107 protein-coding genes (2 of these 107 only partly in view) are annotated in these 113,569 nt (G+C 63.7%); 55 read left to right on the forward strand and 52 right to left on the reverse strand.

The genetic code is table 11. The features are described from left to right. Both AC1TQG_RS09350 and AC1TQG_RS09355 read right to left on the reverse strand, forming a co-directional pair. Positions 1–403 carry the 5' end (the start) of a serine hydrolase domain-containing protein gene (locus AC1TQG_RS09350; protein ID WP_482136642.1) on the reverse strand. 614 nt of this gene lie to the left of the window's left edge, so the window shows 403 of its 1,017 coding nt (coding positions 1–403); the start codon lies at positions 401–403; its stop codon lies beyond the left edge, outside the window. A gap of 463 nt (positions 404–866) precedes the next feature. Beyond that, positions 867–1,376 (reverse strand): TetR/AcrR family transcriptional regulator, encoded by a 510-nt coding sequence (locus AC1TQG_RS09355; RefSeq protein ID WP_482136643.1) that lies wholly within the window; start codon positions 1,374–1,376, stop codon positions 867–869. A 141-nt stretch (positions 1,377–1,517) separates the two neighbouring features. Here AC1TQG_RS09355 and AC1TQG_RS09360 point away from each other — a divergent pair, with 141 nt between their 5' ends. Together AC1TQG_RS09360 and AC1TQG_RS09365 are read left to right on the forward strand one after the other, a co-directional pair. Beyond that, on the forward strand, positions 1,518–2,258 hold the full coding sequence (locus AC1TQG_RS09360; protein WP_482136644.1) for an SDR family oxidoreductase: 741 nt from the start codon (positions 1,518–1,520) through the stop codon (positions 2,256–2,258). Positions 2,259–2,392: 134 nt separating this feature from the next. After that, a complete protein-coding gene (locus AC1TQG_RS09365) occupies positions 2,393–3,508 on the forward strand; it encodes an HPP family protein (RefSeq protein ID WP_482137305.1) in 1,116 nt (371 codons plus the stop codon). On the opposite strand, the gene AC1TQG_RS09370 is transcribed toward AC1TQG_RS09365, so the two are convergent. Beyond that, positions 3,444–4,745 carry an MFS transporter gene (locus AC1TQG_RS09370; RefSeq protein ID WP_482136645.1) on the reverse strand — a complete coding sequence of 434 codons (1,302 nt, stop codon included), beginning with the start codon at positions 4,743–4,745 and terminating at the stop codon, positions 3,444–3,446. The two genes, AC1TQG_RS09365 and AC1TQG_RS09370, sit on opposite strands and share 65 nt — an antisense overlap. Before the next feature lie 39 nt (positions 4,746–4,784). Between AC1TQG_RS09370 and AC1TQG_RS09375 the strand changes: the two genes are divergently transcribed. Then, positions 4,785–5,669, forward strand: a complete 885-nt coding sequence (locus AC1TQG_RS09375; RefSeq protein WP_482136646.1) for a LysR family transcriptional regulator — start codon at positions 4,785–4,787, stop codon at positions 5,667–5,669. A 12-nt stretch (positions 5,670–5,681) separates the two neighbouring features. Here AC1TQG_RS09375 and AC1TQG_RS09380 read toward each other — a convergent pair whose 3' ends face one another. Then, entirely contained in the window at positions 5,682–6,092 is a 411-nt protein-coding gene (locus AC1TQG_RS09380) for a PPOX class F420-dependent oxidoreductase (RefSeq protein ID WP_482137306.1), read from the reverse strand. An 89-nt stretch (positions 6,093–6,181) separates the two neighbouring features. Further along, on the reverse strand, positions 6,182–6,994 hold the full coding sequence (locus AC1TQG_RS09385; protein ID WP_482136647.1) for an SDR family oxidoreductase: 813 nt from the start codon (positions 6,992–6,994) through the stop codon (positions 6,182–6,184). Between the two features lie 298 nt (positions 6,995–7,292). On the opposite strand from AC1TQG_RS09385, the gene AC1TQG_RS09390 reads away from it, so the two are divergent. The 6 genes from AC1TQG_RS09390 to AC1TQG_RS09415 all read left to right on the forward strand — a co-directional run bounded on the left by AC1TQG_RS09390 (position 7,293) and on the right by AC1TQG_RS09415 (position 14,002). Further along, positions 7,293–8,003, forward strand: a complete 711-nt coding sequence (locus AC1TQG_RS09390) for an alpha/beta hydrolase (protein ID WP_482136648.1) — start codon at positions 7,293–7,295, stop codon at positions 8,001–8,003. A 188-nt stretch (positions 8,004–8,191) separates the two neighbouring features. Next, complete coding sequence (locus tag AC1TQG_RS09395; RefSeq protein WP_482136649.1) at positions 8,192–8,533, forward strand: hypothetical protein; 342 nt, start codon at positions 8,192–8,194, stop codon at positions 8,531–8,533. Beyond that, a complete protein-coding gene (locus AC1TQG_RS09400; RefSeq protein WP_482136650.1) occupies positions 8,533–10,845 on the forward strand; it encodes a TPR repeat domain-containing protein in 2,313 nt (770 codons plus the stop codon). Before AC1TQG_RS09395 ends, AC1TQG_RS09400 begins: the two co-directional genes overlap by 1 nt. An 88-nt stretch (positions 10,846–10,933) precedes the next feature. Beyond that, positions 10,934–11,644 (forward strand): hypothetical protein, encoded by a 711-nt coding sequence (locus AC1TQG_RS09405; protein ID WP_482136651.1) that lies wholly within the window; start codon positions 10,934–10,936, stop codon positions 11,642–11,644. Between the two features lie 212 nt (positions 11,645–11,856). Beyond that, positions 11,857–12,573, forward strand: coding sequence for a hypothetical protein (locus AC1TQG_RS09410; protein ID WP_482136652.1), 717 nt, complete (start codon positions 11,857–11,859; stop codon positions 12,571–12,573). Positions 12,574–12,790: 217 nt separating this feature from the next. Then, the gene (locus AC1TQG_RS09415) at positions 12,791–14,002 is read left to right on the forward strand and encodes an HNH endonuclease (RefSeq protein WP_482136653.1); all 1,212 of its coding nucleotides are present in this window, start codon (positions 12,791–12,793) and stop codon (positions 14,000–14,002) included. A gap of 183 nt (positions 14,003–14,185) precedes the next feature. Here the strand turns inward: AC1TQG_RS09415 and AC1TQG_RS09420 are convergent, their stop codons facing one another. Further along, complete coding sequence (locus AC1TQG_RS09420) at positions 14,186–15,139, reverse strand: alpha/beta hydrolase family protein (protein WP_482136654.1); 954 nt, start codon at positions 15,137–15,139, stop codon at positions 14,186–14,188. Positions 15,140–15,313: 174 nt separating this feature from the next. Between AC1TQG_RS09420 and AC1TQG_RS09425 the strand changes: the two genes are divergently transcribed. The 8 genes from AC1TQG_RS09425 (at position 15,314) to AC1TQG_RS09460 (ending at position 26,624) form a co-directional block, all read left to right on the forward strand. After that, entirely contained in the window at positions 15,314–16,237 is a 924-nt protein-coding gene (locus tag AC1TQG_RS09425) for an ABC transporter ATP-binding protein (RefSeq protein ID WP_482136655.1), read from the forward strand. Beyond that, positions 16,234–17,022 (forward strand): ABC transporter permease, encoded by a 789-nt coding sequence (locus tag AC1TQG_RS09430; RefSeq protein WP_482136656.1) that lies wholly within the window; start codon positions 16,234–16,236, stop codon positions 17,020–17,022. The genes AC1TQG_RS09425 and AC1TQG_RS09430 overlap by 4 nt, the downstream gene beginning before the upstream one ends. A 51-nt stretch (positions 17,023–17,073) precedes the next feature. Further along, the gene (locus AC1TQG_RS09435; RefSeq protein ID WP_482136657.1) at positions 17,074–17,370 is read left to right on the forward strand and encodes a putative quinol monooxygenase; all 297 of its coding nucleotides are present in this window, start codon (positions 17,074–17,076) and stop codon (positions 17,368–17,370) included. A 107-nt stretch (positions 17,371–17,477) separates the two neighbouring features. Further along, the gene (locus tag AC1TQG_RS09440; protein ID WP_482136658.1) at positions 17,478–18,608 is read left to right on the forward strand and encodes a sensor histidine kinase; all 1,131 of its coding nucleotides are present in this window, start codon (positions 17,478–17,480) and stop codon (positions 18,606–18,608) included. Then, positions 18,605–19,216, forward strand: coding sequence for a response regulator transcription factor (locus AC1TQG_RS09445; protein WP_482136659.1), 612 nt, complete (start codon positions 18,605–18,607; stop codon positions 19,214–19,216). Before AC1TQG_RS09440 ends, AC1TQG_RS09445 begins: the two co-directional genes overlap by 4 nt. Positions 19,217–19,571: 355 nt before the next feature. Then, positions 19,572–24,155 (forward strand): glutamate synthase large subunit, encoded by a 4,584-nt coding sequence (gene gltB, locus AC1TQG_RS09450; RefSeq protein WP_482136660.1) that lies wholly within the window; start codon positions 19,572–19,574, stop codon positions 24,153–24,155. Beyond that, a complete protein-coding gene (locus AC1TQG_RS09455) occupies positions 24,148–25,614 on the forward strand; it encodes a glutamate synthase subunit beta (protein ID WP_482136661.1) in 1,467 nt (488 codons plus the stop codon). Before gltB ends, AC1TQG_RS09455 begins: the two co-directional genes overlap by 8 nt. Positions 25,615–25,715: 101 nt before the next feature. Next, on the forward strand, positions 25,716–26,624 hold the full coding sequence (locus tag AC1TQG_RS09460; RefSeq protein WP_482136662.1) for a cutinase family protein: 909 nt from the start codon (positions 25,716–25,718) through the stop codon (positions 26,622–26,624). 411 nt (positions 26,625–27,035) lie between these two features. Here AC1TQG_RS09460 and AC1TQG_RS09465 read toward each other — a convergent pair whose 3' ends face one another. From AC1TQG_RS09465 to lysX, 3 genes are read right to left on the reverse strand one after another with little or no spacing between them, the layout of a single operon-like run. Beyond that, positions 27,036–27,911 carry an alpha/beta fold hydrolase gene (locus AC1TQG_RS09465; protein WP_482136663.1) on the reverse strand — a complete coding sequence of 292 codons (876 nt, stop codon included), beginning with the start codon at positions 27,909–27,911 and terminating at the stop codon, positions 27,036–27,038. Positions 27,912–27,952: 41 nt separating this feature from the next. Further along, positions 27,953–28,687, reverse strand: a complete 735-nt coding sequence (locus tag AC1TQG_RS09470; protein ID WP_482136664.1) for a hypothetical protein — start codon at positions 28,685–28,687, stop codon at positions 27,953–27,955. Between the two features lie 17 nt (positions 28,688–28,704). Next, positions 28,705–32,055 (reverse strand): bifunctional lysylphosphatidylglycerol synthetase/lysine--tRNA ligase LysX, encoded by a 3,351-nt coding sequence (lysX, locus tag AC1TQG_RS09475; RefSeq protein WP_482136665.1) that lies wholly within the window; start codon positions 32,053–32,055, stop codon positions 28,705–28,707. Positions 32,056–32,118: 63 nt separating this feature from the next. Between lysX and AC1TQG_RS09480 the strand changes: the two genes are divergently transcribed. From AC1TQG_RS09480 to AC1TQG_RS09490, 3 genes are read left to right on the forward strand one after another with little or no spacing between them, the layout of a single operon-like run. Beyond that, on the forward strand, positions 32,119–32,340 hold the full coding sequence (locus tag AC1TQG_RS09480; protein ID WP_482136666.1) for an RNA-binding S4 domain-containing protein: 222 nt from the start codon (positions 32,119–32,121) through the stop codon (positions 32,338–32,340). 49 nt (positions 32,341–32,389) lie between these two features. Further along, on the forward strand, positions 32,390–32,878 hold the full coding sequence (gene rraA, locus AC1TQG_RS09485) for a ribonuclease E activity regulator RraA (protein WP_482136667.1): 489 nt from the start codon (positions 32,390–32,392) through the stop codon (positions 32,876–32,878). Between the two features lie 10 nt (positions 32,879–32,888). Continuing rightward, on the forward strand, positions 32,889–34,442 hold the full coding sequence (locus AC1TQG_RS09490) for a succinic semialdehyde dehydrogenase (RefSeq protein WP_482136668.1): 1,554 nt from the start codon (positions 32,889–32,891) through the stop codon (positions 34,440–34,442). A gap of 35 nt (positions 34,443–34,477) precedes the next feature. Here AC1TQG_RS09490 and AC1TQG_RS09495 read toward each other — a convergent pair whose 3' ends face one another. From AC1TQG_RS09495 to AC1TQG_RS09520, 6 genes are all read right to left on the reverse strand, one after another. Then, positions 34,478–35,008 carry a hypothetical protein gene (locus AC1TQG_RS09495; protein ID WP_482136669.1) on the reverse strand — a complete coding sequence of 177 codons (531 nt, stop codon included), beginning with the start codon at positions 35,006–35,008 and terminating at the stop codon, positions 34,478–34,480. A 103-nt stretch (positions 35,009–35,111) separates the two neighbouring features. Then, positions 35,112–36,035, reverse strand: a complete 924-nt coding sequence (locus AC1TQG_RS09500; protein ID WP_482136670.1) for a copper resistance D family protein — start codon at positions 36,033–36,035, stop codon at positions 35,112–35,114. Positions 36,036–36,039: 4 nt separating this feature from the next. Continuing rightward, on the reverse strand, positions 36,040–36,552 hold the full coding sequence (locus AC1TQG_RS09505) for a copper resistance CopC family protein (protein WP_482136671.1): 513 nt from the start codon (positions 36,550–36,552) through the stop codon (positions 36,040–36,042). Then, on the reverse strand, positions 36,549–37,232 hold the full coding sequence (locus AC1TQG_RS09510; RefSeq protein WP_482136672.1) for a YcnI family copper-binding membrane protein: 684 nt from the start codon (positions 37,230–37,232) through the stop codon (positions 36,549–36,551). The genes AC1TQG_RS09505 and AC1TQG_RS09510 overlap by 4 nt, the downstream gene beginning before the upstream one ends. A gap of 74 nt (positions 37,233–37,306) precedes the next feature. Next, positions 37,307–37,735 (reverse strand): YtxH domain-containing protein, encoded by a 429-nt coding sequence (locus AC1TQG_RS09515; protein ID WP_482136673.1) that lies wholly within the window; start codon positions 37,733–37,735, stop codon positions 37,307–37,309. 53 nt (positions 37,736–37,788) lie between these two features. Then, on the reverse strand, positions 37,789–38,484 hold the full coding sequence (locus AC1TQG_RS09520; protein WP_482136674.1) for a DUF6474 family protein: 696 nt from the start codon (positions 38,482–38,484) through the stop codon (positions 37,789–37,791). A gap of 142 nt (positions 38,485–38,626) precedes the next feature. Here AC1TQG_RS09520 and AC1TQG_RS09525 point away from each other — a divergent pair, with 142 nt between their 5' ends. Next, positions 38,627–40,264, forward strand: coding sequence for a TM0106 family RecB-like putative nuclease (locus tag AC1TQG_RS09525; RefSeq protein WP_482136675.1), 1,638 nt, complete (start codon positions 38,627–38,629; stop codon positions 40,262–40,264). A gap of 37 nt (positions 40,265–40,301) precedes the next feature. Here the strand turns inward: AC1TQG_RS09525 and AC1TQG_RS09530 are convergent, their stop codons facing one another. Then, entirely contained in the window at positions 40,302–41,075 is a 774-nt protein-coding gene (locus AC1TQG_RS09530; protein WP_482136676.1) for a hypothetical protein, read from the reverse strand. Positions 41,076–41,344: 269 nt separating this feature from the next. Here AC1TQG_RS09530 and AC1TQG_RS09535 point away from each other — a divergent pair, with 269 nt between their 5' ends. Genes AC1TQG_RS09535 through AC1TQG_RS09545 form a run of 3 tightly spaced genes read left to right on the forward strand, consistent with a single transcriptional unit; the run spans position 41,345 to position 43,564 of the window. Next, positions 41,345–41,878, forward strand: coding sequence for a helix-turn-helix domain-containing protein (locus AC1TQG_RS09535; protein ID WP_482136677.1), 534 nt, complete (start codon positions 41,345–41,347; stop codon positions 41,876–41,878). A 31-nt stretch (positions 41,879–41,909) separates the two neighbouring features. Further along, positions 41,910–42,437 (forward strand): hypothetical protein, encoded by a 528-nt coding sequence (locus AC1TQG_RS09540; protein ID WP_482136678.1) that lies wholly within the window; start codon positions 41,910–41,912, stop codon positions 42,435–42,437. Then, the gene (locus AC1TQG_RS09545) at positions 42,428–43,564 is read left to right on the forward strand and encodes an MAB_1171c family putative transporter (RefSeq protein ID WP_482136679.1); all 1,137 of its coding nucleotides are present in this window, start codon (positions 42,428–42,430) and stop codon (positions 43,562–43,564) included. The genes AC1TQG_RS09540 and AC1TQG_RS09545 overlap by 10 nt, the downstream gene beginning before the upstream one ends. Before the next feature lie 78 nt (positions 43,565–43,642). Here AC1TQG_RS09545 and AC1TQG_RS09550 read toward each other — a convergent pair whose 3' ends face one another. The 6 genes from AC1TQG_RS09550 to AC1TQG_RS09575 form a co-directional block, all read right to left on the reverse strand. Continuing rightward, the gene (locus AC1TQG_RS09550) at positions 43,643–44,662 is read right to left on the reverse strand and encodes a zinc-dependent alcohol dehydrogenase family protein (protein WP_482136680.1); all 1,020 of its coding nucleotides are present in this window, start codon (positions 44,660–44,662) and stop codon (positions 43,643–43,645) included. 181 nt (positions 44,663–44,843) lie between these two features. Continuing rightward, positions 44,844–45,605 (reverse strand): SDR family NAD(P)-dependent oxidoreductase, encoded by a 762-nt coding sequence (locus tag AC1TQG_RS09555; RefSeq protein ID WP_482136681.1) that lies wholly within the window; start codon positions 45,603–45,605, stop codon positions 44,844–44,846. A gap of 64 nt (positions 45,606–45,669) precedes the next feature. Further along, on the reverse strand, positions 45,670–46,398 hold the full coding sequence (locus AC1TQG_RS09560; RefSeq protein WP_482136682.1) for a TMEM165/GDT1 family protein: 729 nt from the start codon (positions 46,396–46,398) through the stop codon (positions 45,670–45,672). 180 nt (positions 46,399–46,578) lie between these two features. Next, positions 46,579–47,136 (reverse strand): peptidase, encoded by a 558-nt coding sequence (locus AC1TQG_RS09565; RefSeq protein WP_482136683.1) that lies wholly within the window; start codon positions 47,134–47,136, stop codon positions 46,579–46,581. Positions 47,137–47,409: 273 nt separating this feature from the next. Next, positions 47,410–48,012 (reverse strand): superoxide dismutase, encoded by a 603-nt coding sequence (locus AC1TQG_RS09570; RefSeq protein ID WP_482136684.1) that lies wholly within the window; start codon positions 48,010–48,012, stop codon positions 47,410–47,412. Positions 48,013–48,208: 196 nt separating this feature from the next. Next, positions 48,209–48,373 carry a hypothetical protein gene (locus tag AC1TQG_RS09575; RefSeq protein ID WP_482136685.1) on the reverse strand — a complete coding sequence of 55 codons (165 nt, stop codon included), beginning with the start codon at positions 48,371–48,373 and terminating at the stop codon, positions 48,209–48,211. A 172-nt stretch (positions 48,374–48,545) separates the two neighbouring features. Between AC1TQG_RS09575 and AC1TQG_RS09580 the strand changes: the two genes are divergently transcribed. The 5 genes from AC1TQG_RS09580 (at position 48,546) to AC1TQG_RS09600 (ending at position 56,813) form a co-directional block, all read left to right on the forward strand. Next, complete coding sequence (locus AC1TQG_RS09580) at positions 48,546–49,706, forward strand: iron-containing alcohol dehydrogenase (protein ID WP_482136686.1); 1,161 nt, start codon at positions 48,546–48,548, stop codon at positions 49,704–49,706. Between the two features lie 124 nt (positions 49,707–49,830). Beyond that, a complete protein-coding gene (locus AC1TQG_RS09585) occupies positions 49,831–51,384 on the forward strand; it encodes a DUF3375 domain-containing protein (protein ID WP_482136687.1) in 1,554 nt (517 codons plus the stop codon). Next, positions 51,381–52,181 carry a DUF4194 domain-containing protein gene (locus tag AC1TQG_RS09590; RefSeq protein WP_482136688.1) on the forward strand — a complete coding sequence of 267 codons (801 nt, stop codon included), beginning with the start codon at positions 51,381–51,383 and terminating at the stop codon, positions 52,179–52,181. Before AC1TQG_RS09585 ends, AC1TQG_RS09590 begins: the two co-directional genes overlap by 4 nt. Further along, entirely contained in the window at positions 52,178–55,702 is a 3,525-nt protein-coding gene (locus AC1TQG_RS09595; RefSeq protein WP_482136689.1) for an ATP-binding protein, read from the forward strand. Before AC1TQG_RS09590 ends, AC1TQG_RS09595 begins: the two co-directional genes overlap by 4 nt. A 13-nt stretch (positions 55,703–55,715) precedes the next feature. Continuing rightward, positions 55,716–56,813, forward strand: coding sequence for a winged helix DNA-binding domain-containing protein (locus tag AC1TQG_RS09600; RefSeq protein WP_482136690.1), 1,098 nt, complete (start codon positions 55,716–55,718; stop codon positions 56,811–56,813). Between the two features lie 10 nt (positions 56,814–56,823). On the opposite strand, the gene AC1TQG_RS09605 is transcribed toward AC1TQG_RS09600, so the two are convergent. Beyond that, complete coding sequence (locus tag AC1TQG_RS09605) at positions 56,824–57,567, reverse strand: VOC family protein (protein ID WP_482136691.1); 744 nt, start codon at positions 57,565–57,567, stop codon at positions 56,824–56,826. 73 nt (positions 57,568–57,640) lie between these two features. Here AC1TQG_RS09605 and AC1TQG_RS09610 point away from each other — a divergent pair, with 73 nt between their 5' ends. The 5 genes from AC1TQG_RS09610 (at position 57,641) to AC1TQG_RS09630 (ending at position 62,048) form a co-directional block, all read left to right on the forward strand. After that, a complete protein-coding gene (locus AC1TQG_RS09610) occupies positions 57,641–58,510 on the forward strand; it encodes a S49 family peptidase (RefSeq protein ID WP_482136692.1) in 870 nt (289 codons plus the stop codon). A gap of 408 nt (positions 58,511–58,918) precedes the next feature. After that, positions 58,919–59,281 (forward strand): rhodanese-like domain-containing protein, encoded by a 363-nt coding sequence (locus AC1TQG_RS09615; RefSeq protein WP_482137307.1) that lies wholly within the window; start codon positions 58,919–58,921, stop codon positions 59,279–59,281. Then, entirely contained in the window at positions 59,278–60,342 is a 1,065-nt protein-coding gene (locus AC1TQG_RS09620; RefSeq protein WP_482136693.1) for a DUF4328 domain-containing protein, read from the forward strand. Before AC1TQG_RS09615 ends, AC1TQG_RS09620 begins: the two co-directional genes overlap by 4 nt. Continuing rightward, positions 60,339–61,124, forward strand: a complete 786-nt coding sequence (locus tag AC1TQG_RS09625) for a glycerophosphodiester phosphodiesterase (protein WP_482136694.1) — start codon at positions 60,339–60,341, stop codon at positions 61,122–61,124. Before AC1TQG_RS09620 ends, AC1TQG_RS09625 begins: the two co-directional genes overlap by 4 nt. Before the next feature lie 9 nt (positions 61,125–61,133). Beyond that, positions 61,134–62,048, forward strand: a complete 915-nt coding sequence (locus tag AC1TQG_RS09630; protein ID WP_482136695.1) for a DUF5926 family protein — start codon at positions 61,134–61,136, stop codon at positions 62,046–62,048. Between the two features lie 82 nt (positions 62,049–62,130). Here the strand turns inward: AC1TQG_RS09630 and AC1TQG_RS09635 are convergent, their stop codons facing one another. The 6 genes from AC1TQG_RS09635 to AC1TQG_RS09660 form a co-directional block, all read right to left on the reverse strand. Beyond that, positions 62,131–62,670: a ferritin gene (locus AC1TQG_RS09635; RefSeq protein ID WP_482136696.1), complete on the reverse strand. Its 540-nt coding sequence runs from the start codon at positions 62,668–62,670 to the stop codon at positions 62,131–62,133. A 354-nt stretch (positions 62,671–63,024) separates the two neighbouring features. Then, entirely contained in the window at positions 63,025–64,440 is a 1,416-nt protein-coding gene (locus AC1TQG_RS09640) for an MFS transporter (protein WP_482136697.1), read from the reverse strand. Next, positions 64,424–64,852, reverse strand: a complete 429-nt coding sequence (locus tag AC1TQG_RS09645) for a MarR family winged helix-turn-helix transcriptional regulator (protein WP_482136698.1) — start codon at positions 64,850–64,852, stop codon at positions 64,424–64,426. The genes AC1TQG_RS09640 and AC1TQG_RS09645 overlap by 17 nt, the downstream gene beginning before the upstream one ends. Positions 64,853–64,936: 84 nt before the next feature. After that, positions 64,937–66,355 carry an LCP family protein gene (locus AC1TQG_RS09650; RefSeq protein WP_482136699.1) on the reverse strand — a complete coding sequence of 473 codons (1,419 nt, stop codon included), beginning with the start codon at positions 66,353–66,355 and terminating at the stop codon, positions 64,937–64,939. A 10-nt stretch (positions 66,356–66,365) separates the two neighbouring features. Next, a complete protein-coding gene (locus tag AC1TQG_RS09655; protein ID WP_482136700.1) occupies positions 66,366–67,172 on the reverse strand; it encodes a CPBP family intramembrane glutamic endopeptidase in 807 nt (268 codons plus the stop codon). A 36-nt stretch (positions 67,173–67,208) separates the two neighbouring features. After that, the gene (locus AC1TQG_RS09660; protein ID WP_482136701.1) at positions 67,209–67,973 is read right to left on the reverse strand and encodes a DUF2470 domain-containing protein; all 765 of its coding nucleotides are present in this window, start codon (positions 67,971–67,973) and stop codon (positions 67,209–67,211) included. 111 nt (positions 67,974–68,084) lie between these two features. Here AC1TQG_RS09660 and pheA point away from each other — a divergent pair, with 111 nt between their 5' ends. Together pheA and AC1TQG_RS09670 are read left to right on the forward strand one after the other, a co-directional pair. After that, positions 68,085–69,002: a prephenate dehydratase gene (pheA, locus tag AC1TQG_RS09665; protein WP_482136702.1), complete on the forward strand. Its 918-nt coding sequence runs from the start codon at positions 68,085–68,087 to the stop codon at positions 69,000–69,002. Further along, entirely contained in the window at positions 68,999–69,661 is a 663-nt protein-coding gene (locus AC1TQG_RS09670; protein ID WP_482136703.1) for a histidine phosphatase family protein, read from the forward strand. Before pheA ends, AC1TQG_RS09670 begins: the two co-directional genes overlap by 4 nt. Before the next feature lie 38 nt (positions 69,662–69,699). On the opposite strand, the gene AC1TQG_RS09675 is transcribed toward AC1TQG_RS09670, so the two are convergent. Then, positions 69,700–70,050, reverse strand: a complete 351-nt coding sequence (locus AC1TQG_RS09675; RefSeq protein WP_482136704.1) for a metallopeptidase family protein — start codon at positions 70,048–70,050, stop codon at positions 69,700–69,702. A gap of 3 nt (positions 70,051–70,053) precedes the next feature. Continuing rightward, a complete protein-coding gene (locus AC1TQG_RS09680) occupies positions 70,054–71,226 on the reverse strand; it encodes a septum formation family protein (RefSeq protein ID WP_482136705.1) in 1,173 nt (390 codons plus the stop codon). A gap of 93 nt (positions 71,227–71,319) precedes the next feature. Here AC1TQG_RS09680 and AC1TQG_RS09685 point away from each other — a divergent pair, with 93 nt between their 5' ends. Beyond that, positions 71,320–71,751 (forward strand): ankyrin repeat domain-containing protein, encoded by a 432-nt coding sequence (locus tag AC1TQG_RS09685; protein WP_482136706.1) that lies wholly within the window; start codon positions 71,320–71,322, stop codon positions 71,749–71,751. A gap of 10 nt (positions 71,752–71,761) precedes the next feature. Continuing rightward, positions 71,762–73,018 carry a serine--tRNA ligase gene (gene serS, locus AC1TQG_RS09690; RefSeq protein WP_482136707.1) on the forward strand — a complete coding sequence of 419 codons (1,257 nt, stop codon included), beginning with the start codon at positions 71,762–71,764 and terminating at the stop codon, positions 73,016–73,018. Positions 73,019–73,022: 4 nt separating this feature from the next. On the opposite strand, the gene AC1TQG_RS09695 is transcribed toward serS, so the two are convergent. Next, positions 73,023–73,358, reverse strand: coding sequence for a MerR family transcriptional regulator (locus AC1TQG_RS09695; protein ID WP_482136708.1), 336 nt, complete (start codon positions 73,356–73,358; stop codon positions 73,023–73,025). Between AC1TQG_RS09695 and AC1TQG_RS09700 the strand changes: the two genes are divergently transcribed. From AC1TQG_RS09700 to AC1TQG_RS09715, 4 genes are all read left to right on the forward strand, one after another. After that, a complete protein-coding gene (locus AC1TQG_RS09700) occupies positions 73,347–73,859 on the forward strand; it encodes an NAD(P)H-dependent oxidoreductase (RefSeq protein WP_482136709.1) in 513 nt (170 codons plus the stop codon). The two genes, AC1TQG_RS09695 and AC1TQG_RS09700, sit on opposite strands and share 12 nt — an antisense overlap. Before the next feature lie 91 nt (positions 73,860–73,950). Further along, complete coding sequence (locus AC1TQG_RS09705) at positions 73,951–74,862, forward strand: hypothetical protein (protein ID WP_482136710.1); 912 nt, start codon at positions 73,951–73,953, stop codon at positions 74,860–74,862. Beyond that, entirely contained in the window at positions 74,859–75,365 is a 507-nt protein-coding gene (locus tag AC1TQG_RS09710; RefSeq protein ID WP_482136711.1) for a hypothetical protein, read from the forward strand. The genes AC1TQG_RS09705 and AC1TQG_RS09710 overlap by 4 nt, the downstream gene beginning before the upstream one ends. Positions 75,366–75,465: 100 nt before the next feature. Next, a complete protein-coding gene (locus AC1TQG_RS09715; RefSeq protein ID WP_482137308.1) occupies positions 75,466–75,798 on the forward strand; it encodes an HNH endonuclease in 333 nt (110 codons plus the stop codon). On the opposite strand, the gene AC1TQG_RS09720 is transcribed toward AC1TQG_RS09715, so the two are convergent. After that, positions 75,776–76,954, reverse strand: coding sequence for a zinc-dependent alcohol dehydrogenase (locus AC1TQG_RS09720; RefSeq protein ID WP_482136712.1), 1,179 nt, complete (start codon positions 76,952–76,954; stop codon positions 75,776–75,778). The genes AC1TQG_RS09715 and AC1TQG_RS09720 overlap by 23 nt on opposite strands. A 164-nt stretch (positions 76,955–77,118) precedes the next feature. On the opposite strand from AC1TQG_RS09720, the gene AC1TQG_RS09725 reads away from it, so the two are divergent. Both AC1TQG_RS09725 and AC1TQG_RS09730 read left to right on the forward strand, forming a co-directional pair. Then, the gene (locus tag AC1TQG_RS09725) at positions 77,119–77,946 is read left to right on the forward strand and encodes a SigB/SigF/SigG family RNA polymerase sigma factor (protein WP_482136713.1); all 828 of its coding nucleotides are present in this window, start codon (positions 77,119–77,121) and stop codon (positions 77,944–77,946) included. Between the two features lie 126 nt (positions 77,947–78,072). Next, positions 78,073–78,474, forward strand: a complete 402-nt coding sequence (locus AC1TQG_RS09730) for an ATP-binding protein (protein WP_482136714.1) — start codon at positions 78,073–78,075, stop codon at positions 78,472–78,474. Between the two features lie 23 nt (positions 78,475–78,497). Here AC1TQG_RS09730 and AC1TQG_RS09735 read toward each other — a convergent pair whose 3' ends face one another. Next, entirely contained in the window at positions 78,498–79,991 is a 1,494-nt protein-coding gene (locus tag AC1TQG_RS09735; protein ID WP_482136715.1) for an FAD-dependent oxidoreductase, read from the reverse strand. 102 nt (positions 79,992–80,093) lie between these two features. Beyond that, entirely contained in the window at positions 80,094–81,656 is a 1,563-nt protein-coding gene (locus AC1TQG_RS09740) for a Rieske 2Fe-2S domain-containing protein (RefSeq protein ID WP_482136716.1), read from the reverse strand. Between the two features lie 94 nt (positions 81,657–81,750). On the opposite strand from AC1TQG_RS09740, the gene AC1TQG_RS09745 reads away from it, so the two are divergent. Continuing rightward, positions 81,751–82,521 (forward strand): lysophospholipid acyltransferase family protein, encoded by a 771-nt coding sequence (locus tag AC1TQG_RS09745; protein WP_482136717.1) that lies wholly within the window; start codon positions 81,751–81,753, stop codon positions 82,519–82,521. Here AC1TQG_RS09745 and AC1TQG_RS09750 read toward each other — a convergent pair. Further along, positions 82,509–82,958 (reverse strand): ATP-binding protein, encoded by a 450-nt coding sequence (locus tag AC1TQG_RS09750; RefSeq protein ID WP_482136718.1) that lies wholly within the window; start codon positions 82,956–82,958, stop codon positions 82,509–82,511. The genes AC1TQG_RS09745 and AC1TQG_RS09750 overlap by 13 nt on opposite strands. 47 nt (positions 82,959–83,005) lie before the next feature. Further along, on the reverse strand, positions 83,006–83,434 hold the full coding sequence (locus AC1TQG_RS09755) for an STAS domain-containing protein (RefSeq protein ID WP_482136719.1): 429 nt from the start codon (positions 83,432–83,434) through the stop codon (positions 83,006–83,008). A gap of 199 nt (positions 83,435–83,633) precedes the next feature. Here AC1TQG_RS09755 and AC1TQG_RS09760 point away from each other — a divergent pair, with 199 nt between their 5' ends. Both AC1TQG_RS09760 and AC1TQG_RS09765 read left to right on the forward strand, forming a co-directional pair. Beyond that, positions 83,634–84,392 (forward strand): lysophospholipid acyltransferase family protein, encoded by a 759-nt coding sequence (locus AC1TQG_RS09760; protein WP_482136720.1) that lies wholly within the window; start codon positions 83,634–83,636, stop codon positions 84,390–84,392. 1 nt (position 84,393) lies between these two features. Beyond that, positions 84,394–85,224, forward strand: a complete 831-nt coding sequence (locus AC1TQG_RS09765) for an HAD family hydrolase (protein ID WP_482136721.1) — start codon at positions 84,394–84,396, stop codon at positions 85,222–85,224. A 140-nt stretch (positions 85,225–85,364) separates the two neighbouring features. Here the strand turns inward: AC1TQG_RS09765 and AC1TQG_RS09770 are convergent, their stop codons facing one another. Then, the gene (locus AC1TQG_RS09770; RefSeq protein ID WP_482136722.1) at positions 85,365–87,359 is read right to left on the reverse strand and encodes an N-acetylmuramoyl-L-alanine amidase; all 1,995 of its coding nucleotides are present in this window, start codon (positions 87,357–87,359) and stop codon (positions 85,365–85,367) included. 309 nt (positions 87,360–87,668) lie between these two features. On the opposite strand from AC1TQG_RS09770, the gene AC1TQG_RS09775 reads away from it, so the two are divergent. The 3 genes from AC1TQG_RS09775 to thiD all read left to right on the forward strand — a co-directional run bounded on the left by AC1TQG_RS09775 (position 87,669) and on the right by thiD (position 91,521). After that, the gene (locus tag AC1TQG_RS09775) at positions 87,669–89,303 is read left to right on the forward strand and encodes a SpoIID/LytB domain-containing protein (RefSeq protein WP_482136723.1); all 1,635 of its coding nucleotides are present in this window, start codon (positions 87,669–87,671) and stop codon (positions 89,301–89,303) included. A 76-nt stretch (positions 89,304–89,379) separates the two neighbouring features. Continuing rightward, complete coding sequence (locus AC1TQG_RS09780) at positions 89,380–90,639, forward strand: APC family permease (protein WP_482136724.1); 1,260 nt, start codon at positions 89,380–89,382, stop codon at positions 90,637–90,639. Between the two features lie 69 nt (positions 90,640–90,708). Continuing rightward, the gene (gene thiD, locus AC1TQG_RS09785; protein ID WP_482136725.1) at positions 90,709–91,521 is read left to right on the forward strand and encodes a bifunctional hydroxymethylpyrimidine kinase/phosphomethylpyrimidine kinase; all 813 of its coding nucleotides are present in this window, start codon (positions 90,709–90,711) and stop codon (positions 91,519–91,521) included. 20 nt (positions 91,522–91,541) lie between these two features. Here thiD and AC1TQG_RS09790 read toward each other — a convergent pair whose 3' ends face one another. The 4 genes from AC1TQG_RS09790 to AC1TQG_RS09805 form a co-directional block, all read right to left on the reverse strand. Next, positions 91,542–92,516 carry an FUSC family protein gene (locus AC1TQG_RS09790; protein WP_482136726.1) on the reverse strand — a complete coding sequence of 325 codons (975 nt, stop codon included), beginning with the start codon at positions 92,514–92,516 and terminating at the stop codon, positions 91,542–91,544. A gap of 136 nt (positions 92,517–92,652) precedes the next feature. Continuing rightward, positions 92,653–94,710 (reverse strand): Hsp70 family protein, encoded by a 2,058-nt coding sequence (locus AC1TQG_RS09795; RefSeq protein ID WP_482136727.1) that lies wholly within the window; start codon positions 94,708–94,710, stop codon positions 92,653–92,655. 254 nt (positions 94,711–94,964) lie between these two features. Further along, positions 94,965–95,369, reverse strand: coding sequence for a hypothetical protein (locus tag AC1TQG_RS09800; protein WP_482136728.1), 405 nt, complete (start codon positions 95,367–95,369; stop codon positions 94,965–94,967). Positions 95,370–95,486: 117 nt separating this feature from the next. Further along, complete coding sequence (locus tag AC1TQG_RS09805) at positions 95,487–95,948, reverse strand: SgcJ/EcaC family oxidoreductase (protein ID WP_482136729.1); 462 nt, start codon at positions 95,946–95,948, stop codon at positions 95,487–95,489. Between the two features lie 228 nt (positions 95,949–96,176). Between AC1TQG_RS09805 and AC1TQG_RS09810 the strand changes: the two genes are divergently transcribed. From AC1TQG_RS09810 to AC1TQG_RS09825, 4 genes are all read left to right on the forward strand, one after another. Further along, complete coding sequence (locus tag AC1TQG_RS09810; RefSeq protein ID WP_482136730.1) at positions 96,177–97,001, forward strand: FAD binding domain-containing protein; 825 nt, start codon at positions 96,177–96,179, stop codon at positions 96,999–97,001. Continuing rightward, complete coding sequence (locus tag AC1TQG_RS09815; RefSeq protein ID WP_482136731.1) at positions 96,998–99,718, forward strand: molybdopterin-dependent oxidoreductase; 2,721 nt, start codon at positions 96,998–97,000, stop codon at positions 99,716–99,718. Before AC1TQG_RS09810 ends, AC1TQG_RS09815 begins: the two co-directional genes overlap by 4 nt. Positions 99,719–99,751: 33 nt before the next feature. Then, on the forward strand, positions 99,752–100,720 hold the full coding sequence (locus AC1TQG_RS09820; RefSeq protein ID WP_482136732.1) for an antibiotic biosynthesis monooxygenase: 969 nt from the start codon (positions 99,752–99,754) through the stop codon (positions 100,718–100,720). 129 nt (positions 100,721–100,849) lie between these two features. Continuing rightward, entirely contained in the window at positions 100,850–101,401 is a 552-nt protein-coding gene (locus AC1TQG_RS09825; RefSeq protein WP_482136733.1) for an extracellular solute-binding protein, read from the forward strand. Here the strand turns inward: AC1TQG_RS09825 and AC1TQG_RS09830 are convergent. The 10 genes from AC1TQG_RS09830 to AC1TQG_RS09875 all read right to left on the reverse strand — a co-directional run bounded on the left by AC1TQG_RS09830 (position 101,394) and on the right by AC1TQG_RS09875 (position 112,643). Beyond that, positions 101,394–103,073 carry a CotH kinase family protein gene (locus tag AC1TQG_RS09830; protein ID WP_482136734.1) on the reverse strand — a complete coding sequence of 560 codons (1,680 nt, stop codon included), beginning with the start codon at positions 103,071–103,073 and terminating at the stop codon, positions 101,394–101,396. The genes AC1TQG_RS09825 and AC1TQG_RS09830 overlap by 8 nt on opposite strands. After that, positions 103,073–103,750 (reverse strand): DUF4956 domain-containing protein, encoded by a 678-nt coding sequence (locus tag AC1TQG_RS09835; protein WP_482136735.1) that lies wholly within the window; start codon positions 103,748–103,750, stop codon positions 103,073–103,075. Before AC1TQG_RS09835 ends, AC1TQG_RS09830 begins: the two co-directional genes overlap by 1 nt. Next, entirely contained in the window at positions 103,747–104,580 is an 834-nt protein-coding gene (locus tag AC1TQG_RS09840) for a VTC domain-containing protein (protein ID WP_482136736.1), read from the reverse strand. Before AC1TQG_RS09840 ends, AC1TQG_RS09835 begins: the two co-directional genes overlap by 4 nt. A gap of 144 nt (positions 104,581–104,724) precedes the next feature. Next, a complete protein-coding gene (locus AC1TQG_RS09845; protein ID WP_482136737.1) occupies positions 104,725–105,474 on the reverse strand; it encodes a maleylpyruvate isomerase family mycothiol-dependent enzyme in 750 nt (249 codons plus the stop codon). Positions 105,475–105,505: 31 nt separating this feature from the next. Then, positions 105,506–106,882: an LLM class flavin-dependent oxidoreductase gene (locus AC1TQG_RS09850; protein ID WP_482136738.1), complete on the reverse strand. Its 1,377-nt coding sequence runs from the start codon at positions 106,880–106,882 to the stop codon at positions 105,506–105,508. Further along, entirely contained in the window at positions 106,879–108,006 is a 1,128-nt protein-coding gene (locus AC1TQG_RS09855) for an acyl-CoA dehydrogenase family protein (protein ID WP_482136739.1), read from the reverse strand. Before AC1TQG_RS09855 ends, AC1TQG_RS09850 begins: the two co-directional genes overlap by 4 nt. Continuing rightward, entirely contained in the window at positions 108,003–108,959 is a 957-nt protein-coding gene (locus AC1TQG_RS09860; RefSeq protein WP_482136740.1) for an ABC transporter permease, read from the reverse strand. The genes AC1TQG_RS09855 and AC1TQG_RS09860 overlap by 4 nt, the downstream gene beginning before the upstream one ends. Further along, positions 108,956–110,053, reverse strand: a complete 1,098-nt coding sequence (locus AC1TQG_RS09865) for an ABC transporter permease (RefSeq protein ID WP_482136741.1) — start codon at positions 110,051–110,053, stop codon at positions 108,956–108,958. Before AC1TQG_RS09865 ends, AC1TQG_RS09860 begins: the two co-directional genes overlap by 4 nt. Then, positions 110,046–111,581 (reverse strand): ABC transporter ATP-binding protein, encoded by a 1,536-nt coding sequence (locus tag AC1TQG_RS09870; protein ID WP_482136742.1) that lies wholly within the window; start codon positions 111,579–111,581, stop codon positions 110,046–110,048. The genes AC1TQG_RS09865 and AC1TQG_RS09870 overlap by 8 nt, the downstream gene beginning before the upstream one ends. Positions 111,582–111,629: 48 nt before the next feature. Further along, positions 111,630–112,643 carry a BMP family ABC transporter substrate-binding protein gene (locus tag AC1TQG_RS09875; RefSeq protein ID WP_482136743.1) on the reverse strand — a complete coding sequence of 338 codons (1,014 nt, stop codon included), beginning with the start codon at positions 112,641–112,643 and terminating at the stop codon, positions 111,630–111,632. Between the two features lie 405 nt (positions 112,644–113,048). Here AC1TQG_RS09875 and add point away from each other — a divergent pair, with 405 nt between their 5' ends. After that, a protein-coding gene (gene add, locus AC1TQG_RS09880) for an adenosine deaminase (RefSeq protein ID WP_482136744.1) crosses the window boundary here: on the forward strand, positions 113,049–113,569 show its start. The gene runs 589 nt beyond the window's last position; 521 of the gene's 1,110 nt are visible here — the first part of the coding sequence; the start codon lies at positions 113,049–113,051; its stop codon lies off the right edge, out of view.

Genomic DNA, 113,569 nt, shown 5'->3' on the forward strand with positions numbered 1-113,569 from the left:
TTCCGGGCTCGAAAATGGTGCTCACCGGCGTGGTTTCGAACTCTGCACTCGACGGCCCGGTCGCCCAGTTCGGCAGACCGGAGGTGTGTGTCATCACCATTCTCCCGGTGATCCGTTTGGCGACCGGGTCTGCCGCGATCCGCGGATAGTCGAAATAGTCCGACAGCGGTCGGTCGAGATCGAGTACGCCCTCGTCCACCAGCTGGAGCACGACGTACGAGGCCACCACCTTCGTCAGCGACGCCGCTTCGAATACCGTATTGGAAGTCACCGGGCTGCCAGTGGCAACGCTCGACACCCCGTAGTTGAAAGCACGCTCGGAGCCGCGATCCGAATAGATGACTTGGGCGCCGGGAATGCCTTGCTTGATCAAGGCAGCGTTGATCCGCTGTGCGACAGCCACATACGAGTCGTTTGCCGAGGATCCGGTAGATCCGGTAGATCCGGTGGATCCGAGAGAGCCAAGCCAGCCCGGGGTGCTGGACGTGTCGGCCAGGGCCGGAGCAGCAATTGATGCGGAGAGCGCAATTGTACTGGAAAGGGCCACAGCGAGAACAGGTACCAGTACCTTGTGTTGGACAGACTTCACTTGACACCTTTGGACGATTGGTCGACGGACTCGCTGATTCTAGGGCGGGCCGGAGCCGAGATTGCCCCTGTTAACCAGATCCTTACCTACGCAAACGAGATTGAAACAAACAGTCAGTTCTGTCGTTCTTCCTGCCACACAACAGGTCCCAAGTGTGCTGCATCACTGTACGGTTGGGAGCCGAATAGCTCCTTCTGTGAAGTGGCATCGGCTCGAAGCGGATATAAAGTTGCCGGACTGGCTCGACGCCTGCCCGCCGCGTCGGTTCGACGATGTCTCAACGAGGCGGGCGCAGGCCGTCGAGCACAACAGTGAGTAGATGGCGTGCGCGAGTTTGCCATTCGGATGCCTCGAGGCGGGTGAGGTAGCCGATCAGCAGTATGACGTCGCGGGCGTCCACGTCGGGCCGGATACTTCCGTCGGCCTTGCCTGCGTCGAGGAGCAGCGTCACTGCTTTACCGATCGGCCCGAGGCTGTGCGCTGAAAGGTCTTGCCAAACAGCCACTTCCACGGCTGCGAAAATCCACCGTTTGATCTGGGCGTAGTCGGCGACCCGGTCGAACCACAGTGCCAAGGCCACGGTCGGCTCGTTCTCGGTCAGGAGTGCCGGTGCAGCGGCGACCAGCTGTTCGACCTCGACGCGGTAAACCTCGGTGAGCAGATCTTCTCTGGTCGGGAAGTGTCGATAGAGCGTGCCCTGGCCGACCCCGGCCTGCTTGGCGATTGCGTTGAGTTGTAACTCATCTGAGGTTGCGATGAACTCCCGCGCGGCATCGATGATGCGCATGCGGTTCTCGGTTGCGTCGGCTCTTCGGCGGGAGGAGGTCATCGGGTCCCAACCGTACTCGACTGGCTAAGCGGACACATGTCCGCTACCGTGAACTCACCTAAGCGGACACGTGTCCGCTACGAGTGAGGGAGTTCTTTTATGTCAGATCTGCGCGGCAAAGTTGTTGCGATAACCGGCGCGAGCAGTGGCATAGGGGAGTCCACTGCGCGCCTGCTTGCCGAGCGTGGAGCAGCAGTTGTGCTCGGCGCCCGTCGTGTCGACCGGCTGGCGAGGATTGTGGACGACATCAATGATCGAGGCGGTCGTGCGATTGCCTGCGCAACGGATGTGACCGTGCCGGACGATCTCAAACGTCTTGTCGCGCGGGCGGTTGAGGAATACGGCCGCCTTGATGTCCTGGTGAGCAACGCGGGTATCAGCAAAATCGGGCCGGTCGCCGACCTCGATGTCGAGGGTTGGTCAGCAATGATCGACGTGAACGTTCGAGGTGTGCTGCACGGAATCGCGGCTGCATTGCCGGTCTTTCGGGACCAGGGAGAAGGCCATCTCGTGACAACGGTGTCGACGTCCGGTCTGAAGATCGTCCCGAATCAGGCGGTATACGCAGGCACTAAGAATGCGGTCCGGACTCTACTCGAGGCGCTTCGACAGGAATCGACAGACGGCGTACTGAGGACAACATCGATCTCACCGGGCATGGTCAGCACCGAACTCGCCGATTCGATCAGCAACGACGAAGTGCGGGCACAGATCAGACGGAGTATGAGTGACTTCGGTCTCGACCCGGCGGCAGTCGCCCGAGCCATCGCTTTTGCCATCGAGCAACCGAGAGAGGTGGAGATCGGCGACATCGTCCTTCGTCCGACGTTGCAAGCCTAGGAGCTACAACCAAGGGCCCTTCCAGTGGCGCGTTGGCGGTCGCATATTCTGCCCGCAGCACCCCGGAAGGAACGTTGAGCAGTGATACAGGATAAGCAGTGACCGCGCTCCGGCCGGTCACGTTCCACTCGGTGATGCGTGGTTTGGGCCCTTCTGCTGCCGCTGGTCAACCGCGCGAGATGTTTCGGGCGGGACTCGGCATCTTGATCGGCCTGGGTGTGGTCGGGTTGCTGCTACTGGTGCCGGGTGTGGATCAAGAGCTCGGGCTGTACATGATTGCGCCGTTCGGTGCGACAGCCGTTCTGGTGTTCGCGGCGCCGAGTAGTCCACTGGCGCAACCGTGGCCCGCGGTTGTCGGTAATACGATCTCCGCGGTTGTCGGTGTCGCCGTGACCCTGCTGGTACCTGATGTGACGTTGCGGATCGCGCTTGCCGTCGGGCTGGCGGTGGCCGCAATGATCTTGGTGCGCGCGGTGCACCCGCCTGCAGGCGCGGTCGCGATGACGGCCGCGTTGTCCCCGGATGCCGTTGATGCCCTGGGATTTCGGTTCGCTCTCGCGCCAGTCGCCGCCGGTACCGTCCTACTCGTGGTCCTTGCGGCGGCGTATGGACGTGCGACCGGAAGGCACTATCCGTTCCGGCAGTTCGATGCAGCTCCGCCACCCGCGGAAAGACTTGGTCTCAGCGAAGACGAGCTGTCCGGAATCCTTCAGCACTACCGGCAGACGCTGAACCTCGGTGTCGCCGACCTTGCCCGGTTGATCGGCGCGGCAGAACTACAGGCCGCGAGTCATCGAACCGGGCCGTTGAAGGCCGACGACGTCATGTCTCGCGACCTGGTGACCGTGCCGCCGGATGCAACGCTCGATGATCTTGCGGAACTGTTTCGGCTGCACGGGTTCACGTCATTGCCGGTGGTGGATCACGGCGGCGGATTCCTCGGGGTCGTCTTTCAGATTCACTTGATAGTTCGGCTCCAGGATCCGGAAGCGCGCGGAGGATTCGGGAAGCCGACGTTGCGGTGGGCAGATCGCCGTGGGGAGGTGATCAGAGCGCGCGACCTCATGGCGGTCGAACCGGCCGTCGCGTCACCGACGACACCGGTCGCTGCAATGCTGCCGTGGCTGTCCGAGAGTGGTTGCGAGGCAGTGCCGGTCCTCGATGGCAGGGCACTCGTCGGCATCGTCACCCAGACCGACTTGATCGCGGCTCTGGCACGGCAGACCCTGATCGGACAAGTGCCGCTGTGAGGATGACGCCGACCATCAGGAATGCCGCGACGTAGCCGGCCACTGCTGCCCAACCCCCGGCCGTATAGGCAAGACCGCCCAGCGCCCCAACCAGGGAAGCCCCGATGTAGTAGCTGAGCACGTACAGGGATGACGCCTCGCCACGGTGTTGCGTGGCGCGCGCACCGACCCAGGCGCTCGCCACCGAATGTGCGGCGAAAAAGCCTGCCGTGAAAAGGGATATACCGATCAGGATCGTCGGCAGCCAGTCCGGCAGGCTCAATGCCAGGCCGGTGATCATGACGCCGATGGCGATGACCAGCACTCGGCGCCTGCCCCAGGAATCGGCCATCCGCCCGGCGACGGCGGACGAGATCGTTCCGGACAAATACAGGGTGAAGACCAGTCCGGCCAAGATCACCGGCAGGTTGAACGGACTGGCGATCAGCCGATATCCGAGGAAGTTGTAGACGGTCACAAACCCGCCCATCAGAACAAACGCCAGACCGTACAGACATAGTAGGGGTGTGTCACGCAGGTGGACGGCCAGGTTGCGAAGCGTCTTGCGTAGCGAAACCCGTTGGGGAACGAAGTTATTCGACTCCGGGACCAGTTTGATGAACGCCACCGCGAATCCCAGTGCCACGAGAGATGCCAACTGTAGCGCCCACTGCCAGGCGGTGATGTCGATCGCCAGGGTGGGGATCATCCGCCCGGTCAAACCGCCGATCGTGTTGCCCGCGACGTAGGTTCCCATCGCTGTGCCAAGGGCACGCCCATCGATCTCTTCGGCAAGGTAGGCCATCGCGACTGCGGGAACCCCTGCGCACAACAAACCCTGGACTGCCCGGCCGGTAAGCAAGATCTCGAACGTCGGACTCCAGGGCAGCACAAGTCCCAGTAGGGCGGCGCTCACCGCTGAAATCGACATCACCCGCACCCGGCCGAAACGTTCGGACAAGACACTGGCCGGGATGATGGCGATGGCCAGCAGACCTGTACTGACCGAGATCGCCAGAGCAGACGTGGCCGGCGAAACACCGTAGTGCTCCGAGAAAATCGGGAGCAGACCCTGCACGTAGTAGAGGGTCATGAAGGTCGCCGTTCCGGCTGAAAAGAGGGCCAAGGAGGCTCGCCGATAGCCCGGCTCACCGAGACGATATCCCGCAGGCTGCACTTCGGACTGTGGGACGGATGTGTCGGATGCGCTCACTGTGTCTACGGTTCCATGTGTTCGATTCAATAGGAAATGAATCATATGATGATGGCTAATGCGCGAAGTGCATAAGGAGGACGGATGGCTGCGGACTGGTTCATCACGCTTGCCGAACTACAGAACGTCTCGGCCGCGGCCCGTCGGCTCCATTTGGCCCAGCCGACTTTGTCTCGAATGCTCGGTCGCCTCGAGCGCGAGGTCGGGGTGGCACTGTTCGATCGGCACGCCAAACGGCTGCAACTCAATGCGTTCGGCGAGATCTACCTTCGCCACCTTCGTCGTGCTGTCGCAGAGATGGATACCGCGAAGTATGAGATCGCCCAGTTGGCCGACCCGGTCGAAGGGTCGATCGACCTGGCATTTCTGCACTCGTTCGGAGTCTGGCTGGTACCCAGCCTGATTGGCGACTTCCGCCGCGAACGGCCGTCCAGGGTGGCGTTCACGCTTACGCAGGGCGCCGCCGATCCGGTGATCGAGCGTGTGCTCACCGGGCCCGCGGACATGGCCGTCGTGTCGCCGCGTCCGCTCACCACCGAAGTCGGGTGGTCGCTGATCATGCGCCAGCGGTTGGCACTTGCGGTGCCGGCGGACCACCCGCTGGCGGTGCGCGACGAGATAACCGTCGTCGAGGCGAGCGAGGAGTCGTTCATCACAGTGGCGCAGGGGTACGGAATGCGGCGGATCCTCGAAGAGCTCTGTGCCGACGCCGATTTCCGGCCCAACATCACCTTTGAGACCACTGAGCTCGGGACGGTTGCAGGCCTGGTGGCCGCCGGATTGGGGGTGGCCATTCTTCCGGTCGAGGGCAATCCCCAGCTGCCCCCGGGTGTGGTTCTCATCCCCTTCGTCGGTGAAGAGACGTCGCGCGAGGTGGGGCTGATCTGGAAACGCGACAGCGCAATGAGTCCGGCGGCTTCTCGATTTCGGGACTTCGTCACCGAGTGGGCGAGATCGGCGGACGCCTGATCGACGAGATCGTCAGGCCGCGATGTTGCGCTTCTTGGGCCGGATGCGGTGCGGATCGACATCGAAATCCTCTTCGGCGAGCCCGAAGGAGATGATCCGCGTCGGGTGGATGCGGATGATCGGGCCCGCAGCGCTGCGTGGTTCGACCTGCTCGGCAGTGCCGCGGATCTCGAGGCAACGCACCCGCCAGGGGTCCCGGGAGGCGATGTCATCGACCACGAATGCGACCGTGGGGTTGGCGGCGAGATTCTTGTATTTCTGACTTGCCGCCATGTTGAACCCGGTGATGTCGATTGTGCCGAGGTCGATGTTGCACGTGAAACCAACAGGATTCACCTGTGGGTTTCCTCCTGGCTGGAGCGTCGCCAAACGTCCCAGATCCTGCGTCGCAAGGTATTCGATCTCGTCGTCTGTCAACGTCATCTTGTTCCCCATCTCGTCGTCGGCAGAGTTGCTGTCCACAGTTTCCGACTTCAAGTGGACTTGAAGTCAACCCGAGATGGGGTCGACAGCTACATGGACTTCACGGCCGCAATAGCCCCACCGTCGACGAGGAGGTCGATGCCGCTGATGAAGGTCGCGTCGGGGCCGAGCAGGAACGCGACAGCAGCGGCGATGTCGTCGGGGGTACCGAGCCGCTTCGTGGCAGAGCGTTCGACCATCATGCGCATACCCGCACCGCTTTCACCGGCGAGTTCCTGTTGTCCCATCGGGGTCGAGATGACGCCGGGGCTGACGGAGTTGATGCGTGCCCCGCGTGCGCCCCACTGTCCGCTTGCGGCCTGCACGCGAAGTGCGTTGGCGCGCTTGGCAATCGCATAGTTGACGCCGGGCTCGAGGTCGGTGCGCAGGAACGGCAGTTGCAGCAGCTCAGTGGTCGGGGTGCGGGCAAGGGCCTTCTCCTGCTCGCCGTCGAGCCCTCCGGCACCCAGGTATCCCGACATGCTCGAGATCACCACGCCGGCGCCACCGGGCGCGATGATCTGCCCGAATGCGTCGAGCGACAGGGCGACTCCGAGGAGGTCCACCTTCAGGATGGATTCCGAATCTGCCTGTGTCGGAGACAGTCCGGCGGTGTGGGCGACCTCGGTGACGGCACCGAGTGAGGCCGCGGTGTCGGCCAGGGTGGCAATCGATTCCGGAAGCCCGACATCGACCTGCTGCGTCGTCACCGTATGGCCTTCGCCGCTGAGGGTTTTGGCTGCGGCAGCGAGGGTTTCGGTGTTGAAGTCTGCGAGCAGAATGTGCTTGCCCGGGCCCTGTCTGCGGGCGACCGCGAGACCCATTCCGCCGACCCCGATGACAACCAGCACGTTCTTGTCCATCACTGCACTCCTGTACTCGAAGGTGGCTGGGTTGCCGCCTCCCCTGACCTGTCGACGATCGACTGCACCGGTGTGCGCGAACCAATTGCCGACATTCTGCAGGCTACTGCTTTAGTCGGGCATCAGCGCAAGTCTGCGGTAGCTGAGCGCGAAATCCGAGCCCATCCTGACGATCTCGATACGCGCGGGTGAGGAGAAAACGCCGCGGGCCTGCTCTTGGGTGCATAGGTTGTCGTTTGACCACTTACGTGTCCGGGTGCCCGCGCCGGGCCTCAACTGAGCAGAGTCGGAGATCTCTATGGCTACCTTTGTGCTGGTACACGGCGGAGGACATGGCGGTTGGTGCTACCAAGCAGTCGCGCGACTGCTTCGGTCTGCGGGCCACGACGTCTACACGCCGACACTGACCGGTCTGGGCGAGAGATCGCACCTCGTATCCAAGGATGTGAACCTCGACGTCCAGATCACCGACGTGGTCAACGTTTTGGAGTTCGAGGATCTGCACGACGTGATCCTGGTGGGCCACAGCTACGGCGGGATGATCATCACCGGGGTCGCGGATCGTGCCACCGCGCGGATCGGTCATCTGGTGTATCTCGATGCCGCCAATCCTGAGAACGGTCAATCGCTTGCCGACGTCGCAGGACTGCTGATGGAGGCATCCCGGTCGGTCGGGCGAGTGGTGGACGGCGTCGAACTCGTGCTGTTCCCGGGCACCGATCCGATGGGGTACTACGGCGTGACAGACCCCGATCAGATCGCCTGGATGAAGCCGAAACTCACCCCGCATCCGTGGGCCTGCTTCGAACAGAAGTTGTTGTTGGACAACGAATCCGACATTCGCGAGATTCCGCAGTCACACATCGTGTGTACCGCGACCCTGCCGTTCCGCGACGTGGCAGCGTTGCAGGCCGCATCGGACGGGCGGGTGTGGGATATCGACACCGGCCACGATTTGATGATCTCCGAACCCGAAAAGGTGACCGAAATGCTGCTTCGGGTGGTTTAGTCCGCCACCTTCTTCCCCGGGAGCCGGCGCGGAGGGAAATATTCCCTTGGTGGGCACTCTCGGGGATGAACTTGTCCATGTCCTGCCCAACTGGTCAGTTGGGCTGGTCAAACGCATGTGGTCGACACTTATACTCGATCCGAATCGCGTGGCCGGGGGGGGTCTGGCCTGCAGTGGGGGAGACTGAGATGAGCAAATTTCAGGCTGATGTCGACGAGTTGGTACGGCTTGGCGGGGTCTTACATGGACTTGCGGCGGAAGCGGCCGCCTTGCGGGTCGGACCGGCTGCCGGTCCGTATTCGTCCGTTCAAGGAGGAATCCTGGCATCGGTCGCCGAAGCATCTTCGATTTCGGGTGATCTGATCGATGGTGCACTCGTGCCTGCCCTGGACGAGCGCCTTGGCGAGACCGGGGACGTGATGATCAATGTCGCCTGCCAGTTCCGAGCCGTAGACGAACAGTCGGCAGCCAATCTCGCGTCGACATTCACCGCAGCAACCGGTGACTGGAACCCGGAGGAACCCGTCTGATGGTGACCAGATCACAACTGGCGGCGTTCAACCCGGCGACGCTGACCAGCATTGCTGATGCCTGGACGGCGCTGGGTGTCAGTGCAGAAGCCCTGTTCGAGCGGTATCAGGCCGGCGTTACAAGAGCGGGCGAAATCTATTGGGAGGGTACGACCGCTGAAGCCGTTCAGGCTCGCGCAACCGCAGATAAGACCGCCGTCGGAACGGTCGCGGATGCGCTCGACGCGGTGGCGACGACGGCAAGGCAGGGCTTCTACGAGATCGATGCACCCTTGCAGCGCGCCAGGGCCGCCATTCTGGCCGCAGAGACCGACCGTTTCACAGTCTCGGAATCTCTGGCGATCACCGACAGTGAGTCCGATCCTGACGATGACCGGGTCGCCCTGCTCGCCGAACGTGTACGTGAGTTGAACGACGCCGTCACCGCGACCGTCAATGCCGATGAGTCCGTCAAGGGGCAGTTGTCCGGCGCGCGTGAAGGACTCACGGCGACGTTCACCTCAGCCGCCACATCGGGCGGGGGACAGGGTCGGGTTGACGGTCGGGCCCTGGCCAACGACCCCTCCGCGTTGACTCCGGAGCAACTGCGGCGCATCCAAGAAAGCGCGCACCTGACTGACGCGCAACTCGATGCACTCGCTCGCGGCGAAACCGCTGCCATCCCGGCATCGCAGATGGAGTACCTGAATCAGCTGAGTACGGCGCTGGACGGCAAGTCACCGCAGGAGATTCAAAACCTGCTTTCGAAGTTGTCGCCGGGTAACCAAGCAGCAGTGGCGAATTCGTTGCAGATTCTGTCGAATGAGAAGGTGACAGCCTCAGTGCGCGGCGATGTGGAGGTTCCGACCAACGGTGGACTCGACTGGTTGCCGACTGGGATGAAGGAATCGCTGACCCGAGATGATCTGACGGTCATCGGCTTTGAGACCGTCGGAAGCAGCGTGCTACCGAGCGTGGCTCTGAATGGCGTCGCCGACAACAAAGCGATCGCCGGAATCGTTGCGAAGGGCGACGGTAGGTATCAGAGCGGCTCTGCGCTCGACAGCGCACTGCTCGACGTCGGGCGACAGTACCTGGATGCACAGGTTGCGCACGAGCAGAGTCCGAACAGCAAGTTCGAGTACTTCACCGTGGATGGACGTGGCACTCAGGACATGGCGATCACCGAAGAAATCTTCAGCGCGGTGGGCGGCGACAAGATTGCTGTCGAAGCGGCAGTGGATGATTCGGGCCATGGCGGTGACTTTGTGAAGGATGTGCTTGCGCACAACTGGACTGACGATGGCAAGGCAGCGTCGACGCTCTTTCAGTTCAACGAAGGCGACGCGACGATAGAAGACCATGCCAACGCGAACGATGTTGCGACAGCGACCCGTACGGGCAACATCATGGAGGCCGTTGCGCGTGCGTCGAGTACGGACCAAGCGTGGGAGTATCTGCGGAACGTTCCAGGTGCCGACCAACAATCGGCCGGACAACTCAACCCTGAACTAATGCAAACAGTTGCCAGCAGTATGAGCCCCTACGTGGGAATTATGGCGGGTGGTGGCAGCGACATTGCCGACGGCTTTGACCCGGGGGGATGGTCAGACCCTGATGGGAATCTGAACTTCTTCGGCTCGGCAAATGTGTTCGCTTTGATGAACACGGATGCAGTGGCAGGGACCACGTTTACGCAAGCCGTAATCGGGGAGCAACTGGCGGCCGAAGGGCGATATGCATCCGACCCATCGTCACCCCTTGCGGAAGGGAATCTGTTGAAGGTTGGGGCCCTACTCGGTCTCACGGATAAAGGCATGCTTCTCGCGATGCAGGATCAATATAACGACGAGGCCGCCCACGAGGAAGAAATATATGCACGGAAAGAAGGTGCATTCACAGGATTGATGGAAGTACTGTCCTTCGGGGTGGACAAGGTTCCCGGCGGGGAGTTTATAAATCTGGCGAAGGATGCGTCGGGTGACATTTTGCAGGAGGCAGTTATTGGCGCGGAGCCAGGCGATCCTAGAGAATCGGCCGTAAGCGGACCAAACTTCTCTCGTCAGGCGTACAACATACTGAATGTGACTCCCGACTTGCCTCCCGAATTTAGACTCAAATACCGAGAGTTCTTCGATGGCCAAGGCAAGTTGATGAGCTGGGACGAGGTGGTTGACAGTGGACTGCCTGTGACTTCCGCGGCGGCGGGATACGACAGCATGCTCCAGGAAGTGTACAAAAGTGAGACCGTTGTCCAGAACATCCGGAACGGATACAGCGACGCAATACGCGACCACACAAAGAGTGACGACAAGGACTCCGATGGCGGTTAGTCGGGTTTGGCGGGTTGCAATCCTCACGGCGTGCAGTGTTTTGGCCGTGACGGCGTGTGGTGATGGGGCCGATTCCTCACCAGCGTCGTTGAAGTCTGAGAGGTTTACAAACTTCACGCCACATATCTGGTCGGCGGAATCCGGTATCGATTTGTTTGGTCGTGGATCGGAGTTGATACGGGCGGCGAGTGAAGCCGGGTTCTATTGGCCCGCTATTGAAGAAATTGATGATTACTACCCGGGATTCATTTCGGCTTTGGTTCCGGAACAAGGCAACTTTGCTCGCACTCGTTGGGAGACTCGAGCGGAGTATCTGGACGCGCTCGACGAGACAATGTTCCTTCATATTGCGGACTATTCTGAGAGTGAATCGCGGGTGGCAGCGACGGTATGCCACTACACGCTTCACTCGACGCCGGGATCTAACGAGGTCGACCCCCCGAGCCGCGCATATCGGATCGTTTTGGAGAACGTAGGCGAGTCAAAGGGGACGCCGGGCGTGGTCGACCATGACGCGGCGCACGGTTCAGAGGAACAGCAGACACCATCGTGGAATGTCTTCGGGTCGTGGAAGATCAGGCTGGGGCAGGTCTTCTTTGGTGGGACTCAGGAGGCTCCGACCAAAGATGGGTTCTTCATTCCGCAGGAGTGCCGAGATTGGTGGGCGGAGAGGTTTCCAGGATTGGCACCGTTGGAACCCGGATCCCCTTATCAGACACAACCACCGGGGTTTGTAGCGCCGGTGATGCCGGTGGGAGTGCAGTTTCCGGGCTGGATCGGTCCTTCGAACGTGGCGTAGTTGGTGAGGGCCCCGGGATTGTTCCTCGGCAGGAGGCAACTCAGGGGGATGAAGTTGGGTAGAAATCGTGGCTGGCTGGTGAGCTTCGCCAGTGATCAGTAACCGAGAGCCAGGGGAGTCCGATGGTGGTTAGTCGGGTTTGGCGGTTAGCGTCCCTCGCCGCGTGCGCAGTCCTGGGCGCGGCTGCATGTGGAGAACTGGATGTAGAGCGATTGTCGGCCGAGCCTGAATCATTCAGCAACTTCACGCCACATGTGTGGTCGGCGGAATCTGGTTCCGATTTGTTTGGTCGTGGATCGGAGTTGATACGGGCGGCAAGTGAAGCGGGCTTCTACTGGCCTGCGATCGAAGAGATCGATGACTACTTCCCTGGTTTCACGGGCGCTCTGGCTCCTGGGCAGGAACCCTTCACACTCGCTCGTTGGGAGGACCGATCAGAGTATCTCGCTCCGATAGACGAAACGGTCTTCTTGCATATCGCCGACTACTCAGAAACGGACACAGTGATATCGGCGTCGGTCTGTAGTTACATGCTGCACTCGATTCCGGGGGTGGACGATGTAAATCCGCCGACCGGTGTGGATCGAATCGTGTTGGAGAACGTTGGCGGGTCAACGGGCGCGGCCGGTGTGGAAGATGTCGATCCGGATCACGGAACCGAACTGCAGCGGTCGCCGTCATGGAATGTGTTCGGGTCATGGATGATTCGATTGGGCAAGCCGATCTTTGGCGGTACCGAAGGGGCGCCGCGGGACGACGGTCTCTTTGTTCCGCAGGAGTGCCGAGATTGGTGGGCGGAGAGATTTCCGGGACTGACGCATCCGGATCCTGATTCGCCGTATCAAGAGCAGCCTCCAGGATTTGTGGCGCCAGTTATTCCTGTGGGAGTGCAGTTTCCGGGCTGGATCGGGCCTTCGAACGTGGCGTAGGGGCTTGAGCCGCCAAACTCGCCCCGTAATAGTGTGGCACTCAAAGGATCTCGTTCGGAATGCTCAGTACAGCCCGGGAAAATACTCCTTGCGAATGTGTGTTCGATTGGGTACGGTGGAGTCAGTCGACCACAAGTACGCCGTATCTGACGCCTTCCCCGCAGAGACACTCCGGTCGACGCCCCCGGTTTGCTCTCTCCTTGGAAGGTGCTGTGCTATGCGACTTCTCGAGATGGTCGACGAATTGGTTGACCTGGTCTTAACCGATGATGCAACTGCCACGCTGGGTATGGCGAAGGATCTGATCACCCTGCGTAACGCGACGGAGCATCAGCTCGCGGTGTGTGCTGCGGTGATCGACGAGTCGGGCATCGCCCGTAAGGCCGGCTCGACAACAGCAAAGTTGCTGCAGGCCAACGGTGCTGCACCAGTATCTGCGTACCGCTGGTTACGCATCAGCGCAGGCTTGATGGGTCTGGATCGTACCGCCGGGTATTCGCGGGACGGGTTCCTGTCCTCCGAACACGTGGACGCGGTGGTCAAGGGCGTCGCCCATATCGTCGGCCGGTCCGAGGATCCGGTGACACCCGAACAGCAGGTCGGATTTGAGCGGAAACTGCTGAACCACACCATTTCCGGAGCCGCACCAGCTGAGATCGGTGCAGAGGCCCGCGCGCTGGGCAACGAGGTGGCCAGGGACACCGGTGGTCCGCCGCCGGCTGAGGACCGGTCGCTGAACAGTCTGGACTATGCAGTCCGTGAGGGTCGATGTGTCGGTACGTTCGATGTGGATGCGGTGATCGGGGAGAAGTTGTTTTCCGCGTTGGACTTCTGGTCCAAAGCCCGTCCTGAACCCGACGGCTCGGATGACAGTCGAAGCCCCACCCAACGCCGAGCCGATGCGCTACATCAGTTGTTGGATTGCGGTGGTGGTGGACAAACGCTGGTGTCGGCGCCGCGAACCGAGGTGATGGTCACCGTGCCCGCCGATCATCCCGAGGCTGCCTCGCTGCCGTGGATGGGTCCGATCACCGAAGCAACCGCCGCTGCGTTGGCGTGCGATTCATCAATCACCTCGATCACCCTCGACGGGCAGCAGGTCCCGATCAACCTGAGACCACCGAAACGTTTGTTCACCGGACTGGTCCGTAAAGCGATCATCATCCGCGACACCTGCTGCGTGAAATGCGGTGCGAAGGCGGGCTGGTCGGACTGCCACCACATCGTGCACTTTGTCGACGGCGGCCTCACCACCCTCGACAACGGGTGCTTGCTGTGCCGCACCTGCCATATGGCTGTTCACAACACCGGGTGGGACGTGATCATGGGATCCGACGGACACCCGTGGATGATCCCGCCCGCCGACATCGACCCGCAACGAAGACCGCTACCGGCCTACAACCGGCGAACCCTGACTCTCGCCGCCTAACCGGCGACCACCCCGGATCCGCTGCCGCAACGAGATATTGGCAGCGGCGGACGAGCCATCTCCATCAGTCGCATCCGACCACGCGTCGGGACCGCGCACGAACTCTTGACAACTCCACAGTGTGAACGACCATTGGTGCTGCCGCCCGGCGGCCGGGCGGCAGCACCAATGCGCCATCTCGATCTAGTCCGCGTATGACTCGTTGAGTTCGGCGATGGTCATCTGTGAGGAATCGGTGATGATGTCGAGGATGTTGCCGTATTCCGGTGAGTCGGAACTGACGATGGATACGTGGTCTTCGCCCTTCAACAGGACGAGTTCGCCGATGCCGCCGCGACGGTCGACCTCTTTGATGTACCGCTCCGACAGGTTCGGTGGCACCAGGGTGTCGGCTGTGCCGTGGACCGCGATCACCGGCATGGTGACGTCGATGTTCTGGATGGGATCGACGGAGGCGTACCGATCGGGAACCTCTTGCGGTGTCCCGCCGAGCACGGTCACGATGCGGTCATTGCCGTGATTGGCGGCGTAGACCATGTCCAGCGGCCCGGCCAAGGAGACAACCCGCGTCGGACGAAATTTGGGACTGTGGCCGACCTCGTTGGCATTCAGCTGATTTCGCGTTCCGGCCCACATGGCCAACTGCGCGCCTGCGCTGTGGCCGACCACCAGCTCGTCATCGACGGTGATTTGGGGGAACTGCTTGTCGATCTCCGGTACGAAGTCGAGGGCGTTGGCGACATCGGTGAAGGTGGTCGGCCAGCCACCTCCGGAACCGACGCGGCGGTACTCGATGTTGTAGACGGCCATACCGCGTTTGGCCAGGTCCAGCGCGTACGGGCGCATGGTCTGGGCATCGAGCGCCGACTTCCAGGAGCCCCCGTGGATCAGGACGACGAGCGGCGTCGAATCGGTGGTCTGCTCGCCCGCGGGCAAGTAGAGATCGCCCCAGTTCTGGTCGGGGTCGGCGCTGGGGGAGGCGTCGTATGTGAGTCGATGAACGGTGATCTCGTCGAGCGTTTCCGCGGTCGACGATGGCGCGGCCACCGGAGTCGGTGCTGTGCTGGTACATGCACAGGCCGCGGCGATCACACCGATGAATCCGATAGCAGTGGCCACCGTTTTGAATAGCTTCATGGGAATAGTAAATCGCAGCTGCCCGGAGGGCTCCCAAAAGGCCGCTGTTTTGTAATCGCTAATAACAATGAATTGATGTGGATCCGGGAGTGCCTCTCGCACAATGACATTTGTCATGTCGGATTCGTGACATCGACAGTGTGATGACTGCGGTAATCAGCGCATGATCAATTCATGAGCACAACAGCGATTGAATTGCGTGGACTGACAAAGTCCTTCGCCTCATCCGGCGGGCCGGTGCGGGCCGTCGATGGTGTTGATCTGCAGATCAATGCCGGAGAGGTGGTGGCGTTTCTCGGCCCGAACGGGGCGGGTAAGACGAGCACCATCGACATGATCCTCGGACTCTCCCAACCTCAGTCGGGAGATGTCAGCATCTTCGGTCTCAAACCGTCCGTCGCCGCCGGCAGCGGACGAATTGCCGCCGTGATGCAAACCGGCGGCCTACTACCCGATTTCACGGTCTCCGAAACGGTCCGGGTGGTTGCCGCGTCCTTCGGTATCAGCTCATTCGGCCACGTCATGGAACGAGCGGGACTCACCGCCATCGCCGAGCGTCAGGTCTCGAAATGTTCTGGCGGTGAGCAGCAGCGGTTGAAGTTCGCGTTGGCGCTGTTGCCTGATCCGGATCTGATCGTTCTCGATGAGCCGACCGCCGGAATGGATGTCGAATCACGCCGCAATTTCTGGGCGACCATGCGAGCCGACGCCAAAAACGGCCGGACCGTGGTGTTTGCGACTCATTATCTGGAAGAAGCCGACGACTTCGCCGACCGTATCGTGATGATGGCCCACGGCCGAATCGTTGCCGACGGTTCGGCTGCGAGTATTCGGGCACAGGCCAGCGGCCGCAGCGTTTCGGCAGTTCTCGGCGGCGACGATTTGGCCCGCACAGTGACGAAATTTCCCGAATTGGCAGACGTCACTGATCGTGGGGGCCGAGTCTTCCTGCGTACGCAGGACTCTGACGAGCTTGCCCGATATCTGCTCACCGAGACCGGGGCGCGCGATGTCGAGATCACCTCGCACAACCTCGAGGACGCCTTCGTCGCACTCACCAGTGAAGACTCGCAGAACCCCGAGAGGATCAAACGATGACCACCCTTACTCCCCCCGCAGGCGGGCTCTTGCGTGGCTTCTCCCTCACCTACATAAGCCTCGATCTGCAGCGGGTACTGCGGAATCGGCGTGCGCTGATCTTCACCATCGCGATTCCGACCCTGATGTATGTGATCTTCGGGGCAAACGCCAGCGACAGCGGTGACAAGATCGGCAGCGCGAACACCGCCGCATACGTGCTGATCCATATGGCGGTGTACGGCGCGATCCTGGCCACCACAACCACAGCTGCATCTGTTGCGATCGAACAGCAGGCCGGTTGGACGCGAACACTGTTGATGACTCCGCTGACCCCGGCGTCCTACGTGCTGTCGAAGGTGGTTGTTGCCCTCACGGTGGCAGCGATGCCACTGGTGTTGCTCTCGGTGGTCGGTGTCTTCACCGGTGCCAAAGCGCCGGTGGGGCTGTGGATCCTCTCGATACTGCTCGGGTGGCTCGGATCGGCGTTGTTTGCAGCCTTCGGCCTGGCCGTCGGCTTTGCCTTGCGGAGCGATGCCGCAACCCAGGTGCTCGGTGGCGTGCTCACCCTGTTGGCCTTCGCGGGCAACCTGTTCGTCCCTCTCAAGGGTGCAATGCTGACGTTCTCGATGTTCACTCCGATGTTCGGTATCGGAACACTGGCGAACTATCCGCTCACCGGAGGTGAGACGGCGGACGGCGACCACATCTCATTGCTCGTGGTATTCGCCAACATCGTGGTGTGGGGCGCCATCTTCGGATACGCCGCAATTCACTACTACCGCAAAAGCACGACGCGTCAATAGGTAAGTTCAGGTGGGCAACAACTACATCCATCAGAAAGCGGAGACATCAACATGTCATTGATCGCACTTCTCGATCTCAAGTTCAAGGCTGAATCCCTCGACGACGCCAGGACCGTGATGAAGCGGGTTCTCGCGGAAACCAGGGCATTCGAAGGATGCGAAGGTGTCGAGGTGCTGATCGATCAGGCCGACCCGGCTCACTTTCTGGCTGTTGAACGCTGGGCATCCGCCGAGCACGATGCGAAATACCGGGAGTTCCGGGCGGGCGAGGGTGCGATCACCGATCTCGGGCCGCTGCTGGCCGGCCGGCCGGCTCTGACCGTCTACCAGGCTGACAGCGATATCTGAACACTGTCGCTGGGCGCAAGATCTGGTGTCTCGGTGCGGGCGGTCTCATTGACCGCCCGCACCGAGACGTTCAAACCACATCGATGTCGTCTCGGTAGGACTATCCGATGTCGAGACTGACGAATGACTGGTTCCGCGCCTGGCGCGACGGCCGTTGGCCCTTCGCGGCGGTGTGGTTGTTGTTTCTGGCCTATCCCATCGCGGAGACGGTGACGTCGACGTCTCTGACTTTCTCCGTCCGGGTTTTTGGCCTCGTCGCATTGGGCGTCTTTGCGCTGGGCTATCTGTTGTCTTGCGTATACCTGATCAACGATCTGGACCGGGCCACCGGCAGTTGGCGCCGCGGGGCAATTACCGGGTTCCTGTTACTCGCCGCCATCGCAGGCATGATGACGACCATCCTCCATGAGGAGGTCTTTGCGTTGGCGCCCTATCTGATGGCGTTGGCCTCCTTCGCCTTTCCGTTGCCGGTGGCAGTCGCGGTATGTGTGCTGCTGATGGGCGCCGCCGTGCTTTTGCCCGAGCTAGTCGACGATTGGCAGATCGACACCGGAATTGTGTTGATGTTGTTGGTGATCGGGCCGGTGTTGCTGACGGTACGGATGCTCCGAACCAGGGAGGAGTTGCGGGGAGAAGCCGCTGCGACTGCCCGTCGACTCGACGAACAACTCGCCATCATCGGTGAGAGGGAACGGGTGGCACGCGATGTACACGACATACTCGGTCATTCGCTGACCGTGTTGACTATCAAGGCCGAACTCGCAGGCCGGCTGGTCGATGTCGACCGTGCTGCCGCCAAAGCCGAGATAGCCGACCTGCACCGGATCTCTCGTGAGGCGCTTGCGGCGGTCCGGACAACCGTGGGCGGCTTGCGTTCTCCGGATCTCGATTCCGAATTACTCTCGGCGCATACAGCTTTGACGGCCGCGCAGATCATCCCTGAGCTCCCTTCGGACACGTCCGTCGTCCGCGTCGAGAATCGCACCCTGTTTGCCTGGGCGCTGCGTGAGGCCATCACAAATGTCGTCCGGCATTCAAGCGCGTCTTCATGCCGAGTAACACTGTCGCCCAGCATGATCTGCGTGATCGACGACGGCGTCGGACAGGCCGGCGGCGGTATCGGGAACGGTCTGCGTGGACTGCGGGAGCGCGTCGAGGCGGTCGGCGGGCTATTGGTTCTGGAAACCAGCGACGGTACAGCTGTCCGGGTCTCGGTCGAACAAGGAGAGACAGTTTGAGTGAGATCAGGCTGCTGGTCGCCGACGACCAGGCGTTGGTGCGCGGCGCGCTGGCCGCGCTGCTGAACCTGGAGTCGGATCTGACCGTTGTCGCTCAGGTGGGTCGAGGCGACGAAGTGCTCGAAGCGGCCCGAACCCACGCCTGCGACGTCTGCCTGCTCGATATCGAGATGCCCGGGATGGACGGAATCGAGGTGGCGAGCACCCTTCGGCGTGAACTGCCGTCCGTCCGCACCCTGATCGTGACGACATTCGGCAGGCCCGGATACCTGCGCCGAGCCGTTGAAGCAGGCGCCTCGGGGTTTGTTGTCAAAGACACCCCATCCGCGGACCTGGCCGATGCGGTACGTCGGGTCCATGCCGGACTCCGGGTCATCGACCCCACCCTCGCGACCGAGAGCCTGGCCACCGGAGGCAACCCACTGACAGAACGGGAGCGGGACGTGTTGCGGCTGGCGATGACAGGTGCGCCCGTCATCGAGATCGCTGCCCAGGTGCACCTGTCGGCGGGAACCGTGCGCAATTACCTGTCCAGTGCGATCGGCAAGACCGGGACCGGATCCAGGCTCCAGGCCGCGCGGATGGCTCAACAGCACGGTTGGCTCTGATCAGGTGCGCTCGGTCCTGTTTGTGATGTAGCCGACAAACGAACGTTCGGCAGCTGCGGGAATCGCCCGGAGGAGGGCGGCAGGGGTGGCTTTTTGCCGGGCGCGATTTCAATCCGGCGTGGGTGCCGTGAGAAAATAATTCGATGTTTGTTGCCGGGGTAATCCTCCGTGCAATGATCAGCGATCATCTGTGGTCAGCAACGGCGCTGGCTAGAGCATGTGGGACTGGCCTACGGGCACGTAAGTGCAGGTGGAGCGAGTGTTTAGGTTTACCTTAGCTGGTTAACGTCCCACGTGTGTAACCACTGCTGAAGCGGTGCGCTCCGACTGAGCGCGATGTTTAAGGGCGAATAGTATGAAGCACGCTCCCGGCCCGATTGGGCTCTACGACCCGCAGAACGAGCACGACTCCTGCGGTGTCGCTTTTGTTGTCGACATGCATGGTCGGCGTAGCCGCGACATCGTCGACAAGGCGATCTCGGCCCTGGTGAACCTCGAACATCGTGGCGCTGCCGGCGCTGAGCCGAACACCGGTGACGGTGCCGGGATCATGATCCAGGTTCCCGACCGCTTCTTCCGTGCGGTTGTCGACTTCGAACTGCCTGCCGAGGGCTCGTATGCCACTGGCATGGCGTTCCTGCCGCAGGGTTCGGCCGACGCCAAGACCGCGTGTGACGGTGTCGAGAAGATCGTGACGTCCGAGGGCCTGACCGTCCTGGGCTGGCGCGATGTCCCCATCGAAGAGGCTTCGCTGGGCGCGCTCGCGCGTGACGCCATGCCGACCTTCCGCCAGATCTTCATCGCGGGAGAGAGCGGCGACAACCTCGAGCGTCGTGCATACGTGGTGCGCAAGCGGGTCGAGACCGAACTCGGCGCCAAGGGTGCCGGACAGGACGGACCCGGTCGCGAGACCGTCTACTTCCCAAGCCTTTCCGGTCGTACCTTCGTATACAAGGGCATGCTGACCACCCCGCAGCTGCGTGGTTTCTACATCGACCTGCAAGACGAGCGTGTCGAAAGCGCACTGGGCCTGGTCCATTCGCGCTTCTCCACCAACACGTTCCCGAGCTGGCCGCTTGCCCACCCCTTCCGGCGCGTTGCCCACAACGGTGAGATCAACACCGCAACCGGCAACGAGAACTGGATGCGGGCCCGCGAGGCGCTCATCGACACCAGCGTCTTCGGTGAAGGCACCGCGGAGAAGATCTTCCCCGTGGTCACCGAGGGTGCCTCCGACACCGCGCGATTCGACGAGGTTCTCGAACTCCTGCATCTCGGTGGGCGCAGCCTGCCGCACGCGATGCTGATGATGATCCCGGAAGCCTGGGAGCGTCACGAGTCGATGAAGCCGGAGCACCGGGCGTTCTACGAGTACCACTCGACCCTCATGGAGGCATGGGACGGACCGGCATCGGTCTGTTTCACCGACGGCACCCTGATCGGTGCGGTCCTCGACCGCAACGGCCTGCGCCCGAGCCGCATCTGGGTCACCAAAGACGGCCTGGTCGTCATGGCCTCGGAGGTCGGCGTCCTCGACATCGACCACGGAGACGTGGTGCAGAAGCTGCGCCTGAAGCCCGGCCGGATGTTCCTGGTGGACACCGCCGCCGGCCGCATCGTCGACGATGCCGAGATCAAGGACGAGCTCGCCGCCGCGCACCCGTACCAACAGTGGCTCGACGAGGGCATGAAGCACCTCGATGACCTGCCCGGTGAGCCGCACACCCACATGGCCCACGACCGGGTCAAGCTGCGTCAGCAGGTGTTCGGATACACCACCGAGGACATCAGCCTGCTCGTCGAACCGATGGCCCGCACGGGCGCCGAGGCGATCGGATCGATGGGCACCGACACGCCCATCGCCGTGCTCTCGAAGCGTTCGCGGATGCTGTTCGACTACTTCCAGCAGATGTTCGCGCAGGTCACCAACCCGCCGTTGGACGCGATCCGCGAAGAGGTCGTCACCAGCATCGGTGGCACGATCGGGCGTGAGGCCGATCTGCTGAACCCGGGCCCAGAGTCGTGCAAGCAGATCGTGCTTCCGCAGCCGATCCTCGACAACGACAACCTGGCCAAGCTGGTGCGTCTGGGCGAGGACGAGCGGTACGCCGACTACCGCAGTGTGCAGATCCGTGGCCTGTATCCGGTTGCCGAAGGTGGCGCCGGACTGCGTAAGGCCATCGACGATGTCCGCACGCAGGTCTCCGCGGCGATCGCCGACGGTGCCCGCCTGGTGGTCCTCTCGGATCGCGAGTCCGACGAGACCCTCGCCCCGATTCCGTCGCTGCTGCTGACCTCGGCCGTGCACCATCACCTGGTCCGGGAGAAGACTCGCACCCAGGTGGGCCTGCTGGTGGAGGCCGGTGACGCCCGCGAGGTGCACCACATGGCTGCACTCGTCGGTTTCGGTGCCGCCGCGATCAACCCGTACATGGCGCTGGAGACCATCGAAGATCTCGCTCTGCGCGGCGTTCTCGGCGGTATGGATTACCAGACCGCCCAGAAGAACTACATCAAGGCCGCAGGCAAGGGCGTCCTCAAGGTGATGTCGAAGATGGGCATCTCCACGTTGGCGTCGTACACCGGAGCCCAGCTGTTCCAGGTCATCGGCATCGACCAGGAAACCGTCGACGAGTACTTCACCGGCCTGCGGTCCCATCTCGGTGGCATCGGTCTCGATGAGATCGCCGCCGAGGTTGCCGTCCGCCATGCCGTGGCCTTCACCGACCGTCCCGAAGAGCGCGCGCATCGCGAGCTCGAGGTCGGCGGCGAGTACCAGTGGCGTCGCGAAGGCGAATACCACCTGTTCAACCCGGACACCGTCTTCAAGCTGCAGCACTCCACCCGCACCGGCCAGTACTCGGTGTTCAAGGAGTACACGAAGCTCGTCGACGACCAGTCCAAGCAGATCGCTTCGCTGCGTGGTCTTTTCAACTTCAATTTCGGTGACCGTGATCCGATCCCGATCGATCGGGTCGAGCCGGCCAGCGAGATCGTCAAGCGCTTCTCGACCGGTGCGATGAGCTTCGGCTCCATCTCCGCCGAGGCGCACGAGACCCTCGCGATCGCGATGAACCGTCTCGGTGGCCGCTCCAACTCCGGCGAGGGCGGCGAGAACGTTCGTCGTTTCGAGCCGGACGAGAACGGCGACTGGCGTCGCAGTGCCATCAAGCAGGTCGCGTCGGGACGTTTCGGCGTCAACTCGCACTACCTGACCAACTGCACCGACATCCAGATCAAGATGGCCCAGGGTGCGAAACCCGGTGAGGGTGGACAGCTTCCGCCGCACAAGGTGTACCCGTGGGTCGCCGAGGTCCGGGGTTCGACTCCCGGTGTCGGCCTGATCTCGCCGCCGCCGCATCACGACATCTACTCGATCGAGGATCTCGCTCAGCTGATCCACGACCTGAAGAACGCGAATCCGGAAGCTCGGATTCACGTGAAACTTGTGTCCGAAGTGGGCGTCGGAACGGTCGCCGCAGGTGTGTCGAAGGCACACGCCGACGTGGTGCTGATCTCCGGCCACGACGGCGGTACCGGTGCCACGCCACTGACATCCGAGAAGCATGCCGGCGGACCCTGGGAACTCGGCCTCGCCGAAACCCAGCAGACGCTGCTGCTCAACGGACTTCGTGACCGCATCGTGGTGCAGGTCGACGGCCAGCTCAAGACCGGTCGCGACGTGGTTGTCGCCGCGCTGCTCGGTGGCGAGGAGTTCGGTTTCGCCACCGCACCATTGGTGGTCGCCGGCTGCGTGATGATGCGCGTCTGCCATCTGGACACCTGCCCCGTGGGTGTTGCTACGCAGAACCCATTGCTGCGCGAGCGGTTCACCGGCAAGCCCGAGTTCGTCGAGAACTTCTTCATGTACATCGCCGAAGAGGTCCGGGAACTGCTGGCACGCTTGGGCTTCCGCACCCTGCAGGATGCTGTCGGCCAGGTGCAGATGCTCGACACCGCCAAGGCTCTGGACCACTGGAAGTCGGCGAAGGCGGGCAAGCTCGACCTGTCGGCGATCCTGGTGCAGCCGGATTCACCGTTCATGAACCAGGACCTGTACTGCTCCGGCAGCCAGGACCACGCGCTGGACAAGGCCCTCGATCAGCAATTGATCGCCCAGGCCCGTCCCGCGATCGACAAGGGTGAGCGGGTGGCCTTCACGTCGAAGATCGCCAACGTCAACCGCACTGTCGGGACGATGCTCGGTCACGAGATCACCAAGAACTACGGGGCCAACGGACTGCCTGACGGCACCGTGATCATCGACTTCACGGGTTCGGCGGGCAACAGCTTCGGCGCGTTTGTGCCCAAGGGTGTGACGCTGCGCCTCAAGGGTGACGCCAACGACTTCGTCGGCAAGGGCCTGTCGGGTGGCCGCATCGTGGTTGCACCTGCAGACAACGCCCCCGAAGGCTTTGTGGCAGAAGAGAACATCATCGCGGGCAACGTGATCGGATTCGGCGCCACCGGCGGCGAGATCCTGCTTCGCGGAGTGGTCGGCGAACGATTCTGCGTACGTAACTCCGGTGTCACCGCGGTGGTCGAGGGTGTTGGCGACCACGGCTGTGAGTACATGACCGGTGGACGGGTGGTGGTCCTCGGATCGACCGGCCGTAACTTCGCGGCCGGTATGTCCGGTGGTATCGCCTACGTCTACGACCCCGCAGGCGAATTGGCGGCGAATCTGAACACCGAACTCGTTCAGCCCGAATCGCTCGAAACAGACGACCTCGAGTTCCTCGAGAACATCGTGAACAAACATCGCAACGAGACCGGTTCGCCGGTCGCACAGGCGATCCTGGACGATTGGGCAAACAAGGCCCAGAACTTCGTCAAGGTGATGCCGCGTGATTACAAGCGAGTGTTGCTGGCCATCGCGGCAGCAGAGAAGGACGGACGCAGCGTGGACGAGGCAGTTATGGAGGCCGCACGTGGCTGATCAGCGAGGTTTCATCAAGCACCCGAAACGGGAACTGCCGCAGCGCCGGCCGGTACCGCTGCGCCTGATGGACTGGAAAGAGGTCTATGAGGACTTCGACAAGAACACCCTCAAGACCCAGGCCAGCCGTTGCATGGACTGCGGTATCCCGTTCTGCCATAACGGTTGCCCGTTGGCCAACCTCATTCCCGAGTGGAATGACCTGGTGTACAAGGATCGCTGGGCCGACGGCATCGACCGGTTGCACGCCACCAACAACTTCCCGGAGTTCACCGGACGCCTGTGTCCGGCACCGTGTGAGGCGTCGTGTGTGCTGGGCATCAACCAGCCGGCCGTCACCATCAAGCAGGTCGAGCTCGAGCTCATCGAGAATGCGTTCGACGAGAGCTGGGTCACCCCGGTGCTGCCGTCGGTGAAAACCGGCAAGTCGGTTGCGGTTGTCGGTTCGGGCCCGGCGGGCCTGGCCGCGGCACAGCAGCTCACCCGCGCCGGCCACGATGTCACCGTCTTCGAGCGGGCCGACCGGATCGGTGGCCTGCTGCGGTACGGCATCCCCGAGTTCAAGATGGAGAAGCGCTTCATCGACCGTCGCCTCGAGCAGATGGAGGCCGAGGGCACCACATTCCGTCCCGGAGTCAACGTGGGCGTCGACCTCACCGTCGACCAGCTGCGATCCGACTTCGACTCGGTGATCCTCTGCAACGGCTCCACCGTGGGCCGCGATCTGCCGATCCCCGGGCGCGAGCTCACCGGCATCCACCAGGCGATGGAGTTCCTGCCCTGGGCCAACAAGGTGCAGCACGGCGACGACGTCCTCGACTCCGATGGCCAGCCGCCGATCACGGCCAAGGGTAAAAAGGTCATCATCATCGGCGGTGGCGACACCGGTGCCGACTGCCTCGGGACCTCGCTCCGCCAGGGCGCCGAGATCGTGCATCAGTTCGAGATCATGCCGCGTCCCCCGGAAGAGCGTGCGGAGTCGACTCCGTGGCCGACCTACCCACTCATGTTCCGCGTCTCGTCGGCGCACGAAGAGGGCGGCGAGCGTGTCTTCTCCGTGAACACCGAGGAGTTCCTCGGTGAAGACGGACGGGTCACCGGGTTGAAGGCGCATGAGGTCGTGATGAACGCCGGACGCTTCGAGAAGGTCGAGGGCAGCGAGTTCGAGCTCGAGGCCGATCTGGTCCTGCTGGCCATGGGCTTTGTTGGACCCGAGCGCGGCGACTTCCTCGACAAGCTCGGCGTTGCCTACAACGAACGCGGAAACGTCAAGCGTGACAACAACTTCGAGTCGACCGTACCCGGCGTGTTCGTGGCCGGAGACGCCGGACGCGGGCAGTCGCTGATCGTCTGGGCGATCGCTGAGGGACGGTCGGCAGCAGCTGCCGCCGACACGTACCTGACCGGTTCCTCGTTGCTGCCGACGCCGATCGAACCGACGCAGGCACCTCAGCGATAGGTGATGCGAAATCCTCCCGGGCCTGAGAGGATGTGCACGGGCGAGGAGCGATATCAGATCGTTACCATGCTTCGTGTTTTCGGATCAGCGGAGGAAACGGCATGCGGTTGCGTCGATGGGTCAGTGCGTTCGCGGCGGGGATACTGACAGCGGGAACGCTGACGGCGCTGTCCATTCCGATTGCCTCGGCTGATCCGGAGGACTGCCCGGAGCTCTACGTGTTGGCGATTCCCGGTACCTGGGAGAAGTCGGCCGACGCTCAGATCCGGGGGATGCTCGCGTATCCGACCACGGGTCTGGGCTCGGAAACGAAAACCCAGCTGGTCGGCTACAACGCCACCGCCTTCCCCTGGGAAGACGGCGGCAGCATCTACGGCGAGTCCAAGGCGCAGGCCGTGGCCAACGCCGAGGGTCTGGCGGTCGTGATGACCAAGCGGTGCCCCGGCACCAAGGTCGCGCTGATCGGCTACAGCCAGGGCGCGGACGCGGCGGGCGACGTGGCCGCCGACATCGGGACCGGACGAGGTGTCATCTCACCGGCCAAGTTCGCCGGTGCCGTACTCATCTCCGATCCTCGGAGGTCGAAGCAGGATGCGCTGATCGGTCCGAAGCTGAGCGGTGAGGGCAACGGTGGGCCGCGGCAGGGTGGATTCGGCTGGGTCAAGAACCGCACCTTCACCATCTGCGAGCCGAACGACCAGTACTGCAATGTGCCCCGCGACTACTACGTCTCCCGGATCGCCGGCTACCTCGCGGAAACCAGTGACCCGAACCCGGATCAGGTTGCCCAGTACCAACTCGAAGCCGCAGCGATCGTCGGTGAATTGATCACCCAGGGCGGTCCGGGCGCACTCGTCGATGAACTGAGCAACGAAAAGGCCCGAGCGCAGATCGTCGCCTTCGACAAGTTCCTGCAGTCGGGTTCCCACGGCAGCTATGCCGACTTCGAGGTGCAGCCCGGAGTGAGCGCACTGCAGTGGGCACAGAACTTCCTCGCGGGTCTCGCATAGGTCAGCTGGTTCGCACGTGTGGCTGTTGGGGCAGATGTGACTCACCCGCGTGTTCTCCGTAGAATCGGAAGTTCACCGGCGTAACGTGACCTACGCAACATTGTGTACCGCATTGAGGTGCTGACCTGCGGAGAGTAACGCCGCAATCGGCCAACACGACACATGACACAGATGCCGTAGACGGGCCGAAGAGTGTCACGCGAACCGTCTGCAGTACCGTGAATATTTTCCGCAGTAGTAAAACAGGATGTGATCAGTCGTGAAACTGGCGAACTCCCGCACCCGGCGCCGGACTCAAATTCTTGGGATGACTCCACACCTCTTCGGGTCGAATGGACTGATCGCCCATCGTCGGCTGGCCCGGATGTTCCCCGAAGACGGCGAGCGTCTGGCGACCTCGGCGGATCTTCGTCAGTTCAACCTCTGATCGCTCGATCCCGCGAATTCGTCGATCAGCCGTGCGGTGACCGCCGGCTGCTGGACCACGAAATAATGTCGGGCCGGGTTCACCGCCCGGTACTCGGCACCCAGCTGCGCCGCATACCGGCGTTGCTTCCATTCCCAGTAGATCCTGACCGGGGTACGCCGCCCCGAAACCGCTGACACGACAAGTGTTGGAGCGAGCAGCTCGGCGGTCCGGCGCAACCCGATCAGTTCGGAATTGAGCACCCCGAACGCCGTCTGCTCCACCAGCAGTGCTCGGGGATAGTTCTTCCCGCCGAAAACCTCTGCGATCCAGGTCTTCTGTTGATCATCGAACCCGTCCGGCGCTCCGGGATATGTGGCGATCGCATGGCCGACAACGCCTGCGGAGCGGGGTAACGGCAGCTTGTTGATCAAACTTGCCGCCACATGCGCGAACCGATTGCTCCAACTCGGCGGCACGAATTGCAGCGGCACCACCACATACGAACCGTCGAGCATGATCACACCGGCAACGCGCTCGGGTCTGCTGCGCGCATACGCCTCCGCATACAGCGACGCGAGCGAATGCCCGACCACGAGAACCGGCTCAGTGATTCCGAGGGCGTCGAGGATCTGATCGATGCGTTCGCCCTCGGCGGCCAGCGACGGGACCTCGCCTTCGGGCAACGGCTCGGAGAAACCGTAACCCGGACGGTCATAGCGGATGATCGTCCACCGATCCTCGAGCAGTTGGGTCGCCTGATCGAAGTCGAACCAGTTGCCGCCCAATGCCGCCAGATACAACAGCGGCGGGCCCTGGCCATCGACCACCACATGGGTCCTGCGGCCGGCAATGGTCAGAAAACTCCCGGGTGGCTGCACCTCCGCAGTGTAGTCGGGGCGCCCCGTATACCGAGGTCAGGCTACTTGCGGCCGCCCACAAGATCGCGCATCTGTTCACGGCGATCGACATATTTTCCGTAACGAAGGCGGGCCCTATCGATCTTCGTCTGCGAATAGAAGCGTCTGGCCCAATAGGAATCGGGATGGGCCAAGCGCAGCGAGCCGAAGAATCCCAAGAGCGGTACCGGCAAACCGATCAGGCCGGTGGCGAGCTTGCCCTTCAACAAACAGATGACCGTATAGAGCAGGTGGACCAGCACTCCCAACGCGACCAGCGTGCCGCCCAAGGCATTGGAGTGCGGTTCGTTCTCACCGATGGGGGAGGTGGCGATCAGCATGGCCAGGCCCACCACGGCCGCGATCATCACCGCGTCGATGGACTTGCGGCCCTCCTCGGACCAATAGACGTCCTCAAGGTGTAACCACAGCGCGAATTCGTCGAGGGCCAACGCCGCCCCGATCCCGAACAGGGTGGCGAGCACTTCAAGCCACGGGGCATCCGGCCGGAATCTGAACTCGAGCAGAGCGGCGACAAGCACCAGCAGGATGCCCCACACCTGGTGGTGGATGTGGACACCACCGATATAGATGTCGTTCACCGGACCCGAGTCGCGCTCGCCGGCCGGGTCGTTCTTGCGGGCCTTGATCGACAGCGTCAACCGCCGGGTGATCGCATACGCGACGATGAAGCCGATCAAGGCCGCCAATGCCGCAGAGCGGCCGGTCTCGACAATATGTGTGTGAAACCAATTCACTACTTGTTCGAACCGCTCTACTTGGGTTTCGCGAGTGGGAATGCGAGCGTCTCGCGGATCGACTGCCCGGTGAGGAGCATGACGATCCGGTCCACGCCGATACCCAGGCCGCCGGTCGGCATCATCCCGTGTTCGAGGGCCTGCAAGAAGTCCTCGTCGAGTTCCATCGCCTCGGGATCACCGCCTGCCGCTAGCAACGACTGCTCGGTGAGACGTTTGCGCTGCTCCACCGGATCGGTGAGTTCGGTGTAGGCCGTGCCCAATTCGACACCCCAGGCCACCAGGTCCCAGCGTTCGGTGACACCCGGAATGGTCCGGTGCTGACGGGTCAGCGGCGACACCGACGTCGGGAAGTCCTTGTAGAACGTCGGGAACATGGTCTGGTCCTCGACGAGGTGCTCGTACATCTCCAGCGCCACCTGGCCGGCATCCCAGTCGTTGCGGTAGGCGATCTCGTGCTTGTCGCACAACTCTTTGAGGTACTCGACCTCGGAGTACGGGGTGACCTCTTCGCCGATCGCCTCGGACACCGCGCCGTGCAGGGTCTTCACCGGCCATTCACCGGAGATGTCGACCTTCTCGATCTCCCCGTCCTTGCCCTCGATGTAGACCACCTGCTCGCCGTGTGCGGCGACCGCGGCGTTCTGGATCATCTTCCGGGTCAGATGCAGCATCCGGTCGTAATCACTGTGTGCCTCATAGGCTTCGAGGCTGGTGAACTCCGGGTTGTGCTTGAAGTCCACACCTTCGTTGCGGAAGTTGCGGCCCATCTCGAACACCCGCTCCATGCCGCCGACGCACAGCCGCTTGAGGTAGAGCTCGGGTGCGATGCGCAGGTAGAGATCGAGATCGTAGGCGTTGATGTGGGTGCGGAACGGTGCCGCGTTGGCGCCACCGTGGATTTGCTGCAGGATCGGTGTCTCGACCTCCAGGTAATCTCGGCCGGAAAGGAAATCGCGCATCGACTTCACGATCGCGCTGTGGACCCGCATCAGTTCACGGGCGCGTGGATTGACGGTCAGGTCCACATACCGTTGGCGCACACGGGCTTCGGGGTCGGTGAGTCCACTCCACTTGTCCGGCAACGGATGCAGGCACTTGCCGAGCATCCGCCAGTCCTTGGCCAGCAGCGACAACTCGCCCTTGCGGCTACGTCCGACGGTGCCGCTGACCTCGATGAGGTCGCCGAGATCTACGGTTGCGGCCAGGTCAAGCGTGTCGGGTTTGAGTGCAGCCGAATCCACCAGTACCTGCATGTCGCCACTCCAGTCGCGCACATCGCAGAACACCACCTTGCCGAAGTCGCGCATCCGGATCACCCGTCCCGCGATGCGGCCGGTGGTGCCCTGGGGTGCGGCCACGGCCTGGGCGATGGTGTGTGTCGGCGGATAGGCAGGCGGGTACGGATCGATCCCGGCGGCTGTGAGCGCTTCGAGCTTGGCCAGACGCACCCGGACCTGTTCCGGACGTCGCGGACCGCGATGCTCTCTCTCGCCTTCACTTTCGATCAGTTCGGCGATCCGGTCGATGTCCACGCCCGGGGGGACCGACGACGAGCCACCCGTGAAGTCGCCGCCCCTGTCGAACTTGGGCAGCTTCACAAAACCTTCGTTGACCACCGCCGCCAGGCCGACGCGCGGCACGGTGCGGGCGTCCTCGAAACAGAGGAAACGGGGCACCCATTCGGGCTGGTACTTGGCGTTCGACTTGTAGAGCGACTCCATCTGCACATACTTCGAGGCAAAGGTCAGCGCGCCGTACATCGCCCGCATGATTGGGCCGGCACCGATGGTGCCGCCTTCTTCGAAAACCGCGCGGAAAGCCGCGAAGTTCATTGAGATGTAAAGGATCCCGAATGCCTCTGCGTTCTCGGCGAACTCGGTCACCATCGTCTCGGTGAGGCCGTTGATCGAATCGTGGTCGCGCCGCATCACATCGAGCGAGGCGCCGGTGCTGCCCCACGGCACGAACGACAGCATGCCGACGACCTTCTCGTCGTTTGTCCCCGCATTCTGAACGGCTTCGACCAGGATCGACCGCCCGTCCTTGGGGTCGCCGAGGCGGCCGAGCGCCATCGAGAAGCCGCGCTCCTCGTCGGTATCCCGCCAGGCATCGGCGCGAGCGATCATGGCGGACATCTGTTCTGGCGTCAGATCTTCGTGGCGGCAGATCCGGACGGTGATCCCCGCACGCTTGGTGCGCGCCACCGACTGCCGCACCGCCTTCATGTCAGGCCCGTTGAGGTTGTAGCCGCGCGCGTGGATGATGGCCTCGTCGCCGATGTTGAGCGTTTTGAGACCGGCGGCATCCCATTGTTCGGCACCGGTGACACTGACCCCGATCGCTCCGGGATGCCAGCCGTACTTGTCACAGATCTTCAGGAACTCGGCGATCGCATCCGGCCAATATTTCTTGTCGCCGACGGGATCTCCACCAGCCATCGCGGTGCCGACCTCCACGCGGTAGGTGATCGCGGCCAATCCGTTGGGGGCGAACACCACTGCCTTGTCGTGCCGCGTCGAGAAGTAGGCCAGTGAATCGTCGCCGCTGTATCCGTCGATCAACAGGCGGATCAGGCGTTCGTCGTCGGGAGTCATCGAGTTGTCGGAGCGCTGCGAGCGGAACAGGATCAGCGCCGCTGCAATGAGCGCAAGAGCCCCGAGAACACCGAGCAGGGTGTCGATCGGCTGATACGAGTGGTACTTGTCGTAGTCGGTCGAGATGTCGACCGACCCAAACGTCACAACATGATTGATCGCATACGGCAAACGGTGGGACTGCGGGAGTGTGTCCGGCCAGATCTCGACGAGCGCCCAGCCGATGAGCGATGCGGCGACCAGGCCTGCGACCAGAACTCCCAGGGCGCGCCAGATCGCTCCGCGGCGGACCTTTGTGTAGAACTGCTGGTAGCTGGCAGCGAGATACACCAGGGCGAGCAACTGGAACGCGAGTCCGATGAAGATGTTGATCCGGACCACGGTGTTGACGCCGTTCTCGGATGCCAACGGCTCGAACAGGTAGACAACGTTGGCCGTACCGAACAACAGGATGTAGGCAACGGTCAGCCACCATGCGACGCGCTTGCGCGAGGCGAGCGCAAAAGCCAAGAGCGCCAGCACAAGAGCCCATGCCAGGCTGGTGTCAGGCGCCGAGACGAGGTAGTTGTCGATGTAATCGCGCGGCACTTCGGTGAGGCGGCGGAACTGATACGAAAGGCTGCTGAGCAGGGAGATCCCGGCCAGAACGCCGACAACCCAACTGGCGTACCGGGGAGCAGTCCGGAACCATCCCGCAGGCGGCGTCAATCTGGATGGTTTGACGATGGGTGAGCTTGTCTCGGAGATGGTTTCGGGTGTTTCGACGCTCACAGGTGGGTGCCTTTCCGCAGCTGGTCCGTAACAACGTTAACGTGCGGATGAGATGATTGGATCGTGAGCCGACAAACAGTTCCGATCCGTGATGACTCAATCCGTCTGGGCCAGTTCCTGAAACTGGCCAATCTCATCGAATCCGGCGCCGAGGCCAAGGAGGTGATCGCCGACGGCCTGGTCAGTGTCAACGGTGAAGTCGAGACCCGGCGTGGGCGGCAGCTTGTTGTCGGCGACGTCGTGGAGATCGGCGGCTTCGAAGCCGCCGTGGGTGCGCCCGAGTGATCGGTGCCTTTATTACCCGTCAGTAGGAAGTGTCGTTAGGCTGAGGGTCATGAGCGAAACGACGTTTGTAGCAACCGCCGACCTCGTCGATGAGATCGGCCCGGATGTCCGCAGCTGTGATGTCCAGTTCACCCAGTACGGCGGCACCCGGGAGTTCGTCGGACCGGTCACCACGGTCAAGTGCTTCCAGGACAACGCGCTCCTGAAGTCGATCCTCTCCGAACCCGGCAACGGTGGCGTCCTGGTGATCGACGGGGCGAACTCGCTGCACACCGCGCTGGTCGGCGACGTGATCGCCGAACTCGGCCGCAGCAATGGATGGTCGGGGATCATCGTCAACGGGGCCATCCGCGATTCGAAGTTGATCGGCGCGATGGACATCGGCGTCAAGGCGCTCGGGACCAACCCGCGCAAGTCGACCAAGAGCGGTGTCGGCGAGCGTGATGTCCCGATCGAGCTCGGTGGCGTCACATTCAATCCAGGCGACCTCGCGTACAGCGATGACGACGGCATCGTCCTCGTCGCACCCGCGGAGTAGGGGCAGCATCATGGCAAAACCTGATCAGAGCACCTTCGACCGGCTCCGTGGGCTGGTCGCCATCGACGATGCCGACGCGCGGCCGACACGGCCGGTGCTCGAGGCGTTCAGCGGCACCGAGATGACGACGATCCCGGTGGGCACCGCCGACGACGTCACCGTTGCCTTTGAGAAGGCGCGCATCGCGCAGGCGGACTGGTCGAAGCTCTGGCCGCGGGACCGGGCGCAGATCCTGACCGATTTTGCCGACCTGGTGATGAAGAACCGCGACGCCCTGGCCGACATGGCGCAGGCCGAGACCGGCAAAGCCCGCGGATACGCCCAGGAAGAGGTGCTGGACGTGGCGATGACCGCCCGGCACTACGCCAAGACCGGCCCGAAACTACTGGCCGCGGGCCGGGTCAAGGGAATGCTCCCGATCGTGACCGACACCCGCGTTCGATACCAGGCCAAAGGTGTGGTCGGGGTGATCTCGCCATGGAATTACCCGATGACTCTGGCAGTGTCCGACGGGCTGGCGGCGCTGATGGCAGGCAACGGGGTGGTCCTCAAGCCCGACAGCCAGACCCCGTACTGCGCACTCGCGGTGGTCGAACTGCTGTACCGGGCCGGTCTGCCTCGTGAGCTGTTCGCCGTGGTGCCCGGACCGGGTTCGGTGGTCGGCCAGGCGATCGTCGCCCACGCCGACTATCTGATGTTCACCGGTTCCTCGGCCACCGGCGCACAGCTCGCCGAACAGGCCGGTCGTCGGCTCATCGGATTCTCCGCCGAACTCGGCGGCAAGAACCCGATGATCATCACCAAAACCGCCGACATCGACAAGGCCGTCGAGGGGGCGGTGCGCGCGTCGTACTCCAACTCGGGACAGCTCTGCATCTCGATCGAACGGATCTACGTCGAGAACTCTGCGGCCGCCGACTTCGCCGCGAAGTTCGCACGCCGGGTCGCGGCGATGTCCATCGGTGACGCCTACGACTTCTCCACCGAGATGGGTTCGCTGGCGTCGGCCGCGCAGGTCGACGCGATCGAGGCGCACGTCGAAGACGCCAAGACCAAGGGGGCCACCGTCCTGGCCGGTGGTCGGCGGCGTCCGGATCTCGGCCCGTTCTTCTATGAGCCGACGGTGTTGGCCGGTGTGGAAGAGGGCATGGACTGCTATGCCGACGAGACGTTCGGTCCGCTGGTGTCGATCTATCCGGTCGAGTCGGTCGACGAGGCCATCGAACGCGCCAATGACACCGAATATGGTTTGAACGCAAGCGTTTTTGCCGGTTCATCGGAAGAGGGTCGAAGGATCGCCGCAGAACTTCGCGCAGGCACCGTCAACATCAATGAGGGCTACGCGGCCGCCTGGGGATCGACTGCGGCCCCGATGGGTGGCATGGGCAAGTCTGGCGTCGGACGTCGTCACGGTGTCGAGGGACTCCTGAAATACACCGAACCGCAGACCGTCGCCGAGCAACGCATCATCGGCCTCGGCGGCATCAAAGGCGTGCCACGGTCGTTGTTCATGCGGATCGTTCCGGCGTTCATCAAGTCACTGAAGTTGTTGCCCGGTCGCTGACCTCTCCGCGACCGGGCGCGGACAACTGAAGGTTCTCAGCGCGAGCGCCGACGGCGAAACACCACGACGCCGACAGCCAGGATCGCTGCGATAAGCCAGGCCAACTGCTTGCCTCCGACCGACCGGGTGGCAGGCAGCGGGGTCGGCTCGGTCTGCTTGAGTGCGGTGAACCGAGACGGTTGTGCCGGGGCGGGTGCGGCAGGCGACTCGGTAGGCGGTTCGGTGTGCGCGACCGGTGTGGACGGCACCGTTGCCGGCGGTTCAGCAGGTCCGTTGGCGGCCACCGCCTGGGCCGGGGTGGACTTCGGCGGGGCCGTGTTGCGCGGCTTGTCGGGACCGCGCCGGACCGGCGGTTTCTGGGGGCCGGCCTTTTTTGTCGCAGCCTTTTTTGCCGGGACCTTCTTGGCAGGTGCCTTCGCGGCCGGCGCTTTCTTGGCGGTGGACTTCTTGGCAGGAGCCTTTTTCGCCGGTGTTTTCTTCGGCCCAGGCAGGTTCGGTTCCGCCGGGCGCTCGGGCGTACCGTCCGGTTGCGGCTCGGATGCGGGCTGTGGATCCGGGTCTGCCATGCGGGCGTCGCTCCTTCGCGGGATCAGCGAACAGGGTTTCTGGGCCTCCGCTGGCGTCGGCGGTTGCGTGCTGTCAATGATGCCTGTCCGCAGCGCCTCCGGCTCAGTTGGGTGCGGTCGACCCCAGTCCGGCGGCCAGTCCGATCACCACGGCCATGATCAGTACTTCGGCAACGGCGAACCGGAGAGAGGAGGTTTCGGGAAGCCGATGTCCGGCAGCCTGCGGTACCCAGCGTTTGCGGAGGTAAACGGCAGACATCAGCAGGATCACCAGGCCGGTCGACTTCGCGAGCAGAATCCGCCCGTACCCGGTCGTCCAGAGTTCCGGTAGTGAGTCGAGTTGCAAGACCGCGGCAACAACACCACTGCACACCAGGGCGAGCACGCACCACTGCGCCTGCCGAGAAAATCTGGGCAGACCCAACGCCCAGGCCTTCCGGCCTCTGGCGGTCAGTGCCAGCGCGATCAGGGACCCACACCACCACGCCGCGGCGAGCACATGGATCGCCAATGCTGCGGCACCACCGGTCTGTTGTCGCAGATGTCCCGTGATCGGCTCGATGACCACACCGAGGGCCGCCATGGCTGCCGCGGCCTCCGGTGCGACAAGGTTCGGCCGCCGGATCCAGACGATTGCCGCGATACAGATCCCGACAGCGCAACTGGCACTGATGATGGTGGGTGTGGTGCCGCCTGCCCGCACGAAGTCGCGGACACCGATGTCGGTGGCGGACCGACCGACAATCTCGGCGGCATGCAGCCAGGATGCGATCAGTGCGGAGATCGCCCACAGCCCGGCGGCGACGGACATCTGCCGCAGGGCACCGGGATCGGCGGGGTCGCCTCCGAGGAGTCGGAGACCGCTCAGTCCGAGGACGGTCATGGCGGCCACCAAGGCGACCGCCTGGGCCGGTGCCTCGGGCTCTGGTCCGGCCGGGTGCGCCACCAGCGCCGCCAGCAGCACGCCGACACAGGCCGCGGGTACGGCACCGAGCAACCACTCGCGCCGTGCCGTACCCGCGGTCATGTGTCTACTTCTTGCGCTGCGGCCGAAGCGCGAATGCCAGACCGCCGGCAAACAGCACCACCGCACCGACGATGAACGGCCACACCGGGACTCCCGACGACGATGAACCGCCATCATCGACCGCGGCGCCGGGCGTGCCCTGGCCCTCGGTGGTCAGCGTGAAACTCATCCGACCCTCCACCGGGTGGCCGTCAGCCGACGTCACGCGGTAGTTGATGGTGTACACGCCCACGGGCCCCAACTCGGAGACCGGTGCACTCATCGTGCGGCCGGTGACCGTGGCCTCGCCGGACTGCCAGTAGTGCTCGTCCGGCCCGACCACGGTCAAGCTCGGAAAGCTCTCCTGCATCGGTTCGTTGAAGGTCAGCGTCACCCTTGACGGCCCGACCGCCAGCGACGCGCCGTCGGCGGGATCCGAGCTCACCAGTGCTGCATGCGCCGACGCGACCGGTGCGGTGGCGATACCCGCCAGCACGGTGAGGAGTAATACCCCCAGGGTGAGGGCGGCCCGCCTCATCGGCGTGAGCGCAGCAGTGCGCCGATGCCGATGCCGATACCCAATGCGCCCAACGCGATTCCGATACCGCCGAGCCAGCGGGCGGTGTTGTCTTCCTCGTGCTCGGAATCATCGGACTGTGCGCTGTCGTCGGTCGAACTTCCGTGGCCGTGGCCGTCGGCCGATTCTGCGGCCAGCGTCACGGTCGGGGCCGGCTTGTCGGGCTCGGGCTCACCCTCGGTGGTGGGCTGATCCCAGTTGACGACCTCTCCGTCGGAATAGGTCTGCACCGCCGGGAATTCGACGGTCTCCTGCTTGGGCAGGGGGCCGGCCGACAGCGGGAACTGCATGAACTCGCCGGGCGCGATACCCGGATTGCCCTCGACGACACTCCAGGTCACGGACGTCGCTTCTTCGGTGGTTGCATCCTTGGTGATCTCTGCGGTCCACCCCGGAATGGGTTCGGTGCGAGCGGATTTCAGATTCGGCAGGGTGACACTCACCGAGACGGTGTTGGCGGTGTCGGATTCGTTCGGAACCCGGAAATCGATGACGCCGTAACCGCCCTGGGTGAGGTTTTCGCCGACGGCGCTCACATGAGCCGAAGCCGAACCAACACCGAGTAGTGTGCCGGCCCCGATGAGTGCGGTGGTGGCGATACCGGCGCCGAGGAGCCGGGCTCGACGTGAGAATGAAGACATGCGTGATTCCTTTGGTAGAGAAGAGGTGTCATCACCCGACTCGGATGTCCGGGTGGTGAATGTGGCGAGTGGAATCAGATCGCCGGTGGACCTCGAACCCCGATGCCTCCGGGGGCGATCAGGGCGATCAGTGGCTCAGGGGCCGGAGTTTGTTGTGCGACTGGTCGATTGCGGTCCGTGATCGGCACACCGATCAGGAACTCGAGCGCCCGCAAGACCGAGGTGATCACCTGATACAGGCGGTCGGCACCGGAAATCAACAAGGCGCACAACGGAATTGCAATCAAGTGCGTGATCAGCATTGCGCCGGTATTGCTGTGGTGTGACATCGCCGCCGGCTCGGCGGCCGCGGTGAGTGACACGTGTGCGGCGACCTGGGTGCCGGTCAACAGGACGAGTAATCCGGTCGCCGTCCTGAGCTGCCTGCTCAAGGCCCCGGCAGCCACGCCGAGCAGGGTCAGCAGCAGCAGCCCCGGAGTGCTCGGGAGATGGCCCGACGCCACACCGTGGGCGGCAACCGCCAGCGCCGGTGCGGTGAGGGCAACCGCCAGAGGAGTCAGGGGCGCACTCCGAGTCGGGCCAGCAGATCGGCGTCGATGGCCTCGAGTTCCCGCGAGATGGCCGTGTGCGCGCTACGGCGTCGGGCGGCGGGCATGGTCTCGGCAGCGGTGACCGCGGTCGACAGATCGGACAGGCGCTGATTCATGATCGTCGTGAACGTCTTGGTCTCGGCATCTGCGGGGTGCTTGGCGGCCAAGGCCTGCAGCGACTCGTTCGCACCGGCGATCCGGGCGGACAGCGCCGCGCCGTGACCGCTGTATTTGTTCAGTTCGGCAACCGGTACCCCGGCCCGATCGGCCTGGATGCGGTTGATCTGTTCGCGGGCCGCGGTGCTGGCGCGGTAGGCCACCGGCACGAGTACCGGCGACAGGACCTTCGCAACCGACAGGTAACGCTTCACGCGGGTGGGCGAGAGCAGTTTGCCGTCGGCGACAGCCTTGGCGTTCGCCTGGGCGATCTTCAGATTGGTCGAGTTGGTCGACTTGATGAGCTTGGCGGCATTCTTCTCGGACTTCGACCGGGACTTCTGTGCCTTCTTGGCGAGCTTGCGCCGTTGCTTGAGCTCGGCCTGGGAGAACTTTCGTCCAGATTTGTCTTTGAGGCGCACTTCGAGTTTGGCTTTCGCCTTCAGTGCCTTCGCCTGGGCTTTGCGCTCTGCCCGCCTGATGCGTCCCGACTTGAACAGACCCATACGGTTCAGACCCTCTCGTAGTGACCACCCGCCCCGTCGCCATCGCAAGCGGCTTGCACAATTGTCGTGCAGTTGCGGTACAAGCATTACATAGCGTGGGTCCGGCGCATGCACCGCTGACGCGCACGGAAGGATGATGTGGATGGCAATTCGTTCATCGGTGCCATCTGGCCCGAAAAGACCCCCGTTACTCAGTCCTCGCGATCTGAGTGGCTGCGAGCATCGGCTCGCCCGCGATTCCCTCTTTCCCAAGGTGGAGTCGGTTCCTGACGACCCGTCGGTCGCGCTACGCAAGGAGGCGGCCGCTGCGCACCGCGAGCGCGTCCGCGAGATGCTGCATGGCCTGCATGCCGACGAGTTGCACCGCTGGGCCGACGTCGCTTCGGGTCGGACGGCGCGGGCACGGGCGAAGGCGACCGTCTCTGCGATGAACGCAGGCGCCAAGTGGATCTGGGGCGCCACCCTGCCCGACGACCCAGAGTCGGGACGTCGGGGCTGGGCGGAAATGCTCATCCGGACCGACACGGGTTACGTCCCGGTCATCGTGGTCAATCACAAATCGTTTGATGCGGGGTCCGGTGCGGTCACCAGCCCAGTGTGGACATGGCAGCCGTCGGTGGACGAGACCCGCAAGGTCCGCGGCAACTCTCGCGACACCACCCGCCTGGCGCATCTGTATCGCATGCTGCAGAAACTGGACTTGGCGGCGACGACCCCGACCGGCGGTGTGATCGGTCTCGACCCCACGGCGATGGTGGTCCACGACCTCACCGACGCCGTGGTCCGCTACGACGACCTCCTGCAGCGCCGGCTGGGCATCGCGCGCGGCAAGGTCGCAACAGCGCCCTCGCGGATCGGGGAGTGCCGTAATTGCATCTGGTGGAGTGTCTGCGGACCCGAACTCGAGCAGGCCCACGATGTGAGCCTGGTGGTCAACGGGAATCTCACCCAGATGCTCGCGACGGTCGGGGTGCGGACCATCGATCAACTCGCGGGGTACGACGGCCCGCTTCCCGAAGGGTTGTCGAGTCTGGACGATCCGATCCTCTTGGCGCGGGCCTATCTCGCGGATGTGAAGTTGATTCGCCGGATGCCCGATGTCGAGGTGGTGCGGGCCGACGTCGAGGTCGACGTCGACATGGAGAGCTATCAGGACGACGGCGCATATCTGTGGGGCACCCTCCTGACCGACAACACCGATCCGTCGCGCCCGGTGCGCTACATCCCGTTTGTCACCTGGACGCCGCTGCCGACCGTGGACGAGGCGCGATCCTTCGCCGAGTTCTGGGGGTGGCTGATGACGGAACTACAGACAGCAATTGCGAATGGCAAATCATTCGCGGCATATTGCTATTCACAGCAGGCCGAGAACAGGTGGCTGCTGGGTTCCGCCGATCGATTTGCCGGTCACCCGGGTATTCCGACGCGCGACGAGGTCACGGCATTCATCAACTCCGAACACTGGGTGGATATCTATGAAGCGGTCAGCCGCAATTTTCTGAGCCCCGAAGGAAAAGGTCTCAAGAAAATAGCCCCCCATGCGGGCTTCACGTGGCGCGATGACGAGGCCGGTGGTGAGGCGTCGATGCAGTGGTATCGCCGCGCGGTCGGACTCGACGGTGACGATGTCGACCACACCCAGCGCGTGCGGTTGCTCGAATACAACGAGGACGACGTCCGTGCCACCAAGGCGTTGCGCGAGTGGATGGATGATGGGGGAGCACAGCACATTCCGCTGGGGTCGGAGTTACCGGCGCCCGCCCCTGCGTCCGATCACTGAATCCCGGGGCCGCGAATCCCGAGCGGCAGTGAGGTTGTCAGCTCCGAAGTGAGCCGCGCAGCGATTCGAGGAACGAGCCACTTCCCAGCAGTGCGAGCGCACCGAGGACGAGTAGGCCGGCCGGTGCGAGGTCGCGTGCGGTATCGGCCCCGAAGCAGCCGCCCGAATCCGTGGTTCCCAAAGCGCATTGCGCGGAGGCCGACACCGGGTCGATGGCGGTGTTCACGGGTGCGACGGTTGCCGGGGCCGGGTTCTGTAGTTGTGAATCCGGGTGGGGTGCCGTCGGGGCGGGGATGCTTGTCGCGGGTTCGACCGTCGGAATTGATTCGACCGCAACGCTGCTGCCGATGGCGCCGCCACCGTCTCCCGTCCCACCGCCACCCGTCCCACCGCCGGTCGGCGCGAGCGGGGTGACGCCTGCGTCCTGGGTGTCGGGCGTTGCCGGGGTGTTCGACTTCGGGAGCCGGCCCGGCGGCCTGGTCGAGGTCCGCAGCGAATTGCCATCGGACGACGTCGATGTGGCGCCACCGCCTGCAGGCGGGTTGTAGGGCGGAGCCGGAGGTCGGGTCCGCGTTGTCGTGGTGCTTGTGGGTGATCCCGGATCGACGGGCACTTCGGTGCTGGTCTCGGTTGGTGTGCTGGTCTGGGTCGGCGAGTGTTGATGTTCGCAGTTCGACCATGCCGGAATGCAGTGTGCGGAAGCCGCGGAATTGGTCACCAACAGGGAAATACTGCCGATGAGCAGAGCGCACATTCCGAGAAATGCCGACCACCGCAGGGTGCTCACACGGCGCGCCCGATGCTTCGGCATCCATCCTCCAGGTTGGCTTCCACAAATCAGCTATTGAAATTTTCGCCTGTTCACGGTTTATTCAGGTGGGCAAGTCAGCGTCGACTCCGCCCAAACCGGAAAAATCATGCATCCCCCGGAGCGCCTGAACCTGATTGGCAGCTATTTTGCAGTAAGCTACCATATGGCAAACAGGGCATACGGCGTAGTGAATTTTCCGAACTGCTAGCCGTTCGTGCTGCGGCGATCGGCCTCACAGAGGGACACCTTTGATGCGTGTGGAGCATGGAATGACTGACAATGTGCAACCGGTAGATCCAGAGACAACCACCTTCGACCCGGGTCTGTTCGCCCGGCGACTCGAAGAGCTGTTTCGGACCGTACCCGGGCCCAACGGTCGCGCTTACAGCGCCAAGGCCATCGCCAATCGGTCGACCGAACTCGGATTCCGACTCGGGGAGTCGTACTTGAGTCAACTGCGGTCCGGTAAGGCGAAGTCGCCTTCCTTCCGCACGGTGGAGGGCATATCGGCGGCGTTCGGTGTGGACGTCCACTATTTCCTCGAAGACCGCGCTGCCCAGCGCACCCGCGACCAGATCGACCTGATGCGCCTGCAGGCCGACACGAACGTGCAGTTGGCGGCGTTCCGTCTCGCCGGCTTGTCGAGTGATTCGGTGACGGTCGTCAACGAATTGATCAAGGTGCTTCGCGTCCAGCAGGGTCTGTCCGCGGATCCGCCGGATCTGTTGAAGTCCTCTGAACCCGAACTCGGCCACGGCCACTCCGGGCTGCGCGTTGTCGAAAGGCACGAAGCCGCCGACTAGCTTTCGAGGGGGGGCGGTACCGTACGGGGTCATGCGGTCCGAAAGAGCTTTGCGGGCGCTGTGTCGCCGCGAGCTCGCCGATCTGTCGCTCGATCTGCCGCTCGATGCCGAACAGCTGTGTCGGTTGTACGGCGAGAAGCGCGGGCGAGCCATCAAGATCATCGCGCACCCGCTTCCGGCTGGGATGCCGAACGGCGTCTGGATGATGGCCGAGGACGCCGACTACTTCTTCTATCAGGCCAGCACCACCAGAATTCACCGCGATCAGATCGTCGTCCACGAGTTCGGGCACCTGATCGCCGGTCATCAGATCCTCGGTTCTGATCCCTCGATGGTGGTCGGTGGCGCGTTGTCGCCCGCTGGTGGCGACGAACAGCCCATGCACGACGCCCTGGGTCGTACCTGTTACTCCGATGAGCGTGAGTGGGAAGCCGAGATGCTGGCGACGATCATCAGGGAATGGGCGGCGAAGGCTGTGCAAGGTGTTGGACGATCGGCTAGACATGGGGGATTGCGCGGTATTCAAAGCGTGCTCGGGGGGCATTCGGGATGGTTGTAGGTGTTGTCAACGCTGCTGCCTTGGTGATCTTCGCCGTCGCACTGTGCTGGCGCATCGATCGGATCCGGCGAGAGCGTGCCGGCCTCCAACCACTTGCTTTGACGGTGGCTGTCGCCGCGATGACGTTGGCATTTGTCGACACCAACGCGCAGGTGCGCGAGTGGCTCGATTCGGCTCTGTTCACCGGGGCCGGACGGGTGTTGTTCTACTGCCTGTTGGCCATCGGGGTGGCCGCCCTGGTGGTCGTCTTCTTCTTCGGGACCGCTGAGAGCGGTCGCAGGCGCCGCGCCGGAATGGAAGCGGTACCGCTGGTTGTCGCAATGATCGGGCTCAACGTCGCGATGCTCGCGACCCCGACCCCGGTGCGGACCAGTGGCGTGTCGGAGTGGACTGTCCAGCACATCGGTTTTGCGTTGTTCTTTGTCATCGCCGGCAGCTATCTCGTCTACGCGCTTGGCGCCTGTGTCCTGTCGATCGCGCGCTATGTCGGCCTGGCGGAGGGCTATCTGCGGCACTCGCTGATCGCCCTGCTGGCAGGTTTGACGATGGTCGGCGTCGGCGCGCTCATCCAGACAGTCTTTGTGGTGTCGGCCGGTCTGGGTCTGTTCAGCCTTCCGGTCCTGCTGACGATCGCAGGGGTGATCTCGGCGGTCGGTGCGGTGTTGTTCCTCGCAGGCATCTCCTACCCGATGGTGCGGGCGCGGTGGATGACGCTGCGCCACGACATCCGCCATCGACGGCACCATCGAGAACTCGAATCGCTGTGGACCCTGACCACCTCCGCGATACCGGAGGTGGTCCTGCCGCCGCGAACCGGCGGCCGCGTCGAGGGCTCGATCAACCTGATGTACCAGCGTCGTGTCATCGAGATTCGGGACGCGGTCCTGCAACTCAGTCCGTACCTACCGGAAGACTTCGACAGTCGGCCGATCGCCGAGCAGGCCGACGCCATGTTCGTTGCCGTCGCCACCTACCGGGAAGCCGGTGGTTCGTCCGGTGCGGTTCGCGAGGTGCTCGTCGGGGCCGCCGACGATCTCGACTCCGATGCCAGGCCGCTACGACGACTCTCGCGGGAGTTGGGTCGCGCGGCCTCCGGCACCACGCGGGTACGACACCGGGTGGCCTAGCTTCGTGTGTGGGAACGCGAATTCCCTGGCGAACCCGTTGTCGGACGTGGGTTTTCATCCGCCACGGTCGATTTCGCGTCAGACGGTCAGCAAGACCTTGGTGGCGCGGCGTTCGCTCATGGCCTGGTAGCCCTCGGCGGCTTGTTCGAGCGGCAAAGTGAGATCGAAGACCTTGCCGGGGTCGATGGTGCGGTTCCAGATGAGGTCGATCAGTTCGGGTAGGAAACGGCGCACCGGTGCCGGTCCGCCATGCAGATGAACTTCGGAGAAGAACAAGTCCAGTCCGGGGAGTTCGACGTCGTGGGAGACGCCGACGTACCCGACGTGGCCTCCGGGACGGGTGGAGCCGATGGCCTGCATCATCGATTGTTGCGTGCCCACTGCCTCGACGACCGAGTGCGCGCCCAGACCGCCGGTGAGTTCCTTGATCTTCGCGATGCCGTCTTCTCCGCGCTCTTCGACGATGTCGGTGGCGCCGAACTCCCGGGCCAGGGCCTGGCGGTCGGCGTGACGGCTCATGGCGATGATCCGATCGGCGCCGAGCTCTTTGGCAGCCAGGACTGCGAGCAGTCCGACGGCGCCGTCACCGACAACGGCGACGGTTTTACCCGGTCCGGCCTCGGCGGCGACGGCACCGAACCATCCGGTGCCCAGGACGTCGGAGGCCGCGAGTAGCGATGGGATCAGGTCTGGGTCGGGCTGACCGGGTGTGGCGACGAGTGTTCCGTCGGCAAGGGGGATGCGGGCGTACTCGGCCTGGGTGCCGATCGCGCCGATGGGGATTGCGTTCACGCACCGCGATTGGTAGCCCGCTTGGCAGATTTCGCAGGTGTTGTCCGAGGCGAAGAATGACCCGACGACGAAATCGCCGACCGAAAGATTCTCCACGGAGTCGCCGATGTGCGTGACCGTACCGACGTACTCATGCCCCATGGGCATGTGATCGGCGGGGTCGTCGCCGCGGTAGGGCCACAGGTCCGATCCGCAGACGCAGGTCGCCGCGAGACGAATGATCGCATCGGTCGGCTCGACGATCACCGGGTTGGGACGCTCTTCGACCCGCACGTCACCGGGCTGGTTGAGAATGACTCCTCGCATGAGTGCTCCCTTCATCGGGGGTGATACCTCCACATAACCAGCATCTGGTGGCCAGCGGGAGTCACTGAGGAGAGATGTATCGCCAGGAAGCCCCTCGATTGGTTTGAACGGAGGTCCGATCGGGAGATGCAAAAGCCGGGCCCCGTGAAGGAACCCGGCTTTTGCGGTAGATCTGAGGTGGCTAGCGCGGAGCCATCCGCAGCGCGCCATCCATCCGGATGGTCTCGCCGTTGAGGTAGTCGTGGTCGACGATGAACGCCGCCAGCTTCGCGTAGTCGTCGGGTACGCCCAGACGCTTCGGGAATGGAATGCCGGCTTCCAGGGACTTCGTGAATTCCGGCGTGAGGCCGTCGAGCATCGGGGTCTTGATGGTGCCGGGGGCGATGGTGCACACGCGCACGCCGACCTGGGCGAGGTCGCGGGCCGCGGTGATGGTCATCGCGTGCACGCCACCCTTGGAGGCGGAGTAGGCGATCTGACCGACCTGGCCTTCGAACGCTGCCACGGAGGCGGTGTTGATGATGACGCCGCGCTGGTCGTTCTCGTCGACCGGCTCCTGGCTCTGCATGCGGTTTGCGGCCAGGCGCATCACGTTGAACGTGCCGAGCAGGTTGATCTCGATGATCTTGCGGAAGAGTTCGAGCTCGTGCGGACCTTTTTTGGTCAGGATGCGGCTGGCCCAGCCGACACCGGCGCAGTTCACGGCAACCCGCAGCGGAGCACCGGACTCTGCGATGGTGTCGAGAGCGGCTTCGACGTCGGCTTCGCTGGTGACGTCGGCGGCCAGGAGGGTGACACCCTCTACCGGCTCGGCCTTGTCGATCGACGGCTGCAGGTCCAGCCCGAAGACAACCGCGCCTGCATCGGCGAAACGCTTGGCGGTGGCCGCGCCCAGACCTGAGGCTCCACCGGTGACCAATACTGCTGATCCTGAGATCTCCACGACTTGATGCCGTCCCTTCGATGAGTGTCCACGGGGAACGTCCTAGACCCCGCGTCTATACACCCTAGTCAGAGACTTTCGCGGCAGCCCGGTCGGCTGCTGTCTGGTTGGCTCGGGCCAACTGCGCGGCTTCCTCGCGACGGGCCCTGATCAACCACACGCCGACCGCTGTGATGATCGCGACCAGGCTGATCGTCGCGATGGTGATGGTGAGATCGTCGGCGCTGACCAGACCGTCGATGGTCAGCCAGGCGGCGAAGACGAAGAAGAGTGCTGCGGCGCCGACGGCGATCGTCTTCTCCGGCAGGCGCCGGCCGAGCATCGCGCCGACTCCGATCGCCAGGGCGTCGGCGGCGACCATGCCGATGGTCGAACCGATCCACACGCCGAGCCAGTTGTTGTCGGTCGAGAGGGTGATGGTCGCGAGCATCGTCTTGTCGCCGAGTTCGGCGAGGAAGAACGATCCGATCACGGCGAACAACACGGACTTGGTGACGCGGTCGGCCTTGACCGACTCGTCGTCGTCGAGGCTGTCGCCGCGGATGGTCCAGAAGCCGAAGACCAGCATCGCCAGGCCACCGACGATCGTGAGCAGATCGGAGGGGATGGACAAACCGAGGAAATGGCCGAACCCGACCGACACCGCATGCACCAGGGTTGTCGCGATGGTGATGCCCGTGAGCACCACCCACCAGCGGTACTTGAGGGCATAGGTCATCGCCATCAGCTGTGACTTGTCGCCGAGTTCGGCCACGAAGATCACGCCGAAGCTGACCAGGAATGCGGTAATCACTTAGCCAACGTAAATGGCATTCTCATATTTGCGCAAGTGATTGTTCACCCGTATTTATGCAGGTAGGGCGACCTTTTTTAAAAGTTAGGCTACCCGAAACTTAGGTTTCCCTTACCCGCGTTTACCGGCTCGGTTCTCCGCGTGGTCCTGACGTGCGCGGACTGCGTGATCCGGCGGTACTCAGGCGGCGAGCAACATCGCGAGAACTGCGGTGTCGGGGTCGGTACCGAGGTCCACGCCGATCTGATTTCGCATCATGACGACAGTCCCGTCGGCCTCTGCCTCGGCCCAGCCCGCACGATGATCGAGTCCGAGTTCAGGGAGGCCCGGAAGCAGCACGCACCCCGACGCGACATCGGAACATTCCGGCAGGGACGGCTTGGTCTCCGAGGGCGGATGGAGCATCAGCAGTGCAGGCGGCGGGGTCGTGAAGTGCCCGGATTCGGCGAAACTGTTGTCGAAGACACTGCCCACCGCGAGCATCAGGCCGACCGTGTCCGGATCGCAAGCCTCGGGCCGATCCTCGATGACGCTGAATACAGTTGTGGTCCGAAGAAATCCGGGTCGGCACGCGATGCGGACCGAGGCGACCAGCGTCTGTGTCCATTCCAGGGTGGTGTCAGGCCAGCGGCCGGAGATCAGAATGCCTCGCAGTTGGCCCTCTTGATGGAAGGGCGTGAGGCCGATCGGTTTCAGTCCGGACCGCGGTGCATGGCGTCCGGTGGCGTCCTCGTTCATGGTGACCTCCTGTTGCCGGAAGTGAATGTCACTGCTGTGGGTCGCCTTTGACCGGTCGCGACGCATATCGCGGTGTTGTGGAGCTGTCGGTTTTGCGGAGCTGTATTGGAAGCATGCCCGGTAAACGGTTGGCATACAAGCCGACTCGACTGCCACAACGGCGGGTTGAGGAGAAGTTTCGCCCGCGAACGCCAAACGGCGACCATCCCCCGGGCTGGGGGAGATCGCCGTTCGAGTAGATCTGCCGCGCAGTTACCTGCCGGATTTACGAGATCAAGCAGTCGCCTTGGCGAAACGCTCAGCGGCGTCGGCCCAGTTGACGATGTTCCACCAAGCCTTGATGTAGTCGGGCTTGACGTTCTGGTAGTCCAGGTAGAAGGCGTGCTCCCACATGTCCAGCAGCACGATCGGGGTCTGGTTCGGCGGGATGTTGCCGCTCTGATCGGTGAGCTGCAGGATCACGAGCTGGCCGATGAATTCGTCGTACGCCAGCATGGCCCAGCCACTGCCCTGAAGGGTGGCGGCGGCGGCGGTGAAGTGGGCGCGGAACTTGTCGAAGCTGCCGAACTGGTCGTCGATGGCTGCGGCGAGCTCGCCCTCGGGCTTGTCTCCACCGTTGGGGGACAGGTTCTTCCAGAAGATGGAGTGGTTGGTGTGGCCACCGAGGTGGAAGGCCAGCGTCTTCGTCAGGCCTGCGACCTTGTCTGCGATCGTGCCGTCTTCGCGTGCCTCGGCCAGCTTGCCGAGCGTGGCGTTGAGGCCGGCAACGTAGGTGGCATGGTGCTTGCTGTGGTGCAGCTCCATGATCCTGCCGGAGATGTGCGGCTCGAGAGCTGCGTAGTCATAGTCGAGTTCCGGCAAGGTGTAGTCAGACACGATGTTCCTCTCACTGGGGACCGGTCGTCCCCGCTTGGTAGTCGGCGCTGGGCATTTAAGGGGCTTACCCAATTGAACGCAGTTCTACCCTTCCGTAGGCGGTTGGGATGTGCAATACCGCACGCCGAATGCACCTCAAGCCCAGTTGAGGTTTGAGGTGTCCGATTGTGGCGGTCTACAGGTCGTGGACCAGCGGCTATGCGAAGAAGATGAGGATCAGCAGGAGCGCAAGGAGGGCGACGATGCTGATGCTTGTGGTGACGCACCGGGTCGCGACATTGATGGGTTCGGACCCCGGCCACGCGCTTCGGCGACGCTCGAACCGTCGGGCGCCTGCGCCTGAGCTGGTCGAGGATGCCACCCGATCTCCTACCGTCAGCAATCAGCTTTTTCGGCCCGAAGTGACTGTGATCACAGGGGCTTTGTGTCGCACAGCTAAACACGTCTGCTCCCGCGACTCAACCCGAACGGGTAAATCGGCACCCTTGTTGTGACCGGGAGATCCCGATCGGGTGGGTGGTTAGGATTACCCGATGATCAGCTCCATCGCACTGCCGCGAGAGATCCGCATCGGAGCCGGGGCGATCGATCAGCTACCCGACGTGATCGTCGGACTCGGCGCTCGTCGACCACTCCTGATCACCGACAGTTTCCTGTCTTCGCAGGGTGCGCCAGAACGCGTCGTGCGGGCGTTGGAGGCTGCCGGACTCGACGCCGACTACTTCGACGGAACCGTTCCCGATCCCACCACCGCATCGCTGGAATCGGGGCTGCGGGCCGTCCGCGATCACGGGGCGGACCTGTTGATCGGTTTCGGTGGCGGCAGCCCGATGGACACGGCGAAGGCGTTGGCTCTGCTCGCGGTCCGAAATGGCACGATGCGCGACTACAAGGCCCCACTACGCAACGATGCGCCGGGATTGCCGGTGGTGGCCGTGCCGACCACCGCGGGAAGCGGATCCGAGGCCACACAGTTCACGATCATCACCGACAGCGAAAGCGACGAGAAGATGCTCTGCATCGGACGCGCGTTCTTGCCGGTCGCGGCGATCGTCGACTACGAGCTGACGCTGTCGATGCCAGCCCGGCTCACCGCCGACACGGGTATCGACGCGCTGACCCACGCCGTGGAGGCGTACGTCAGCCGGAAGAACAACACGTTTTCCGACGACTTCTGCCTGCGAGCGATCACGGCGATCGGCGGGCACCTGCGACGGGTGTATGCCGACGGTTCAGATCGCGACGCCAGGTCGGCGATGATGCAGGCGGCGCTCCATGCCGGGATCGCCTTCTCCAACTCATCCGTGGCGCTGGTCCACGGCATGAGCAGGCCGATCGGCGCGCACTTCCACGTCGCGCACGGTCTGTCGAACGCCATGCTGTTCGCGGCGGTGACCCGGTTCTCCCTTGACAGCGCCACCGAGCGTTACGCGGACTGCGCTCGCGCACTGGGCTGTGCCGCGGTGACAGACTCCGATCAACGCGCAGCTGGTCTACTCGTCGACGAACTCACCAGGCTGTCGGAGGAACTGGCGGTCCCCACCCCGCAACGCAGCGGTATCGCGCCGGAGCGTTGGGACGAATTGATCCCGCTGATGGCGCGCCAGGCGATCGAGTCGGGTTCCCCTGCCAACAATCCGCGAATCCCGTCCGCCGGAGAGATCGAGAAGCTCTACGCGGAGATCTACAGCTGATACGTGAGGTCTTCGGCGCACCGAAGCGGCAACTATCATCGCCTGCGGGCAACCTGCGAGGGTTGCCGCGCGTCCAAGGCTGGACCACCGCAACACACGAAGTGAGAAGAACCGAGGGGGACACATGGCACGGCCGACTGCCGCGCAACTGTATGCCGCCTACGGTGACAACGCCGACAGCGACGTCACACTGCGGCTCCTGCGTTCCCGTAGCGCGGTGCCGTACCTGGCGATCATGGCGGCACGGCTGGCCGACGGGCAGGTCGACGGCGACCACCTTGCGGCCGGCATCGAGAAGGACCTCGACGACCTGGCCGGGCACTGGACCGATCGTGGCTGGGAACTGCCGACGCCGGACGACCTCCTCGACCGGTGGGTGCGGGCCGGATACCTGGCGCGCACACTCCACAACGATTCCGCCATCGAGCGTTATCAACTCACCCGGGGTGCCACCCAGGCAATCGCACAGGTGCAGGCGGTTCGGCAGAACCGTACGGTGGCCACCGAGACCGTGCTCGAACTCGTGATGTCGCGGTTGTCCAACATCGCGGTGTCGATCGACCCCGACCCTGGTGAGCACATCCGGGACATCGACCGCAAGATCGCTGAATTGTCCAGGCGGCGAGAAGAATTGGCCGCCGGTGCGGTGCCGACAGTGGATACCCGACGGGTGCTCGACGACATTCGGATGGTCACTTCACTCGCGGAGCGCATGCCCGCGGACATCATCGGATACGGCGAGAAGATGCGCGAGAACTCGCGGGCACTGTTGACCACCGGCATCGATGCCGAGCAGGGATCGCACGCCGACGTCCTCAACCGCATGTTCGACGGACATGACGCCCTGGCCGATTCCGACGAGGGCAAGGCCTTCGACACCTTCTACACGCTCATCGCAGATCACCGTCTGCGAGAGGCTCTGGAGTCGAGCATCGAGCGGATCGCCACCGGGCTGCCGAATCTGCCGCCCGACCTCCTCGACACCTTGACCGGGTTCATCGACCGTATGTGGGACGAGGTACAGGCGGTCGACGAGGTGCGCGGGCAGGTCTACCGCCGCATCAACACCTTCGTCAAGGACGGCGACTTCCTGCACTACCGCGCGTTGCGGGCGCAGATCGCCGATGCCCAGCGGGCCGCGATGGTCGCGTTCACCGAAGCCGGTCCGGGCCGCGACATGGGAATCGAGGTCCCCATGAGTGCCGCGGTCACCAATTCCGTTGGCGCACTGATATTCCACGACGGCATCGTCGAGTCGCCGGGTGCGGTCGCCGATACCGCAGGTGAGATCAGCATCAATCCCATCGACCTGGTGGGTGTGGAGTCGATCGACTGGCATTCGCTGACCGATGCGGTCAACGAGGCGCTGAGCATCGGTCCGGCGGGCATCGACGAGGTACTCGCCCGGTTGCCGAAAGCCCGGACCGGTGACGTGGTCGGCATCTGGTCGCTTGCCCAGCGTCACGGCGCCACCGACAACGACAGCACCGTCACCGTTTTGGCCCACACCGCCCGTGGGCTGCGTGAAATCTACTTGCCCGCAGTGCGATTCACCAGCGCGCTACCCGATCCGATCACGGCGTTGCCGCACGAGGTGATGCACTTGCTCGATGAGCCAGGTCCCGATGACACCGCCCCCAGTGCATCCGCCCCCAGTTCTACCAGGAGAGGTCGATGACCACATCGGAAGATCAAGTCCCCGAACAGGCGGACGCACCACAGGTCGCGGTGGAGCAGGACGGCGATGACCTGTTCGTCGACTCTCCCGAGGCATTCGATGCGCCTCCGGTCGACTTGTCCCACTTCGCATTCGACGGATCGGTACCGGTCGGGAGCATCAGTGAGGTCCGGGTCGACGCGCGATTCGAGGGCGACACCTCGGCGCTGCCCGCACCGGTTTGCTACGCCCTACAGGAACTTGTTGCCGCGGCGCATGTTTCGGTGCGATCACGCAACTGGAAGACGATCGAGATCCATGAAGAGGTCATCCGGTCGAGGCTGTCAGAGCTGAATCTGCAGCTGGAGATCAATCGGGAACACAAGTACGCGTTCACCAGGCAGGTCTCGGAAAACGACCCGAGGCAGCGCAACATCCTGCGAGCGCAGACACTGACGTTGGCGGCCTCGGTGCTGGCGCTGTTCCTCCGCCAGAAGTACCTGACCAGTGCCGACGAGTCGGTGGTGGTCGAACGTGGCGAGATCATCGACCACATGCTCACCTACAAGCCGGTGTCGGATACGGACGAGGCCGGATTCGTCAAACGTATCGACGCCGCGATCAATCAGCTCGAATCCCGCAAGATCATCAGGGCACTTCCGGGCACCGACCGCTTTGTGGTGCTGGGCGTGATCGCCTCCCTGCTCGGACCCGAGCAGGTGGCCGCGTACACGGAGGCGTATCGACGCCTGGCCGGTGACTATGAGGAGGCCGGTACCGATCTGGCCGAACTCGATGACCAGGAGCGCACATCATGACCGAGATCCTGGAACGTGACGAAAACGGCGCCCGACCATCCGAACTCGCCGGAGACGAAGCCGAAGGCGGAGCTCGACCATCCGGAGACGAAGCCGGAGGCGGAGCTCGACCCTCCGAACTGGCAGGCAGGCGCACGCTCAACATCGGGCAGTTCCGTTTGACCAGACTTCAAATGGTCAACTGGGGCACGTTCGACGGATACAAGGACTACCCGATCGACGAGCGCGGCGTGATGCTGACGGGTCCGTCGGGGTCGGGTAAGTCGTCGATGATGGACGGCCACTCGGTGGTCCTGCTGCCCACCTACGACCAGGTCTTCAACGCGTCGGCCGACCTCACCGCCAAGGGCGCCAAGAAGGCTGCCCGTTCGATGGCCGACTACGTGCGGGGTGCATGGGCGGAGAACGACGATCGCTACAACCAGTCGCAGGTTCAGTACCTACGCGCCGACGGTGCCACCTGGTCGGCGATCGCGGCCACCTACGACAACGGTGCAGGGTCGGCGACAACCGCGGTTGCGATCAAGTGGTTCCCCGGTTCGGGTACCGATGGCAGTTCGCTGCGGTCGTGGTACCAGCTACACGACGGGCACTGGGATCTGTTGTCGCTCAATGCCTGGGCCCAAGGCGGTTTCGACATCCGGCGTTTCCGGACGACCAACCCGACGGTCGAGTGTTTCGACGTGCAGAGTGCCTATCAGGAGGCCTTGCGCCGGCGGGTGGGCATCGGCCAGTCGTCGGCCGCGCTGTCGTTGATGGGCAAGGCCAAGGCGATGAAGAACGTCGGCGACCTCAACCTGTTCATCCGTACCTACATGCTCGATCGCCCGGAGACCTACGCCAAGGCCGAGCGATTGGTGGAGAACTTCACCCAACTCGATGAGGCGTACCAGGCCGCGGCGCGCGCGAATGCGCAGGAGCAGGTGTTGCGCCCGATCCCCGAGGCGTGGAAAACCTATTGCAGCGCAGAGGAATCCACCACCAGGGCCGGCACATTGCTTGGTCCACCGATGCGTGGTTTCATGCGCGAGCATCGGATGACGTTGTTGCAGGAACGTCTCGACCGGATCGACGCCGACCGGTTGCGCCTGGACAACGAGGTCGCCAACTGGGAGAACCTGGCCGACGAACGTGAAGAGCGCCATGGGTCCCTGCGTGATCAGCTGACGTCCGAGAAGGGCGAGCTGACCACTCTCGAATCGGAACTGAAGTCGTTCGAACAGCAGGTGACCGCACGTAACCGGGCCTACGAGCGCTACTCCACATTGGTGGGCGGACTCGGTGAACAGACCCCGGAGACCCAGGACGAATTCGCGGCCTTGAGGTTGCGGGCACCGGAGATCGCCCGGGCAGCAAGGGAATCGGCAGAACGGCTCGCGACGTCGGCGCATTCGTTCTTCGCTGCCGAGACCGATGCGCGCCGCGCGTACGAGGGTGCGGTCGAAGAACTGTCGAGCCTCAACACCCGTCGGTCGCTGCTGCCCCGTGAGGTGCTCGGGCAACGTGACGGGATCGCGCAGGCCACCGGTGTGCCGCCCGAGGACCTCCCGTTTGCCGCCGAACTGATCGACGTCGACCCCGAAGAGAAGGACCGCTGGGCCGGCGCCGCCGAACGGGTGCTCCGTGGCCTCGGTATGACGATGCTCGTGCCGGAGACCCACCGGCGGACGATCGGCGACTTCGTCAACCGCACCAACCTCGGTGGCGTCCTGGAATACCGCGTTTACCAAGAGAATGCGTCATCGCCGGGCGTGCCCGTGCCCGGATCGTTGGCGGAGAAGCTCCTGGTCGACCGTCGCCATCCGGCGGGGTCGTGGCTGGCGAATGTGGTGGCGCACAGTGCCGAACACATGTGCGTCGATCTGCCTGCCCAACTCGAGAACCATCTGCTGGCGGTGACGCCGCAGGGTCTGGTGAAGTCCGGCCGCGACCGCTTCCGTAAGGACGACCGCCGGTCGGTGTCGGACCGTACCCAGTGGATTCTCGGGTCGAACACCGACGGTAAACGCGCTGCCCTCGAGGAGTCTCGGGATCACCTCGAAGCGGTGTACCGCGAGGCTCGTCAAGCTGCCCAGGACAAGCGAGATCTGTTGGAGCAGAACCGGGAACGCGCGAAGAATGCCGATTCGCTGGCCGGATACGCATCGTGGGCCGAACTCAACTGGTGGTCGTCGCAGCGCGATGCCGACGAGTTGAACGCCCGCATCGACCGGGTCCGCGAGAACCGCGTCGACCTCGCCGAACTCGAAGAGCAGGTCGAGATCGCGCGCGCCGACTGGCGTGAGGCCGTGGCCCGGGTGGGCGCACTCGGTGATCAGTTGGGCCACATCGGATCTGACTGGGACCGGTGGTTTGCCGAGTTCGAGCAGGTCAAGGCCGAGAACTTCAAGATCGACGACGGAGACCGCGGGTACCTCGCAGAGGTGCTCGCCGAGACCTTGTCCGTGGGTGGCAAGACGCTGACCCTGGACAACTACGGCGAGGTGCGTTCGGATCTGCGGAACGCACTGGAAGCGATTGTCGGCAAGGCGAATGCCGAACGCGATGGCGCGGAGAACAAAGTCGTGCGGGCGACAGAGGCCTTCTTGCGGGAATGGCCCGAGGCGTCGGCGAACCTGAGCGCCACCATCGAGTACGCCGCTGATCTGGTGTCCATTCACACCAGCCTCGTCGAGCACGGTCTGGCCTCCACGCAGCAGCGCTTCCGGCAGCTGATCACCACGGACATCAGCCATTCGGTGTCGAACCTGTACAAGGAGATCACCGACACCAACAAGCGCATCACGCGCGGTATCGCCGAGGTCAACCTCGGACTGCACCGCGTGGACTTCAACGAGGGCACCTATCTGCAGATCGCGCAGCTGCACAATCCCACCGACGAGTCCCGGGAGTTCGCCAAGATCGTCGACCAGATGATCCGGGATGCCCCGGCTGCCAAGGGTGGCGACGGTGCGGTGCTGGCCCGCCAGTTCTATCGCATCCGCGATCTGGTGGCCCGGCTCACCGGTACCGATGCCGAGAGCCGTCGCTGGTGCGACAACGTCCTGGACGTCCGCAACAGCTACACGTTCTATGGCAAGGAGCTTGCGGCCGGTGCACCTGCGGACGATCCACCGGTGCACACCTACCGCAACACCGCATCGAACTCCGGTGGCGAGCAGGAGAAGCTGGTGGCGTTCTGTTTGGCTGCGGCGCTGAGCTATTCATTGAGCCACGGTGGGCACGAGGCGAAGGGGCAGGCGGAGCTCGACCCTCGGCCCAGCTTTGCACCGTTGATGCTCGATGAGGCGTTCAGCAAGTCCGATGAGACCTTCAGTTCGCAGTCGTTGCGGGCGTTCGAGCAGTTCGGATTCCAGCTGATCATCGCGGCCCCGATCCGCATGGTCGGAATCGTCGAACCATTCATCGGCCAGGTCATCCTGGTGGACAAGCAGGTCGGTGAAACCGGGGCTCGCTCCGATGCCCGGGCCGCCACGTTCGGCGAGTTGGCCGATGCGCGGACCTCGGGTGGACGTAAATAGAAACGGGTGAGCTATGGCCGGACCGATCAGCTTGCGGCAGTGGAACCGGACGTTGTTGCAGCGGCAGCACCTCCTCGAACGGGTTGACGAGGATGTGCTCGACGTACTCGATCGTTGCGTCGGGTTGCAGTCCCAGGATCCCAAGGTCGCGTTCTACGGATTGTGGTCGCGGATAGCCGATTTCGACCCGGCGGACCTCGATGAGTTGATGACCGGTCGCGAAGTGGTGCGGATGGCACTACTGCGCAGCACCGTCTTCCTCATGGATGCCGAAGACGCGCGCTGGGTGCGACCGCTGGCCCAGGCGAGTATGGACGGCGAGATGCGGAACAACCACGTCAAGCATCTGGCAGGCGCCGATCCCGAGGACGTGGCCCGGCACGGACGTGAGTTGCTCAGCGGTACAGAGCTTTCCGTGAAAGATCTCAGCGCCGCCCTGGCGCAGCGTTGGCCGGACGCCGTCGCGGCGTCTTTGGCAACCGTTGTCCGCTGCCTGGTGCCGCTGGTCCAGGTACCGCCGCGGGGAACGTGGGAGGGGTCGGCCACCACCACCTACAGCCTCTACGACGACTGGTGTGGTCCCGGTGAGTCGGCCGTGACCGGGGACGAGGCGGTCAAAGATCTCATCCGCCTGTACCTACGCGGGTTCGGCCCCGCGACGATCAAGGGGATCCAGAGCTGGGCGGGCATGACACGACTCCGTCCCGTCGTCGAGGCGATGGAAGCCGATTGGGAGCTGGACAAATTGACCGGCCCGGACGGCGAGGAACTGTTCGACCTCGCGGGCATGGCCCTTGCCGACGAAACCCTGCCTGCGCAGGCCCGTCTGGTGGCGCCCTTCGACAACATCGTGGTCGCGCAGGGAACCGATCGCCGACGGGTGGTCGATGACGACGTGTTCCCGCATCTGGTCACCCCCAACGGAAGATCACCCGGATTCGTGTTGGTCGACGGCCGGGTGGCGGGCACCTGGAAGCCGGTGAAAGACGGAAAGAACACCGCCATCGACGTCAACTACCTGGTCAAGGTGTCTGCGTCTGAGAAACGTGGTGTGGAGTCAGAACGCGAGCGCCTCACTGCGTTCTGCACTGCAGACTCGTCAGGCACCTAACCCTTGTGTGTCACTGCGCCAAATTCCCGGACCGCGGATTGCGGTGGGTGATGCAGTAGCGCCGTCCGATCGGATCTTCCATCACGGTCCAGAAGCGTTGGTGTTCGACCACTTTGGCACCCCAGCCCTCGTGCCGGGCAACCTCCTCCTCGGGATGGGTGCTCGCCAGATCCAGATGACCGCCGATGTGCCGGGATCTCACCCGCTGCAACATGATGCGCAGCGGCATCTCGTCGGGTCGGCGTAGGTTGCGGAACTCCGGTAGTAGACCCTGCCGCCACGGCCAGGCGGTCAGTGCCGCCCAGAAGTCGCACTCGATGTCGTAGTCGGCGGTGGGGACGTCGATGGAGAGCTGATCGATGATGCTGATCGTGTCGCCGGGCCAGCGGATCGGGCGGGAGCGACGGCTTTCGCCCTGCCAGGGGACCAGGCAGAAACTGAAACCGCCGGGTGAACGCAGGACCGCGACGCCGGGATTCTTCGAGACGATGGTGGCGCCGAGCGCACTCGCCTGGTGGATCGACTCGGTCAGATTGTCGACATGGAGATCCAGGTGCACGCCACCATCGCCGGAATCGATCCGTTGGACCCGAAGGTGGGGGTCGCCGTTGAAGGGTTCGAGCGAGGCGAACTCGCGGTTGGAGCCACGGGCCGGTGACACCGTGCTGCCGGCGATCGCCCGCCAGAACGTCACTTCGTCGCTGAAACTCTCGCGCGGGAAGTCTAAGAAGGCGGAGAGCCATCGGACTGTCATATAGGCCAGTGTGGGGGGTCGGGGCCGGCGCTGCCCCGTCATTCCGGTGGACGGGTCCGCTTACTGTGGACTGATGGGTCCCTTGAAGAAGATCGCACGCAGGATGGCAAAGGCGCACGCCGACAAGGTTGCAGTTGTGCGTCTGGAGGGGACCATCGGTGGGATCGGGCCCGGTCGCAGTGGGATGACCGCAGAAAACCTCGAATCGAACCTGACGCGCGCATTCGAGACCGAACGACTCAAAGCGGTTGTTCTGGTGATCAATTCACCCGGTGGATCGCCGACGCAGTCGGAGTACATCGCGGAGCGCATCAGGCAGTTGTCGTCGGAGAAGGGCGTGCGCGTCATGGCCTTCTGCGAGGACATCGCGGCCTCCGGTGGTTACTGGATCGCGTGCGCCGCCGACGAGATCTATGCGGCGCACACGTCGATCGTGGGTTCGATCGGGGTGGTCTCGTCCGGCTTCGGCCTGCAGGACCTGATCAGCCGGGTCGGGGTGGAGCGTCGGGTCCATACCGCCGGTGAGAACAAGTCCCGGCTCGACCCCTTCACCCCGGAGGAGCCCGAGGACGTCGCCTGGTTACGTGGTCTGCAGGACGACCTCCACGGTGCCTTCATCACATGGGTGCGACAGCGCCGCGGCACAAAACTCGTGGGGACGGACGCGGAACTCTTCAACGGTGATGTCTGGGTTGGCCGCGCGGCGGCCGATGTGGGACTCGTCGACGGTATCGGTGTCCTCCGGTCGGTGATGGCCGAGCGATTCCCGGATGCCGAACTGGAGATCATCGCCTCGCCCAAGCCGTTGTTGGCCCGACTCGTCGGAGGTGTGGCATCGGACACCACGGTGGCCGGAGCGAGCGCCGAAGCGGTCGACGGCTTCGTCGGCGGTGCCATCTCAGCGGTCGAGCGCCGCGCTCAGCGGATGCGATTCGGGGTCTAGATCTCTCCCCGTTTCGGCGCCAGAATGCAAACCCGCTGGTGGTGCCAAAGTGACGGGTGGGTTGTGGATAAATGGGCCCGTTGTTTGAGATTGCCTGTGAGTAGCCGACGGACGTAGACCGAAAGTTATCCACAGGCACCCCCTAATGTGCTGGTTCAAAGGGTGCCGACCAAGGGTCAACCTGTGGATGAGGCTGTGGAAACTGTGGAGAAGTCACCAAGAAAGGTGGACATAGAGTGAACCGCGTCACAATTTCAGTTGAAGCTGGTCACAGAACATGTCAGATGCTCAATCGTCGACCCTGATTCGGCACGGAATTGACCAAAATGAAGGCCCTGTGGATAACTTGTTGATAAGTCCCAGCTCGTGCCGCGCGGACGCCGTGCGTGCCACCATGGTCGAGTGAGTATGTCGGAAATCCCTTCGGTACCCGTAACCGAGCTGCCCGCCGATTTCGTCGGCGCGACCAATGCGATTCTGTTGGACGTGCGCGAGCCCGACGAATGGGCGGAAGGTCATGCGCCCGGTGCCCTCCATATCCCTCTCGGGGATGTGCCCGCCCGCATCGACGAAATCGACCCGGATGCAGACCTCTATGTCATCTGCCATTCCGGCGGCCGGTCCGCGCGGGTGCTCGGCTACCTGATGCAGCGGGGATTTCAGGGCGCCAACGTCATCGGCGGCATGGTGTCCTGGGCGCAGTCCGGTCGACCGCTGGAATACGGTTCGGGGGCAGGGGGAGCCAGCCCTGACCCGGGGAATTCCCCGTGAGCAGACCCACCGGAGCACCGCCGGCACGGGACTACTGCCCGAATTGCCGCATCGCGGGTCCTCACGATCCCGGCCGCCCCCATTGTCCGCGGTGCAACGGTCCGCTCACCCCGTTGGACGCCTACGGCCGGATCGCGCGGCCGGGGGCCGCTCCCGGCGCCCAGATGAGTGCTCCCGGCCGCCCGATCACGCAGGCCGAACGTAATCACACCTACGTACCGGCCCGGACGACCGGAGCCGGCACATCACGTCCGGCACCTCGGCCCCAGCGGCGCGTGAAATGGGTGGTGACGTATTCGGGGGTGGCGCGAACGGCAGGTCGACGGCGGGTGGCCGCGGAGCCCACACCGACCCCCCACTACGACCACAACCCCGGCTGGGGTCTGGTCGACACCCCGCTTTCCGAGCCGGTCGCACCGGAAAAGACGTATATCGAGCGGATGGCGGCGAAGTTGCCGCAGCTACTCATCGCCTCCGCGGTCGTCCTCACGCTCGCCGCGCTCGCTCAGACCTGGCTGTACGTGCTGCTCGTGATCAATCTGGACGCCCCGGTCAGCTACGCGATGGTGCTCGCGGCCCGGACCGCGGTGATCGCCACCGGGGTGGCCGCGGTCGGCATGATGATCGCGTGCCTGTTCGCGCTCGCGGGCTGGCTGATCGAGGAGCGTCGTGTGGCCTACCGCCGCCATGATCAGCGGGACCCCCGTACGCCCGAACAGATCATGTTGGGCTGCTGGATCCCGATCCTGAACCTGGTCAAGCCGTTGGCGTTCTTCCGTGAGCTCCTCGACCGCCGGGACGATCTGCTTCCCGACTACACGGGCAAGCGACTGTGGTGGCTGTGGGCGGGCTGGCTGGTTGTCAACGCGCTGGTGGCCACCGGGGTCGGCATCCGCATCTTTGCCGACTCCCTGGTGTGGCAGTCGAACGCGCTGGTGCTGGTGATCGTCACCAACCTGCTCAGTGCGTTGTTCGCGGTGGCGCTGTGGTGGACCATCACCCGGCTCCTGGCGCGGGAAGCGCCGGTTTCGGTCCCGAAGCGATTCGTGGTCGCGGCATGAGTGACACCCCGAGGGTGGTCCGGCAGGAGAAGCCTGCGGTCGTTGCGCATCGCGGCGCCTCGGGCCATCTGCCGGAACACACCCTCGCGGCGTACGAACTCGCTTTGGAACAAGGCGCCGACGGGCTCGAATGCGACGTGCGGCTCACCGCCGACCACGAGTTGGTCTGCGTGCACGACCGTACGATCGATCGGACCTCGGACGGTTCCGGTGTCGTCAGCGAACTCACACTTGCCCAGCTCCGGGAGTACAACTTCGGTGCCCGGCACAGTTCGGGTATGCAGGCCGAGATCCTCACACTGCCCCAATTGCTGTCGCTGACGCTCGACTGGAAGCGGCCGGTGCGGCTGTTCATCGAGACCAAACATCCGGTGCGATTCGGCGGGCTGGTGGAGCAGTTGCTGCTGGCCGAGCTGCAACGATTCGGCGTCGCGAGCCCGGCATCGGCCGACCACAGCCGGGCGGTGGTGATCTCGTTCTCCACCGCAGGCGTCTGGCGGATCCGCCGCAACGCCCCGATGTTGCCGACAGTCCTGCTGGGGGACACCGCTCGTTTCCTCGGCGGCAGTGCCGCGACGGCGGTGGGTGCCACCGCGATCGGGCCGTCGATCTCCACGCTTCGCGAACATCCCGATGCCGTCGACCGCGCGGCCGCTGCGGGTCGCGCGACCTACTGCTGGACCGTTGACGAACGCCGCGACGCCACGTTCTGCGCCGACCTGGGCGTCGGATGGATCGCAACCAACTACCCCGACCGGGTCCGGGGTTGGCTCGCTGCGTAAGTTCGGGGCGTGGCAAAGAAGAGTAAACGTGGCAGTGGTCCACGCCCCGGAAGTAATCGCGCCGAGCGGGTAGCAGCCCGGAAAGAGCGGCTGGCCGAGGCGGTCGCGCAGGTACCCCGTCCATTCGCCGGCCTCGCCGCCGAATGCGACCTGGTGGCCCTGCGTTCGTTCGTGGCCTCGGCAACCGCTGACCTGCCCCTGATCGCTCCGGGCGCCAACCCGGTCCGGCTGGTCACGGTCCTGCCCGGAGCCGGCCCCGCGCTGGTGCGTGACGAGGATTCGGCGACCGTCGGTCTTGTCGCATTGCAGACCCAGCCCGAACCCGAAGATCCGGGCCTTGCTCTGGCCGCGGCGATCCAGTGGGCGACGGAAAGTGCTGCCGGAGACTCGCTTTCGCAGGTCGCGACGGCTGACTCCAAGCCGCTGACCGAGGTGTTCGATCCGACCAAGTCGCTGACGGTCACCGTCCACGACGACTTCAACTGGTGGATCGAGGGGCAGGCCGATCCGGCTCCCCAGATCAAGGCGATGATCGAGCAGGCCAACGCCGCGATCCATCCGTCCGCACGCCTGGAAGGCGATTTCGTCGGCGCCCCGTGGTGGGTCGATGCCGGTGAACGTGCCCATCTGCGCTGGGTTCGGCCCGAGGACGAAGACGAGATGATGGCCGCCCTGGCACGCGTTCACGCGGCCGGTGGCCTGACGCTGGGCGAAGGGTCGCGTTTTGCCGGCTCGTTCCGCACACACGGACTACTCGTCCCGGTATTCGACCTGGACCGCGAACTGCATGCCCAGGAATGGACTGCGGGCGCCGAGAGGTTCAACCAACAGCTCAACGAGGCCCTGGCCACGGACGCCGAGCTGACCAGCGAAGAGCGCCGGTCCCGCGACGGGATCCGGGCACGCCAGGTCACACTGCGCTAAGGCTCGCGACAGCGCAGTCCCGACAATACAAAGCGGGCCCGACCGGATCAGATCCGGTCGGGCCCGCTTTGTGGTGGAGGAACTACCGGCTGCCACCGGCAACCGCCGGAGCCGTCGCGTCGGGCGCGGCGGCCTTGGCGATCTCTCTGGCGACAAAGTTCTCGAGATCGAACAGGTTGCCTTCGCAACGCTGCGCGATGGTCTGCAGGGTGCGCATGGTGGCGACCTCTTCGAGTTGTTCCTTGAGGAACCACTGCATGAACTGCTCGCCGAGGTAGTCACCCTCGTCGCGGGCGGCCTTGGCCAGCGCGACGACCTGGTCGGTGACGCGCTGTTCCTGTGCCAGGGCCAGCTTGATCGGCGCCCGGTAGTCGGCGAAGTTGTTCTCCGGCTGATCGATGCCCGGGGTGTAGACGGGCAGATCGCGGTCGAGGAAGTACTGCGTGATCATCATCGCGTGGTTGCGCTCTTCAGCGGCCTGGGCGTAGAAGTGCGCGGCCAGCTGGGGCAGGTCTTCCCTGTCGTAATACGTGGCCACTGCGATGTACTGCTGCGCGGACGAAAATTCTTCGCGGATCTGGTCGTGCAGGAGCTCGTGGAAATGTGTACGTTTGGTGCTCATGTCAACGAGCGTAGGTGCAGGTCAAAGCCGTTGTCATCCAAGCTCATCCTTACTTAGGGTGGCTTATCCAAAGGGTCCGAAGGGAAGGATTACCTTGCCTGACAGCGCATTCCGGATCGCTCGGAAGCGGTTCGGGAGGTGTGACGCTGGGCCGAAGTGGTCGGTCGTACCTGCTGAACTACTGAACACTCGTGTCTGGCAATTGATTTCGGAAACCTGGCCCATGCCGCCACCGGCGCCCGGCCGAGCGGCGCCGCGACGTGAACAGTATTCCTGCTGTGGCACAGGACACAACCCCGCGCCGAACCGGGGCGACTGAGTGTGGTGGGTATCTCATTCGTGTCCCTCGTGAACTCAGGTGGCAGGTGAGTGTTCTTTCTGCCGTTGCGACGTCAGATGGTTGATGACCAATGCGGCGAATACCACGGCGCATCCGGTGGACCCGATCCCGAGCGCCAATTCGATGCCGTGCTCGGTCGGGTGGAGGTCGGTGTTCATATGCGCGGCGAGGACAGCCCCTGACAGGGCACTGCCGAAGGCTCCGCCGACGGTTCGCAGAACCTGATTGAAGCTCACGGCACTGCCGAGCGCGGTGTCGGCAACGCTTCGTGTGATCAGTGCGGGCATCGCCGCGTAGGCGGTACCCATACCGATACCGAATCCGAGCATGCCGATCAGGATCTCCCACAGGGAGTCGTGATCGAGCCACAGGTACACGCTCGAGATGGTGAAGATGCCGGCGCCGACGAGCAGCAGCGTGCGCACGCGAATCCGGTGGGATACCAGTCGGACCACCCGGTTTGCGCCGAAACTGCCCACCGATAGGGGGAACATCACGAATCCGGCCCAGAACAACGGCATCGCGATCCCGTATCCGGTCGATTCCGGAGCCTGGGCGATGAGGCTGATGATCGACAGGCTGATGTACATCGCGGCGCCGAGTCCTATCGCCGTACTGTTGGCCACCAACACATCTGGGGTCCTCAGGACACGAAGGTTGATCAACGGATGTGACACCCGGAGTTCGACGAAGCACCACACCGTCAGAATGGCGGCCGCCGAACCGAAGAAGGCCAGCGTCGGTGGAGCGATCCAGCCCCAGCCCGAGCCCTCACTGATGGCGAGCAGCAGGCATGACAGGCCGGCACCGATGAGTACGGCGCCGGTGAAATCGAACGGTGCGCGCGGCGCGTGTTCGTCGGGACCATCGGGCACGATCCGCCAGACCACGGCTATCGCGACCACCAGGAACAGTGCGGCGAACCAGAAGGCGAAACGGAAGCCCAGCAATGAGGCAAGTATGCCCGTCAGTGGATAGCCAACGCCCAAACCTGTTGCGACGGTGACGGATAGGCTTGATATTCCGGATCGAACCTTGTCTTCGTCGAGGTACCGCCGGGCCAAGGCGATTGTCACCGGCACGATTCCGTAGCTCAAACCCTGTAGCGCTCTGCCGAGCAGGAACACGATGAAGTTCGGTGCGGTCGCCGCCAAAATCGAGCCGACGAGAATGCAGACGAGCGACCCGATGAGAAGCCGTTTCTTGTGCGGGCCATCGCTCAGGCGGCCCATGATCGGTGTCGAGATCGCGCCGACCAGGAGATTGATCGTGAGCATCCACTGTGCGGTGCTCACGTCGACGTCCAGTTCGTGCGAGATGGTCGGGACCAGCAACATGCCGAGCGAGCTCACGACCGCGGTGGTGAGAGCGGCAAACACCAAGGCCGACGAGAGTCTTGGGTGCACCCGGGTTTCAGTCGAGATTGTCATCGGTCACCAGTTTGTGGAGTATCGGGATGAGCGCCTCGAGTGCCTTCTGCTCGTCGTCGTCGAGTCGGGCGGCGATGGCCTCGTTCAACCAATCCGCGCCGATCGCCCGTTCTTTGGCGAGCCGGGTGCGGCCGGCTTCGGTGATGTCGATCCAGATCCGGCGACGGTCGTTCTCATCGGGCGTGCGAACGATCAATTCGGGGGCTTCGAGTTCCCGTACCGCGGTGGTGATCGCCTGGGGGCTGACCTTCTGGGACGTGGCGAGCGTGGAGGCCGATGTCGGGCCGTGTTTCGAGAGGTACGCGAGAATGCCCATCTTGCCCACCGAGATCGTCCGATCCGCGGTGAGTCTGCGCCAGAGCGGATACAACGCTTCCCGGAGTTGCTGGGCGGTGGACTGTGAGGGCGGCATGCAAATAAATGTACAACCAAATTGATCAACCTAGTTGATTAAATCGAGTTGTGTTTGTCACTGGAGAGGTATCCCGGGGTTCGCTCAGCCGGTCTGAAGGAGCTCCTTCGGAAGCTCTTTACCGTCGGCGATGGTTTTGAAGAACTGGGTTGTGTTGTCGCCCCAGGCCAATGAATCGCCGTCGTCGGTGAAGACCGGTCCGGCGTTCGGGGTGGTGACGGTGACCGGATCGCTGCGCAGTGCCCAGGCCAGCCGGGCCAAGTGCCAGAGGTGATCACTCTTGTCGACGGTCAGGGAGTCCACGACACCGTTGACCAGCGGCCAGAACCGGAACGGGTTGAGGATCGTCGAGGCGCTGGTCGCCTTCTGCATCAACGCGGACATGAACTTTCGTTGATTCACCACACGGGTGAGGTCGGCGTTGGCAAATGCCCGGGTGCGGACGAAGCCCAGTGCCTCACGCCCATTGAGTGTTTGGCAACCGGCCTGCAGGTTGATCCCGGCCAGCGGGTCGTTGATCGGTGCGTCCAGGCACATCTCGATGCCACCGACGGCGTCGACGATCTTGTCGAAGCCGCCGAATCCGATCTCCGCGTAGTGGTCGATGCGCAGCCCGGTGTTGGTTTCGATGGTCTGCACCAACAGTTGTGGGCCACCGATCGCAAAGGCGGCGTTGATCTTGTGTGCGCCGTTGTCCGGGATGTCGACGTAGAGGTCGCGGGGGATCGAGATGATCATCGGTTTCCCGCCGGAGCCGTAGTGCACCAGCATGATCGTGTCGGTCCGCGAACCCTCACTGTCGCCGGTGGACAGGGCGGCGCGCTCGGCGTCGCTCAAGCCTTCGCGCGAGTCGGATCCGACCAACAGCCAGGTGGTTCCCGCACTGCTCGCCACGCGGCCCGCGTAGTTCGACAATGCGTCCACCCGGTTGAGCTTGGTGTCGAAGTAGACGAGCAACCCGACCGTGCCGAGCACCATGACGAGCAGCAGGATCAGCAGGGTTCGAAGGATCGGGATGCGTCGGCGACGTTTGCGCTCCGGTGGACGCGTCGGCCCCGGCGTGACCCGGCGAGGTGGCCCCTGCGGCGGCTTGGGGGGCTGGCGGTTGTACGCCATTATCGGCGGTGCCGGACGCTGCGGCGGTCGAGCCGTGCGCGTTTCCGGACTCTCTGCCTGCGACCAGGCCCGAGGTGGCTGGTAACCGGGGTCGGCCGGCTGCGGTGGTCCTACCCGGGTGGCCGGTGGTGGAGCCTGTTGCGGCCTGGCTGGACCCTGCGGCGGCGATCCCTGCTGCGGCGGTCCTTGCTGCGGCGGTCCCTGGTGCGGTGGACGTTGCCCGGCGGGTTGGCCCGGCCCGCGCTGCGGAGGCGGTCCGGTCGGGCCCGGCATCATGCGCCGGGTGCGACCATTCGCAGGCGGTGATGCCGGCGGGGGGAACGAACCCTGATCGGGACGTCTCGCACCGCCGGGGCGGCGGAGGAAAGGCTCGTCCTGGTCAGTCATTGCACAGACTCTAGTCAAGCCAGCTGAGATGATCTCTCAGGAGCGCGTACCCGACAAAGGCGACAGTGTCGATCAACGCGTGCCCGATGATCAGTGGCCACACCCGACCGGTGCGCTGGAACACCCGGCCGTAGACCAGACCCATCAGCACGTTTCCGAACCCGGCGCCGAGTCCCTGGTACAGGTGATACCCGCCGCGCAGTATCGCCGAGAACAGCAGGCTGCGATTTTCGGTCCAACCCAGTTGGCGCAGCCGGGTGATGAGATAGGCCACCACGAGCAACTCTTCGGCCGCAGAGTTCGCGATGGCCGAGAACACCAGCATCGGCAGGCGCCAGAAGGTCTCGTTGAGATCCGACGGCACCACCTGGACATTGAGGTCCATGGCGCGGGCGATGACGTACAGGCCCAGGCCGGGGATGCCGATGATCGCGGCGAGGCCGATGCCGAGCGGGATGTCGAACTTGGCGCGTAGTGCGGGTAACCCGATGCGCGCCAACGGAACTCCGGCCCGCCAGATCAGGTAGACGGCCAGCGCGGCGATACCGAAGAGTTTGGTCGCCGAGAGCAATTGCCGGAAGAAGTCGATGGCACCGAGTTCGGACGAGCTGACGTTCAGGGCCACCGAGCTGCCGCTGATACCGGGCTCCGACATCGCCTTCTCGATCAGAGAAAGCGCTGACGACACCGCTGACAGTCCGAACGTCAGGACCAGGACGATGGTGATCTCGATCCCGATGGCGCGTCGCGCGGTCGGGTCGGTGACGACTTCCGGCTGCGCCGGACGTGCCGGTTGTAGCCACGGGCGCAGGTTCACCCGGTTGAGGTTACTGACGGGCGGCGCGGTGTGGCGTCAGCCTTGGCCGGGCAGGCTGTTCAGAAAGGGGCATCCGGCAAGGGTTCGGATCGCCCGGGACAGCTCGGGGAGGTCGCTGACCGGTCGTGGGAATGACAGTCGAACGTCGGAATCGCTCTCAGATCCCTCGACGCGGAATCGGATCCCGAAGCGGTCGATGCCGAGTGGTCGGACCCTGCCGTCGCGCAGTTCGGCCGGGAGCCGGCCGCTCAGTGCGGAGATCATGTCGGCGTGATCGGTGTCCATGTGCGCAAGCCAATCGGCTTCGAACTCCCAAAAGGGGTCGGGGTCGGCATGGGCGAGGTCGGTCGAGGTCACCGAGGCGGCACCGGAACTGTTTGCCAGAACTGCCGACGACAGGCCCAGTCGCAGTAGCGAGAATCCGTGGCCGATGTCGAGCAGTCCGGGCGACGGGTGGTCGGTGGCGATCTCGCAGGCCAGGTCGCGTTCGAGATCGGAGAGAACCGAATGCAGGGTGCCGTTGAGCCAGATGAGGGAACGGACCTGTTCACGCAGAGTAATGGGGGCCATGTCGGTGACCTCCACCATCGCGGGGAGTCCGGCGCTGCCTGCCTGCCAGGCCAATGCGCAGGCGGCGCTGTCGGAGGGGACCAGGACGAACGCTTGCGAGTCGTACAGATGCACCATCGTGACCGGTGCGGGCTCGCTGCCCTCGATCGCCAGCATCGCGTCTGTCACGTGCATACATGCGGTGCGGATGAACTCGGCATCGGTGGGGCGGTCGATCGCTGTTTTTGTCATCCACGGTCCTCGGTGATTCGGTTCACGCTGTGTAGGTAAAGCTACCCTAACCACGCGACCCGATCGAAGGCAAGCCTCAATTTGCATTACTTGCTGCCGTAACCTCGGAACGTGCCTGCGATCGCTTACTTCGGCCCATCCGGAACGTTCACCGAGATGGCCCTTGACCGTCTGTTGATCGAGAACCCGTGGCTCACCGCCGAAGGTGAACTGGAACGGATCAGCGCCAACAGTCCCGGTGCCACGTTGAGTCTGGTCCGCGAGGGCCAGGCCCGATACGGGTGTGTGCCCATCGAGAGTTCGATCGAGGGCTCCGTGCCTGCAACGCTGGATGCCCTGATCAAGGGCAGTCGGATGCAGATCTTTGCCGAGACGGTGCTCGATATCGCGTTCACCCTGGCCGCACGCGGTGAGGTGACGCCCGGAGACATCAAGACGATCGGGGCGTATCCGGTGGCGGCGGCGCAGGTCCGTGAAACGCTGGCCGCGCGTTTTCCCGATGCGCAGGTGGTGACGAGTGCATCGAACGCGGCGGCGGCCAAGGATGCGGCGGACGGGATCGTCGACGCCGCCGTGACCACTCCGGTGGCGGCCCGCCTTCATGACCTTAATGACATCGCAACCGGCATCGTCGACTCCGACGAGGCCAACACCCGGTTTGTCCTGGTCGGCAAGCCTGGTCCGGTGCCGGCGCGAACAGGGCGGGACCGCACGTCGGTGACGCTGGATCTGCCGAATGTCCCGGGTTCACTGATGTCGGCGATGTACGAGTTCGCCAGTCGGGGTATCGATCTCACCCGGATCGAATCGCGGCCCCGGCACACCGGAGGTTTCTATTTCAACCTCGATGTCGTCGGGCATCTCGATGATTCGCCGATCGCCGAGGCGTTGGGTGCGTTGTACCGGCGCGTGCCTGCGTTGCACTTCCTGGGTTCGTGGCCGTCGGCCCGACCCAACGGAACGCCACCGCCCCGTCATGCTGCGAGTGATCGTTGGCTTGAGTCGATTCGGCTGGGTCTGGAGCCATGAGCCGGTTGTATCTGGTCCGCCACGGCGAGACCACGTCGAATGTGTTGCAGCGCTTGGATACTGCGTTGCCAGGTGCCAACCTGACCGATTTCGGTGCGCGACAAGCCGTGCGTTACGCGCTCGAACGTCCGAAACCCGATGCACCGGTACTGATTTCGTCGGTGGCCTCGCGCGCGCAGCAGACCGCTGAACTGATCGGCTCGGTGTGGGCGGTGCAGAATCAGGTGCGCGATGGGCTCTTCGAGGTGCAGGTCGGCGATCTGGAGGACCAGACCTCCGAGGAATCGCATCAGGTTTTCGCGAAAACCGTACGCAGTTGGTTCGAGGGCCAGACCGGGGTCCGCATCCCCGGAGGTGAATCACTCGACGACGTGTACGCGCGGTACCTGCCGGTCATCGACGACATCGTCGACGAGTACCTCGTTGATCCTGATGCGCCGGATGTCCATCTGGTCAGCCATGGTGCGGCGATCCGGCTCATCGCGGCGCGGCTGGTGAACATGCCTGCCGAGTTCGCGCTCAAACATCACCTGAAGAACACCGGCTCAATCGAATTGGAGCGCACTGCCGACGGCTGGACGTGCACGCGGTGGGGCCTGGAGCTGCCGCCGTTCCACACGACCGATCCTGCCGAACTCGCCCGCGACCCGATGGGCTGACCCAGCGGCGTCCGCGGGTCACCTCGCTCCGGAGGTGTTCAGCCCCAGCCGTTGGCGTGGAGCCAATCGTCGGAAATCCCGAAATGGTGTGCGATTTCGTGTACGACCGTGATCGCGACCTCGGAGATCACCTGCTCCTCGGTGTCGCACATGGCGAGTATCGGATCGCGGTAGATCGTGATGGTGTCCGGAAGGGTGCCGCCGTAGTGGCTGTCCCGTTCGGTCAGCGCAATGCCGAAGTACAGCCCGAGCAGATCGGGTTCCTCGTCGTTGAAGGGCTCCACGAGGATCACCACGTTGTTCATCGCGGCGGCAAGATCTTCGGGGATGGTGTCGAGGGCGTCTGAGACAAGGTTCTCGAAGTCCTTGTCGGTCATCGCAACCGGCATAGATCAGCCGCCGCCGGCCGGGGCTGGGACCTCGAGTGTCGGATTGACCTCTACGCCAGGCGGCAGCGGCACCGGTGTCGGGACGATGCGGCCGTCGGAATCTTCGGCCGACGGTACCGGCACCTGGCCATTGATCAACAAATCTCCCCTGGCATCGCCGACGAGGGTCGCGAATCCGCCCGCATCAGGTAAGCCGATGTAGCACACCGACGTTCGGCTCCCGGCCATCCAGCTCGTCTCCGCCAGGGTCGACCATTGCAGGTTGAGAGTGGTCTGGGCGAGTCGGTCGGCACTGCCGAGGAACTGGTCGGTCAGACCGGGGCAGATCCCTTCCAGATACGCGTTCTGCGCCTCGAGGTTCGGCCATGGCAGACCTGATGCGGGACCTCCGAACTCGACACCCAGGTCGACCACCCCGGTCACCTGGAATGCGTGGGGCTCGGAGCAATCCACCGGATCGGTGGGTTGACGGGTGGAGGGATCGATCCCGATGCAGGTGCCCACCGGCCACTGCTGGGCCTGGTCCAGGTCGCGGACGAACCCGGTGAACGGCGCAAGTGTGCCGGTGGTGCCGGACATCTGCAGTCCACACCGCAGGCTGCGCTCCCCGTTGTTCCACTGCTCTTCCGAGGGATACATCAGATTGACGGTGAAGCGTCCGGCCGGGTCGAGCTTTCCGCCGAGGTAGTTGTTGACGATTGTCGGGCAGTACTCGTCGCGGATCGCGTTGAACTGGTCGGCTCCGGGCCAGGGGGCGTCCTCGCCGAATTGCACGCCCGGGTACACCGAGGTGTCGACGGCACCGGCCACCTCGAACACATGCTCCTGGCTGCAATCGACCAGGGACTGTTCGGCCGGTTCGGCCACCGGCCAGGTGAGGCAATCCCCGGCCTGCGATTCGGAGAACGGTGTGGACTCCGGCGTTGGCTTCGTGTCCCCGACCTCATCGCGCTGAACCTTGCCTGCGTCATCGAAACCACCGACAAGTCCGACAACTGCGGCGCAGACCACTGCGCCCACGAGTATCGCCGCGAGCAAGACCCGGATGGGGTGCTCGTGCATCAGCTGCCCGAATCGACCTCGCCGACTCTCCACAGAGGGATTGTCGTCTTCATGCGAGGCTGAATCGCCGCCTTCTTGTGAGGCGGAATCGTCACCTTCTTGCCTGTCAACCATCGGGGTCCATCATGCCCTTGTCGGCAGGCCCCGTGGCCGGATGGGGCGCACAACCGGACGACCCGGGTCGGCAGCGGGCGCTATCGTCGGCTCATGGACCCGAATGTGCACGGCGAATCGGCCGATCCGAAGAACCCTGACAACACCGAGCCCCCTGCCGACGTGGCCGAGCTGGCCGGCCGGATATTCGCCATGGCGCGTTCGGGTGATCTGGCGATGCTGCAGTACGTGGATGCGGGCGTGCCGGTGAATCTGACCAACCAGGCCGGCGACACCGTGCTGATGCTGGCGGCCTATCACGGCCACGCAGAGGTGGTGAAAGGCCTGTTGGAGCGGGGGGCGGACGTGGATCGCGCCAACGACAAGAATCAGACCCCGCTGGCCGGTGCGGTGTTCAAGTCGCACGACGAGGTGGTTCGGGCGCTGATCGATGGGGGCGCCGATCCGGACGCGGGCACGCCCACAGCCCGAGACGCAGCCCACATGTTCGGCCGCGAAGATTACCTCAGTTTGCTCGGCAAGTAGGGTTTCACACGTGATCGACCTGAAGATTCTGCGTGAGCATCCTGATGTTGTCCGGGCTTCCCAGCGCACGCGCGGTCAGGACCCGGCGTTGGTCGACGTTCTGCTCGCCGCCGACACCGAACGCCGTGCCGCCATCGTCGAAGCCGATCAGCTGCGTTCCGAGCAGAAAGACCTCGGAAAGCTGATCGGGAAGGCACCGGCCGACGAGAAGCAGGCGCTGTTGGCCAAGGGCAAGGAACTGGCCGAGCGGGTCAAGGCCGCGCACGCCCGCGAAGCCGCCGCCAACGACAAGATGGTCGCCGCGCACCGCGCGATCAACAACATCGTCGCCCCGCAGGCGCCTGCCGGTGGAGAACAAGACTTCGTCCTGCTGGAGACCGTCGGCGAGATCCCGAAGATCGAGAACCCGAAAGATCACCTCGAACTCGGGGAGAGTCTCGGCGTGATCGACATGGAGCGCGGCGCGAAGGTCTCGGGATCGCGCTTCTACTTCCTCACCGGTGCGGGCGCCATGCTGCAGCTCGGGCTACTGCAGCTCGCCGCGCAGAAGGCGACGGCAAACGGTTTCACGATGATGATCCCACCGGTCCTGGTCCGCCCAGAGGTCATGGAGGGCACCGGATTCCTCGGCGAACATTCGGCCGAGGTCTACCACCTCCCAGACGACGATCTTTTCCTCGTCGGAACCTCTGAGGTGCCGATGGCCGGCTATCACATGAACGAGATCCTCGACCTGTCCGACGGCCCCAAGCGGTACGCCGGGTGGTCGAGTTGCTTCCGCCGTGAGGCAGGCAGCTATGGCAAGGACACCCGCGGAATCATCCGTGTCCATCAGTTCGACAAGGTCGAGGGGTTCATCTACTGCCGCCCCGAAGAGGCCGAGGCCGAGCACGAAAAGATCCTGGGCTGGCAGAAGGAAATGCTGGCCGCCATCGAGGTGCCGTATCGGGTGATCGACGTCGCCGGTGGTGATCTCGGTTCGTCTGCGGCCCGCAAGTTCGACTGTGAGGCCTGGGTTCCCACCCAGAACACCTATCGCGAGCTGACCTCGACATCGAACTGCACCACGTACCAGGCACGTCGGCTGCAGGTGCGTTACCGCGGCGAGAATGGCAAGCCGCAGATCGCGGCAACACTCAACGGCACCCTGGCCACCACACGCTGGATCGTGGCAATTCTCGAGAATCATCAGCAACCCGACGGCAGTGTGCGGGTCCCGGAAGCCCTGGTGCCTTTTGTTGGCACCGACGTGCTGAAACCGCGCTAGAGAATCACGCCCCGAGCACGGACTGGTTCTCGTCGACGACTTCGGCGCGCAACTCGTCGAGACGAGTCCGATACTCGATGAGCTGATCGATCCGTGCCGACAGTTGGTCACGACGATTGCCGATCAACAGCAATGCCGCGGCGCGGTCGGCGTCGTCGACGAGACTCGGCTCCGCGCAGATGGCCTCGATGATCTGAGCGGATTCGGCCAGGGTGAGCCCTGCCGCGAGCAGACAGCGGACGTCCTCGACGATGCGGACGTCCTCCTCGTCGTAGATCCGGTATCGGTTCGCCGCCAGCTTCGGTTTCAGTACCCCGGCGTGTTCGTAGTGCCGAACCATCCGTGGCAAGCCGGCTTTCAACCGGCATTCGGTCCTGCCGACCTCGCCGCGTTTCGCCGGCAGCAGCCACCACCGGAGGACGTGCTCGCCGAGCAACGGCTCATCGAGCAGGTGGACGCTGTCGTCGCGGTGTTCCCGGTCTACTGGTGGTCGGTCCCCGCACTGCTCGCCGGTTGGATCGAGCGAGTGTTCACCGGCGGGTGGGCCTATGAGGACTCCGAGGATGTGGACGGGTTCCGCACCGCGGTACCCGATCTGCACTTTGTCGGGGTGGCGGGCGTAGGCGAGGACACCTTCGTCCGACGCGGTTACCAAGCGTCTCTGGCCACCCGCCTGCTCGGCGGACTCGCAGACTATTCGGGGATCACCACGGCGAGCCTGACCCTCCTTTATGACAGCCACGCCGAACAGTCCGAAGTGCACGTCCGACGGCTACGGGAGGCCCACGAGACGGGGCTGAAGATCGCTGCCGCCATCAGTCCGTGCCCACAGCCCGCGTAACTCGGGGAAGCGGAGGCGGATTCGGGCCGGTCTGCGGACTTCGTGCGTCCGGTAGAGGCAGATCCGGGTTTTTGCCGCCATACTGCTGAGCATGATCATCGGAGTTCTGGCAGCGCTGTTCGCGTGTGTGGCCTACGGCGTCTCGTCTGTGATGCAGGCGTACGGCGCCCGGCAGTCCAAGCAGAAGGCAGTGGCCGACGGGCTGGAGGGCTTCGAGACCGAAACCGGCGCCCCCTCCATGAAGTCGACCATCGCGGCAGCGTTGACGCTGGCCTTCATCGTCGGAACCTGTTTGGACGTATTCGGTTTCATCGGCGGCGCGGTCTCGGCCCGGCTGGTCCCGTTGTTCCTGTCGCAGACGATCATCAGCGCCAACCTGGTGGTGACCGCGGTCCTCGGCATCTTCGTGCTGGGAATCAACCTGCATCGCCGGGACTGGATTGCGATCAGCGTTGTGATCCTGGCGTTGTTCGCATTGGGTTTCTCGGCTGAACCCGAGGGCACCGGTCGCGACAGCTCATGGTTCCATTGGGGCTTGTTGGCGATCACGTTGGTTCTGATGGCGGGCTCGATCGGTCTGATCCGGTGGCTCGGCTCCAAAGCAGCCATCGCCGCGGGGCTTTGCGCCGGAACGATGTTCGGCGTGGTGGCGATTTCGGTACGGGTCATGGACGGTATCTCCGACTTCGACATCGGTCAGATCCTGGCCGACCCGGCAGCTTACGCTCTGGTGATATCCGGGATCGGCGGCTTCTATCTACATACCGTTGCGCTGCAATTGGGTTCGGTCAACGGTGCCACCGCGGCCCTGGTGGTCGGCGAGACCGTGATTCCAGGTCTTGTCGGTATCATCTGGCTCGGCGACAATGCACTCCCCGGCCGAACCTGGTTGGCTGTACTCGGATTCATCTTTGCCGTCGTCGGGGCTGTTGCGGTCGCCTGGTCGGGGGCGGTGGAGGCCAGTGCAGAAGCGGAGCGAGGCGGAGAGAAGGCAGTGGTATGAGCGTGTCCATGTATGAGCGATCCACGAAGATGGTGCGGTTCGACCAACTGTCGATGGCGATGACAGAAGAGCTCGCGAAGCACTCTGCGAGCCAGCAGTTGGTGCTCGCCGACGACATGCCTGCCTGGCTCACCCACAGTGTCAATCAGCCGTCTCAGTCAATTCTCGGAAAGTTGTTCGGGCGCAGTGCCAACGCCACTGACAAGGATTCCGAACACGATGTCCTGGTGGTACTGCACACCACTCATCTCCTGGTGGTGACCGCTGGTGAGAAACGTGGCACCGCAGCACTTTCGGTACCCCTCTCGCAGGCCTCGGTACGGGTCGGAGGTGCGCTGGAGGATTCGTTCTCCGCGGTGGAGGATTCCGGCATCACCATCGGTGGATTCCCTGGCGACCACGGCCAGCCCGGCACGTTCTACGTCGGCCTCGGGCCCGAACCGGCCGGCGCCGAGTGCGCGGAGGCGATCAGGGCTGCGATCACCGACGCCAAGAATCCGTAGCGCCGATGTCGCGGGTCTTCGGGTGATCACGACTTAAGATGGTCCGGTGCCGGTCAATCGAAGTCGCAAGGCCAGATACGCGCGCAAACGCAAACGCCGGATGGATGCCGTCGAGCACGATCTGCGACCCGAGCAGTGGACAGAACTGAAAGCCGCCTGGGGCGGCTGCGCCTACTGCGGTGCGACCGATAAACCGCTGCAACGCGATTGCGTCCTACCGATCTCCAGGGGCGGCCGCTACACCATCGACAACATCGCGCCGGCCTGCGGTTCTTGTAACGCCAGCAAATGCAATGACGAGGTCACCGGGTGGCTGCGGCGCAAGAAGCTCAACGAGCGCGCGTTTCTGGAGCGCCACATAGAGATCAGCGCAGCGATGCGGATCTCTCACCCGGCGGACGCCGAGTCGGTCACGGATGCAGCAGGATCTTGACGGTTCCATCCTGTTTCTTCTGAAAGATCTCGTAGGCGTGGGGTGCCTGCTCCAACGACAATTCGTGTGTGGCAAACGTATCCACGCCCAGCGGGTCGTCGTCGGTGAGCAGCGGCATGATGTCGTCGACCCACCGCTTGACGTTGGCCTGTCCCATCCGCATCGTGATCTGCTTGTCGAACATCGTTCCGAGCGGGAGCGGATCCATGTCGCCTCCGTAGACCCCGATCAGTGAGACCGTGCCGCCACGCCGCACCGCGTCGAGGGCGGTGTAGACCGCGCTGAGACGGTCCACGCCTGCAGTCTTGAACAGCGGCTGGGCGATGGCGTCGGGCAGCATGCCGGTCATCGCCTGAATCACCTTGGCCCCCAGCGCACCGTGTGCTTCGGCGCCGACCGCGTCGATGACCGAATCGGTTCCGCGGCCATCGGTTCGATCTCGGATGATCTCGGCGATGTTGTCGTTGCGCGACAGATCGATGGTGTCGATACCGCGTGCCCTGGCCCGTTCGAGCCGTTCGGGAACGAGGTCGACCGCGGTGACCTGGTAGCCCTTGTGGGCTGCCACTCGTGCCGCCATGTCACCGATCGGGCCGAGGCCGAGGACCGTCACCGAGCCACCGTCGGGGATGTTGGCGTACTCCACGGATTGCCACGCGGTGGGCAATACGTCGGAGAGATACACAAACCGCGAATCCGACGGACCCTCCGGCACTTTGATGTGCGTGAAGTCAGCGTGCGGGACACGGAGGTACTCCGCCTGCGCGCCGGGCACCTGACCATAGAGTTTGGAAAAGCCGAACAGGGCCGCACCCCGCCCCTGAGAGGTCACCTGTGTGGTCTCGCACTGTGTGGGCAGTTGATGGCTGCACATGTGGCAAGTGCCACAGGCGATCTGAAACGGGATGACAACCCGATCCCCGACGGACAGGTTCTTCACCGCCGAGCCGACTTCGACCACCTTTCCCATCGGTTCGTGCCCGAGGATGTCTCCGGGAGACATGAACGGTCCGAAAATCTCGTAGAGATGAAGATCTGATCCACAGATGTTGGTCGTCGTCAGCGAAATGATCGCGTCCGTCGGTTCTTCGATTTTCGGGTCCGGCACGGTCTCGACGCGCACATCACGCTTGCCTTGCCAAGTCACTGCTCTCATATCGGCTCCTTGTTACGGCGAACTTCAGGTCATCCGCCCCTGTCGGGAGGTACCCCTCGAGCGCCGGGCGCAATCACGATGTGGATGTGGGCACCAGGGATGACAGAGTGGGGGTTTGAGAACTACTCGCAGCGGGTAGGCCGGGTGAGTGAGAAGACGATTGCGTGGATGGGACAGTATTGGACCGATCTGAATCCAAGGCCCGCACCTCAGACGACTATTCCGATGTTGTCGGCTTGATCGAGCAGTTGCGAGCGGGTGATCCCGATACCCCTGCGACCAACCGTCTCCGCGATGACGTGATCACGCGTTGCCTACCGTTGGCCGAGAACATCGCACGTCGCTTCGGCGGCCGCGGTGAGAATCACGACGACCTGGTGCAGGTCGCCCGCCTCGGCCTCGTGAACGCGGTGGATCGCTTCAATCCGGAACACGGTTCGGAGTTCGTATCGTTTGCCGTGCCGACGATCATGGGCGAGGTGCGCAGGTACTTCCGCGACGCCGCGTGGGCGACCCGAGTTCCCCGGCGTCTCAAAGAACTTCACAAGTCGATCAACGACGCCTCGGAAGATTTGTCGCACAGGCTGGGGCGATCGCCGTCGGCGAGTGAGATCGCAGTCGAACTCGGACTCGATGTCGCCGAGGTGACAGAGGGTTTGCTCGCCAGAGGGGCGTATCAAGCACTCTCGACCGATTCCGGCGCAGCGGACGACGAGATCGGGGCGCCACTGCTCGAGACGATAGGTGAAGAGGATCCGGAGTATTCTCACGTCGAGAGTTACGTCATGATCCGGCCGGCACTGGCCAAGCTCACGGAACGGGAACGCCGAATCCTGGTGCTCCGCTTCTTCGGTTCTCAAACACAGACCGAGATCGCCAAGCAGCTCGGCATCTCGCAGATGCATGTGTCGCGAATCCTCTCGAGCACGCTGAAGAAGCTCCGTGAAGACCTGGGGCCAACCGAGACCGACATCAGTTCATTGCTGGGATGAGTGCAGTGATTGGCAATCAACGTCATGGGTACACGACCAGTGAGTAGAGGAAAGGGTTGTCGCCGTGTTGAAACGGGAACATCGAACCTTGCGGGTTAACCTGCCGGGCAAAGGGGGACAAACGTAGTGGGTGACGTTGTGGACATCGATGGGATCGCAGTGGCTCCGGTGAGTATCCGGGTCAGAGCCGATGAGTCGCAGGTACCGATGGTGCGGGCGATCGCCGAGACGTTGGCCGTGCTTGCGGACTTCTCGCTCGACGAGGTGGCCGACATCAAGCTGGCGGTTGACGAAGCGGCGTCGTCGATCATCGGCTGTGCCGCACCGGAAGCCGAACTGATCATCGGATTCACCACGTCGGACCGCGACTTCCGCGCCGTCGTCCAGTCGTGGGTACCGGTCGGGAAAAGCCTGTCACAAACCGGATTCGGATGGCACGTCCTTCAGACGCTCACCAGCTCCGTCGCCGTGCACGAGGGCGCTGTCGACAACGGCGGACGCCTGGTTGCCATCGAACTCTCGAAATAGCCGGATCCCCGAGCGACGGCTGATCACTTGAGCCGGCGCAGCGGTGACGTGGCAGGTCCTTCGAGGATCTCGCCATCGTGACGGAAGCGTGACCCGTGAAGTGGGCAATCCCAGGATGATTCGGCGTCATTCCACTTCAGAATCCCGAACAGATGCGGACAGATCGCGGAAACCCGGTGTTGCCTGCCACCCACGGTGCAGACCCCTACCGGATGTGCACCGTCCCTGCGAACCTCGCCCGTGCGCTCGGTGGCCGATGCGTGCGACTCCGGTGAACCGGCGATCGCGGCGCCAACCCAACCCTTGACCAATTCCAGTCCGACAGCACCGTTGATCATCGCGGCGGTGGGAAGTCCTGAAAGCTGTTGGTAGCGAGAAGAATTGAATGCGCTCGCCCAGGACTTGTGGGCTCCGTGTAGTTGCCCGGACAGCATGAGTGCGGCCGCGATCCCGTTCGACATCCCCCATTTGGCGTACCCCGTGGCCACCACGATGTTGTCGTGCCCAGGAACGAGCGGACCGACATAGGGCAGCTCGTCGATGGAGACGTAATCCTGTGCCGACCAACGAGCTCGGAGGCGGGCGGTCGGGAATGACTGCATGGTCCATTCGATGAGTTCGTCAACCAGTGATTGTTCAGATCGGGTCCGGCCGACGGTGTGGCCCGCCCCGCCGGTGAGCAACACCTCGCCCTCGGTGGTCGGAACGGTACGGACCGACCGCGACGGCTGGTCGGCTGAGAGAAACATTCCGCTGGGAAGCTCTTCGGACACGTCGAAGGCGGCGGTGTAAGACCTTTCGGGATGGAGCCGCGCAAAGTATCCACCACGATCGAGAATTGGTGTACCGGTTGCCAATACAATTGTGCCGGCCCGTACATCGCCCTGATCGGTGCCCAAGACCTGGTCGCCCCGGTCGGTGCGGACCGACCGCACCCGGACGTTCTCGAAGATGTCGGTGCCCTGCGTTTGCGCCTCTGCGGCGAGAACCGCCAATACATCCATCGGGTCGAACTGGGCCTGATCGGTCAAGACCACCGCCGAGCGCGCCGGGAATGCCGTGTCGAGTTGGTCCACACGTTGGACCGGCAATCCCGCTCGTCGTGCGACCCGGAACTCCGTTTCGACGGCCTCGATACCGTCGTCGGACTGGGCGTAGGTGTACGCGTCCCTGAGTTGAAACGCGGCACCCTTGTCGCGCATCAGATCGAGCAACCACCGCTGACCTTCGAAGTTGGCCTCGACATATCGTCTGACGGTGTCGGCCGTGTGTTTGGCCGCAATGCTCGACAACCGCGTGCCCTGCAGCAAACTGAGTTTTGCGGTCGTGTTGCCCGTGGCGCCGAAACCCACGTGGCGGGCTTCCAGTACCGCTACCTGGGAGCCGGCCCGTGACAGCAGTAGCGCGGTGGCCAGCCCGGTGATCCCACCCCCCACCACGACGTATTCGTAGCGGGTGTCGGTGACTGCTCCCGAGGGCGTCTCGACATTGACTCGGTCACGCCAGAATGAGGACACCGGATCGCCATACCCCGATGACGGGCCGACCAAACACGCTGCGAATCAGTCCGAGTTGGCGTCGTCGACCAATGCCCACCGATCTGAACAGAGATCTGGCGACTACTCGACCTTGCTGCTGCGGAGTTCGTGACCCTTCGAGGTCAGGCAACGGCCGCTGCGCAGATCCCACGACCAGCCGTGCAGGTTGCAGGTGAGTTTCTCTCCCTCGATGACACCGAACTTGCTCAGATCGGCCTTCAGGTGGGGGCAGCGTCGCTGGATCTCCCAGCCGTCCTTCACGATTGACGACGAATCATCATGTGCCTCGGCAAACCATCCGTCCGCGTAGGCAATTCGCTCATCGGTCAGACACTTGAAGAAGGTGTAGAGGTATTCGTTGTATCCGCCGATGCGCCACGTGGTGAACCGGGTCGAGAGGAAGATCGTGTTCACCCAGTCGGGTTCGTTGTCCCGCAGAACGGTCCGGACCAACTCGGGTGCGATCCGGAAGCCGTACCGGTACTTGCCCTCGTTCTCCTTGGGTTCACGGACCGTGCGGTTGGGGAAGTCGAGAACGACTGTCTCGTCGCCCATCACAAGCCCGACGGGGTAACCGATCCCATCGCAGATCTGATCACTCTGCGCCATGATCGGCTCGAAGAGCGACTTGAGGGGCTCGAGTAGTGGTTCGCCTTCGGCCGGTGCCCAGGTTGCCTTCTGCGCGGCGATGATCGGGGCGAACTTCACCGCCATCTTGTCGAGGTAGGCGGCCTTGTTCTTGCCGAAGACCTGTTCCGGCGGGTACGGATGGCTGATCTCGTCGAGTTGTGAACCGGTGAACTCCGCGGTGGACCCGGAGACCATCATCAGCCCGCGATGCTTGACGCCGTCGTCGGTGCCGTGTTCCTTCATCTGATCGAGGAACGTTTCCTGATCCGGGAAGATGCTGGTGGGGTCGTTCTCGATGTCGTTGAGGTACCGCAGCTCCTCGTCGAGGAACATCGGCGGCCCGGCCGACGGCACGACCCAGGTGGCATCGACCTGTTCGATGTACGACCGCGCGCGGTCCATGCCGCGCTGGCGCTTCTGCGCCGCGAAGTTGGCCTTGGAACGCTTCGGGATGTCGTAGACCATCGGGTACCAGATCGCGCCCGAGTACTGCAGCATGTGGACATCGATGTGACCGAACTGCTCGGTGATGACGTCGAGATCGACCGGCCGGGCGTCGTTCATGTTGAACACGGTGGTCTGACCGTCGGAGACGACGATCCCGCTGTCCCCGATCGGGCCGTCGGCGGGTGCCCGCAACGCCACGATCATGACGTCGAGGCTGCCCTTGTCATTGGTGACCGTGGTCTTCACCGAGTCCTCGGTCTCCACGAATTTGTGGAAACCGAGTTCTTCCAGCGCCCGCCTCAGGTCGGGAACCGGGTAGTCGGGCAGCAGGACGGTGGCGTCTTTGTTGACGTTGTCCCGCAGGTTCTGCTCGTCGAAATGGTCCTTGTGCAGGTGGCTGACGTAGAGGTAGTCACAGTCGCCAAGGGCTTTCCAGTCCAGCTCACTGTTGTCCGGAAATGGGATCCACGACGCAAAGTATGCGGGGTTGACCCATGGATCACACAGGATGGACCCCGCTGCCGTCTGGATGTGGAATCCTGCGTGTCCAACGCTCGTGACCTGCACGTACTGCCTCCAAAATTGTGGTGCTCTTGCTGCGGTCCCCAGAGTATCGACCGCATGGGGATGGCCGCCTGCCAGCCAACGCTAAGCTCGCGGAATGGAACCGGTCTACGACACAGTCATCGCCCTGGCCCGTTCGCTGTGGGCGGCCGAGGGGCTGACGTTCACGGTAACCGGCGTCGAGAATGTGCCGAAAACCGGCGGCGCGGTGATCGCGATCAACCACACCGGCTACCTCGACTTCACCTACGCCGGGTTGCCCGCGTTCGTGCAGGGTAAACGCAAGGTCCGATTCATGGCCAAAAAAGAGGTCTTCGACAACAAGATCAGCGGACCGATCATGCGCAGCCTCCGGCACATCCCGGTTGACCGTGGCGCCGGCGCCGAGAGCTACCGGGCCGCGGTCGACTACTTGCGGGCAGGCGAACTCGTTGGTGTGTATCCCGAGGCCACCATCAGCCGCAGTTTCGAGATCAAGGCGCTCAAGTCGGGTGCGGCCCGGATGGCTCACGAGGCGGGCGTGCCGATCGTTCCGACCGTGGTCTGGGGCGCCCAGCGGGTGTGGACCAAGGGCCATCCCAAGCGACTGGGCCGGACGAACATCCCCATCTCGATCGGGGTGGGCAAGCCTGTCGACGCAAGCGGCGATCCGGCCGCGGTCACCGCAGAGCTGCACAGGGTGATGAGCGAGCTGTTGCTGGAACTTCAGGAATCGTACGGCCCGCATCCGCAGGGTGAGTTCTGGGTTCCGGCCCGTCTCGGCGGCGGTGCACCGACGCTGGAGGAAGCGAATCAGATGGACGCCGATGAGCAGGCCGAGAAGGCTGCCAAACGAGCCGCCCGGACCGAGGCCGGTCACGGCGGCTGAGGTCGCGAAGAATCGCGACCGACGTTCCATTCCAGGATGACGGTGGTGCCGAAGGCGGTCGGGTTGATGCGCGGGTGATCGGAGAGCGCCTGCATCAGTGGGATCCCTCGCCCGCGTAGCCCCGCGGAGGATGATGCCTTCGCCTGCTGCCAGAGGCCGTGGTCTTGGACGGTCACACTGAGCAGGTAGTCGTACCGGTCATAGATGGCGCGCAGGTTCATCGTCCCCGGTCCGGCGAGATGCGCGTACGCGTGTTCCACGGCGTTGGCCAGGGCTTCGTACACCGCAAGGGCGATCGCGTCGGCGTGGCCATCGGCCTCGGGAACCTCGTCTTGCAGCCAGCTCGCCAGGTGTTGGCGAAGCCGAGTTGCCGCTGCCGGATCGGCAGTCACGTCGGTGAACGCGAGCTGCGGGTTCTCGATCGGCAGGTTCGTCATGGTTTGGTCGCCATCCACCCTTCGGTGTTACCCAGGGGGAGTGGGTTTTATGCGGTGTAGGGGTCGGCGCGGCGTTCTTCACCTAATTGGGCTACAGCTTCGTCCACCGTGGCGTACACGGTGACGGTCTGGTCCAGCCCGACCAGGTGCATGGGCCGGGCAGTTGCTGGTCCGTCGGCCACCACGGCAAGGCGTCCGGTCGGTGCGATGTTCTCGTGCGCCGTGACCAGTGCCGTCATGCCTGCAGAGGACAGGAAGTCGACGGCCGAGATGTCGATGATGAGTCCGGTGGGGACCCCGCTGATCGCTTCGCCGACGGCATCGGACAACTGCGGGACGGTCAGTACGTCGATGCTGCCGCGCACGGTCAAGACAACCAGTCCGCCCTGGCGGTCGGCGGCAATGGTCAGTCCGCTTCCGGCGGGTAAATCGTTGTCTTCGCGAGTGTGAGTCGAGTGTTTGTCGATCGAGTCCATCGAAACCCCTTGTGCCGTGTGTCAGATGAACGTGGCGGCTCATCAGTGAACCGGCCTCGTTCATATTTGCACAATTGATGTTGGCGGGGCCGAAGTCCTGTGTGGCATGCCGCTGTAGCCCTGAACACACGGAAGATCAGGTGCGCGACGTCGCGGAAATCGGGCTGCGCCTGCGCTGCCCTGAATTAGGCTGTCCGCCATGGAACCGGTATTCCGAGCGCTCGAAATGACCGCGAAGACGCTGGTCAGGGCGCAGGGATTGAAGCTCGACTTCGTCGACCTGGACAAGCTGCCCGCCCGCGGTGGAGTGGTGTTGGCGATCAACCACACGGGATATCTCGACTTCCTGCCTGCTGCACTGGGCGTTCACCGTTGCGGCAGGCGCGTGCGATTCATGATCAAGTCGGAGATGGAGAAGATTGCCGTCATGCGCTTTCTGATCAAACACACCAAGACGGTGTCGGTTGATCGGACCGCGGGCGCCCAGGCGTACGAGGTCGCGGTGCGGACCCTTCGCAGTGGGGAAGTGGTCGGCGTGTATCCCGAGGCGACGATCAGCCGGAGTTTTGAGATCAAGGGGTTCAAGTCGGGTGTGGCGCGGATGTCGATTGATGCGCAGGCTCCGATTGTGCCGGTGATCGTCTGGGGAGCCCAACGCATCGCGGCGAAGGGTGGTCCGCGCAATCTGGGAAGGACCAAGACGCCGGTCATCGTCGCGTTCGGAGATCCGATCGCGCCGCCTGCGGCCGGTACCGCGACCACTGACGCGCTGGTCACCACGCTGAAGCAGACCATGCAGTGCATGCTGCTCGAGGTCCAGGAGCGGTACGGCGACCACCCGGCCGGGGCATATTGGGTGCCGGCCCGCCTCGGTGGGAGCGCCCCGACGCTGGAAGAGGCCGAAGCGATGGACATGGCCGACGCAGCCGCGCGGTTGGCGAAAAGGCAAAATGGATGAAATGCCGCCCCCGGAGTTCGTAGGCCCGCCCACACTGATTGCCAGCGATGTCGATGGCACGCTCATCGACGACAACAACCTGGTGCCCGAATTGGTGCGCTCGATGATCAACAAGGCGACTGCCGCCGGTGCCACCTTCGTGATCGCCACCGGACGTCCGCCCCGATGGATCGCCGAGATCACCGACCAACTCGACGTCGAACCGTATGCGGTGTGCGCCAACGGTGCGATCGTCTATGACGTCGCGACCGACCGCATCCTGCACTCGCAAACCCTGGGCGCATCCGTGCTCGAGAAGCTGGCCGAGTTTGCGTACCGACAGATTCCCGGATGCGGACTGGCGGTGGAGAGGGTCGGCAAGAGTGCCCACGACGCCGCGACCCCACCGTTTGTGGCGACGTCGGGTTACCAGCACGCCTGGCTCAACCCGGATCACATCGAGATGAGTGAAGCCGATGTGCTGTCACAAGAAGCGGTGAAGCTGCTGGTGCGGCGTCCGGAGATGACCAGCGATGAGATGGCTCGCCGGATGGCCTCGGTCGTCGGCGATCTCGCGGACGTCACGTACTCCACCGACAGCGGCTTGATCGAACTCGCGGCGCCCGGGGTCAGCAAGGCCAGTGGCCTTCAAGTGCTTGCACGCCTTCGTGATCTGCCGGTCGATGCGTCGGTGGCCTTTGGTGACATGCCCAACGACATCGAGATGTTGCGTTGGGCGACAAGAGGTTTCGCGATGGCCGACGGGCATCAGGCCGCCATCGACGCGGCCGACGAGATCGCCCCGGACAACAATGTCGGTGGTGTGGGCCAGGTTCTGGCCCGCTGGTTCTGACCCGCGGGTTCTGACCCGCGGGTTCTGACCCGCGGGTTCTAATCCGCTGGTTCACATCAAAAAAGGAATCCGCTCCACCTACTTGTATCCGCTCCCGTTGCAACAGGAGCGAATACAAGTAGGTGGAGCGGATTCTTGGATCAGGCAGGCGGTGCGGTGGTCGCCAGGTCGCGCTGCTGGTTGTAGCTGTTGTTGAACTCGTCGATGTAGATGCGGAGCACCTCGACGATGCCGGTGATCAGGTTGAAGATCAACGTTCCGCCCTGGAACGACTGGCTGATGCCCTGTGGTCCGGAGGTTTCACCCGACGTCGGCAGGCCCAGGGATCCGGTTTCGAATCCCAGTGCCGCCCAAGCTGTCTCGATGGCGCCCTTGATCACCTGTGCGCCGGTGGCCTCGGACCAGTAGATCTTGCCGTTCTCGAAGTCGGCGTACTTGGCGGTGCCGTCGGGGGTGGTCTGCTCGACGGTTGTCGCGTTGCCGAGCTCGCCGGAAGGGCCGCCGGTTGTCATCCACTGCTGGGCGATGGCGCCGGTGTCGGTGGTGGACAGGACCTGCGGATTGGCGGTCGGCAACTGGCCGTTGCCTGCTGCGATCGCGCGGATCTGTGGCAGTGCGTCGTAGCCGAACTGGCCGGGGCAGTCGGTGCTGTAGAAGTCGCGGTGACCACTGATCATCGACACCGTTGCCGTCTCACCGGCGGCGTACAGGCCACCCGGGAATCCGATGGATTCCAGCGAACTCTGTCCATTCGGATCGAGTCCGGCCAGTCGCAGCTTCCATCCGAGGAAGGTTCCGGCCGCGTTGATCATCTCGGGTGTCGGCTGCACCTCGTTGAGGTTGCCCATCATCGCCAGGCCCATGGTGTCCTCGTTGAACCCGCCGGTGTGGACGCCCTGGACGTTTTTGTCGAGTCCACCGGCCGTGCCCTCGAAGGTCTGGCCGTACTTGTCGACGAGCACGTTGTATCCGATGTCGCACCAGCCCAGGGTCTGCGCGTGGTACGCGTAGATGCCGCGGACGATCTCGGCGGACTGCTCGGGGGTGTAGTCGTTCGAGCCTGCCGTGTGGTGGACGACCGTGTCCTCCAACGCGTCGTCATATGTCGGCTCCGAGCAGCGCAGCGATTCATCGGCACCCCACTGGGCCCGGGAGATCACCTGCGGGACACCGGGAACTGCCGGTGCGGCGGGAGGGGCGACCTCTGCGGCAGGAGTTTGACCTTCTGCGATCGGTGCGCTCGTTCCGGGCGAGATCAGTGCGGCGCTGATCGATGACAGGGCCTGCACCAGATCCTGTTGGGGTGCACCGGTGGTGGTCAGCAACGGCTGGTCCTTGGGCGTGAATACGCGGGGCGCGATCTCACCCGGAGCGACCGTCGATGTCGGGATCGAGGTTTCGGTGCGTTGCGGCACCGGAGGTGTGGTGAACGTGGAGGTCGTCGACGGTTGGGTTCCGGACGGTCCGGCGGCGGGGTCGGCCGGCCCGCTGCCCGGAGCGGCAACGCCGTCGTTGGTGACGGCGATCTGGATGACGTTCGCTTCACCGATCCAGATCGGTTCTGTGCCTTGCTTGTTCGGGTCCTTGTCGCTGACGCCGTCAATCTTGTCGGCCGAGAGCCATGGGCCCCATGATCCGTCGGGTGCCTTGGCGCGGATGAACGCGGCGGTGTCGGCCAGTCCGTCCCAGGTCAGTCCGACCATCGAGAATGGGGTGTCCTGGCTGATCTCTTTGACCAGTGCGCCCTCGGGTGCGGCGGGTTGGGCCGGTGCGCCGCTGGAAGGAGTGGTGGACTCCGGGACGGTGGTGGCGGGCGCGGTGGTGGACGGGAGAAGGCCGCTCGGGATCTCCAGTGGGATGTCGGGCAGCTCGATCCCGGAGATGTCGATCGGCGGGAGCGTCACACCCACATCCGCCAGTCCTGACTTCACCAGGTTGAGAACAAGCGTCGGAACGTCGTTCAGGCTGACCTGGTTGATGGTCGTCGGGGTGACCGACTGCGCGGTTGGCACATCACTGGGATCAACAGCGAAGTTCGGCGCACTGCCTCCGACCAGGATGGCGACCGGGCTTGCGACGACGACGGCGGCAACAGTGCCCAGGACGATCGAGGGTTTGGGGCGGCGATAGCGCACGTAGTTCTCCTTGTTTGTCGCACTGGTCGAGCTGGTGATCACCGACGTGTGAGAGCACGCCAAAGGGGGCGTCCTGCGCAACGTCGACTTCCCCTTCGACTTGTTAGACCGGCAAATCGTGTCTTTTGTGCGGCCCGAAGTCCACGACCTAGACCGGCGTGGCGTGAAACTCGTGATGCTGTTGTTATGTCCTGTGACTTCTGTGGCTCGGAAATAGCAACTAGTGTCACTTCAGTCCCACTAGTCACATTGCGTGCTGATGCGTGTGTGTGAAGCCGCAGTGGGCGAAACTGTTGCGAAGGGACAGCCATGCCGCGTATCCCAGGCCTGTACACCACTCGACCCATTGGGGGCCGGGCTGCGTACGGTGCCCGGTTGCGGCGGCCGGCAGTGGCCGGGGTGGCCCTGTTGATGGCCGTCGGAGCTGCCGGATGGGTGGTTCCGCGGGTTGTCGAAGCAGATGTTTCGCTTGCGGTCGGTGGCGAGGTGACGCTGGTCGGGCACGGTAACGGGCACGGCCGCGGCATGGGCCAGTGGGGCGCGTTTGGTTATGCCAAACAGGGTTGGACCTCGACTCAGATCTTGAGTCACTATTACGGCGGCACCACCGCGGGGAAGGTGGACAACGTCGACGTCTCGGTAATTCTCACAGGCGAGTCGTCGGTCAATGTCTTCGCGGACGCCGGAATGAGGGTTGGTGATGTGGCGGTGGCACCCGGGCAGGCCGTGAGTCTGTCGGGTTCCACCGCCACCATCACCACCGGCTGTGGTGGTCCGGTGGTCCAGTCCGTCGAACTTTCGCGGTCCCTGGTCTCACCGATCACCCCGGGCCCGGGACGCCCGCCAGCGGAACTGCTCCGGATGTGCGGCTCCGATCAGACAGTCCGTGGTTCGCTCGGTTTTGATGGCGGCAACGTGATCAACGTCGTTCCGCTCGACGACTACGTCAAAGGTGTTGTGCCCAAAGAGAGCATCGTGACCTGGGCCGATGAGGGTGGCGCCGAGGCGCTCAAGGCGCAGGCCGTTGCCGCCCGCACCTACGCACTGGCTTCGATGGATATCAGCAAGCCGATCGACGACACCATGAACTCTCAGGTCTACGGCGGATTCGGTGCCGAAGACCCCCGCTCCAACATCGCGGTCGACGCCACCGCCGGAGAGATCCTGCTCAAGGACGGAAAACCGGCGTTCACCGAATTCTCCTCCTCCACCGGCGGCGCGACCGACGGACGCGACTTTCCGGCCGTGATCGATGAGGGTGACGCGATCTCACCGCACCACGAGTGGACCGCCTCGGTCAGTTCGGCGAGCATCGCAGGCGAATTCGGCGTCGGATCCCTGACCGGCTTCGACGTGATCGAGGCCTACGGCATGGGTGCAGAGTCCGGCCGGGCCGCCACCATCCGGATCAGCGGTACCGGAGGCAGCGTCGACGTTCCCGCGCAGGAGGTTCGCACGCGACTGCAGCTGAAGTCGTCGTTCTTCTCCGTGCAGGGACAGGTGAGCCCGCCCGCGATCATCGCACCGCCCTCGGGCGTCGGCGGCACACCGGCCGCGCCGGCGTTACCGGCCATCCCAACGCTTCCGACAACCCCGGGCACGCCGGGAACCCCTGATTCCTCCACCGGTACCGACGAACTGCTCGGTCAATTGCTGGCACTGGCAGAGGCCGCCATCGGGACGAAGTTTTCCGAATTGGGCGGTCCCGCAGGACTACTCGGAGCAGCCCTCGGACCGGTCGAACCCACTGTCACGGGAACCGGTGCGGTGCAGCAGTTCCAGAACGGTGCCGTGTTCTTCAGCCCCGAAAGCGGCGCGCATGCGCTGGCCGGTGTGGCCTTGGTGAATTACCTGCTTCAGGGCGGCGAAACCGTCTTGGGATTGCCGGTCGAGGATGCGCTGAGCGCTCTTGCCGAAGGGTTCGCCCCAACTTCATCCCCGTGAGTGAACCCCGAGGGCAATGTTGCCTCGGGGCCCCTCTATCGGGCGGATTTCGGGGCCAGGCTGGGATACTGGGCGCGTGAGCGAACCCGGTCCGGCCGCCGCCGGGCAACTCCATCGCAGACTTGGCGTATTCGACGCCGTGACAATCGGGCTCGGATCGATGATCGGCGCCGGTATTTTCGCCGCATTGGCGCCTGCCGCCGCGGCGGCCGGGTCCGGGCTGATCATCGGTCTGGCGATCGCCGCGGTCATCGCTTACTGCAATGCGACGTCGTCGGCGCGGCTCGCCGCCCTCTACCCGGTGTCGGGTGGGACGTACGTCTACGGCCGCGAAAGACTCGGCGCATTCTGGGGCTACCTCGCGGGCTGGGGATTCGTGGTCGGGAAGACCGCCTCGTGTGCCGCGATGGCGCTGACGGTCGGTTTCTATCTGTGGCCGCAGTACGCCCATGCCGTCGCGGTCGCTGCCGTCGTGCTCCTGACCGCCGTGAATTGTCTGGGTGTCGCGAAGTCGGCGCTGGTCACGCGGCTGATCGTGGCGGTGGTTCTGGCCGTCCTTGCGGCCGTGGTGGTCACCACCCTCTCATCGGACGCCTCGCAACCCGATCGGCTCGACCCGTTCACCGATGTCACCGTCACCGGTGTACTTCAGGCAGCCGGCCTGCTGTTCTTCGCGTTCGCGGGATACGCGCGGATCGCCACGCTGGGTGAGGAGGTGCGCGATCCCGCCCGGACCATTCCGCGGGCGATCCCCACGGCACTGGGGATCACCTTGCTTGTCTATCTGGTGGTGGCGGTGGCGGTGCTCAGTGTTCTGGGCGCCGACAACATGGCCGGGTCGGCTGCGCCACTGGCCGATGCGGTGACGGCAGCCGGCGCCCCCGGGCTCGAGTCGGTGGTCCGGATCGGAGCGGTGGTGGCTGCCCTCGGGTCGATGCTCGCGGTTCTGCTCGGTGTCTCGCGGACGAGCATGGCGATGGCGCGTGATCGACATCTGCCGCATTCGCTGGCCGCGGTCCGCGCGGCGACGGGGGTCCCGTACCGCGCAGAACTGGTGATCGGGCTGGTGGTCGCGGTACTGGCCGCGACTGCGGATCTACGTGAGGCGATCGGGTTTTCGTCGTTCGCGGTCCTGATCTATTACGCGATCGCCAACCTCTCCGCGGCAACTCTGCGGAAGGACGAGGGCCGGCCACCGCGGGTGGTACCCGTGCTCGGGTTGGTCGGATGTGTTGTCCTGGCGGCCTCACTACCGGCCGCGTCGGTCATTGCCGGGCTTGTGGTCCTGGCATGCGGCGCTGCGGTCTACGGACTGCGACGTGTGATCGCCCGTTGACGGCGGAGTCATCGCGAGTTCGGGCAGCTGGGACAATGGTCCACGTACCAAGAACAAGGAGATGACCCCATGCGTCCAGAAGCTGACGGAACGGCGCCGCATATTTCGTACGTGATCGCAGGGTCGGAGGCCACCGGCGGCGCCGGGTTACAGGCTGACCTGCGTACCTTCCGGCAGCTCGGGACGTACGGCGTCGGGACCATCACCTGCATCGTCTCGTTCGACCCGAAGTCCGGATGGGCGCATCGCTTCGTTGCGGTGGATCCCGAGGTCATCGTCGATCAGATCGAAGCTGCCACCAGCGCGCACGATCTCGATGTGGTGAAGATCGGCATGCTCGGGACGCCGCAGACGATCGCCGTGGTCGCCGACGCGCTCGCGAAGCAGACCTGGCGGCACATCGTGGTCGATCCGGTCCTGATCTGCAAAGGGCAAGAACCGGGCGCTGCCCTCGACACGGACAACGGTCTTCGCAGTGAGATCCTCCCGCTGGCCACGGTGGTCACACCGAATCTCTTCGAGGCGCGCACCCTTGCCGGCATGGAGAGCGTCGAGAGTGTGGACGACCTCAAAGAGGCAGCTCGGCGTATCGCCGACCTCGGACCCCGATACGTCGTGGTCAAGGGCGGAATGGAACTACCGGGCACCGATGCCGTCGACGTCGTCTACGACGGTGTTGATTTCACTGAGTTCCGGGCACCGAAGATCGGTGAAGAGCGAGTTGCCGGCGCCGGCTGCACATTTGCCGCCGCGATCACGGCCGAACTCGCCAAGGGAGCGGACGTGCTCGACGCCGTTCGGGTGGCCAAGGAGTTCACCAGGGCCGGGATCGTGGGCAGGATCGCCACGAACATGCCCCAACCGTCAATCGGGATCGCGTGATCGTGCGCTGAACATGGCGGTCAGTCTGATCGCTCGCCGTCCGGTGCCCGAAACATCAATGCCGGCAGCAGAATCCCGAAGAACAGCGCGATCGCCACACCGAGTGCGGTTTCGCCGAGCCGTTCGAACAGCCGGGAGGGCGCGCTGTCGGGATTGGATAATCCCAGCAGCATGATCACAAAGAACGTCGTGAATGCGGGCAGAATGTAGAACCTCGAGCCTGCTGTGGCAGCCGCCAGTGTCAGCGTCAGTCCAAAGGCGACTGCGTAAACGACCGTGGGTGGCGAGGTTTCGATCAGCAGTACGGCCAGTGCGCCGCCGGCGATAACCGATGCCAGACGTCCGACCATGCGGGAGATCTGAACGCCTCGCGCCGGACGCATCACCATCAGCGCTGCGGCGCAGGCCCATCCGACATGGTCGAAGTCGAGTGCAAAACCGATCGCAGCCGCGACCGCTCCGGCTGCGCCCAATCGCAGTCCGTATGCCATCCCCGGTCCCTCGGGTGGAGCGTCCCGAGCCTCGGGTTCCCGCTGTGGCAGCACCAGGGAGACCAGCCAGACAAAGGCGGAACCGGCGACGAAAAGCGCAGTCAGTCTTGCCGATTCGCCGAGACCGTCGTAGCTGAGGCCGACGCCGACCATCGGTACCGCGAGGGTCATCATCAGTAGCCCGAGCCGGGCGAACCGGGCGACACCTGCCAGGAGCACCGCGCCCAGCGCCAGCCCGAAGATCACCGGCACGGCAAGCACCGGGTATGGGGCCACCAGTGAACCGGCCATCATCGGTACGCCGATGAGCAGACCGGAGATCAGCAGAACGAGGCGTTGTCTGCGTCGTGGTGGGATTCCGACCACGGCGGCAGGTAGTACACCTACACCGAGGGCGGCGGCCGCGGCGAGGTCAGAGAACGCGACCGCCACAGCGGGTACGGCGGCCACCGCGCCGAGGCCCGCCCCGATACGGCTCCATGCGAAGAGCGGTCTCTCGGGCATGGGCCACAACGCCTTTCGCAGCTGATCCGGCTCAGGGATATCGGGGCAGCCGGATGTGCCTTGTCAAAACGCTAGCAGGGTCCGGTCAGGTAGACGCGCTGGTTGAGGAACCATTTCCCACCCGGACGAACTCGGTTCAGCACAGGCAGATCTGGGCCGAGCGCAACCACGCGGCGAAGGCTTCCTGGTCGGTGCTGTCGGTGACCCACCAGGTGATGGTTCCGTTGACTTCTGAGTAGATGATGTACGCAACGGTGTTGTCGTCGAAGGTGTCGAAGTAGGCGTACACCGGGTCGCCGTCGATTGTCTGGGTGAACAACTCGGAGGTGTTGCTCTCCGCATACGCGGTGTCGGCGATGGCCTTGATGTCGGAGGTACCTGCGTCGAACAGGGCGATGGCGCTCGGTGGTGCTCCCGTGGTGCCTTCGGTGAGTACGCCACTGGCCGGCGCGCAGATGATCGCGGCGACGGCATAGTCCGGACGGTCCACCGTCTGGCAGGTGTCGGCGTCGAACAGATCCGGGTTGGCGTCGACCAGCCCCTGGTCGTCTGCACCAAGGGCGCCAGGTGTTGTGGAAGCGTTTGTCGTGGGTTCCTGGCGTTTGGTGGTGGTCGTGGATTTGGTCGAGGTGGTGCTCGCCGTCGATGTGGTCGACGAGCTTGCCGGCCCGGCTTTGGGGTCGTTGTCCCCGCCGGAACTGGCGATGGCCACTCCGAGAATGGCAGCGACCAGCACAACCACAACCGCAGCGATCGCACCTATCGTGAGATTGCGCTTGCGGTTCGGGTTGGGGACCGGCTGCTCTGGCGGCGAGCCGTAGGCGGCGGCATAACTCGGCGGGGGGTTCGAGCTGTACTGGGGATCCGAACCGTACTGGGGGTCCGAACCATATTGGGGATTCGTGCTGTATTGGGCAGTGGGCACATATTCGCCACCCGGTGCCGGCGCCGGCGCCTCGGTCGAGCCCCAACTCGGTGTACCCCAGCCCGGTGCATTCGGTGGCGGTGGACCGGACGTCGTTTCCGGGGTTGCGGGTTTGGACAACGGAACACCGACGATCGGTGGCGTCGGCAGCGGTGCGCCCGCGGAACCGGCGGAATCCGACTCTGCGACGAGGGCTTCGAGAGCTCCGAGTGCGACCACCGTCTTCGGGTTGTCGAGTGTTGCCACCGTGCCGAGTTCACCGAGGCGCTGCTGGACCAATGGCACCCGTGAGGAGCCGCCCGTCAGGTAGATCTGGACGTCACCGCCGGCACCCGCGCGAGCCAGTGTCCGCCGGGTGAGGTCGACAACCGAGTCGACGTTGGCGGCGATGAGCTGCTCGAACTCGCCGCGTGTCAGTTCGAGGATGGCCTCGTGCCCGCCTGCACTGATGTTGATGACCGCGCGCGGCGATTCGGACAGCAGCTCCTTGGCGCGTCGGATGTTGTCGTCGACGGCGCGCTTGGTCGACAGGTTTGCCTCTGTCCGCAGATACTCCAGGAGTTCGGGTGCGCGTGAGGTGAGCTGTTTGTCGACCCACCGCCGGATCATGGCGTCGAGGTTCTTGCCGCCGAGGCCGTTGCTTCCGTCGTGCGCGATCAGGTCGATCGAACCGGGTGTGGACGTCGCATCACCGATCTTGACAACGGCGACATCGCATGTGCCGCCCCCGTAGTCGACTACCGCAATCGTCTTGCCTGCGGCTTCTCCTGGAGGGATGGCCCGGGTGTAATGCGCGATCGCGGCGCGGGGTTCGGAGATCAGGGTGATCGCGGAACGGTCGAATCCGATCAACTCGGCCGCCCGGGTCAGGACATCGATCTCCTCGGGTGACCAGGCCACGGGGTGCGTGAGGATCAACCGGCTGGGCCGGGTACCGCCGCGGCGTTCCACCGCTCGATTCATTGCCGAATTCAGCACGGCAGCAATGAGGTTCTCCAGTGGCAGATCAAGATTTCCGACCGGAACCGTGCCGGCATTGATGTGCCGTTTCGGGTGCGTGATGAACGCGGCGGGATTGCCTGCGGCCTGGTTGACGGCGGCCTCGCCGACCAGCACATTGCGGTACGAATCCGCGTATACCGACGACGACATGATGTCGCTGTTGTGGGAGAGAGGCACCACCGACGGGGCACCCGAACCGGGTTCGTATCCGGCCGCGGCGGTATTCGACGTACCGAAGTCGATCGCCAGCCACCATTGATTCGACATCGGTGGGGTTCCTTTCGAAGTGAGTTGGCCATCGGAGTCGGCCACCGCCAACGTAAGGCATATAGGCGTTGGCGGCAGCCGATTGTCCTGTGGGTGAATGTCGTACTGCCAGACGACGGTTGAGACAGCGTCGGCTACAGGATTTTGAAGCCGTCCGGTATGCCGTCCTGGTCGAGGTCGGATGCGCTGGTCTCGCTGAACCCGTCGCCGTCGGAATCGGACATCGGGTTCCTCTGATGTTGGTTGTCGCCGACTCAGAGGGCGCTGGTGTCGGGGTTCTCGACGCTGTCGGGATCGATTTCGGTCCATTCGTCGGTGCCGGTCTCGTGGACATAGGCGCTGTCGATCTCGCCGTCCTGATCGTCGTCGACAAATGCGATGTCGTGTTCGCCGTCGGCGTTCTCGTCGAGGAACACGGTGTCGGCGATCCCGTCCTGGTCGGAGTCGGAGACCGCGGTCTCGAAGTGCTGGTCGCCGTCGGTGTCAAAGGCGAGGGTCTCTGCGGTGCCGTCCTGGTCGTAGTCCTGGACCATGACGTCGCCGACGCCATCGCCGTCGACGTCCACGAGGGCGGATTCGGTCACGCCGTCATTGTCGACGTCGAAGACCTCCAGGACGGTGGCGTCTTCGCTGATCTCGGGCATGCTGTTGTCGGACATGTGGTTCTCCTTGTTGGTGTGGGTGCTCGCGATGGTCTCGCTTGCGGTGTTGTTGATAGGAGAGTCCGAACGCGCCAAATGTTCCGGTGGATACGAAAGAGGTTTCCGGGTATCGATCTACTGGTTCGGTAGTACATCGCTGACAGGGGTGTTCTGGCCGGCCGCGAGCCACCACTGGTCGTCCTTGTTCACCAGTACATACATGGCCATCTCCGAAAATCCGGTGGTGTCGGGCTCGCCATCCGCGGACAACGCCTGCCTCCGGATGTGTGTCACCACCACCCCGGGTGCGGGGGAAATGCTCTGAACTGCCTGAAATTCGGACGTCGGTGCTGCGGGTACCTTGCCGCCCATCAGGGACCGATGAATCGTGTTGAGAAGTGAGTATCCCTGGAGTACTTGGCCTTTCGGGCTTCCCCAGAGCACATCTGAGGCGAACAGCGAGTCGTATTGATCGGCATTCGTTGCGTTTTGTAGCCGATCGACGAGGAGCGCAACCGCGGTTGCCACCTCGTCGTTGTCGTCGGCTCGGTGCAGAGTCGGCCGGGTGGTGTCCGTAGGCAGGTTCGATTCAGTCATACGATGACACTAGGAGTTCAAGTGTGCTTTAAGTCAAGCTAACGTGTGTAGTGCGAACGGATGAGCTGGACCGACGTTACGCGGCTAAAAACGCGTATCGGTAACGGGCGCTTGATGATCCGCAAGTTGCCCGAAATGTTCTTTGGTGCACATCAGAGTTGTTGGTCGCGTACATTTACACCGGCGCAATGGCATCCCTGCGCATCACCTGCCCAGAGGGAGTCCTTCATGGACATCAACACTGTCACGGACGTTGTCCGGCGCCCACCGCAGCGACCGGGGGAGATCTGGCGCACCGGCGATGCCTGGCTTGCTGGTGGAACGTGGTTGTTCTCCGACGACCAGCCGCATCTACGTCGGCTGGTTGATCTCACCTCGTTGGGCTGGGAGCCGCTCGTATCCGATGTCGACGGCCTGCAGATCGGCGCCACCTGCACGATTCGCGATCTGTATGCCTTTGTGCCCCCGAATGGTTGGGTGGCCGGGCCGTTGCTGGCGACCAGCTGTGAAGCGTTCTTGTCGTCGTTCAAGGTCTGGAACGCGGCAACAGTCGGCGGCAACGTCGTCATGTCCCTGCCTGCAGGTCCGATGATCACGATGACCGTTGCGCTGGAGGCAACCTACACCCTGTGGGCGGCCGACGGTGGTGAGCGGACGGTTGATGCGGCCGAGTTCGTCACCGGAAACCACGAGAACGTACTGGCATCCGGTGAGATCCTGCGCCGCATCACCATTCCGGCGTATGCGTTGCGCAAACGGTATGCCGTCCGCCGGTTCACCCTGACCAAGATGGGCCGTTCCACGATCTTCATGGTCGGGACACAGACACCGGGCACCACCGATCTGCTGCTGACCATCACCGCCGGAACCACCAGGCCGGTCCGGCTGGCGTTCGACACGACCCCCGACGCCGCCACCTTGCGTGCCGCCATCGATGCGCTGCCGAGCGAGCTCTGGTTCGACGACCCGAACGGCAAGCCCGATCATCGGCGGCACCTGGCGAACCACTTCGCCGAAGAGATCCGGATCGAATTGGCAGGCGGTGTGGCATGACGTACACGGTGAACGGTAAATCCTTTGAGCAACAGCCGGATCCGGGTCAGTGTCTACGCACCTTCATGCGTGATCTGGGCCATCACGGAGTCAAGAAGGGTTGCGACGGCGGTGACTGCGGTGCTTGCACCGTGTGGCTCGACGGCAGTCCGATCCACAGCTGCATCACGCCGGCGTTCCGGGCCGACGACCATGAGGTCACCACCATCGAGGGCCTTGGCACTCCCGAAGACCTCCATCCGATGCAGAAGAACTTCTGTGCGGCACCGGGTTTTCAGTGCGGCTTCTGTACGGCGGGCATGATCATGACGGCGGCGGCGCTCACCGATGCACAGAAACAGGACCTGCCGCGGGCGCTGAAGGGAAACCTCTGCCGCTGTACGGGTTATCGGGCGATCGAAGACGCCGTCAACGGCGTCTCGGAGATCGAGGAGGCAAAGGCGGGCCAGGCCGTCGGAACCAGCGTGGGGGCACCGGCTGCCGTGGATATCGTCACCGGCCGCGCCGAATACACGATGGATGTCGAGATGGAGGGAATGCTGCACCTCAAGGTGCTTCATTCGCCCCACGCTCATGCCCGGATCGTGTCCATCGACAAGTCCGCGGCCCTTGCCGTGCCCGGCGTGCACCGTGTGTACACGTGGGAGGACGTTCCCCGGAAACTGTTCACCACCGCCATCCACACCGACCACCTCGTCGATCCGGATGACACCTACATCCTCGACAACGTCGTCCGGTTCGTTGGGCAACGGGTTGTGGCCGTACTCGCCGAGACCATCGGCGGCGCCGAGGAGGGTTGCCGTCAGGTGGTGGTCGAATACGATCTGCTGCCCGCGGTCTTCGATCCCGAAGACGCGATGTCGCAGGGTGCGCCTGCGCTGCACGGTTCGTCCGACCCCTTCGTTCAGGACCCAGAACACAACATCCTGCTCGAGATCCACGGGCACGTCGGTGATGTCGCGGCCGGGTTCGCCGAGGCCGATGTGATCCACGAGGGGACGTACGCCTCACCCCGGGTGCAGCACGCGCATCTGGAAACCCACGGATCGATTGCGTGGATGCAGGACGGTCGCCTGAATGTCCGGACCAGTTCACAGTCTCCGTCCATTGCCAAGGTCAAGCTCGCGCACCTGTTCGATCTGCGTCCTGACCAGCTACGGGTGTTCTGTAAAAGGGTCGGCGGCGGCTTCGGTGGCAAACAGGAGGTGATCGCCGAGGACCTGGTGTCATTGGCAACGATGGACACCGGTGCGCCGGTATCGCTCGAATACACCCGGACCGAAGAGTTCACCACGGCATCCCCGCGACACCCGATGAAGCTGACGGTCAAACTCGGTGCCAAGGCGGATGGAACGCTCACCGCATTCCAGGTCCGCAACGTCTCGAACACCGGTGCATACGGTAACCACGGTGGTGAGACCTTGTTCGCGGGCAGCGCCGCGGTGATGCTCTACCGTTGCGCCAACAAGAAATACGACGCCTATTCGGTCTACACCAACACGGTGCCCAGTGGTGCGCTGCGTGGGTACGGGATGACGCAACCGGCTTTTGCGGTCGAATCCGCGATGAACGAGCTGGCGGTCCTGTTGGACATGGACCCGATGGACGTTCGGCGCCGGAACATCATCCGTCCGGGCGATGCTCTCATCGCATTCGAAGACGGTCCGGACGATGTGATGTTCAGTGAAGACGGCCTTGGTGAATGCATCGATCTGGTCGATGCGGCGTTGGCGCGCAACAATAATGGTGTGCCGCTGGGTGATGACTGGCTGATCGGGGTCGGAACCGCGAGTTCGATCCATGAGACCGCGCCGCCGACCGAGCACATCTCGGAGGCGTGGGCGACTCTGGGCGACGACCTCGTCTACGAGTTGGCCGTCGGAACGGTCGAGTTCGGTGAGGGTACCTCGACCGCGCACGTCCAGATCTGCGCAAACCAGTTGGGCACCACGCCGTCACGAGTGCGGCTGATCCAATCTGACACGGACCGAACAGGTTTCGACACGGGCGCTTTCGCCAGCGCCGGCCTCTTCGTCGCAGGCAACGCGGTTCTGAACGCATCCAACGCACTTCGGGACCGGATCCTGGCGTTCGCAGCATCGCATACCGGTGTACCGCTCGCCGGCTGCGCGATGGACGACGACGGTGTTCTCTGTGGTGGTACCCGACTGACGCTTGCCGAGATCGTCGAGGCCGGGGCGCGGCGCGGGATCAAGTTCACGGAGGCTCGAAAGGCGTATGGATCACCGCGCAGCGTCACGTCGAACACCCACGGATTCCGGGTTGCGGTTCACCGGATCACCGGCGAGATCCGCATCCTGTACAGCGTGCAGGCGGCTGATCCGGGTGTGGTGATCAACCCGGCCCAGGTTCGGGGTCAGGTGGAAGGTGGTGTGGCGCAGGGGCTCGGATTCGTGCTCACCGAGGACTATCACGTCGATGAGACCGGCACGATGAGAAACCCGAACCTGCGTAACTACCGCATCCCCACGTTTGCCGACGTGCCGCGTACCGAGGTGATCTTGGTTCAGTCGCACGATTCGGTGGGCCCGATGCGGTCCAAAGGGATGGCGGAGTGCTGTATCAACCCGGTGGCCCCGGCGCTGGCCAATGCTGTCTTCGACGCGACCGGCGTCCGGTACAGAGAGCTTCCGCTCACCCCGGATCGGATCTTCCACCGTCTCGGGGCGTCCCGATCGACCGTGGCACCAGCCTGATTCACATTCGACGAACCTCTTTAGGAGATGGCGATGAGCGCCGAAACGATCAACACCGTAGCGACGGTCATCATCGGTCAGAAGGTGCGGCCCGGAGCTGAATCGGCGTATTCGATCTGGCAGGACAGCATGAATGCCGCGGCCTCGGTCTATCCGGGGTTCGTCGCGGCGGAAGTTGCCCAGCCCACCGACCGTCAGCCGGACTGGGTGGTCGTCTACCGCTTCGACTCCGTCGCCAATCTGCAGGCCTGGATCAACAGTGTGACTCGTCAGGAACTCCTGGATCGCGGGCGCGACTACGTCGACGGACCCGCCACCCAGCAGGTGATCAGCGGTGGCGCGCAGGCAGCGGACCCGCTGGTGACGGTGGTTGTGACCCATCGGGTCAAACCTGAACTCGTGGACGACTTCTTGGCCTGGCAGAGCCGCCTGGAGAAGGCCGAGACGAAGTTCGACGGGTTCCGCGGATCCGAGTTGTTCCGGCCGATCGAAGGTCTGCAGGACGAATGGACCGCGCTGTACCGGTACGACAACGCCGCAGATCTCGATGCTTGGCTGACCTCCGCCGAGCGCCGCGAGCTGTTGGCGGAAGGTGAGCGGTTCAGTGATTTCGAACTGCGGACCATCGACAATTCCTTCGGCAGCTGGTTTGCCTTCGACGACAAGGGAAATGAGGCGGCGCCCCCGTCGGGCTTCAAGACGTCCATCGCGGTTTGGGTGGGTCTGTATCCGACGGTCGTGCTCTTGTCGCTGGCATTGTCACCGCTCGAGATGCCGTTGTGGCTCGGGTTGCTGATCGGCAACCTCCTCTCGAGCTTCCTGATGAGCTATTTCACGATGCCCTATTACGTGAACAAACTCCTGAAGGTATGGCTCTGGCCACGGCCGGAACGCACTGCCCGGTGGACCAATTCGTGGGGCTGGGGCATTGTCGCCGCCGTGACGGCATTGTGGGTGGTGGTCTTCTACCTGGTCACCGTTGTGCTCTGGTCGTTGCCCTGAGTCGTTATCCGCCTGTCCGTTAGAGTTGCTCACGATATCCGCTTGTCGGCAGTGAGGTGCTCATGACGTTCAAGAGAACTGTTCTTGCGTTCGGCGCCTGCCTGACGCTCGCCGGCTGATGGAACATGGGTGGCCACCACGGCACGTCAGCGCGCCCTCGCCTACAACTCCACCAAAGTCATGGATTCGGACCTACCGGCCGGGATCGACGGTCTGCTCGACCCACGATGGAAGGGGCAGATCGGATATGCCCCGGAAAGCAGTTCCTTCGAGGTCACCGACGCGATGATGGCAGCGGTGAACAGAGGCGATATCGCGGTGGGGCTGACGAACCACTTCTCCTGGTACACGTTCATGGACAAGGTGGGATCGCAGTCCGCGGTCGCTCTCCACAACTTCTCGGCAGGCGATCCCGGTGCACTGGTCAACGTTGCCGGAGTCGGGGTCCTGGCGTCATCGCAGAACAAAGAAGCGGCATTCGCATTTGTCCGGCAGTTGCTTTCAGCCCAGGCGCAGACGTATTTCGCGAACCAGACCGCCGAATACCCGGTGATCGCCGGCATCGAGTCGAAATACGATCTGCCCCCGCTGGATTCGGTGGCGGGGGCAGACGTGGACCTTGATCAGTTGTCCTCGATCGAGCAGACGCGAACGCTGCTGGCCGAGGTCGGGATCATCTGAGCGCAGCCAGGTTGGCGTTGCGGGCCGTGATCCAGGTCCGCATGCTGTCGATGTCGGCCGTCAGATCGTCTGCGGTCAAACCGTCGCTGGTGGGAATGGATTGCGCCAGGGCGTCGAGTTGTCCCTCGGCCAGACCACTCGCGTAGATCTGGTCGTACAGATCCCAGTACGCGGACTCATAGACCTCGGTGAACGCATCCGACGCGAGGAACCGGGTCTTCAGCGGGTTACCACCGCCCATACCTCCACCACCTGGGCCGACCTGACCTTTGGTGTCGGATTGGGACTTGTCCTGGCCCTCAGGCGCTGCCTGCCGGGTGCCGGTGTTGTCGGGGCGTTGCTGCACCTGCCCGTCCGTCGCGGTTGCTCCGGGTCGGGGGCCCCCGCCACCGCCGCCACCCATTGACACGGTGTCGTCGGGACCGGCAGTGGTCTGGCCGTTCATGGCCAGGTTGAGGTCCCACGCGACAACCGTGATCTTCTCGGTTTCCAGGTCGTACCAGAGGTAGTAGTTCTGGCCCGGGCCGCTCATGTCGTCGGAGTTGACCAGCAGGTTCTGGGTGGCCACGTACTGCGCAAACGAATCGACGTCCACCCAGTCACCGAGGTGCTCGTCGAACTCCTCGTCGTCGGCGTTGTCGAGCCATCGCAGAAAATTGATGATCGGCTCCACGTCGCCGGTTCCCGATGCGTTGAGCAACTTGAACTGGCTGGTGTACGACGCCTGGTCATCGTCGACGTACGCCATCTTCGAGTTCGCGTCGGCCTTGTACAGATAGCCGGGGGAGTCGAAGAGGGTGTCGGCGTACGCGGAGTCGGGATGTTCGAGCAGTAGACGCGTCGAACTCTCGCCGCCGTTGACGCGGTAGACACTGTAGGCGTAACGCTGCGATGCCTGTCCGGTCTCGTCGGTCAGTGACAGGGCCATCGCCTCGTTGATCACGGGTGATCCCGGACGCACGGAGATCTCCGTGAGCCCTTGGTAGGCGCGGCCTTTGGCGTTCTCGTCGAAACTGATCAACAGCGGAAGTGAGCTGGGATCCGCTGCGCTGACGGACCCCATGGCGCCGCCCATCATGCCGCCCATGCCGCCGCCCGGCATCTGCCCATCCGTCGGCGGCTGCATGCCCTCGGGGAGTTCCATGCCTTCCGGGAGTTCCATGCCTTCCGGTGGCTCGAAGCCTTCGGGAGGTTCCATACCCTGGGGAGCTTGGGCGCCCTCGCCGCCGGCACCCCGTCGATCCCCGTCTCCACGTAGACCTATCAATGTGGAGTTGCCCTTGAGACGTACCGAGGCATCCGAGATCACGGTGCCGTCGATCGTCACCGTCGCATTGATCCATTTCTTCTCGCCGTCATCGCTGTACGCGGTGATCATGTCTTGGTACTCGGCGTCGGTGAAGTCGACGGATACCTCGTGATCTTCCGAGTCGTCGAACAGATCGACGGTGCCGGTGATGTTCTCGGTGATCTCCGATGCGACGATCGCTTGATCTCCGGTGATGTACGGACGGATCCGGGTGGTGCCGAACACCGTTGCCATCACGACGACAAACGCCACAAAGGTCGCCACGATCTTCCAGTGCTGGCGCATGCTGACCGGAATATGGTGGCGCAGACTCTTTTTGGGCGGACCGGGCTCAGAGACCGCCGGATCCGGATCGTCGGCCATCAGATATCCGTCTGGTCGTATCCGGTCAGAACGGTGACTCGTTGGCCGGAGTTGACGTCCCTCAGTGCGGCGATGAGCTCGGCCGGCTGCTTCCCTTTCTTCAAGCGCGCGGTGTAGTACAGCTCATTGAGGGCGCCGGCTCTGGTGGATTCCGTTGACACCAGCTCGAATTCGAGGCAGTAGCTGATCATCACGTCTTCGATCAGTTTCGCGTACTCCTGCTCCGGCGGAACCTGGACCTTGACCACCTGGCGCTGGACGTCGAGCTTGTACCAGTTGAACTTGTACATGATCACGAGCACGAGGCAGATCGCCACGGTTGCCGCGATGGCGAGAAGGTAGAAGCGGGTTCCGGTGCACATACCGATCGCCATCACAAGGAAAATGAATCCCACGTCTCGGGTTTCCTTGACGGCGTTGCGGAATCGGATCACCGACAGTGCTCCGACCAGAGCGAATGCGCGCGCGATGTTGGAGCCGACAACCAGCATGATGAGGGCGATGATCATGCCGCACATCACCAGTGTCTGCACAAATGACTGACTGTACGAGACGTTCTTGTGGGTGTAGCGGTAGACCCAGGCCACCGTCGCCGACAGCACAAACGACAACGCCAATGAGCAGATGACGTCAAACGTGTTGAACGTTCCACTGAGATCTTGCAGATCGATATTCACAAACTCTTCCTCAAATCGGACATACTCGCACAGCTCTTGGATTCTTGTGGCACAACAGGTTCTGCTGCACCCATCTGGGATCGCGGAGCCATCCCGAATGCTTCTACGGATTGGCAGTACTTCGACACGCGGATGACCGACATGTTCAGCCGGGCGGTGAGATCGGTGGCCCAGTAGGGCACACGTTCGTTCGCCTTGAGTTCCACGACCGCCAGTTTGGGTGGAATGGTGAATTTGTTTTCCGAAGCGCAGGCGAAGTCGAAATCGCGGTCACGGCCGTGGACCCTGTGGTCGATGGTCACTCGAAGCCCGAGGTCTGCGTCGTTGCCGACGAATGCTTCACGCAGATAGCCGGTGGTGACGATCGGTCGCAGGTCGAGATTGCCGATCAGCGTGGTGACCTCGTTGACAAATGGTCTGTGCGCGGGGTCGCACTCGATGTCTTGGCGCTCGTTCAGCCATCGCAGTGCGGCGCCGTATGGCATCGAGATCCGGCGTTTCTGGGTGACCCTGTTGACGCGTTGCTTGATCTCGACATGCACCTCGGTGGTGTCGGTGCACTGTGCCGGATCCCCGTAGAGACGCATGCGCAATTTGCGCCGGAACTTCAGTCCCTCGATCTTCTCCCAGTAGAACCGCAGATCCGGGGTGTCGTAATACAACGACGTCACCGGGTACCCGCCGACGGGCGAGTACGGATCGGAGTCCATGCGGGCGGAAAGTTCTTCGCGCAGCTGTGGAACCTTCAGCTCATCGACGAAGTATTTGATCTCGTAGCGGTTGAACGCATGCAATCTGCTCGCCGTTTGCTGATATCCCTGGGTACTCACCCCGGTTCGTCACCTCTTCCGTTCCGATACGCCGGGATGAACTCCAGGCGAACGGGAACAGTAGAACTGATGAACCTTGAGGGACGGTCCGTGGTTTCCTGTCAGTTTCCTGTCAGTTGAGGATCAATTGTCGCCGAGACGAATTCAGAACGCGGTGCGCTCGAGCCAGGTCTCCCAGATCTGCTGATCGCCCAGGACCTCGGCGTTTGCTTCAGCAGCCGATAGACGACGGGTCAGTGCCAGCAAGAGATCCGACGCGCGTCCGCGTGCTGCGGCCCCGGCCTTGGTATGGCTGTTGTCCCAGATGATCGCATCGTCACCGCGGCTGATCGACCATTCACCGGCGCTGCCGAGGCTGTCTTCGAAGGCGTGCAGGTGCAGGGTGGACCCGGCGTCGAGTGGGGCGGGCCTGCCAGAACCAGACTGGGCCAGGAGGTCGAGCCATTCGGATATTCCATCGGCGGCAAGAGCTGGGCTCAGCTCGTAGGGAAGACCCAGTGCCAGTGCGGCATCGGCCCGGTGGACCGTCGCCTCGTGGAGACGGCGGCGGATCCACCACGCTGACGGACGCGGGCCGAGGAAGGTCCAGACCGGGGTGTCCGGGCCGGTCTCCGAGACCGCGTCGATCAACTTCTGGGCTCCGTCGTGCAGCCAGTCGATCGCCTGATCCGGATCGGCCGGCGGCTTTCCACCGCTGACCGATCGCGGATCGAGTGGTTGCTCGCGTCGTTCGGCGACGATCGCAGCGGCCCATCGATCGCCGCGGCCGACATGGCGAAACAGTTGCTGGACGGTCCATTCCGGACACGTCGGCACAGGATGGGCCGGATCTGCCTGCCGGATCAGTTCGCCGAACAGGCGGTTTTCTTCCACAAGCGCATCGGAGTAGTCCACCTTCGGACAGTACCGCTTCGGCCGGAGGAGGTCATCCACCAAACGCCGAACGCCGGAACTGCCGGGCCCGATGTTCGTCGGGCAGGTAGGGGCCCTTACCGGGGAAGATCTTCTCGCGGAGTGTGCCCGGTGAATAGCTCTCCTGCATGATCCCGCGTTTGCGCAGTACCGGCGACACGTGCTCGACGAAGTCCTCGAAGGAACCCGGCGACACGACGTACTGCACGTTCATGCCGTCGACTCCGGCATCCTGCCAGGCCTCGATGCGGTCGGCGATCTGCTCGGGTGTGCCGACCTCACGCATGTTGCCGAACCAGCGGACCAATTCGCCGATGGTCATCGATTGGTTCGGCGCCATCGAGATCAGTTTCGCGACGATGCCTTCCCTTCCTTCGGGGCGTTTGGCGATCTCCCCGATGGGTTCGTGCGGGTCGAGTTGTCCGAAGTCATAGCCGAGGAAGACACTCTGTTTGGCGAGATTTGCCTCGATGCTCTGGAAGTCGGTGATCTCTTCCTGTAGCCGATTGGCCTCCTCCTCGGTACTGCCGACGACGAAGCCGAGGATCCCGAGCAGCTTGACATCGCCGGGGTTCCGCCCGTGACGCCGCGCGGCGGCCCGCACATCGGAGACGATCGGTGCCGCCTCATCGGGACTGAGCGCATTGATGAACAGTCCCTCCGCATTTCGGCCCGCGAAGTCGCGTCCACGTGGGGAGACACCGGCCTGGATGAGGAACGGTGTCCGCTGCGGCGACGGTTCACACAGGTGTGGCCCGACGACGTCGTAGAAGGGCCCGACGTGGTTGATCTCGTGGACCTTGGCCGGGTCGGCGTACTGCTGGGTGGCGATGTCACGGATGACCGCATCGTCCTCCCAACTGGCCTCCCACAATTTGTAGACGACGTCGATGAAGTCGTCGGCGCGGGCGTAGCGATCCTCGTGTTCGGGAAGCCCGGACAACCCCAGATTGCGGCCGGCGCCTGCCAGGAACGTTGTCACGATGTTCCATCCGATGCGGCCCCTGGTGAGGTGATCGAGGGTCGACATCTTACGGGCGAACGAATACGGCGGCTCTTGCAAAATGTTCTGGGTGAGAACAAATCCCAGCTCATCGGTGGCGTACGCGAGTGCCGGGATCAATTCCCCGGGATCGTTGATGGGAAACTGCATACCACTGCGAACGGCGGTCTCGCGGGATCCGGAGAACGATTCGTAGGGGGCGAGCACGTCGGCGAAGAAGAGAGTGTCGAAGCAGCCACGCTCGAGAAGCCTGGCGCACTCGACCCAGTAGTCGATCGAGTTGTAGTCGAGCTGTTTGCTACCCGGCCAGGCCCACATCCCCTGATCGTGGTGGGAGACGGAAAAGATGTTGAACGCGTTGAAGATCATCCGCGGGCGCTGGGTCATTGCGACTGTTCCTCTTTCACACCGAGCACCTCACGGCCGACAAGCCCGGCAAGGACTTCGGTCGAGTACGCCATCAACTGACCGGCCTGGGCATCACGCAGATGACGCTGGATCGGCGACTTCTTGAGATAGCCGGTGGCACCGCCGATCCGCACCGCGAGCTGCGCCACATCCACCGCGACCTTGTTGGCGAGGTATTTGGCGCGGGTGAGATCACCGAAGAACGCGGGATCGCCGTTGTCGGCTTCCTGCAGGCCTCGCTCGTAGAGCGCATGTGCGCCTTCGAGCCGGATGTGGGCGTCGGCGACCTCGTGCTGAACCCACTGCTGATGGGAGAGAGGCTTGTTCAGGATCACACGTGACGATGCGTGTTCGATGATCGCTTCCAGCGCCGCATCGGCGATACCCAGGGAGATGGCGGGCAGCCCGGCCGGAATGATCGCAAAGTCACCGAATCCGGGGGCGCGGCCACGATACTCCTGACGCATCAGGGTGTTCTCGAACGAGAGCAGCTGACTCCGGGTGGCACGCAGCCCGAGTGTGTCCCAGATCGGGATGATGGTGACCGTCTCGTCCGGGATCACGCCGAAGAAGGTGGGAGCACCCTCGACCAACGCATTGACCAGTAGGTAATCGGCGATCTCGCTGCCGGAGACAAAACGCTTCGCGCCGTTGAGGATCCAGCCACCGGGCGCCGCCTCGGCTTCCTGCGTGGGATTGAGGAAGCGGTTTCCGCTGGTGGGTTCGGACAATGCGTTGGCAAATCGCTTGCCCGCCAGGAACTCATCGGCGAAGAAGGAGCCGGCGACCTCACGGGTGAGCTCGGACAAGCCGACGCCGGCCCCGGAGTGCATCGTCCAGATGGTTGCGGTCGACGGGTCGGCCTTGGCCAGCAGTCGCACGACCTTACCGAAGCCCAGGTAGCTCAGGCCCGATCCGCCCAGGTGTTGGGGAAGGACCGCCGTGTTCAATCCGGCAGCGTGCAGTGCGTCGAGATTGCCGATCGCGATCTCGGCGCGATCGTCGTAGTCGGGTGCCGTTTTTGCGAAACCGGTTGCCAGTTCGGCGATCGACTCGATCAGCGCATGTTCTTCTTCACGCGCGGACAGTTGCGGGGTGGTCATCGGGCTCCTTCTTTCGGACGAATTGTTGCCGGAGCGGTGGCCGCTCGCGGCGTTCGGCCACGTCCGAGGTGCATGCGGCGCGACACCACACACAGAACGACAAACGTGGCGAGATACGGCAGGGACTGGAACAGTTCGACGGGCAGGCCGAGGTTGCGGGTCTGGGCGAGCAGGGCGAGGCTGTTGAAGAATGCGAACAGCAGGGCGCCGGCAACCAGGCCAAAGGGGTTGCGGCGTCCGATGATCACCACGGCCAATGCGATGAATCCCGCGCCGCCGGTCATACCCGGCGAGAAGATGCCGATGCTCGACAGGGACACCACGGCCCCACCGAGTCCGGCGAACGCGCCGGCGATCACCGCTGCGGCGAGTCGGTAACGGGCCGGTGAGATGCCGCGAGTGATCGCCACAGCCGGGTCGTCTCCCACCGAGCGCAGGCGTAGCCCGAATCGGGTCCTCGTCAACACAAACCAGGACACCACGACGAGGGCCAACGTCAGATAGAAGAACACCCCGGCCTGGGCGAGTCCGGTACCGATCAGTGGGATCTCGTCCAGGAGTGGGATATTGAGCACCGGCTGGGTATCGACCGCGGTATTGGTGGAACCGGAGGGGTTGATCGACTGGTACAGGAAGATGCTCAGTCCCGAACCGATGAGCCCGATGGCGATTCCGACGATGATGATGTCGGCTCCGGCCACCGACGAGGCAAGGCCGAGTAGAAGACCCGACAGTGCACCCAGCGCGATTCCGGACAGCACACCGAACCAGACACCACCGACACTTGATCCGAGGACACCGAAGACCGCGCCGATCAGCATCATTCCCTCGATACCGACGTTGAAGCCGCCGGTTCGTTCGAGGAAGATCTCGCCGAGTCCGGCAAGAATGATCGGTGAGCACAGTGCCAGTGCCCCCGCGATGACGATTGTCCAGAAGTCGAGGGTGTTCATCCGGCGGTTACTCCGATCTTCTGAGAGTCGGTGCGGGGTTCTGGTGCAGATGTGCGCGGCAGCAGTTTGATCGCGGCCAAGGCCAGCGCCGCGGTCAACAGCAGGATGCCCTGGCTGACGGTTCCGATGGCGGTCGGCGTGGTTCCGGTGGCCATCTGTACACCTGCCGCGCCGGTGCCCAGCGCTGCGTAAACCACTGCTGCCACGGCGATTCCGATCGGATTGCCCCGTCCGAGTACGGCCACGGCCAGTCCCGCGAAGCCGATGCCGCCGGCGACGTTCGGTTCCAGCCGGGTGGTGACACCGGCGACCTGCATCCAGCCGGCCATACCCGCGCACAGCCCGGAGATCAGCATCGCGGACAGGATGGCGCGCATCGGGGTCAGGCCCAGTCGGGATGCCAGGAGGGGCCGCTTGCCGTAGACATCGAACAGGAAGGCAGATGGTGTCCGCGTCCACCACCAGGCGCCCAGAATGATGATCACAACGATCACGATGCCGACGTGGATACGGCCGTCGACCGGAAGTTGCGGGATCAGAGACGGTTTCGGAAGTACCGCACTCTGTGGGCTGGCCGCAGTCTGTTCGTCGCGCAGTTGGTTGCGCAACAGATAGGTCAGCAGGAACGCGGCCAGATAGTTCGCCAGCAGCGTGGACAGGATCTCGTTGACACCCCAACGCACCTTGGCGATGGCAGGGATCAACGACCACAGTGCGCCGCCGATTCCGCCTGCGATGGCGCCGAGTGTCAACGCCACCAGCGACGGCACCGACGTGCCCAGCGCAAAGGCGACTGCTGCCGAGAGCGTGGCGCCCAGGATCAGCTGGCCCTCCGCGCCGACCGTGATGATCCCCGCGCGAAGTGCGATGGACGCACCGAGGGCAACCAGTGCCAGGGGCGTCGCGTCGGACAGCGTTTGCGTGAGGTTGTAGCCACTACCGAATGCACCGGTGAACCAGCCCGAGAGCGCAACATCCAATGTGCCGCCGGTACTTGCGATCATCACGGCGACAATGGCAAGTCCGGCAACCAGATAGAGCCCGGCCAGTACCAGTCCGCGGGTGCCGGCGTACCGGCGCAGGAGCTCAGACATTGATCTGACTCCCGCTGGTGAGACCGGCTGCCGCACGGCCGAAACGCCCGATGTCGAAGTCGGCGGTGTCGAACTGATCGACGATCCGGCCTTTGGCCATCACCAGGATTCGGTGAGACAGTTCGCGGACTTCGTCGAGATCGGCCGACACCAGCAGGATCGCCGTGCCCTTGGCCGCGGCATTGCGTACCTCACCGCGAATTGCGGCCGCCGCACCCAGATCAAGGCCCTGTGTCGGGCCGTGCAGTACCGCCACGGCCGGGGCGTCGGTGGACTGATGCCCGCCGAGTTCCCGCCCGACCAGCAGCTTCTGCTGGTTTCCGCCGGACAGGGCACCTGCATGGATGCCGATGTCCAACGGCCGGACGTCGTGGCGCTTGCAGAGGTCGAATGCAAACGCCCGGATCGACCTCCAGTCCATCATCCCGAACCGGCGAAATGGCCTGGGGCCACCGGTGCTGCCACCGAGTCGGCGCAACACCGAGGAATGGGTGATGGGGGAGTCGGGTAGGAGGAAGTCGGCACGAACCTCTGGGACGTAGGCGACGTCGGCCTCGTGCGCACGGCCCGGGTGCCCGGCGATGTCGGTGCCGTCGACCGTGATCGAACCGCTGGAGATGGGAACCATGCCCACTGCGGCGCCGGCGAGCAAGCTCTGGCCGTTGCCTGCAACACCCAGTACACCGACGATCTCGCCGCGCCGGACGGCGAAGCTGACCGAATCGAGGGAAACCTGACCGGGCGCGTTGATGCTGACCCGGTCGAGAATCAGTCGCTGCTCGCCTTCGGCGAACGGACTCGGCACGATCGCATCCGGCGCCGACCCGACCATCGCGGTGACGAGATCGTCGTCGGTGGCGCCGGACATGGCTGCGGCAAGGGTGACGCGGCCACGCGAGAGTGCGGTGACGTCATCGGCGACAGAGCGCGCGTCGGCCAGCCGATGGGTGATCAGGAGAATCGAAACACCATTTGCCGCAAGAAGTTTGAGTCGCGCGAAAAGAGTTTCGGTCTCGTGGGGGCCCAGTGCCGAGGTGGGTTCGTCGAGCAAGAGGATATCGGCGCCCTGGGCGAGTGCGATCGCCAGCTCGCCGAGTTGGCGCTGCGCGAAGCCCAGGTTGCGGACCGGGGTGTTGGTGCGGAGCACCAGTCCGGCCTCGGTGGCCACCCGGTCGAGCGCTGTGGTGGCCCGAGAGCGCGAGGCGATGCGCTCGGACTGGTTCAAGATGAGGTTCTCGGCCAGTGTCAATTCTGGATTGAGGCTCAGTTGCTGTGCGACCAGACCGATTCCGGCACGGATCGCAGCGGTCCGGTTCGGGAGCACAACTGGCAGACCGTCTCGAACAACCGACCCGGAGGTTGGTTGTTCGAGACCGGCCAGGATCTTCAGTGCCGTCGACTTACCGGCACCGTTTTCACCGATGAGAGCATGGATGGTCCCAGGGGCGATGGTGAGGTCCACGTTGTCCAGCGCCTGCGCGGCGCCGAAGCTCTTGGAAACACCATGCAACGAAAGTTGTTTCACCATCAGCCGAATCCCGTACCGTCTCGTCGATTGATCTGTGTTCGCCTCAGGTCAGCTGATCGGCGGGATCGTGACCGCGCCCGAGGCAAGCTGTGCGGCAAGCTCATTGACCTGCTCGGCGATGTCATCGGGCAGGTTGGGCGCAGCCGCGGGCTTGTTGCCATCGGCGTAGATCAGGCCCTTGTTGGCGATGGTGGAGGTGTACGCGTGGTCGCCGAAGGTGTTGTTGTTCAGCTGTTCCACGATCTCCCGCAGTGTGGGGGTGAAGTCGAGCTTCACCAGTCCGATGTTGACCGCCTGTGCGTCCGATGACGATGCACTCGATGCGCCCAGTGTTGCCACGTTGGCCGCCTTGGCCGCCGACAGCACGCCGGGTGTGTATGCCTCGGCCCCGGTGACGATGAGCTTTGCGCCGGAGGCGATCTGGGCCTTCGTCGCCTGGTTGGCCAGGGCGGTGTCGGTCCAGCTGCCGGTGAAGATCGGGGGCAATTCGACGGCTGCCGGATTCGTCACGTCGAGACCGACGCTGACCGCCTTGTAGGTGATCTCGTTGAAGGGGGCGAGCTGTCCTTCGACGACGCCGACCGGTGACAGGCCGGTCTTTCCGGCGATCCAGCCGGTGAGGTATCCCTGCTGGTCACTGGCGTACGTCCAGGTCTCGACGTTGGGAGTGGCCTTGTCGAGGATGTCGGCCGAACCGGTGGCCACAAAATGGGCTTCGGGGAGTTCGGCGGCAACGGTGAAGATGGAGTTCGCGAAGTCCAGGCCCCAACCGATGATGAGGTCGTAGCCCTGTGAGGCGTATTGGCGGAAGGCCGCTTCGGCATCGGAAGAGGTGGTGACCGACTCGCGGATCTGCAGCGAGATCGCGCCCTCGTCCTCGAGTGTGGTGCCGGCATCCGCGGCGTACTGGCTGAAGCCGCCGTCGTTGGCCAAGCCGCCCAGCACGATTGCGACCTTGGGTTTGCCCGAATCGGTGTCGGCCCCGGAGTCGGATGAGCAGGCGGCAAACGTGGCCACCAGCGGTATGGCAAGTAGGACGGCGAGACTCTTACGAAGTTTCATGATGCGGCTTTCTTGGCGTAGGACCCAGTGTTGAGAGCTGCGCTCAACTTGTTGATAAGTATGTTCACGCGATCCGTCCCAGAAAAGAAACAAAACCGCGACGCGTAAAACCGGTCTCACGTTTGACGGGGGTCGGTTCTGGGTGGTACGGAGTGTCGCCACACCACGACTCTGTGGTGGTTCGCTAAAGATGGGTTCTATCAATCTATTTCGAGCATCGGCGAGTAACTGTGCGCGGTGGTCCGGGTTGCGGACGTGCGGTGGTGCTGAAGTGGTCGTGCGCCGGTTATGGAGCTTCGGGACCGAGGTGGTGATAACTTATCAACAAGATCCCGCCGCTGCAGCGCAGTGTGAATGCCCCCGGTTGGGCATACCTCCTCAAAACACCTAAGGAATGTGTTTCACATGAGTGTCGACTCCGTCTCTGCCTCCGCACCGCGTATCGACGAAGGCTGGATCCGTTCGCTGCCCAAGGCGGAAGTGCACGTCCACCTCGAAGGCGGCTTCGAACTCGTCGACCTGATGGATCTGGTGAAGGCCGCCGGTGAGCCGTTGCCACGTCCGGCGGCAACCCTTCTGCAGAAGATCGGTGAGGGTTTCGACGTCGGCGACGGCACACATGCGGCCGAGGTCGGACTGACACCGTTTCTGGAGTTCCTCGACTGGGGTTGCGGATTGATCCGGACCTCCGAACAGGCTGCCCGACATGCGTATCGGTTCGCGGCGCGGCAGACGGCATCCGGGATCGCATACTCCGACGTCATCATCAACCCCTGCCACTGGAGCGCCTGGCGGGACCGCTTGCCCGAGCTGTTCGATGCGTTCGCGGCCGGACTCGACGAGGCACATCAGGACGGGCTCGCCCAGATCCGGCTGTGTGTCTCATTGCTGCGTTCACAATCGGCGACCGATGCTGTCGAGCTGGT

The sequence above is a fragment of the Williamsia sp. Y844 genome (assembly GCF_056786475.1).

What these genes read in the sequence shown, in the direction of transcription:
- AC1TQG_RS09355 (WP_482136643.1), bottom strand. Translation starts at nt 1,376, where the DNA reads ATGCGCATCATCGATGCCGCGCGGGAGTTCATCGCAACCTCAGATGAG.
- AC1TQG_RS09360 (WP_482136644.1), top strand. Translation starts at nt 1,518, where the DNA reads ATGTCAGATCTGCGCGGCAAAGTTGTTGCGATAACCGGCGCGAGCAGT.
- AC1TQG_RS09365 (WP_482137305.1), top strand. Translation starts at nt 2,393, where the DNA reads ATGCGTGGTTTGGGCCCTTCTGCTGCCGCTGGTCAACCGCGCGAGATG.
- AC1TQG_RS09370 (WP_482136645.1), bottom strand. Translation starts at nt 4,745, where the DNA reads ATGATTCATTTCCTATTGAATCGAACACATGGAACCGTAGACACAGTG.
- AC1TQG_RS09375 (WP_482136646.1), top strand. Translation starts at nt 4,785, where the DNA reads ATGGCTGCGGACTGGTTCATCACGCTTGCCGAACTACAGAACGTCTCG.
- AC1TQG_RS09380 (WP_482137306.1), bottom strand. Translation starts at nt 6,092, where the DNA reads ATGACGTTGACAGACGACGAGATCGAATACCTTGCGACGCAGGATCTG.
- AC1TQG_RS09385 (WP_482136647.1), bottom strand. Translation starts at nt 6,994, where the DNA reads ATGGACAAGAACGTGCTGGTTGTCATCGGGGTCGGCGGAATGGGTCTC.
- AC1TQG_RS09390 (WP_482136648.1), top strand. Translation starts at nt 7,293, where the DNA reads ATGGCTACCTTTGTGCTGGTACACGGCGGAGGACATGGCGGTTGGTGC.
- AC1TQG_RS09395 (WP_482136649.1), top strand. Translation starts at nt 8,192, where the DNA reads ATGAGCAAATTTCAGGCTGATGTCGACGAGTTGGTACGGCTTGGCGGG.
- AC1TQG_RS09400 (WP_482136650.1), top strand. Translation starts at nt 8,533, where the DNA reads ATGGTGACCAGATCACAACTGGCGGCGTTCAACCCGGCGACGCTGACC.
- AC1TQG_RS09415 (WP_482136653.1), top strand. Translation starts at nt 12,791, where the DNA reads ATGCGACTTCTCGAGATGGTCGACGAATTGGTTGACCTGGTCTTAACC.
- AC1TQG_RS09420 (WP_482136654.1), bottom strand. Translation starts at nt 15,139, where the DNA reads ATGAAGCTATTCAAAACGGTGGCCACTGCTATCGGATTCATCGGTGTG.
- AC1TQG_RS09425 (WP_482136655.1), top strand. Translation starts at nt 15,314, where the DNA reads ATGAGCACAACAGCGATTGAATTGCGTGGACTGACAAAGTCCTTCGCC.
- AC1TQG_RS09430 (WP_482136656.1), top strand. Translation starts at nt 16,234, where the DNA reads ATGACCACCCTTACTCCCCCCGCAGGCGGGCTCTTGCGTGGCTTCTCC.
- AC1TQG_RS09435 (WP_482136657.1), top strand. Translation starts at nt 17,074, where the DNA reads ATGTCATTGATCGCACTTCTCGATCTCAAGTTCAAGGCTGAATCCCTC.
- AC1TQG_RS09440 (WP_482136658.1), top strand. Translation starts at nt 17,478, where the DNA reads ATGTCGAGACTGACGAATGACTGGTTCCGCGCCTGGCGCGACGGCCGT.
- gltB (WP_482136660.1), top strand. Translation starts at nt 19,572, where the DNA reads ATGAAGCACGCTCCCGGCCCGATTGGGCTCTACGACCCGCAGAACGAG.
- AC1TQG_RS09460 (WP_482136662.1), top strand. Translation starts at nt 25,716, where the DNA reads ATGCGGTTGCGTCGATGGGTCAGTGCGTTCGCGGCGGGGATACTGACA.
- rraA (WP_482136667.1), top strand. Translation starts at nt 32,390, where the DNA reads ATGAGCGAAACGACGTTTGTAGCAACCGCCGACCTCGTCGATGAGATC.
- AC1TQG_RS09490 (WP_482136668.1), top strand. Translation starts at nt 32,889, where the DNA reads ATGGCAAAACCTGATCAGAGCACCTTCGACCGGCTCCGTGGGCTGGTC.
- AC1TQG_RS09495 (WP_482136669.1), bottom strand. Translation starts at nt 35,008, where the DNA reads ATGGCAGACCCGGATCCACAGCCCGCATCCGAGCCGCAACCGGACGGT.
- AC1TQG_RS09500 (WP_482136670.1), bottom strand. Translation starts at nt 36,035, where the DNA reads ATGACCGCGGGTACGGCACGGCGCGAGTGGTTGCTCGGTGCCGTACCC.
- AC1TQG_RS09505 (WP_482136671.1), bottom strand. Translation starts at nt 36,552, where the DNA reads ATGAGGCGGGCCGCCCTCACCCTGGGGGTATTACTCCTCACCGTGCTG.
- AC1TQG_RS09510 (WP_482136672.1), bottom strand. Translation starts at nt 37,232, where the DNA reads ATGTCTTCATTCTCACGTCGAGCCCGGCTCCTCGGCGCCGGTATCGCC.
- AC1TQG_RS09520 (WP_482136674.1), bottom strand. Translation starts at nt 38,484, where the DNA reads ATGGGTCTGTTCAAGTCGGGACGCATCAGGCGGGCAGAGCGCAAAGCC.
- AC1TQG_RS09525 (WP_482136675.1), top strand. Translation starts at nt 38,627, where the DNA reads ATGGCAATTCGTTCATCGGTGCCATCTGGCCCGAAAAGACCCCCGTTA.
- AC1TQG_RS09530 (WP_482136676.1), bottom strand. Translation starts at nt 41,075, where the DNA reads ATGCCGAAGCATCGGGCGCGCCGTGTGAGCACCCTGCGGTGGTCGGCA.
- AC1TQG_RS09535 (WP_482136677.1), top strand. Translation starts at nt 41,345, where the DNA reads ATGACTGACAATGTGCAACCGGTAGATCCAGAGACAACCACCTTCGAC.
- AC1TQG_RS09540 (WP_482136678.1), top strand. Translation starts at nt 41,910, where the DNA reads ATGCGGTCCGAAAGAGCTTTGCGGGCGCTGTGTCGCCGCGAGCTCGCC.
- AC1TQG_RS09545 (WP_482136679.1), top strand. Translation starts at nt 42,428, where the DNA reads ATGGTTGTAGGTGTTGTCAACGCTGCTGCCTTGGTGATCTTCGCCGTC.
- AC1TQG_RS09550 (WP_482136680.1), bottom strand. Translation starts at nt 44,662, where the DNA reads ATGCGAGGAGTCATTCTCAACCAGCCCGGTGACGTGCGGGTCGAAGAG.
- AC1TQG_RS09565 (WP_482136683.1), bottom strand. Translation starts at nt 47,136, where the DNA reads ATGAACGAGGACGCCACCGGACGCCATGCACCGCGGTCCGGACTGAAA.
- AC1TQG_RS09580 (WP_482136686.1), top strand. Translation starts at nt 48,546, where the DNA reads ATGATCAGCTCCATCGCACTGCCGCGAGAGATCCGCATCGGAGCCGGG.
- AC1TQG_RS09585 (WP_482136687.1), top strand. Translation starts at nt 49,831, where the DNA reads ATGGCACGGCCGACTGCCGCGCAACTGTATGCCGCCTACGGTGACAAC.
- AC1TQG_RS09590 (WP_482136688.1), top strand. Translation starts at nt 51,381, where the DNA reads ATGACCACATCGGAAGATCAAGTCCCCGAACAGGCGGACGCACCACAG.
- AC1TQG_RS09595 (WP_482136689.1), top strand. Translation starts at nt 52,178, where the DNA reads ATGACCGAGATCCTGGAACGTGACGAAAACGGCGCCCGACCATCCGAA.
- AC1TQG_RS09600 (WP_482136690.1), top strand. Translation starts at nt 55,716, where the DNA reads ATGGCCGGACCGATCAGCTTGCGGCAGTGGAACCGGACGTTGTTGCAG.
- AC1TQG_RS09605 (WP_482136691.1), bottom strand. Translation starts at nt 57,567, where the DNA reads ATGACAGTCCGATGGCTCTCCGCCTTCTTAGACTTCCCGCGCGAGAGT.
- AC1TQG_RS09610 (WP_482136692.1), top strand. Translation starts at nt 57,641, where the DNA reads ATGGGTCCCTTGAAGAAGATCGCACGCAGGATGGCAAAGGCGCACGCC.
- AC1TQG_RS09615 (WP_482137307.1), top strand. Translation starts at nt 58,919, where the DNA reads ATGTCGGAAATCCCTTCGGTACCCGTAACCGAGCTGCCCGCCGATTTC.
- AC1TQG_RS09625 (WP_482136694.1), top strand. Translation starts at nt 60,339, where the DNA reads ATGAGTGACACCCCGAGGGTGGTCCGGCAGGAGAAGCCTGCGGTCGTT.
- AC1TQG_RS09635 (WP_482136696.1), bottom strand. Translation starts at nt 62,670, where the DNA reads ATGAGCACCAAACGTACACATTTCCACGAGCTCCTGCACGACCAGATC.
- AC1TQG_RS09640 (WP_482136697.1), bottom strand. Translation starts at nt 64,440, where the DNA reads ATGACAATCTCGACTGAAACCCGGGTGCACCCAAGACTCTCGTCGGCC.
- AC1TQG_RS09645 (WP_482136698.1), bottom strand. Translation starts at nt 64,852, where the DNA reads ATGCCGCCCTCACAGTCCACCGCCCAGCAACTCCGGGAAGCGTTGTAT.
- AC1TQG_RS09650 (WP_482136699.1), bottom strand. Translation starts at nt 66,355, where the DNA reads ATGACTGACCAGGACGAGCCTTTCCTCCGCCGCCCCGGCGGTGCGAGA.
- AC1TQG_RS09660 (WP_482136701.1), bottom strand. Translation starts at nt 67,973, where the DNA reads ATGACAAAAACAGCGATCGACCGCCCCACCGATGCCGAGTTCATCCGC.
- AC1TQG_RS09670 (WP_482136703.1), top strand. Translation starts at nt 68,999, where the DNA reads ATGAGCCGGTTGTATCTGGTCCGCCACGGCGAGACCACGTCGAATGTG.
- AC1TQG_RS09675 (WP_482136704.1), bottom strand. Translation starts at nt 70,050, where the DNA reads ATGCCGGTTGCGATGACCGACAAGGACTTCGAGAACCTTGTCTCAGAC.
- AC1TQG_RS09680 (WP_482136705.1), bottom strand. Translation starts at nt 71,226, where the DNA reads ATGGTTGACAGGCAAGAAGGTGACGATTCCGCCTCACAAGAAGGCGGC.
- AC1TQG_RS09685 (WP_482136706.1), top strand. Translation starts at nt 71,320, where the DNA reads ATGGACCCGAATGTGCACGGCGAATCGGCCGATCCGAAGAACCCTGAC.
- AC1TQG_RS09695 (WP_482136708.1), bottom strand. Translation starts at nt 73,358, where the DNA reads ATGGTTCGGCACTACGAACACGCCGGGGTACTGAAACCGAAGCTGGCG.
- AC1TQG_RS09705 (WP_482136710.1), top strand. Translation starts at nt 73,951, where the DNA reads ATGATCATCGGAGTTCTGGCAGCGCTGTTCGCGTGTGTGGCCTACGGC.
- AC1TQG_RS09710 (WP_482136711.1), top strand. Translation starts at nt 74,859, where the DNA reads ATGAGCGTGTCCATGTATGAGCGATCCACGAAGATGGTGCGGTTCGAC.
- AC1TQG_RS09715 (WP_482137308.1), top strand. Translation starts at nt 75,466, where the DNA reads ATGGATGCCGTCGAGCACGATCTGCGACCCGAGCAGTGGACAGAACTG.
- AC1TQG_RS09720 (WP_482136712.1), bottom strand. Translation starts at nt 76,954, where the DNA reads ATGAGAGCAGTGACTTGGCAAGGCAAGCGTGATGTGCGCGTCGAGACC.
- AC1TQG_RS09745 (WP_482136717.1), top strand. Translation starts at nt 81,751, where the DNA reads ATGGAACCGGTCTACGACACAGTCATCGCCCTGGCCCGTTCGCTGTGG.
- AC1TQG_RS09750 (WP_482136718.1), bottom strand. Translation starts at nt 82,958, where the DNA reads ATGACGAACCTGCCGATCGAGAACCCGCAGCTCGCGTTCACCGACGTG.
- AC1TQG_RS09755 (WP_482136719.1), bottom strand. Translation starts at nt 83,434, where the DNA reads ATGGACTCGATCGACAAACACTCGACTCACACTCGCGAAGACAACGAT.
- AC1TQG_RS09760 (WP_482136720.1), top strand. Translation starts at nt 83,634, where the DNA reads ATGGAACCGGTATTCCGAGCGCTCGAAATGACCGCGAAGACGCTGGTC.
- AC1TQG_RS09765 (WP_482136721.1), top strand. Translation starts at nt 84,394, where the DNA reads ATGCCGCCCCCGGAGTTCGTAGGCCCGCCCACACTGATTGCCAGCGAT.
- AC1TQG_RS09775 (WP_482136723.1), top strand. Translation starts at nt 87,669, where the DNA reads ATGCCGCGTATCCCAGGCCTGTACACCACTCGACCCATTGGGGGCCGG.
- thiD (WP_482136725.1), top strand. Translation starts at nt 90,709, where the DNA reads ATGCGTCCAGAAGCTGACGGAACGGCGCCGCATATTTCGTACGTGATC.
- AC1TQG_RS09790 (WP_482136726.1), bottom strand. Translation starts at nt 92,516, where the DNA reads ATGCCCGAGAGACCGCTCTTCGCATGGAGCCGTATCGGGGCGGGCCTC.
- AC1TQG_RS09795 (WP_482136727.1), bottom strand. Translation starts at nt 94,710, where the DNA reads ATGTCGAATCAATGGTGGCTGGCGATCGACTTCGGTACGTCGAATACC.
- AC1TQG_RS09800 (WP_482136728.1), bottom strand. Translation starts at nt 95,369, where the DNA reads ATGTCCGACAACAGCATGCCCGAGATCAGCGAAGACGCCACCGTCCTG.
- AC1TQG_RS09805 (WP_482136729.1), bottom strand. Translation starts at nt 95,948, where the DNA reads ATGACTGAATCGAACCTGCCTACGGACACCACCCGGCCGACTCTGCAC.
- AC1TQG_RS09810 (WP_482136730.1), top strand. Translation starts at nt 96,177, where the DNA reads ATGGACATCAACACTGTCACGGACGTTGTCCGGCGCCCACCGCAGCGA.
- AC1TQG_RS09815 (WP_482136731.1), top strand. Translation starts at nt 96,998, where the DNA reads ATGACGTACACGGTGAACGGTAAATCCTTTGAGCAACAGCCGGATCCG.
- AC1TQG_RS09820 (WP_482136732.1), top strand. Translation starts at nt 99,752, where the DNA reads ATGAGCGCCGAAACGATCAACACCGTAGCGACGGTCATCATCGGTCAG.
- AC1TQG_RS09830 (WP_482136734.1), bottom strand. Translation starts at nt 103,073, where the DNA reads ATGGCCGACGATCCGGATCCGGCGGTCTCTGAGCCCGGTCCGCCCAAA.
- AC1TQG_RS09850 (WP_482136738.1), bottom strand. Translation starts at nt 106,882, where the DNA reads ATGACCCAGCGCCCGCGGATGATCTTCAACGCGTTCAACATCTTTTCC.
- AC1TQG_RS09855 (WP_482136739.1), bottom strand. Translation starts at nt 108,006, where the DNA reads ATGACCACCCCGCAACTGTCCGCGCGTGAAGAAGAACATGCGCTGATC.
- AC1TQG_RS09860 (WP_482136740.1), bottom strand. Translation starts at nt 108,959, where the DNA reads ATGAACACCCTCGACTTCTGGACAATCGTCATCGCGGGGGCACTGGCA.
- AC1TQG_RS09865 (WP_482136741.1), bottom strand. Translation starts at nt 110,053, where the DNA reads ATGTCTGAGCTCCTGCGCCGGTACGCCGGCACCCGCGGACTGGTACTG.
- AC1TQG_RS09870 (WP_482136742.1), bottom strand. Translation starts at nt 111,581, where the DNA reads ATGGTGAAACAACTTTCGTTGCATGGTGTTTCCAAGAGCTTCGGCGCC.
- AC1TQG_RS09875 (WP_482136743.1), bottom strand. Translation starts at nt 112,643, where the DNA reads ATGAAACTTCGTAAGAGTCTCGCCGTCCTACTTGCCATACCGCTGGTG.